Below are 115,343 nucleotides of genomic sequence, written 5' to 3'. Positions count from 1 at the left end.
CACCTGTCCCGAAGAAAAGAATTTTCTAAGGGCGCAATATACAAACTATCGTTTGTTTGCTAAATTCACGCATATGGCGATTTCCTATGCGAATATTTCCGTGCATAGCAGGAGCAAAGGGCACAGTGCTGTGGCTGCCGCCGCGTACCGTGCTGGAATGAAGCTCTATGATGAGCGCCTTGGCTTAACCTATGATTTCAGTCACCGACATGATGTGAAATATTCTGAACTCCTGTTGCCTGAAGGAGCAGAGCAAGATTTCACTGACCGGCAATTCATCTGGAATGAAGTCGAACGGGCAGAAACAAGAAAAAACGCCCAAGTCTGCAAAGATGTCATGCTCGCCTTGCCTAAAGAGCTGGATTTGATTCAGCAAATCGAATTAGCCAAGCGTTTTGCTCAAACTCATTTTGTTGATAAGGGAATTCCTGCGGACGTTTCCATTCACGACCACGGTGATGGCAATCCGCATGCGCACATCCTAATCACCACCAGACGTTTAGAACAAACCCAATTTTCAAAACACAAAGCCCGTGATTTAAACCCGCAGTTCGCCAAAGGGTTTATTACCGAAAAAGAACAATGGCATCATCAATGGCGAGACTTTCAGAATGCATATTTTGAAGAAAAGGGAATTGATTTAATCGTTGACCTTAACCATATCATTCCCGAACGGCACCACGGCGGTTTCAGAGATAAAGCCCATCATTACCTCCTTGAAGAAAATGAGCTCATCAAGCAAGCGCGCGAAGAAATTGCTTTAAACGATATCGAGAACTTCATCAATATTCTGTCGATTGAACACAGCGTCTTCACCCGAAAAGACATTGAAACCCTGTTATTCAAAACCATCACTCAGGAAAATTACAACGAGTTTTTTCAAGTAACGGTCGAGCGTGTACTGTCCAATAAGAACGTCATTTGCCTGGGCGAAAATGAACAAGGACAGAAGGCCTTTACCACCCGGCACCAGTATTTGCAAGAAAGCAAACTGTTAAATGCTGTTGAACATCTTCAAGAAAGAACCAATCATGTATTTAAAACCGATGTTGCTCGGTTTTTACAAGCTACAACTCTCAGCGAAGAGCAACAACAAGCCTTTGAATTTATCGTAAACGGCGGTGACATCAGTTGTATTATTGGCCGCCCGGGTGTGGGTAAAAGTTACATGTTAACGCCTGTTAAAGACTTCTATCAGCAGCAAGGTTGCCGCGTATTAGGGGCAACCCTCTCCGGAAAAGTCGCCAAGCAATTACAGATTGAATCCGGTATCGAATCATCGACTATTGCTTCATTAACTGCGCAAATGTCATCAGGCAAACTGACCTTAAATGCCAATGATATTTTAATCATTGATGAAGCCGGCATGGTGGATTTTGCCAATATGTCTTTTCTCATTGACCGAGTGAAAGAAGCCGAGGCCAAACTAATTTTAGTCGGTGACCCTGACCAGCTAAAACCCATCAAGAAAGGTGCTATTTTCAAAGGGATTGCATCCCTTGTGGGATGCTTTACAATGGTGGACATCAAACGGCAACGGCATGCCGGTGACCGTCAGGCAAGCATTGAACTGGCAAAAGGCAATATTGAGGCAGGGCTTACGCATTACCTCAAACAAAATGCGATAGTGATTGCCGATAATGAACGTTCAAAAAATGCAAGTGACCTACTGATTAACGCTTGGCAGGCAAATATCCATCAGCATGAGGACTTAAAAAATAGCATCATCCTAGCGCATGCCAATGTGACTGTCGATAGCCTCAACTTAAATGCTCGCGTACTCCTAATGCAAAAAGGGGTTCTGGATACTGAGCAAGTCAACTTCATCAAAGAAATAAAAAGCAAAAACCGACAATATCAACCCGGCCAGTACATCATGGTCACTCATAGTGATAACGAATTAGGGCTTATCGGTGGCGAACAAGGCCGTATAGTCGCAGTCGATGAAGAACAAAACATAACACTGCAAATGAATGACGACCGGGAAATCAAGGTACCTTCGCACTTAAGGCGTTATGTCGAGCAAACCGGCCTGCAAGACTTCTACCTGGCTAAAGGCGAGCGAATATTCTTCAAGAAAGGCGATAAAGACATTGGCGTGAAGAACGGCGATTTAGCCACCATTACTCACGTTAATGAGGAAGGCTTCACCGCCGTTTTAGATTCAGGGGCGACTGTAACCGTACTTAAGCGTTACAAGCAAATTGATTATGCCTATGCCATGACCGTTCATAAATCGCAAGGTATGTCCGTTGAAAACACCTATGTTTGCATTGATACCAAATGGTGGGATAGGGCATTAAGTTTTGTTGCCTTTACCCGCCACAAAGAAAAACTTAAAATATTTGCAAATAGTAAAAATTACCCTGATTTCAAAGCAATGGTTGAACAGCTATCGCGCAAAACCCTACAAGATAACGTCATTGATTACCCGATGAATCTAGGGATCCGACACGGGTTTGAGTTTGATAATCTGGTGGAGCGAGCCGTTAGGCGCATAACTACAGCATCTCGCATTATTAAAGATAAAGTCACTTACCTCTATCATTATGCACAAGCAGTAAAATCACAGCAGGGCTGTGCTCATTTTAAAAATCAAAAAGCCATCAGAGAGGCGGGTAAGTATGTAGCTCAATATATTGATCTGAAAACTAGAATTGCTAACCAATATCAGCAATTGGAAACTAAATCTAAAAAGCTGGGCATCGAAATGTCTAATCTCAAAGGATATGATGATTTTTATAAGCTGGCCTGTGCACGAGATAAAAAGGCTTCAGATATTAAGCCACATATTGTGCCAGGGCAATTAGCTAAAATAAACCTTAAACAGATTGATGTTAGCAAGCTTTCAAAAGAAGTCTCCCGTTATGAAACTGTAAAAGCTATCCGGGCTGTCATCCGCTCACCGTCCAATCTGATGAGTGACCATGAACTCTGTAAATACGCCCAAACAGTATCATTAGCAAATGACAGGCTTTGCATTTCTCAGGAGCTTAGGAAAGCTCACATGAGTGAATCAACTTTCAAGGAACGCTTACAATCATTGCAACAAAGTTACAGACAGACCGTATACAAAGCACTAAAAACAGAATATCCCTTATTACAGCAATATGATGAACTTGTTTCTGCTCGCAAAAAACTGACAGGTTCTCAGATGGAACAATCAGATAAAGGTATTTTGCTTATAGTCCAAAGAATCTTTTCTAATAGGCTGCTTATAAAAAAAATAGAGCAAGAATTACCTAATTTTTTTAATACCATTCAAGGAAAATTGAGTTTAAACAAAATTAAAATACATGAGCTTTAAATTGTTCATAGTTAAAATTTTCGGACTTTATTTTTAAGTTTTTAGTTCACGTTTGAGCAGTCCAGTGTGAAATGAATTTATTGAGAGGATTGATAGGTTATTTAATGAAGTTGCAATATATGAGGCAAAAATACTACACTTCATAGAAACATAATTATATTTAATTCTAGCGTATACAACTGAACCCAGCACATTAGAAACTATATTTAAATGCTTGGAGCTCCTGTAAATGGATGATTATCAACAAATAAAAAAAGCATTGGAAGAATATAAAAAGCAAGTAATGGAAGCCCCATTTACTAATTTGAGCAAGTTAATCGAAAAGTTTGGTTCAGATATCCATAATGACTGGGTTTTTATGTATCTCACAGCAGCCTTTATTAGAGAAAATGAAAATTTATGGGAAAGAGGCCTATATAAAGAGTTATCTTTACTCAACGATATGGAAGATGCCATTCTAAAAGAATATGGACTTACGTATATTGAAGAATTTAATTCGCATGAAGAAATACCTGAAATTAAAAAATTTTTAAAAGACTCTGATGATCTGTTCGATAATAAACTAGCAGAACTTTTTAAAAAATTTGGGCTAGATGAGTTTGCCGAACTTTATCTGAGCAACAAGGCCGTATATTTTAAGCGTTATGAGGATATTAGAACTAAATATAAGGATTGCAGATTAGCTCTAAGTGAAATAGTGACGTGGTTTAATAGATTTGACCACCCCAGTTAAGAGATAATGCACTTAACTGGAGAAAGTAATGACGATAAGAAAGAAATACCCCAAAGAATTTAAACTGGATGCAATTAGTCTTGTTTTAGAGCAAGGTTACGGGGTAACAGAAGCAGCAAATAATTTATGCATTGGTCAAGCGCTACTAAGTCGCTGGATAAAAGAACACAAAGAACAAGATGGGCAAGCATTTCGAGGAAATGGGAAGTTAACAGCAGAACAATTAGAGATACGTCGCCTGCAGGAAGAAAATAAACGCCTGAAAATGGAAAAGGAAATCTTAAAAAAGGCGGCGGTCTTCTTTGCTCAAGAAACGAAATAAAATATTCGTTTGTCGCCCAAAATAAGAAGACCTGGCCAGTTGGCTTAATGTGCCAACTCCTGGGCATTACACGGCATGGATATTACAGTTATCAGCAACGCCAGAGAAATAAACCAGATGATCCTGAGCATGAGGAGGTTATTGAGTGGGTGAAGAAAATAGCTGAAGCGAGCCAGTATTGTTATGGAAGCCGCAGGATGAAGAATGCTTTAAATATATTAGGCTATCCAGTAGGTCGAAGGCGAGCTCAAAGTTTAATGAAAGAAGCCAAAGTTTTTGTTCGTTATCGAAAAAAATATAAAGTGACTACCAATAGCAACCATAAACAGCCGGTTTATGAAAATGTTTTGAATAGGCGCTTTAACACAAGCGAGCCCAATAAAGCCTACGTATCAGATATTACCTATATCTGGACACAGGAAGGCTGGCTTTATTTAGCAGTCGTTCTGGATTTATTTTCAAGGAAAGTGGTTGGTTGGAGCATGGGATCCAGAATGAAAGCAACATTGGTTTGTGATGCTCTGAATATGGCAATTTGGCAGCGAAAACCTCCAGCAGGGCTTATTGTTCATTCAGATAGAGGAGCTCAATATGCTAGTTACCAATACCGCAATTTATTAAAGAGCAAAGGATACATTGGGAGCATGAGCAGAAAAGGTGATTGCTGGGATAACAGCGTTGTTGAAAGTTTCTTTGGCAGCTTAAAACAAGAGCGAGTTCAATGGCGAAATTATCAAACCCGATGGGAAGCTCAACAGGACATTTTGAATTACATCACCATGTTCTATAACAGCCACAGATTACATTCATATTTGGGATATTTAAGCCCAAATCAATTTGAAAAACAGAGCGATTTATTAATGAAAGTTGCTTAACTGGGGTGTAACATTTTGGTTGACCACGTCATAGTTTATGAATTGGAATATGAATCAAAAAAATGTGCTGATATTAAAGCATTCAATGCTGCGACTATATTGATTGGATCTGCATTAGAGGGGATAATGCTTGATATTGCTACACAAAATGAAAAAATTATTAAAGTATTAGTCAAAAGAAATAAAACTCGCAAAAAAGAACTAGCGCTGCACTCCTTATCATTAACAGACTTACTATCCTTATTTAAGGAAGCCGCAATTTTTCCCTTTGACAAGAGAGATGATATTCATGAATTATATGAGAGTATGTATGACATCGCTTGCAATATTAGAAATCTAATACATCCAGGAAGAAAGATTAAGGCCAAGTTTCCTAAAACGAGCGAAAATGAGTATCTTATTTTAGAAAGTATTTATTTGAATTTAAAATCCTTTTATTATCGATAAAAGATATATTTTAAACTAATTTGAAAATTAACAACCGGTTGTTAGAGCGACGAATTTATCGTTACTTGCTTTTCTTGTTAGTTTTTTTATAATGAATGAGAAATCTACAGAAAATATTTTCCTGCTCTCACTTCACTTATCAGTTTCTATAAATGGGGGAACTGTAGGATTATTTTTTTGTATGTACTTTGCCAGTTTTTGCAACTCACAATAATATTTATCACTCTTATATTTGTTTCTTCTATCATCTATGAACTTAGTGAATACAGAGTAATAAAATTTAATTGAATATCCCGTTAGCTCATTGAGATCTTTCACTGAAATATATCCGCGATTTGCAAAATAGGAGATTGTTTCAAGGAAATCCAAAAAATTTAGTAATGCAATAAAGTCACTAGCTTTATAGGGGTTAAATTTTATTCTGTAGATCATTTCGCCAATTATTTGAGTATGCTTCGTGCAGTCGATATTTTTGTGATAAGTTAGGCAATAAAATTTGTGTATGATCACTCTAGCTTTTATAATTTCCGGCTGACCGTAACGCTCATCAATTCTAAATAAAAAGTCACCTCTTGATGTTTTATTTAAATCTCTAAATTGTAGCCATCCAGCACATAGAATAAAAATTGTGAGAATAACAATAGCAGCTGCATTAAAGTGCTCTGCAGCGTTTTTTAAATTCTCATTGTGTCCTTTGCTGTCGTTAGCTATAACATTAATATAGTGGTCTTCAAAAATGAAAATCAGCACTCCCATTAAAATTATAATAATCGCGAATGAAGTTAACAGCTGAAGAGTAAGGGACAATTTCTCATTCTTTGTTTTCATGATGGGCTTATAATGTTTTTTCTGGTTTATATATCGGCAAGCTTTGCTAAAAGTTAATTTTATGAATACGCTTTCGCTGACCTGACTCTCAACGTTATTTAATGAATGTGGAATGGCAGAAATTAGTCTACTTCATCAGAAGCTACCATGTGGACCCGAGATCTCCCCTGATTACAAGTAAGCTATTTAGTGTTATTTCGATTTTGACAAATTCCGGTTTCGATATGGGCCTTGAGAAGTACAAAGTAAGAATTTAGTTCTGTCATTGTTTGTTTTAGCTTCTTAACATCAATGTACATTTCAGGAATTTTTTTCTTTATCTCATCTGCATATCTAAACAAAGTAGATTTATCATCAATAGAATTAATGAACTTAATCAAGCTTTCTACATTTTCTGATAAATTTAAATCATAGCTGGTTTTTAAAAACTCTCTAAGTTTGTTGAATAAATCTGTAAGATTATGTCCTCTTGCGCTAGGAATAATCCCTTTTATACATAATTCAATAGAATGCCTATAGAGGTACAATATAGGGTGAATAGTACCTTTTATATCGTAATAACTGTACTCATTCAAAGATGATTCGAGTAGAGCCTGTGCAGCATCATAATAAACACTGGCCAAACTCATCTGTGAATCAAGGGGTATAGATCCAATTGGAAGAACGCTATCTCCTTGAGTGAAGGTTGAGGTGATAAAGTCGATATCTATATTTTTAAAGTAATTAAAATTCAAATTATCTTCTCCTTATCTGAAAAGAGATGACTATTGTAAGAATATGAATTTAAAGAATAGAATGCAAAACATTACCAAAATCACCCAGAGGGGGAAACCTAAAACTGCTTCAATACGCTCAAACCGAGGTAACAAATTTTCTAGATCTTGCTGAGTTTCTATGACCTCTTCTTTTTCCACCTCATGTTGCTCCTCTTCATCTGGTTCAATCCAGTAATGGCGCTGAATAATTTTAATATTGAAGTCATTAACATAACCTAGGCAGGGAGGATTTATTTCACTGTCCTGTCCAAATTTATGTTCTTTTGAATCCATTAAGATTTTAATGTAATTTTCACCTGATGATGCTCGCTCGGAGTAAAATCCCGGCGGATTATGTAAAGTTAATTCTAATAAATCTATATGCTTGGATTTGATTAGGTCAGCCATGCTATCAAACTGTTGCGGTGTTAGTGAAAGATAAACACTTATATGGGCATTTCCGGTTTCTTCTGTAAAACTCATCCATCCACGAAGTTGACATTTTGCTTTATCATTGGAATTTTTATTTTTTTTAATATTAAGGCCAAAATGCTCTATAGGACGTTTTGAGCCAAACATTGAATACACGAAATCTTCATTTTCTGAGTTAGATTTTTCAGCATAACAACCAATAGGTTGTAGTCGCCCTAAAATTGATCCACCTTGTCTAACTAACTCTGTGTTGCAGTCAGTTTCTTCAGAATTAATAATTGTATTATTAATATCTGTCGAATAACTATAGAGAAGATCGTTCACCTTAAAAGTTAAAAACCCATCCCAAGGAATAAAATCCCTGTAATCTTTTCTGTCGTTTTTATCAAACTCTTGTAGCAACCAAGGAGAATCACTATTTACTCCTGATTTTTTACAAAGAACTCTGTATTCTAAGTTATCGTCCAACATCTTCCTCGAGTTATCCATTTTGAAGATCTCCTAGATAGATATTAGTTTATTTAATCCAATTTGCTACTATTCACGGTTTAATTTGACATTATTATTATGTCTTTACCGAATCCAGAAGATATGTACGACGAATCCTAGAATTCGTTTTATCAAAGGTAGTGAAGTCGAAATGATTTATATGGTTAACATAAGCGTCTATACCTTTCGCAAGCAATTCACTCAATCTGGATATAGACCCATACAAATGATAAAAAAAATCTAGCTGTAGAGGAATTGTATTCAATTGCGATTAAAGTAATTCTGATAGGTTAACACTCCCAACCACCTTTCGTTTGAAATCAATTCGATCTATCTTGTTAATGGGGAGATTTAATGCGGGTTGCTCTAGGTTCTGCATTGTTTCCTTATACCAAATAAATTGTGAAGCTTTTACCGAAGGGAACCCAGAACGCATGATTAAGGTATTCTCTGCCGGGATCTTCATAATCGCTTCAGGACGCATTAACGGTACGGCCTGATAATTTTTGCCATGACTGTTGCAAATTCCTTGTGCCTGTAATGAAGTGGATTCATTCGCTACCCGTTGCGTTTTAGTGCCTAACATTTTGCTGATGAATTCGGCATCCCCTAAATCTTCCGTTGTAAAAGCTACTTTCGTTTTGATGTTTGTAAAGGCTTTGGCTTCATCCTGAGAGTATTTTTCATAGGTTTGGGCAATGTATTGAAACATCAGGATACATCGCACTCGGTATTCGCGAAGCAGCTTTAACGAGCGCCTTAAACGCTCAATACGGCCTAAGGAGGAAAATTCATCAATGAGACACAACAAGGGATACGGTTCTTTTTTAGGATCAGGAATTTCTCGAATCATGGCCGAAATTAATTGCTGCCAGAATAAAGTGAGTAAGGGGGCAAGGCGTTCCATGTCATCATCGGTAAACCCGACATAAATGGTCATTTTCTTACGCCGTAAATCTTTGAAATCAAAATCACTGGCGCTGGTGGCAGCATCAATAAAGGGATCGTCAAAGAGTTCTAAATAGCCGGAGAAGGATTCTAAAATCGAGCTTCGGGTTTTCTCATGGTTATTGATGTAGGAATAGCCGTTGCGATAGAACTCTGGGTCTAGGTGGTCGGTATTGTCGAGCAAGTCTTGCAGCCACACATCGAATTGCTGTTGCTTAATCAAGCGGTTCATTTCGCCCAGGGTCGTTGGACGTTCGGGTGTATCCAGTAAATAGAGCGTTAAGCATTTAAAGAGCTTCCGGCTCGCTTGTGTCCAAATGACATCTCCTTTTGGGTTATCCGGTATTAAAATATGTGCGGTTCGTTGAATGTCGGTCATGCGGTGATTAACGTCTTTGCTGATACTGGATAAGGGATTAAAGCGGTGTGTTCGGCCTTCTGGGTGAGTCGGTGCAAAACAAAAGCATTCATGGCCTAATACCTTTTGCCGGTAGCCTGATGTCGTTTCAAAGAGAGTAAGTTTCACATCATTACAAACCACCGAATAGGGATAATTGAATAAGTTGGGAATGGCAATACTTCGTGTTTTACCACTCCCGGACGGTGCAAAGACTAAGACATGTTCAAAGCCGTTAGAATACAGAGGAACCCCGTATTTTTTACCGATGATTAGACTTTCCTCTTTTTTTTTAAAAAAATCGGCTTTCTGAATTTCATAGCCATTGGCAAAATGGGCATTGCCTAATACTTTGTTGCCAGGGCGAAATCGTTCAAACAGGGCATGCATAGGAATTGCAAAGACTAAAAAGAACCCCGCGAGCTCACAGCCAATAAAACGGCGTAGTGGTTCGGGGTCTTCAGAAAGTGCCTGCAAAAAAGCGATAAACTCCGAGGCATTGTTAAAGGGTTCTTGCGACCACCATTGATAGAGAAATACGCCAACTAGCAAAGCAGTTACCGAAAGCACCAAACAAAAGAGCACAATACCACTTAACCACCGGATAAAGCCGCCTTTGAGATAACAGGCAGCCAAAATGAAAGGAAGGGAAGCGAACAGCAATGCCCCTGCACACAAGCCGTAATACCTAAAGCGAAGTAAAACAAAGAGCGACCAAGGATAAGGCGTATTGGATAGCCCCAAGCCCCACAGAGAAATAAAGCTGGCTAGTTCCAAGGCCATCAGCAAGCACACCATAGTGATTATTATTTTTTTAGCCATAACTTATCCTTAAAACTGACGCACAGCGCGCACATGACCTAGAGTGCTTGCTTTATCACTGGCAATGACTTCGCCGGTGCTAAAGTTTTGAAGCCATGCCTGAGAGACGCTAGATTCAGTTGAGCTCCAATAATAATCGGGTGCAAAACTCGTTAAGCCCTGCGGTTGTAAATTGGCTTTTAAAAGGCTTAATTCATAAATGGATGGCAGATACCATCCTCCATAACAAAGGCTTTGCGGGTTGGCTGGCGTTATACAAGGCGTTTCCCCATCCTCAGACACACTGTATTGATTCGCCAGAAGGGCTGCAAATTGGCCGGTTTGATTATCAATGGTCTGTTCGCTAATGATTAATCGGGTGTTGGATTCGCCAGCGCCAATGCCATCCGCTCGTGCATTGGTAATCTTATTGCCGCTTTCCCCATTTCGCCATTGAATGCCTTGAGCATTCACGTCACGGGTACTGGCAATTAAGCCATGCTGGCCGGTGTTATCGACCCAGAAGACAATCCCGCCTTGATACAGCTCACCAATTTGATGGGTGATGATATTGGCACTAATGACCTCGCCTTCAATGCGAATGCCACTACCGGCTTGATAATGCCCTGCTGGACCTCGTTCCCCTTTTTGTCCAGGCATTCCCTGTGGGCCTTGAGGACCAGCAGGAATCGAAGCAATTCGATTCGCCAAAGCGATAATTTGATTGGACACCAAAACCATTTGGTCTTGCAGCTTGCCAATGTGCTCCCACATATCCACATCACCTGCTTGAGCACTGTTGAAACACAGACAAGACAAGGCCGTAATCGCTAACTTTTTCATGAATCACCTCATTAATAATTCCTAAGTTGCTCCTTTGAAATAAATCCATGAAATACCGCGTCCATTGGGTGTTTTTTGCAGTTGAATGATGACATCCACCACTTGATTGATTTCGCGCAAGATGTCTTCATCGCGCATCGAAGGGACATTATTGAGCTTATAGAGTTGCACCATGCGCATGAGGGCAATTTGCGGGTTATTGGCGTGAATGCTGGTCATTGACCCCTCGTGACCTGTGGAACACGCGGCAATAAAATCCAATATCTCTCGCCCTCTGATTTCGCCCATCATTAGCCGGTCAGGGCGAAGCCTTAACGAACACTGCACCAAGTCTTGCATGCAAAGAGCTGATTCACTTTTGGTTTTAGGGGCAAGCAAATTCACTTGATTGCTATGGGGCAAGCGCAGCTCGTAGGTGTCCTCTAGTGTGATAATGCGCTCATGCTTAGGAATCCGCTGGCAACAGGCATTTAAGAAGGTGGTTTTACCGGATGACGTACCGCCTGAAATGACAATATTCTTTTTAGCCAGGATGGCGGATTCGATAAATTCCGGCCAACATTGTTTGCGATAGAGGGCTAGCAATTGCTTATCGGTATCGCTTTCCAGTGATTTTTTATCGTCTATTAAAAAGGGCTTGGCATTTCGATAAAAATCTTGCTCATAATCGCTTAAATTGCGACTGGCTACCGTTTGACGGCGAATCGACAAGGTATAATGCTTGGCTGCTGGCGGGATGACTAACTGCACCCGTGAGCCATCCATTAAATTGCCCGATAACAAGGGATTTACTTCATTGAGTAGCTGTTTATTCTCATTGGCTATCAACCCAAAGAGACGCTTCAAATGAAGGCTATCTAATGCAGGCACTGAATGCAGCTGCATTGCGCCTTGTTGCTCGACAAACACTTCTCGCGGTCTATTGATTAAGATTTCCGAGACACTGGCATCGTTTAGCCAGGGCGATAAGGGTTGCAATAACCCTTCTGAACCCGGCGCATAAAAGGCTTTCGCTTCCATTAGCCCCTGCCTCCCTTCACGCCATAGAAATCCAAATCGTGGGCTACAAAGACATTGATTAAAGTGCCTTGATTGACTTGCAAGGTCGGCCGAATCGCCATGCCCGCATTCACCGCTTGCCCTGCGGTTTGCTGGAAGCTTGACGCAATCGCCATGCGGTACTGCGCTTCAGAGTTATAGCGGTCTTGGCCGTTTACGCCACTGGTGGCGGTGTAAGCGCCCAAGATGGATAACAAAGCACTGGTGCCAAAGCGCTCAAAGAAATGGCGATTGATATAATCAGCTCCTTGCCCTGAGCGGCCGATGGCGTCTGTGCTTGGGCTGTTCAAGCTCACAATGACGCCATTAGCGAGCTGTATTCGATTCCAGACCACAAGTATTCGGCTTTGCCCATCGACCACTTGTGAATCAAACTGACCGACTAACACCGAGCCTTTAGGAATTAAACAATGCTGGCCTTCCAGTGAAAAAATATCGCGTAGGGTAATGGCGCGCACCATCCCCGGCAGTTCCGAGTTAATCGCCGTTTCCAAAGTCGCTGCCAGCATTTCCCCTGCGGGTACGGTTGAACCCGGATGCGGTAATTTGGTCGCAGTGACTGAGGTAATTTCATTTTGCTGGTTTAAAAACTGGGTATTGGGATTATTTCCTGCAAACGCATTGGGTGGACTGGCATTGCCGGTTCCTGCCACAGCACTGACGGCTTGCCGATTCACCAGAAAGGTAGTCGGTGCATTCATGCGCGCCAGCATTTCTTTGCTCATGTGTTCTTTATGGCGAAGCTTGGGCGGTCTAATGGGCTGTTGATTAGTCAGCTTCGTTTGAGTACCCATAACCGGCTTGGCAGCTTCAGCCTTCATCTTTTCAATGAGCTCAAGGTTTTGTGAGAGTGTGTAATCGTTTTGCGAATGGGCTACAGGCTCCTCTGCCTTCACCGTTCTGGCATGCTTCGGCATAAAGGCATAGCCTAAGAGAGTAATTGAAACTCCTATCACTACCGCCATTTTAGGGTTAATCCCAAAATAAGATTTCTTAGGCGGTGTCACTTGAGATAGTTCGCTTAATGATGCATCGTTATCTTTTTCAGTTGCTTGCATGCTTACCTCCTGCCTTGTCGAAGACGTTCAATTTCATTACTGTTAAAGATAGAGGCCACTAAACCACCGCTTCGCAAGGTGAACTGAGGGGCTAAGCGTTGAATGATTAAGAGATGGCCTTGGCGCCGGGTATTTACAATCGACTCTTTGCCTTGCTTGTTATCGACCGCAAACACTGCCGGCACCGCTTGCGTTGGACTGAATTCAAAATAAGTGAATTGGCCATCGTCATAGACATGCTGCGGAGTTAATTCGGCACTGCCACTAAAGCGATAGTTCCAGTTCATTGTTTTAGGGTCTTTATGCTGTTTGTTCAAAGCAGCATTGCGAAGCACTGCGGCTTTGCGTGCCGCGTCAAGCTTGGCTTTTTCTTCTTCAGGGTAGGTAAACTGCAAGGCATAAATGGGTTTTACCGAGCCATTGCCCATTGAGGAATTACTGGTCACTTGAAAATAATAGTTATGTTTGTCGGTGACCACCGTCATATTGGTATTGCTATTGAGCAGGGTTGGCTTTACAAACATCATATAAGGCAAGTGTTCATGGTAGGTCACCATCCAGCCGGCGGTGTCGCCTCCTTCAACGGCCAGAATGGTTTCTTTAGGATTAAAGAGAATTTGCGTGGTAGTAAAGGTGCGAGCTTTAAGCTTGACCACATTATGCGCTTGAAAAGGCACCAGCGTGACCCGCGCATCTTGCTTTGTGGATTGGGGAAGCTGCTGCCCAAACGCCAGCGTATGGGCAAGGAGTAGTCCTGTCATTATTAATTGCTTCATCATTACCTCACACATTCCGGAGTTGTTTGCTATAGCGGGTCACCTGAAAGCCATCCCAGTTTTTCCAGCGGATATCGGGCGCATTGGAGGGCTGGTTATACACCCATGAAATTAAGGCGTTGTATTGGGTTTCTGTTTGATGGCCGGTGGCTTTGTCAGTATCAATTAAGGTAAAGACCACTTCGGCCACGTTGTGATGGTTCTTTGGAAAATCCTTGTCGTTAAACAGGACATTGTCGAGAAAGTTAATGCTGTAGACGTGAACGCTACGCGTTAGTTTCGTGCCGAGCTGCATCACAGGAGATTGCGGATTGTTTCTGGATTGCTCGCGAAGGTATTCATCATTCACCGACTCACTAGACAAAAGACCTACCAAATCGTATTGCGCACGATAAGCGCTGACCTCATAGCTTTCCCGATGGGTAATGTAACGAACGATGTCACTTTCCACCTGCGTTTGATTGATGGGCCCATTCGTTTGCGTCACTGGCTCAATGGTGGTGACCCCATTGTCATAATGATGCACCAGCATCGGCACCAGAGTTTGCATGGGCGCAAGCACGACAACCGCCAATACAGCGCAAAGGTTTAATCCCATCGAAGTCAAAAACGCCACTTGATACCGATTCCTTGAGACTTCCACCCGGGTGAACTGGTCATCTGCCCAGTGCTTTGCTTGTTTAAAATAGTCATTTAAAGGCTGCTTGCTTGTTTTCATGATTAACCTCGGAAGGATTGAAGATTTAAGGGGGAATTAGCCGCTTGATAGACTTGAACCGGTGATTTGGCACTAGCCGGCACCAGTTGTTTTAAAGCCTCTTGGGATTGGCTGCCGGCTTCTTTTGCCTTTTGGCTAGCACCCATAGCACCACCAATAAACCCGCCCAGCATGGCAGCGCCATTACTGGTCGAACAAGATGCGCCAATGCTTTTGGCAATGGCGGTGACTTCAAGCAAGGCCATGACGCAAAAGGCGGCGACCAAGAGAATTGGGATCCAATCCGATAGGCCGATTTCAAGGGCATGGTTGGCATAATGCCCATAGACTGCCCAATGAATCAGGCGCATGCAAAAGCTGGCTACAGACGACACGAACACCAGCACTAGTGAGAACCCCACCAGCGTTCCTATCCAGCGCTCAAAAAAAGATTTGGTAAAATCAAACAAGGTGAGCAGGATAAAAATGGGCGCCGTACTTAAACACACCGCGAGCATTAATTTAGCGATTATGAGTTCAAACAAGGCCAGGCCAATCACCGCAAGGCCAGAGAGATAAATCATTAAGGCCACAAAAATCGGGCTCCAGTGCTTAAAGCTTGCCTTATCCCACGTCCAAGCCCCTACGCGAACCACTTCATTCAAGACCGATTGCAAACCGCTGTTGACCCCATCCACAGAGAGGCCTGAAAGATTGGCTTTCATCAGCACGCCACCGAGCTCGCTTGCACCATCGACAAACAACCCGACAAAGTATTCAGAGAAAAAGCCCCAGTTCATGGCGAATAGATAAATACCACCCATTCGCAAGGCCAATTTCATTAAGTCCTTTGAAGGCATACGAATAAAGCCCATCATGATACCAAACCCCATTAAGACTAAGGCAAGCACACAGGCGCCTGCCAGAGGCTTTTCAAGATGCGTAGCCAGTGCCTGATAGCCATTGACCACAAAGGTTTTGCTTATTTCATCGATTTGGCTAGTTAACTGGCCAATGATATTGGCATAGGTTGGACTTACCATTGGTTAATCCTCGATGCTGTTAAACACACGTTGCTGATAGGCAAGCGCAATCGGGTTATAGAAGGATTTATCGGTAATCTGTTTAACCTCGATAGACGCAAAGGCCCGATGCGTTCGCAGTTCATCGACCATGAGCTTAAACAGCAAGTCACAATCGATATGGGCGTCATTTAAGCCCATACAGCTTGGATAATAGCCCCCGCCAGTGCCTGAATTGAGGTGCATGGCTTTTTCAGCGGTGCGCGAGGCTTGCATCAGGGCGTTAACTTGTTCGGCTTGGGGCTGAGACTGTAAAGGGTTTTTATCGCAGGCGGTCAACGTCACGGTGCAGGCGAGGGTCAGGGTAAGAGTTAATCGGTTCATAGTTTGTTCTTCCTTTTATTGTTGTTATTCATTCACAGGGTATTGCGAACAGGCTCTGCCATAGTTCGGGCATGGGGGGTCCAAGTCCGGCGGTTGGCTGCAAGCGCACAAATTCAGTAATACAAGCCCCACAAGAATTAATCGCATACCCATCTCCTACTTATCGTCCGGCAAGCGGTTAAAGCGTGCCATATCGGTTTCACTGCTGATGTCATTAAAGCCAGTCATAGCCGACTGCTGGCCGATTAAGGTTTGCAGCTTGAGTTGCTCAGTCTGAATAAAGGCAAGCTCTGCAATCAGGCGCGAATTTAAATCGATGGCTGCCTTGGTGTTTGGGGTTTTCTCGATGTGATTGCTAAGCTCATGGATGGCTTTTAAATGCTGGTTGATTTCGTTATAGGCGTAAGTGGCTTGCACACTAACGGCTTCATTAACCGCTTTGTTTTGCTGGTATTGGCTGAGGCGCTCAGCCGTTGCCCCTTTTAGGAAACTGGCATCATCCAGGGTGATATGGCTTTTTTCATACGCCTTAACCAGCTCTTGATAACGGCTTGGATTGCCGCCTGAGATATTCTTTAACGCCTCATCCCAGCTATTGGCTGACCATTGGCGGTTTTTTAAATCCGCGACACTGTTGTTTAGATTGCCAAAGCCATAGTTACCACTGTTTGAGTCTTTGAGCTGCTGCAAGCGCTCAAGTTGTGATTCAGCATTCTGGTAGGTTTTTTCCAGCATCTCGTATTGAGCTTTCAAGTGGTTTAACTGCTCAATGGCTTTTTCAAGCATGGCGGCATCGGACACGCCCAAGACATCGGCATGCACATTGGCACTTAAACAAAGTCCAGCGATAAGTAAGCGAATCTTCATGCGCCACTCCTTTCGATAAAGACTGGCAACCAGTCTTCGGCGTTAGCACTGACCTCATCGATGATACTATCGAGTAAGCGCACCGTGGCTTCATTACCGGAAAAGACGCGAATTTCATCTGGCAAGTCGCCTAAATCAAGCTTACAGAGGATGCTCTTTCGGTCTTGCTTATAGAGAAATAGCCTTGATTCAGGCGTTAAGGATTTAATGGTCTGGTACTCACTACGGCTTAAGCCTAACGCGCCGATATAAGTCGCTTCATTGGCTGCCGGATTGGGGAAGTAAATACTGGTTGCCACATTGGTAATAATTTCGGCTGCAATCGGTGAATGGACAATTGATTCGGGCGTTTGGGTCATGAAAATGAAATGGCCGTTTTTCTTGCGAATGGTGGCTGCCCATGCTTTTAAGTGCTTAAGCCAGAAGGGTGAATTGAATACTTGCCATGCTTCATCAATGACAATCGAAGTGAGTCGGCCATCAAGGCAGAGGCGTACCCGATGCAATAGATACATGTAGACAGGTGTTGAAATCAGAGGGGATACTTCATCCATCAGATAAGTGATGTCAAAGCCCACCTTATCAAAATTCACATTCAGCGCGTCATGGTCATGGTCAAACAGCCAGGCGAATTCGCCTGCCTCGCGGGTTTCATCTGCACGAAGCCAGCGTTTAAGTTCCGGCCAGCGCGGGAAGTCTTTCGGAAGACAACGCGCAATATTGCTTAAATTGCGGTAACGGCGCTCTAAATGGTCAAAGGCGTAATTCACACATTCGTTAATGGTTTCGCGAATACTACTTGGTAAATCATTTTCATTGGGTTGTTTAATCAGTTCAGCGAACCAGTCTTTGACAAAGCTTCGATTGTGGGGCGTATCGGTGAGCATGAAGGGATTCATGGCGATACGTTCGGCATGCTTGGGCGAAATGACTGTATAGCTGCTATTGGGTGCGCTAAGCACATAAATTTTGGACGCTTCATCACGGTCAAAGAAGAAGCTTCGATTGTCATAGCGCCCCATTTGCGCATCAAGGAAAGACACCAGTGTGTTCTTTCCGGCATTAGTCGCGCCAAAAATGGCGGTATGACCTTTGGCAGGGTTCGTTTTGGATGATTGGCTGTGGTAGTTAAAAAAGACCGGTGTTTTTGAGGGCGTTTCTAAGAGCGTGACGGCTTCGCCTAAGTGATTGCCATTGCGAAAGCCCGTATCAAAGTTATGAAGCGAGCAGAAATCGACAAAATTATGCGAGGTTATCAAACTTGCCCTTGCAATAAAGGCGTGATTGCCGGGGATTTGTGACCAATAGGCTAACTCTTGGCCTAGGTTCTCTCGCACTAAGACAATACCCGCTGAGGCATAGGCCTTCACTGCTTCGCGTATGGCATCCTCTAGTTGGGCTTTATCAGGCGATAACAGCATTAAGCTATTGTGATGAAAGCCTAAACGGGCTACTTCGCTGGAAAGCCCATCTTCCAAGGCACTTAATTGCTGGATTTGGCTAGCGCCTAAATCCTTGGCATTCAGTAAATTACCGCGTTTCTTGTCGACTAAATTCAGTGCCACATCGCGAGGCACCGGCGCAAAGCTATGGGTTAGGATGTATTCGCAATCGAGCTCTAATAACTTATCGAGAATAACTGAGCTGGTTTCCAAGCCATATTTTTTAATAGAAAGCATGGCAGCAAAGGAGCTGCCACTAGCGCCTTGAAACTGAATAGATTGGCCAAAGAAGAGTTGCTTGTTGGTCACATATTGGCTGAGATTGCCCTCTGGATATTTGGCATTGGCTTTTAAGGTATCCAGCAAGCCTTTGCCGGTCATGGCATTAAACTGTGGCTCGGTAAAGGGTAGGCGCTCGCCTGCATTGGGAATGAGGGAAAGGAAGGCTAGCAATTCGCTATAACCTTTCTGGCGGTCATGTTCGCCCAGCAGATGCGGTTTAAAGGGCGATAAAGAGGTTTTTAACTGCTCCATTTTGCCCAGCAGCAAGGCAATTTCAGCTTCCCGCTGCTGTTGTCTTGCGTCAATTTGTTTAGACGCACTGACTTTGCTCCACCAGCTTAAGGTGCGGGCTGCTTTGCTGGAATTATCGCCCTTAAGCACCACGGTGAGATAAATCGCATTGCGGTACAGGCTCTTGCCCTGAAACCGGGCATGGTATTTCTCATTCACTCGTTTGGCAAAGGGGGATTTAAACTCACCCTTTAAGCGAATATCTTCCTTATGGCGGTGAATGGTTACATAGGCCATGAAGCGCTCATCGAGGTGTAAGAGCGCTTGGTGTAGGCGAAAAGACATCTCGTTGAGGTAGTCAGGTTCGGCCATGACAAAGGAAATGCCTTCAACCTGCAAGGTCGCACCAATTGCGCCTTGCTTGGTTTCAAAAATACTCGCTGAATTTAAATGCGTAATCGGGAACAAGTGGCTGATGCCCGTTTCCTGTTGTAGACGCTGTTTAATCTTAGTAAGGCTCATAAGCGCGAACTCCCCAAAAAGCGGTATTAGGCACATTAGGCAACAGGAAAAGGCGTTTGCTTAAGATGGTGAATAAGGCCGTATCCTGTTTACAAGCTAACCAGCCAAAGGCATGAAGGGGCAGGAAAATGAGTCCATACAACATGCTGCCCAAGCCAATGAATGCCCCCATCGATAGGATTAGATTCATGACGTGGAATTCAAGCGTGACCCCGCCGGTCATGGCCGGACGGGTTAAGGCGCCAAAGATGGGATTGCAATGCAATTGATTAGTCGACATTATCCCCTCTCCACGACGCCATAAATCTCACCGGCACCAAACACGAGACCTAGCCCGACTAATAAGTACACAAAATACTCTTTGGGGAATTTCTGCAATTTAAAACACATGTAGCCCAAGGTGACGATTCCCGCCACAGCGACCGAGCGCACCAAGCCACCTTGCAGGTATTTAACTGCCCCATTAATCACCGTCTCAATCGATTTGGCAGAACAGGGAACAGGTAACAAGGCGCAGCCCAGGGCTAAGTATTTCGCTTTGGTGAGCTGTTTAAGGCAATGAAGTTTGCGCATCATGCTCTCCTTAGTAAGCCTTGGGCAGTTTGAAATACACGTCATTGCAGGCTTTCTCGCTTGTATTGGCAGTCGCCTGCTTGCGTGCAAAAATCTCCTGCCGGTCAACATCGATATTCAAGGGCGCTTGTATGCCCAAATACAACATGCCGTGATGAGCTGCCAAACACTTCACCTGAATTTCACCCTCGTTCAGAAACAGTTTGTCGCCCAGATGGCATTGCAACACCATCATGCAATTGGCACTAAGGTACTGAATGCCTTCAGCAGGTGTGTCGATATCGATGCGCGCTGAGGATTTAAACCCCAAGTGAATCAAGTCGCTATCCAGATGCAGCACCTTCACTTGAATTTGACCCTTGTCAATCAGAATCAATTCGCCTTCGCGTCTTCCCAAAATCAGCATGGTGTTCTCCCTTAGTTGCTGTGTAACATTTGTTTGATTAGTTTTAAGTACCTGCGCCCGACTTCTAGTGAGGCAGGAGTGGCTCGCTCATTCGGTGCCCTGTTCTTTAATGCTTCCTGTTCTTTTTCTCGAATGTGCAAGGTTCGGCACAGGTCATAAAATTGCGGCAAGGTGGGCGGAAGTTGCTTTCGCTTCAGGCAATGGTCGGTTGCCTCACGAATAATTGCCGGTGTAAATTCCTTCAAGCTGATTTGCCACTCGTTTTTCATAAACACGATAAACCCCTCTTCCTTCATGTGTGCACGCCATACCGCGCCGTAATAAGACGCAAATTTCAAAAACAAATCGTCAATGTGTTCCGCTGGAGGTTCTTGGGAAGGAGATGACGTTGGAGGGCTCTTCGGCTTTGGTTTCATGCCGTGTTCTACAGGTTGCCCAAAGCGGATCGTAGCCGCTGGTTGTTGAAGAAGGCTTTTGATGTGTTGCATGGTGCTCGTCCTTTTGGTGTTGAGTCGGTAATTCATCGTTCCAGCATTGCTGGGTTATCCAGTTACTGGCGTTCTTCCAGTTAGGCATCCAGCGCTTGAGGGCTATTTGTTGGTCGTGGTAAGCGATTTGCTGCTGCAAGGCATTCATCATGCGCTGAAAGAGTTCGGCAGAGGGATTTAATTCCACGAAGGCCTGCTGTGCTTGAGGCATTGAGCGCTTGACCGGATACACCGACCAAAATTGCTCGAATTGTTTATATAAAAAAAATAAATAATTATTATTACTATTATGAGGTATGGCGGGTTGTGTCTTTTCGCCTATGGTGGCTTGCTGATTAATTGCTTCAGAAATCCTTGCTCCATCTGGGTTGTTTGAGTTATCCACAGTGGCGGGATGGTATGGCGCCTTGATGGCGGGTTTATTTTGGGCAGAAAAACGCTCAGTCGCTAATAAGCACTTTAAAATAAGCGCATGCTCAGTACTTTGATTTTCAATTAAACCAGCTTTTTGCAATCCTTTAATGGCTCGGCGGATCTGATCTTTGCTTGGGCTTCCACTTTGTATTCCGGGGTGCGGTTCAACATATAGCGCTTCAGATATCGATTGATAACTGATCCCGCGTTTTATTCCGGCCATGCGTGTGTTTATGTCCATATAAGGCCTAATTCCTCGTAGATAAGTTAATTGCTGTAGAAACTGCAACCCACAAAGTGCATCCAATTCCCTAGTACTGATTACGATATCCATTGCACTAAATAATTCCTTGGTTCTTAATTCTGGCTTTATATGTTATTGTAAATATTGCTCAGATTAATTTGCACGAATAGTGCAAATCAGGAGTTAATTTATCACCAAAAGAATAATTGTCAATACTATTTTTTTCTTTTTGATTAAATTGGGTTGCTTATGAATATAAAAGACAAAATTGGCCAAAGAATTATGCAGGAGCGAAAGGCGAAAAAGCTGACAAGAAAGGCTTTAGCTGAACTAACAGATGATCTTAAAGAGTCAAGAATTAATAACTGGGAGAGGGGAACTCGAACACCGGGGCCTGAAGAAATAAAACAGTTAGCAACCGCGCTGGAAGTCTCGCCTGCCTATTTAATGTGCTTAACTGATGTGAGACATCCGCAAATTGCCAAAACTCACATTCAAGGTTTAGTTCCACTCCTAAATGCTCAAGAAGCTTGTATAGCAAAGGATAATCTAACTGTAATTATAAAATTAGAGGATGAATCTAGCCGGTGCTTTATTCCTATAAGCTCCTCTTTTAATTTTTCTATAACGGAGAATACTTTTGCTTTAAAAATGTTTGATGACAGCATGGATCCAGAAGTAAGGGTTAATGATATTCTTATCATTGATCCTGACATTTCTCCTCTGCCGGGTTCTCTTGTTCTTGCGAAAATTGACAATTCTGAGAAAGCTATTGTTAGGAAATATAAACAGCTCACAATATCTAAAAATAATAAATTTGAATTAATTGCTCTAAATCCTAACTGGGGTAACATTCAAAGCGGAGAAGAGATCGAATGCGAGCTATTAGGTACTGTTATTGGGTTAAATAGAGTATTTCAGTAAGGATAATTCATCTCGCTAAAAATTCAAACTATACACTAAATGTACGATTAATTTAGGAGGGAGAAAAGATTAATATGAACATTGCACTTTTATTATTAACAAATGGAATAACAGTTGGTTTAGCAGTAAGTTTAGTGAGTTGGTTACTGAAAATATGGATAGATAAGAAACTATCCTACTCATTAAGTGCAGAGCTTGAGAAATTTAAAGCTAAACTAGCAAAAGAGGTTTCGCTGCACACTATACAAAATACATGGAACCATACTAAGAAAGTTGAGCTATTATCTCAATTATATGAGTACATGCTGAATGCTGATTTTCAACTTAAGGTATTTCTTGTAAATATAAAATTAAAAAAGAAAGACCTAATTTATTCTAGAGCAAATAAATTTATGGAAAATTATTTAGAGCTTAATTCCTGCCTTCATAAGAATGAATTATTCTTGGAACAACCACTAGTTGATGATATACAGGGCACCTATAAACCATTTTTTGAACTAGCGCTAATGGCTATTGATGAAGTGTCGGATTCGGTTATTGAAGAAATTGAAAAAAAACTGCCAAATTCCATAGATGAAATAATGGATATGGGCGGTAAACCAAGAAGTAGATTAGTTAAAAGATTCAAAACAGAAATTGGTATAGATTAGGGTTGATTATATCCTGCTTCACTCAACCATATTTACTGAATAATGATGAATGATAGAGACTTAAGGCTATGACTAGTAAAAATATAAAAAAAGAGTCATCCTTTGATGAGGATGATTTTGATAGAAAGAAAGTTTCAATAAAACTAATAGAATTACTAATTAGAGATATAGATATATCGCCGATTGTTATCAATGGAGAATGGGGAACTGGTAAAACAATATTTTGCAAAAAGACAACGGATTTGATTGAAAAAAATTATAAAGACGTAATTGAGTGTACTTATATCGACGCATTTTCTGCTGATCATGCTAATGAGCCATTACTTACAATAATTGCCGCTATAGCAAAACTGATAAATAAAAGTCCTAGAAAGCAAGAGTTTTTAAAGGCAGCCAAAGCTGTCGCTTGCTATTCGATAAAGGCATTCGGAAAAGCAGGAATTTCTTGGATGTTAAGAACAGATACGAATAACTTGACAGGAGAAATCCTAGATGTTGTTAAAACTGCTACAGCCGATAGCATTGACTATCTTTTAGATAAACTTATCATAGAACATGAAAAAGTTGAAGAGAATATTGATTCCTTAAAAAAAATATTGTTAGGAATAACAGAAACAAAACCATTGATCATATTTGTGGATGAGCTAGATAGATGTAAACCTACCTTCGCCGTCTCTATGTTGGAGATTATTAAACATGTATTTGATATCCCAGGAATAAAATTTGTATTAATTTCTAATTTCAAACAACTTATGGCATCTATAAAAAACTGTTATGGAAACGAGGTTAATGCACATCAATATCTTGAAAAATTTATTAAATATAGTTTTGAACTTCCTGCTGTAGTTAAAGTTGGCCCGAATAGTACTTATGTCTCATGCCTACATGCAAATAATCTAATATCCAACAATGAGTTATTCAACAGCGGTATATGGAAACATTCATTAGAATTTATTAAACAATTAATCGAGCAAAATGGTTTATCTTTACGAGAAGTTGAGACATTTATCCGATACTGTTCTATATATATAATTATGAGTGAGGGCTCGCCTAATCGGTTTAGTATAATGTTTGTCCTCACGATTTTTTTAATATTTATTTATGCTTATGTTCCTTCTATCAAAGAAAAAATTCAGAAGCGAAAAATTACTGCCGCCGATTTATGCCAATTATTGGGGATAACCGAATATTTAAAAAGTGAGAACATTCCGGGGGTTTCTCACAGCCAGGCATTATCAGCCTACATCATTATCACTTTTAATGATGGAAGCATCGAAAATTTTGATTTTGAAGATACAGATGCGTTAGATAATTGGAATAGGCATCTTAATCAAAGAATAACCTCTGGAGAACATGCGCTGAGTAATTTTTTTAAATATGCTGACCAAGAATTTAATAAACTGATGTTTAAAATCTAAAGCCAATTGAATTAATTTGCTTTTTCTTACAAATCTAACAGAAATTACTCTATATTTCTGATTTCCAAATTGGAAATCGGAATATAACTTGCTAAGCTATATTAAAAAATACTGAGGTTTTCTCATGTTGAAAGGACAAGACATAGCTATTCTTATCAAATTGCTTCTGAAACTTAAGGCTAAAGAGAAAATAGAATTCAAAAGCATAGCGTATGAGCTTTATATCAGCCAATCTGAAGTTACTAAAAGCATTAAAAGGTTAGAGATGGCGAAGCTTTTAATGCGCTATTCTGATGATAGAATTGAATTACATAAACATGAATTTATGGAGTTTCTAGTTCATAGTGTTAAGTATCATTTTCCGGCAGAAATTAACATTGCGACTCGTGGCATGCCAGCTGCTTATAGCTCACCTCATATTAAGAAATTAATTCTTAGTGAGGAGCTTTATGTCTGGCCATATATTAATGGTAAAGCGAAAGGGTTGGCATTAACTCCTCTTTACAAAACTTTACCCCATGCTTTAGACAGAAGCCCGGATGATAATTTTTATAACCTTATTAGTGCACTTGATTTGATCAGATTAGGTGGAAAAAGAGAGAATATAATTGCGAAAGAACTATTGGAAAGCTATGTATGGAATCAATAAGAGCTAGGCAAAATAATGAGGCGCTTTATGAGGCAGCAACTCTTTTGAAAGATCTGAATGAACAAGTTGTTTACGTCGGTGGCCGAATTGTTGGGTTATTGATAACTGACGTGATAGAGGATGACGTCCGTCCAACTTATGATATTGATGTTGCACTGGATTTAGGTACTACAGACATTGTTGCTCATTACTCTTTACAGAGGAAACTGGAAAGTTTAGGTCTAAAGCCAGAGGGCAACATTAATTGTAGGTACTTGTTTGAACACATTATTATTGATGTGATTTATACCAAGGGAACTTTACAAGGAATTAATTCAAATTGGTACCAGGCTGGTTTTGACAATGCCATCGAAATTTCAATTAAAGATAAAAAAATAAAAATACTCAATGCGGTCTATTTCATTGCTACAAAGCTTGAAGCGTTCACGGATAGAGCCTTTAGAGATAATGATTATTGGGATTGTAAAGATCTAGAAGATGTGGTTAATGTTATCAATGGTAGACCTGAATTATTGATAGAATTGAAGAACTCACCCCACGATGTAGTAGATTTTATTTCAGGATACTTTAAAAAGTTAATGGAAGATCCTAGATGGTTAGATGCAATAAAATCAATTGCTCGCTTTGAACGATCAAGAAATATTGTTCTAGACGCACTTGGGAAAATTATCGCGCTTAAATCTTAAGAACCTACGGGTTTTTTGCGGGTTTATTTACTGACAATAATAGACAATCAAAGAATATGAGTAAGTTAGCTATAAAATAAGACTGTTACTTTATCCATATGGTATTTGGTGAGTTTTGATGGTCTTTTATAGTTATGAGTGATTGCTTAAGTGGCGGGTTCGATTCCCGCCGCCTCCACCATTACCAAACACCATAAAAGACCACAAATACTATTTAAAGCTACTGAAAATCAATAGGTTATGTTATAAGTTTCGTTGTCTTCACGGTTTTTTATTGGCTCCTGAAGATCCCAAAAAGTACCCAATCATCTAATAAAAGTACCCAATTTGTGCCCATAACTTTTTGTACTGTAATGTCTATAATTACAGAAATTAAATTATTAAATGGACTTTGAAGATGTATTTCCCAGCTTTCTATTTGGAAAAAATCAGTAACCTAACAAACCAAAGTGGTTTTCTATATCATTGGACTAAAGTTGAGCGTGTTAGACAAATCATAAACGATAAGTTCTTATATTCAAAAGCTACTCTTTTCGGGATGCACCCAACTTTATGTACAATGCTCTCGCAGCATCCTGACTTATTGGCAGATACAGAAAACGGGTTTATAGATTATGTATTTTTAGGAAATACAAATTGGGTTGAGTCAGGACTTAAGCCTTATTATGGACAAATTTGTTTCGAGCTTAAGCCATTCCCTTTATTAAAAGAAAAAGAATTCTATGTGTTCCCTTTTAATACTGGTAGGGCTTTTAAATCAGCTTTAGAGGAGGATAAATATTCGGATTTAACAACGTTAAAGGATGCACTAAATAAAAAATCTAAATCTTACGAGGTTTTGGTTAGAGGCAAAATTGAAATATGCGCCGATAACGTTAACCGGATAATCTCTGACTGTTCAAATATTCGTGAAATAGGTATTATACTAAACAATAACCAGTTATCGCATATTCCAGTTGAGGAATATTAAAATGAAAATTTCAGTCCAAGATCCCAAAGATCCTAATCACAAATCTCAGGTATATACTGAAGAGAATGGAGAGTTTATAAGAGAAAATGATATTCTTTACCTAAAAATCCCTTACTCTCATTGTATAATGGCACTCAAGATTGAAAGGTTTGCTCTTGTAGATAACTTTACTCATAGAGAAGTTGGTTATATTTTAGAACCTTAGATTTCGGAGCAGGCGTTAAAATTCTCTGTTTAGTCCAATCACAGTACCTATTATTTCACAAGTAAACTCATCTCCATTTCGAATGTTGCCCCAGTTGGGGTTGATTGCGATTAGTTCAAAAGTATTATTGTTCTTTGATAGAGTAGGTCCTATTAAATTGACTTAGTGAATTAAATTTACATTTGGTTCAGATTATTGAATTCATATATGAGATTAACGCGTAGTTATTCTATCGGTCTGTGCTGCTGATAATAAAAGACTGGCACTTGGTTTTTGCACTATATATATTAGTTGAACAAACTAAGTAATCTATGTATCTGCCCCACAAGATAAAAGGGAATGGATATAAAAGCATAGTTTACGGATTTCCCTAAATTATCTTTTACATCTACATTAGTTTTACTTGGATAATCAGAATTAATTCGCATGGCCAGAGGTAATTTTTTTAATCCCATGAAAACATGTAGTGACTTTAGGCTTCCTGTGGCACCAGCTTTTACTTCAATAGGTATAATTTTATTACCATGTTGGATTACATAATCAATTTCAGCATTTGAACCAGCCTCTTCTCTATGCCAATAATACAAAACTGGTTCAATATAGGGTGGTTCAATTGTTCTTAGCAATTGGCCAACTACCTGTTCAGCGATGCCGCCATTATTAATCAAAAGAATTTCATTTGTTGAATTAATTTGGTTTAAACTCAGTCCTAGTGCCGTACTACATAAGCCTATATCAAGGAAAATTTCTTTAAAAAATTTTTCTTTAATTTCAGCTGCGAGGGGAACACCATTTGCCGAGCAACTTTGTACTCGGTGGCTAATTCGGGCTTGTTCTAACAGATTTAATACATGCTTTATTGTCGATGCTTGAATCGTTTTATTAACTTTACTAAATACAAATTTTTGTCCAAGCATTTTTGGAATAGAATTAAGTACTTCGTCTAATCTTTCTGTCGCTAAACGGCCTTTATATTTTGAAAAGTCATCGCGATAGGTGGCCAATAAGTCATTTTGTATTTGATTAACTCTATTCAGAGAGCGTTCAGCAGCCCAATTAGAGACTACAGCGGGCATACCGCCGATAATCAAATATTCTTTAAATAAAGAAGTTAATTGCTCGTGAATCGCAGAGGGGACCTCGACACTTAGGTCATATTGATTTAAATAGTCATAAAGTGATTCTTTGTCATTTGCTAATAAAAATTCATCAAATGACAATGGTTCCAAATGCATATAGCTAACTCGCCCAACCGGCATACTAAATGAGTGCTCCCCTAGAATAAATTCTAATAGAGAGCCAGCGGAGATTACTGCCAGTTGGGGTAAATCTTCTGCAAACCAACGGAGTTTGCTAAGCAGTTGAGGTGCTGCCTGTATTTCATCCAGGAATAATAAGCACTTTGGGGGATCTATTTTCTGATTTGATACCGTACTTAAATTTAATAAAATTTGATTTACATCATTAGAAGCCAAAAGACTGGCATAGGAAGGTTGCTTCTCGAAGTTGAGTTCAATTAATTGCATCCCTGTCTTTTCAGCTAAGTGCCTTACTAGCCATGTTTTACCAACTTGTCTTGCCCCACGAATGACTAATGGTTTCCGGTCAGGTGAAACTAGCCAGTTATCCATATAATTTAACAGAGTTCGTTTCATTTAATATACTTATCACGAGTAATGTACTAAATTATAAGCAATAATATTTTTAAGTCAATAAAAAAGACGGTTGTTTTGATTTATAAACCCACAAAACAGCATCCTGTTTTAATTAATAGCCATGTAAAACAGAGGGTTGTTATTTAAGTTTTAAAGTATTGAGGGCTAGTAACGCCACATGATATTTACTTTAATCTCCATTAAATACTAATACTTACCTATTACTGGAGATTAAAGTAAATGACGGTAGAGCAATTTTTTAATGACCACTCAACCATAAATTGGGTTATCAAGCAATGCCAAAGGTTAATTAAAAATATAGCGTTTGTAAGGAAACAAATTCAATTCCCATATACGAATCACATTCGTTTAAGACCTGATTCCAACATGTATGTATGAGCTTTTAATGATTCAATTTTATTGAAATCATCACTGCTTAAAATCTGTCGAATTCTAGAGGGAATCCTGGCTCACGAAAAATAGAATCTGCTGAAGCTTGAGTAATTGCTCTCCTGGTAATAGCGATATTGATTCTCGCCATAGTAAGCAGGTGCTAGCAAACCAATTTCCCTAAAAAGCCATTGAGAAAATTACCATGTGTATTATAATCCTCTCCGGAAGCAGGGCCTCGCAGGTTCAGTTAATGTCAGTTTGCCATCCAAGTGGTACGGGATTTCTGCAACTATGGAATTTGCAAAAATTTTTAAAAGTCGTATTGGCCATGCAGCACTTTAACAATCATAAGAAATGGAATTATGAACAATCAATCTAATCTCAAAGTAAAAAACGGTACAGTCCCTTTGGTCGCCTATTCTTTATGGCTCTTTATTGTCCTAAGCGCTTTAACACCTCTAATTGGCGCTTATAGTGTTTTTAAGTACAATACTGCCCTGTATGAGCAAACCGAAGAAGCAAGCAATGCGTTTATGTTTATTGCGCAACAATACGATAATATTGGTACTTTAATCGGTCTTAGTTTCTTTTTATCCGCAATTATTTATTCTTTCTGGATTTTCAGAGTTAGCAGCAATTCGCGCTGTTTAAATCCAGATGTAAAAATTAAATTTACTCCCGGATGGAGTGTCCTTAGTTATTTTATACCATTCCTTAGCGTGTACTGGCCTTACAAATCAATGAAAGAGCTATGGCAATTGAATGTTAAAACCACCGATAACGGCATTATACTGGGCTGGTGGATAAGCTTCCTTTTCTTAAACTCTTCCACTATGGCGTGTTCAAAAATAAACGATCCAAGTGTGATAGGTTATCAATGGTATGTCGGACTAATTACGGTTTCAAATATTTTAGGAATCGTTTCAGCATTCCTGGCTCTCAAAATAATCAAACAAATAAATGACGCTCAGTCGGCTGGGTTAAGGTTGTCACCAGCAATGCCGTGTCCTAACTAATTTATTAAGGCGAGCTACATTTGGTTCTAATTGTCAGCTCGCCCTTATGAAAAAATATAGATCATTGTAGAAATAAACATAGCCGTAGCAGTTTCATTATCCAGTATCCGAACTCCTGCCTGACCCCTCTGGTGATAATCTTTATGAAATTTATAATCTTATCCCTATGGATAGTCCCTATTATCACGCAGCGCAAATGAGAAAGCTGGAAATATTGGACACACAAGGCAATAGCCGTGAACTGTCTAGAGAAAGATTTACAGTGGCGCTCGGTTATAAACCGCAAGCAGTGGTTGATAAGAGGAGGGTCGATATGATTTTTCATGAACTCTCAGGCAAAAAAGGAGCCCCTGACATTACTAATATTCCCTCCATTTCAGCCTTATTGTCCCTGGCTGAGGAAATGAATCAGATAAGGCAGGAGCTTACAGAGTTACGTGCTTATAAAGCAGAAAACGAAGCGCATAAGCGAAAGGCAGAAACACAAGAGCAAAGTGAGACCTACATAGGTACCACAGGAATATTTGGCCCGAAGCCTGGCAAGCGAAGGAAAGTTGCTGAATTGGATGTAACCGCTTCTCCCGACAACCACTGTGGATAATACGTTCGATTGCAAGCCACTGAAGCAGGTCATTGAAGAGAAGGATTGCACTATCAATGACCTACTATTCTAATCTAATCAAAACTGACTGATGCTGACTTTCCTGCCGCATTGGAAATATCCTGCAATAAGCTCTCTGTAGTGCTATGGCTTTTAAAACCTGACATAAAGAAATAAAATCCTGTCCCCCTGTTTAACATAAGGCTGTGTTCTCTGCTGGCAAGAATGTCATCCACTCTCGACTTTACCTCATCAGCAGGCAAGGAATTTAATTCATGAATAAGATATCGGAGTTCATTGGCTTTGATTTTTCCCTTGGTTGAGCCATCTGCCTGTAAATTGTTAATATAATTTTGCAATCTCTCAATGGCTTCCTTCAGTTCCTGAGGATGCTCGACTGGGTTTTCTGACCTGGATTCTTTTTCTATTTTAGCAACAGGCAAGTTAACAAATATATCCTGGGTTGGGTCATTAGAGTAAGGGAGTTTATAGACTGTAATGAAACTCACTTCACCACCATCCACCTTGCTCGCTTCATGGAGCAAATGGTTTGCCAGAAAATTAACAGCATCCTCTCGCGTGTTGAACCTCACCACTCCATAATTGTTTTCATAATACTCCATTCCCTCACCGACCATTCTTAAACTGGTTGAATGGAAACCGCGGTTCTTAATAAGAAAATTGAAATTGAAAGTACTTTTTTCATCCATATCTTTTAATGCATTCCAAATAGCCTCCCGCATTTGTTTTTCCAGACTAACTTTAAAATACCAGCCAATCCGCCTAAAAAGAATGTCTGAAAAAGTCCAATTTTGTTTAAAAGTTCTATATAATTTTTTGTTGGAGGCTTGAGACAGATTATCGAGTAAACCTTCTGATATAAGTTTTCCATATTGATGAGTATGTCCCCAACAGTAACCCGCAAAATCTGACCCCTTAAACGGATCATTTGATTGATTAAATGGTACATAATGGGTTCCAAACTTTTGAGCAAGTTTATAGAAGTGCTGATAATTATTCCAAACGGTATAATGTAGCGCTTGACGGTTAGCTGTTTTCTTAATGTCGTTTAGAATTCTTTGAATAGCATTAATCGCAAGGGTGTCACTGGCATGCATTTTATTTTTTTTAGCCTCAAGGATATTGGCTTCAATAGCCTCAATGCCAATAACAACTTTATTCAATTGTATGAGGTCATACTCTTTGCGCAAAGCAAAAATATCTTTTTCCTTTCCGCTTTGGTTTTCCCTCAAGTAATTAATAAAACTCGGATTATTAGCGCTCAATTCTAATTTCTTTAATTCTTGTTTTAACTGAGCGGCAAACTCTTTATTTTTTATTTGTTTGATAAAAGAATAGGTATCCGAATAATGCATTCAATGACCTTTATATAACTTTGTTTTATCAATTTTATCATAAGAAACTTAAGTACCCCTTAATTTTGCTCAGGAGTCTATGAGCAGGGTAATTTCATTTTCAATCCCCAATCATTGCATACCCGCAATTATGTTCAGAACATAATATAGCGATTTAGCTGGTTACATAAGATGGAGTATGAATCGACATTACTAGTCGTCGTAAAATGATTTATTGCAGGATAATTGAAATTCAAAGAACTTTCTGATTAGATGTCATGAATAAAATTGGTTTTAATATCACACTCTTTTATCCCTGCGCCTATTGTGTTTGAGGCGGCAGAAATTCCCAATTTTTATCACACATAAGAACAACTTCATATGGTCGTCAGAAAGTGTTTAATGAACGCGATGGCAGGGTGGGTATTGGGAAGGTATTTTACTCAATCTCTCAGCTTTCTTGCATAAGGACATGGGCATGAAACATTTACGTCTGACTCTCCAGAGTTTAAGTTTAAGTATTTTTATCACTACAGTGGTTCATGCAGGCATTCCTTTATGGAGTTTCAGTCCTAATGGAAGTCCTGTCGTGTTCGTGAGCGCTACGGGAACAGCTACGGTAAGTTACACCGTCAGCAATAACTCACAAAAACCACATCGCTTAGTGCTTTCTTCTGATACTCCCACTGGTATCAGTCAGGCAGGGGGACCCTGTGTTCTTGCCGCTCGAAGCCCTGTAAACCCCAATCCAACCTGCATCCTCACTTTAAGTATTAATGGTAGTGCCTTACCTGCCAACAATGTCTCAGGCGGCCCAGTCCTGTGCCAGGCAAATTTCAACGGAACTCCCAATCCCAATCAATGCTATCAGCCAAGCTCCGGTGATACTTTAGTTATTACACGAATAGCAGCGCCAGACACGACAACATTGAATGCGGCGCCATCGGTTTTGGGATTATCGGTTAAAAATACCGCGCTAAATCCAGCCTTAACTGGAAATTCAAGGCAGATTACTATTAAAAACACTGGAACAAATGAGGCTAGGGGCTTAAGCATTGTCTATCCAGTCTGGCCGGGTGGAACGACCGCGTCATCCACTTGCGGAGCTGTTTTAGCTGCAGGCGCTGCCTGCACGATTACAATCCATCCTGGCAGCAATGCCACATCGAACTGCAACACAGGGCTTTTGCCAACACCAGGAACGATTACAGTGAGTGCTACCAATGTTGCCACAGCAGTAACCAGCAATGTTGTATTATTGAGTTATGGTTGTCAATATCAAGGCGGCTTTCTTTACTCGGTAGATGATACAACACCCAATACAGGCAGTATCGGCGGCAAAGTGGCATCATTGAAAGACCAGGCAGCACCTTACACCACTGGCTCTCAGGCGACGAGTATTATTTGGAGTTCCAATGGGAATGGTGCAGCAATGAGTGATGTGGATTTCACCGTCATTCTTGGAATTGATGATGCTTCGACCACGTCAAGCCCATCTCCAACGTCTCCGTCCTATCCGCCTGGAACGCCTGCTTATGTAGCATGTAACGGCAGCTCAGATGGGTCCTGTGATTCGAGCAATATTGTGTCCTACTACAATTTTAATCGAAGCAGCGGAGGAAGTGCGCCTACTCCTGTCGCTTATTACGCAGCAGGGTTATGCACGGCAACCATTAATAACTATTCGGATTGGTATTTGTCAGCAATTTGCGAAATGGATGCGGTGGACAACGCTGTCTCTTGTCCCGCAGAATCACAAAGCATGGTGGCCAATCTTGTATTCTTGCTTGGAGACCCAAACACTGGAACACCAAGGACTTCCTGCTCTCCTCCCAGTGGCACAGATTGCCTTGCAGGTTTCTACTGGAGCTCCACCGAGGTTGCTATCCTTCCATTGAACAACGCCTGGGTTGAGTACTTTAACAGTAGTGGCAGTGGTCAAAGCAACGGCTTTACGAAGAATGGGCGGCTTGGCGTCAGGTGTTCCCGGGGTTTGACTCTTTAGCCCTTTTCTTTTGACGTTGCCTGGCGGTTAAGCGGGTTCATTTATTTTGTGAATTGCATTAAGTAAGAGTGTAGACATGTATAAATTTCTTGATTTTTTTAGAGACAAGCAAAATCGGATTGTAATATTTCAGTTCCCTAATTGGCCGTTAATCCTGTGGTTTGTATTCGCAGTATTGGATTACCTTTGGAGCAGCAATCAACCAGAAGTTCATCATCTTTGGAGCATGCTGCGATTTGGTTTTATTTTTACATGGGCCTGGCTGGAAATAACCGGTGGAGTGAATTATTTTCGCCGCACACTGGGGTTGCTGGTGTTAATTATCGCAGTGGTTTCCAGTCTATAGTCTCCCTCGCCACGCTAAAAGATTACTCTGCCCATGCTGCATTTTGATGTAGTCTGGGCGCCAAGATTTTAATTAATTTAATCCCCAGGCCTGATACTGGCGAAGTAGCGGCTCGTACTTGCTGATTAATTGCCAGGCTCTTCTATTTCTTACTTCTTCTGTGCAGACCGCTTGGAGTATGGGTTTTACTTCTACTGCCAGAGGCGCCGCCCGATAATTTTTCCAGTTGCTTATCTGCCAGCTTTTTAGATTCTTTTGAATGGTGTTTTTTGGACATGGATCTCTCCAAACGAGAAGGCTTACTTCATTAGCATAGATGGTGTTTAATTGCTGATCAATTGTGGCGGGATAAAATTTACCTGTTTTCAAATGTTCCATGTTTGACAATAATTGGCCTTCTTTGTACAATCGAGCATCAATTAAACACTTGGATAAATTCCAAACCAAATGAGGGCAGAAAATTGTTTTTAAAAAGCGTACTTTTAATTTCAAGTTTAACTTTTTCAGTGGCCGGCACAGTGTATGCCGCAGCTATTGAAAAAGCTCCGAAGCAAACGCCAGTTCAGCTTGGATATGCACTGAGTGGAGTGCAGTATAAAGCGGTATGTCAGATCCGGGCAGAATCTGAAAATATTTTGGTGGCTCGTGATGATGGATATGCTAAATATTCTTACCTTTTTACTCAAATCAATGATAGCAAATCAAACACCGGACTGGTCAAAGAAGGCGATAATACACTGGTGATTCGGTTTAGATTAAACCCGGCATTTGATGGCAATGTTACCTCGTATTTAACAAAATTCAGAGACGGGGAACTTAGTGTAGAAAATTGCACTCTGGACATTGATTTATAAAGTTTCTCTTTTTTGCAGGTAGTTCGCTAAAACGAATGTAAATTCCTGCAAAAAACTTTAAATTAATATCATCTTGCTCCAATTTCAAGACAAAATCCTTTCCGCTCAACTCTACGAACGGCTGCGTATTCGGCTGAAAGTCTTTTACATGAATACTCGGCATATCTGATAGAGTAGTACCTTTTTCTACCAGTTTTGTATAAAATATGCGCATCGTGTATTGGTGAGGCGATATTCTATGCAATTCACTTTTGATTCTTGTTCCAGTTTAGGCAATTCATTTCAGATTCAGCTCGACATAGAGCCGAATTTTCAATCGTATTGGTTAGATCAGAATCATAAGTTCGCATTTTATCAAATGCTTGTTAAACAGGTAATTAACCAGCCTTATGCTGATATCCCGGACGACAAGATTCGCAGTAATAACACTATTATTTATCATCCCAATCATGATAGCGCCCATGCGGCCAGACAATACACAAACCTGGGTTTTTTTCTTGAGCTGGTTAAAAGTCAAGGGATGGAGCACTACCAGCAAGCGGTAGCCGAGTTGACCCTTGAAGAGGGAGAACTATTGCACTTGGCGGCTTTTCTATTAAGGGCAGGGCGAACCAATGAGCGAAGCGGTGCTGAAGATTCCAGTAATCAGTCCCGTTCAGCAGAGTTATTTAAAGCGATTGCCTTAGCGGTTGGCTTTAACGAACGCCTCGTTCAAACCATCGCCTATTGTGTTGAGTTTACTTACCAGTCTTTTGAAGGAAGAGAGCAGCAACTGGCGCTTGCCTTTGCTGGTGAACAGCAAGTGGAAAAGTTACAGCTGGCAAAAAATTGCCTGCATTTGAGCCATCATACTGATCTTGTACGTTGTTTTCCTGATAAAGGGAGAATTGCTGAAGCCAATAAAACCAACTTAAAGTCAATGCTTGAAAATGGCAGCATTGATGCGATAAGCGATATTATTTTAGAGTACGCCAGAGCAAGCTGTGAAGTGACCGGAACCCCTTATTTTTTACATAATAATAGCCCTGAACGGGTTATCCCCCGGCGTGATTTAAAAGCGCAGGCGGTAGAGGATATCGCAAAGACCATCCGCTTATTGGAAAGTGCAGTCAAAATGCCTTTTCTTGTTATTGCCAAACAACAGCAAGCTGATGCCGCCAGCGAACAGCTGGCAACAATCAGGGAGGCCGTTCGCATCAAGGCTTCCCCCGAATTAACGCACGCGGTAACTGTTTTGCAGCGCAGTTTTTTTGCGAAACGATCACATTCCCTCACTAGAAAAATAACCCGCATTTCACCTTTAGAAAGTTCAAAGAACAGTTTGGAAAAACTGAAAGACGAATTAAGAGCCGGCCATGGTTTGACGCCGCAGGAGCAGGAATACACTAAAGTGCATTTACTTCTAAATGAGGAAAAAGGACTTTATGATTATCTACTGAATCAGTTTGAATGGACTATCAAACATGTAACCAGATCGTATCCCCTTATTCAGGCTGATGGGAATGTTTTGAAATCGGTTGATAAGCGAAATGTTGATTCACATAATAACACAACCTCTCATACGGACACACTTTCTGGAAAAACAGATAATGTGTTTGGCACCCTGACTGGGCCAAATGGCCCTGCGGCTGATTTTTTAAATCAAACTGAAGGGCATGAAATTCGCATTCCTCTGCGCCCCTTTCTGAAAAAAAGCCAGGCAAGTGATAAATTAACTGGATTATGGATCAGTTCGCACTGGTCTAATTACCTTTTATCTACTCAAACAGAGGGTATACGCTCCCAAATTTATGATACAGAGCGAACAATTCACTATGTGAGCAATCACCCTGGCGTTGTTAGTGATGATAATAAAAAGCGCTACCATTATTTAAGAAAAGATGGCAGGCAGTTTATGCGCGAGGTGGCCATCGCTGATGAAGTAATAACGGGTGCTGAATTAATGCCATTTCTGGCATTCAATATCATTCTGGAATTAAGGCTGGTGGGGGGCACTTACCGTCAGGTTTGCCTGAATGATCAAACATTTAAATCGATTGAGCCATTTATTCATGTCATCTATAGTTCATCGAACTTTGAAGCTTTGCTGCCCTCGCGTATTGATTTAAATGATAAACGTATTGAGGTTAAACCCTTTGCACCAATCAAAGAACTTGAGGATCCCAAAGTAAAACTGCTTTCTGAAGCGATTTTTAAAGATCGGGATGTCAATGCGGCTAAGAAATTGATTGAAGAAGGTGTGCCCTTTGATCTTAATTTGGGTGAAGGGCTGACCTTCCTTGCTGCTCTTCTCTTAAAAGGCTATGCACACTTGATACCTCTTTGCAATTTGTTAATAGAGCAGGGTGCAAATACCCAATTGGTTTATGGAGGCAATACCCTGTTACAGCATGCGGTACTAAAAAAACTCCATGCCGTTGTAGAGTGTATGTTAAAGACCGGTTTAATTGAGAAAAATGACAGGCAGATAAAGCGTTTATATCGTCCAGAACAACTGAAACAGGCGATAATTATCGCTGTCAGCCAAGCGGATAAATACATGCTGGATTTATTTATTCAGTATGGCTATGAAGTGAATAATTTTGCTGCAGATTTTTTGCAGTTTATTGTTGATAAGCCTGAGCTGATTGCCAAAGATATGATTGATTATTTAAATGCGAAAGGCTTTAATCCTCATCATATTGAGCAGGCAACAGCTGAACAGAAGTATGGTTGGTTAAAAACGGCGATTGAGAAAAATAATGCCCAGGTTTTAACATGGCTGCTTGATCTGGGTTGTTATTCTTCAGTGGAGGTAATTAATAGACAGCCTTCACTGTTAGCTGTTGCCCGGCAAGTCTACAATAATCGTGCTGTTGAGCTGCTTAAGCCATTGAGTGAAAATAGCTTACAGCCTGGTGAAGGATCGCAATTAACAAACCCCGCTATAAACGATAAAAAACGCAGCGCTTATCTTTTGGTTGAAAGCGATAAAAACATTCTGATTTCAAAAAAAAGACGAACCACCAGTACAAGCACCAGTTATTATCAGACGATTACAGCCCCGGTTGAGGCATTGGATAAAGACTATTTAAATACGGTATTACTTCGCACGCTAGGTGTCCGTCTTGAATCCATGGAAATTTGTCCTGTCGTTACCGTTGAATCGGAGCAGATTAGTGAAACAGTCATCAGGATAAAAACGAAAGATGATCATTTAAAACCTGTTCCAACAGTGTATCAGACTGCCTCTCAATGGATAGATAAAAAAGAAATCAGCCGCTTTAAATCAGATGCATTAATTCAAACCCTTTGCCAAAACCCTGCTCAGTTAGGACTGGTTCTTGAGCGTCAAAAGGACTTAATTCAGGCCATTAAAACTAAGAATGTAAATCAGGTAAAAGCCCTGTTACAAAAGGGCGTTGTTGATGATAACGGCAAGGCTTTGTTTATAGCCTGTGATACCAATCAACCTGATTTGCCTATTATCAAATTGCTGATTGATCATGGCTATGATATTAATCAAACCTGGCCTTTTAATAGGGAAAGTTTTACCCCCCTTATTCTTGCAATTATTCATCATCAGCTCGCTTTGATTGAGCGATTGGTTCGAGAGGGTGCTGATATTAATCAGGTCGATGAAGCTGCTGTCAGTCCTCTAATGGTTGCAGCAGCACTCGAGCAATTCGATACAGTAGCATTACTGGAAAAAAACGGGGCCTCATTAAACCATCCAGCCAATGCCGCCGTTTTAGCCTACCTGTCGATGAAAGCATGCTCGGATAAAGCGTTTAATTATTTTATTGATCGTGCTGACAGGAATGCGACCTACCAGGGGTATACCGCATTAATGATTGAAACGGTCTATCATAATATGCATCGCGTGGAAGCTCTGCTTCGAAAAGGGGTAAATACCGAGATCAGAGATCCAGTCAGAAAGCAGAAGGCAAGAGATTTCGCTAATCAATCCGAGCAAGTTATTTTTCAAAAATATGAGAAAACAGATCACAGTAATTCAACCGCCCAGTATCAGGATCATACGAAGGAATATCTACGTATTACAGGCGCATTAAATGCGCCTGATCTGCAGGATAGAATTGCCAGAGAATATGATCTGACAATCATTGATGACCATTCAGTATTACTGCCCTTTGCCCAGCAATTACTAGACAATGCAGGGGCTGAACGGTATTCAAGAAAGGTCTGTTTAGCCATTGCTCACTCAGGCAATGCCCCGGTGTTTACTTGTCACGGGTTTAAGCAACCCATTATTGCTATTCATAAACAGTACTTGCTTCAGCTGGATTTTGATTATAATCAACTTGTTTTTGCTGTCGCGCATGAGCTTATCTATATTGAACAAACGAATTATCAATTCAGGTTCTGTACCGCTGGTGAACTGGCCAGTTTTGATCAGAAAGCCAGTGTTGTCTGCGCTAATCCTGATGTGCTTATTGAGTATATGCAGAAGGCTCCTCAATTTTGTAAAAGATATCAGTCAGCGGACAATTTCAATTGGCATCCAGGCTGCTATGGCTACAAAGAATACTCCAGGCCAGATAGATTTATGTTTCAGGAGCGTCTTAAACTCTTCCGTACCTCACTCGCCCAGTCTTCAAAGAAAAGTAATGATAGTGCTGACTTGGTTCGTAGTGGGCTCAGTGATGAGACCGCTGGATTCATTAAGTCTCTTAAACAAGATGTTTATTATTCTGAATTTCCCGACACAGGAACAATTAAAGATAAATATGATTATTTAATTGCGCAATTACCTTCTTTAGCATACGAGTTAATTCCTTTTGAAAAAACAGGAGTGCCGAGTTCTCGGTTAAAGGAGTTTTGCCAGCTATTAAACACTCTACCGGAAAGTGAAGAAAAGCTTCACCGTTTATTAAAACAAGCCCATGATCTTGAGATATCGAGCTTTTCCTATCTTTATAAATCTGCATGCGGCGCTCATCAATCGGTTAAGAAACCAATACTTTTTCCTTATGGCTATTTTTATACCATGTATAAAGCCATGTTAGCTTTTAAACAAGCGACAACATTTGAGCAAGCTCAATCTGCTCATCAGGTTATTTTGGAAACTTATCCTAAAATCGTGAGTCATGGCCATTGTAATTTTTATAATGACAGACATTATCAACCAAATGCTAATTTTCACAATTTAGACCCTTTTTATTCAGATATAGGTCAATTAATTGCGTGGCCTGCGTTTAATGATGCGAAAGAGTATGAAAGACATCTAAACTGGATTTTATGCAATGAGCAAGCGCAAGCTATTCAGCTCTGGAAAAGTTTATGGATTATGGGGGTTACTAAGGAGATTTTACTGTATCAATTCATCCCCCGGGATAAGCTGATTCAAATCCCTGAACTTTGGGCTGGTACTTACCAGGCGAGTTTCGACGAGGTTATCCCTCGTCCAGTGGGCAAGTCAAATTATTTTAGCGGAGCAGTATTTAGTATTTATCCTTATTTTGTGGATGAAAAATATAGCGATATTAATCCATTACAACTGGATTGCAGCATGTTGCAAAATGGTGAAATTCAGGATCTCGCGCTTTTTATTCAAATTAACCTGCCTCATTTTAAAAATTTTGGATACCATGACTCAGGAAATACGCCAGGTGCTCTGGTTTTACTCACTTATTTATCCAAACTCGCCACGGGAAATAAGCAACAGCAGGCCATTGTGCGACAGTTTTTTTTAAGTCAGGATGAGTTCTGTTTTCAGAAACTAGTTAACTTTAGCGAATTTGATGAGGATTCAATATATACTCAATTTATCATAGCGTACCACTACCTGTTTTCATCGATTGAAATGGAAGGGCTATTGGATTTCTTTGATATCACTCAACAGGAATTATTGTTTAAGATGCTTGGGTTTAACAATGATTCCTATAAAATTAACCTGTTTAATTTAATCAATGTATTCATTTCTAAAAGAAGTTATGTCAAGGCGGGTCCTTTATTTGAAAGCCACTTCAACAATTCAGGGGTACGCTCTATTTTTTCTGATGATACTTATCAGGATCTCATCTTTTTTTTCAGCTCCTTGGATTCAGCGGTTTTCTTCTATTCCAAAAAAAGTAGTTTCTTTTCTGGGATAAGATGGGCTTCTATTGATGAGTGCCAATTAACGATTGAACAGTGTATTAATTTGTATCGCATTCTTGATCAATTGTTGGCTTTTCCAAATCTGCAATTCAGAGCCGACTTCGGTCATTTGATTTTAACCAGAATTCAGCAGATAACTTCATTTGAAGATGCTTTTTTCTATCTGGCTTCTTTTTTAGATAAGCACAAACAATTGACTCCACTGCAAGATCGCGGCTTATTTAAAAAGCTAATCGATGAGCTCGTGAAAAGACTGGTTCAACACTATGGCAAAGACCAGGGTTCTGTTACCTATGCTTATGCTATCACAAATCTATTGACTCAGTTTCATGCCAGTTTTCATCGGACCGATGTCGTTTATTTTTTTGATAGATTGGCTGATAAGATTGAAGCGCAGCATGACATTTGTGTGCATATTGAAAACCTGCTTGAGCCAACAGTGAATCAGCATCAGCTGAAAGAACACAGCACTCACTATAGTTACGTGTTAGATGCGTTCAAGACATTTATTTCCAATAGCCAGGACAAATTGGAAGTGCTTGAATTTATCTCCTCGCCTTTTAGCGAGGATTCTACCCAGCGATTTATGAGTTATGTCGCCAACCACCCCCGAAAAGCTACGTTTTTGGAAAATTTTGGTTTCAAGGACAACGATTCCCTTGAGGATTTATATTTTCCCCTGACTTATATTTATAATCTGTTTTGGGATTTACGAATACAGGAACGGGCAGTGGTGCTTGATGGAGTAATAATTACCATCGAGGATGAGATGGATGAGGATTCCCGTAAAAACGCTTATCAGGAGGGTTTGAACTATATATCGAGCAAACTATTTCCTGATGCCGATACAGACCCAGAAGCCGGAATCGCCTTGAACTTATTAAGCGCCTATTTACATGTGGCTAATAAATATGAGCGTCAATATCTGCTTGCTGGTTTACTCGTTACCAGCAATGAATGCCATGAGGCTTATTCGATCGGCCGTAAAATTGCGACCCTGTGCGAACATTTGGGACCAGCGTATATTAAACTGGCTCAGGCGATTCACTCCCATCCTGATACCCCGTTAGGCATGAAACAGGATCTTTCCCATGTGAAAGGGCGAGCCAATCCGCCCTACCGCTGGCATCTCTGGCGCCTGATTAAAACGGTATTAACCCCTGAACAAAGACAATCCATTGCCAGTATCGGCAGATTGTTAGGCTCTGCTTCCTATAATCTGGCTTTGGAGCTGACTACACAGACAGGGGAGCAGCAGGTATTGTTATTATTGAGAGACAATGCCAGAGAAGAGGCGGAAAAAGGCTTTCAACAATTAGCAAAAACCATTCTTCATTGCCAACATCCAAAGGTAATTGAAGCAAAACAGTCTTTTTTGAATATTATCCAGGAAGCGGAAGCAATGTCGCATTGTGAGCTTGATCACCTCACGGGCGATGTGCAGCATAAGAGAGCTCATGAGTTATATAATAATGTCTCCCTGGATAAAAAAGTGGGTAACACAGTATATAAAGTGGTTTTCAAAACCGCCGAGAGTTTATCCAGTGGTCCAGGTTACCGCGTACTAAGCCGCATGCCGGGTGTGGAATACAATGATTTACCAGCTAATACCGCTGAAGAGAAAGCGATTCGCAAAGCCATTGCTTTAGCGGTTATGGAAAAGGAGTTAACTTTAATCTTAAGCGGCGGGCAATATGATTGTGACCGGCATGGCAATCAATTGCGTATTATCATTGAGGGAAATCGTATAGAACTTGGCTTATATGATTTTGGTGAAATGAGTTTACAAACATTGAGCCCACTTGAAATTGAATCACTCGCCGCTTTAGTCAAAGAACTCCCGCTCTTTGTAAAAACGGGTCAATCTGTAAATATCTTGTTTGAAAAACATATTAATATGGCGCTCCAGACCGGTCATCCAACTCGACATTTTGTTCGCATGAATAAAGCTTTGCTAGCTCTGCAGGATTTTCAGAAAGAGTTAAGTGTTGACGAGTTAAAAACAATATTTTACCGGATTATACCCAGTATTAACCGCACGTTTGCCAAAAGCCTGCTTGAAGGTGCTTATCAGCACATGAGCTTCCGTGAGATGGCTGGAACATTCTTCCGGGGCATGCAAGAGACTGTGGATGATGCGCGTAGAGTGTTTACCAATTTTTGGATGAGCTGATTGTAGGTCGGGCGCTTCGCCCATGGCCGTCAGGCTAAGAATATCTGATCCCCTCTCCACCGCGCGCAGCGGGGGAGAGGGTTAGGGAGAGGGGGCTATAAACAAGGTCGCGTAGCGATTCATTAATCATATTTCTGTGATTAGGGTTTATTGCCACAACAAAATGGAATCACTAACGTGATAAATTTTTTAATCCCCTCACCCTACCCTCTCCCCCACGCTGCGCGCGGTGGAGAGGGGATAACATTACTTCTTAGCCTGACGGCTATGGGCGCTTCGCCCGACATTTCGCTTTTTACCTATCATTGATTTTCATAACCTTTGATTTCCAAAGATGAAAATGCCATCATTTGCCTTTTTTCTAAAAGGATTAGCAATGTCACCAAGGCAGTGGGCAAAAAGGATGTTGGGTGTAATTCTCTGTATCTTGAGCTTCCATGGCAACGCCAGTATCCAGGATACGGAAAAAGGTCAGCTTGTGGATCATCTGTATCTGGGAATGTTTCCTCAGAGTGCAGCCCGTTTAGTGCTGCAGAAAACAGTACCTCTTGATACACTTGAGGCTGATTACGATCTGAATCTGTACTCAATCCATTATAAAACCCTCGACCCGGATGGCAGGATAACGATCGCCTCTGGTCTGGTGGCAATGCCCATAGTTACCGATAAAGCGGTGAGTGTCGTCAGCTATCAGCATGGTACACGTTTTAATCGTGATGATGTTCCTTCGCGAAGCATGGAAAAAAGCTATATGATTCTCGCGGCTTTCGGCAGTCATGGCGGCTACATGACCGTAATGCCGGATTATCTTGGACTGGGGGATAATGAGCTGCCGCTTCATCCCTACGTACAGCCCGAAACGCTGGCAGGGAGCAGTGTAGATATGTTGTTAGCTGCGAAGCAATTAGCGGCTAAGCTGAATTATTCTCTCAATGACAAGCTCTACCTGACCGGCTATTCTGAAGGCGGGTTTTCAACGCTGGTGATGTTTGAGCTTTTGGCAAAAGAGTATAGCCATTTGCCAATTACCGCGGTTGCCTTGGGCTCAGCACCTTATGACTGGGAAGAAACAATACGCTTTATTCTTTTAGAGCCAGGCCCGCGAGCCAGTGCGTATATGGCTTATTTCTTTTATTCCCTACATTACTATAAACATTACTGGGCGAGTCTGGACGACATTTTTATCCCTCCTTACAATACCCTCGTTCCTGAATTATTTGATGGTAAACACGGCAACGAGGAAATTCTGGATGCCCTGCCCAAGGATCCGGCAAAGCTTCTTCAGCCGGCATTTTTTGATGCAATTCTTAATCAACGGGATACGAACTCCGAAAACCTTAAACAGCTGTTTAATCATTATGATTTCACGCCAACTGCACCCTTACTGCTCATAGGTACAAAAGGGGATAAGGATGTTCCTTATCATGGGTCGGAAATTGCCTATGAAGCGTTTCGCAAATTAAGTGATTCTGTATTCATTAAATCGGTCAGTGATACCCAGGATCATACCGAAGCAGCGTCTTTTGTCTTGAAGGAGCAATTGGAATTTTTCAAGCAATATTAATTGGGAAATCAGCTCAGGATGGCCCCGAAATGGGGCTCCTGTCTGTGCGCTACAAATATCAGAGTAACTGTCTATAATTAGAAAATCGCTTGCTAAATTGCGAAAAGGATTTAAGCAATTAACATTCGATTTTAATTCAATCAAATCGTCTAACGTCAGTTTGAGATCCTTCGCCAGGCTCGGATGACGTACCTGGGGAGTTACGATTTTAAAATGAATCTTATCCAAACCACACTCGCATTTTTTGAAGGGGTAGGACTTGCTTTTTCTCCCTGCATTTTGCCGATCCTGCCCTTCATGTTTGCTGCCTCTCTTACAGGTGGAAAATTTCGTCCCCTGCAAATTGTTTCCGGTTTCATTTTAAGCTTCAGTTTCTTCTCTCTGCTTTCAAGGCAATTGTTGTTTGCAACAGGCGTTCATCTGGATCAAATCCAGTGGTTTGCATATTTACTGCTGCTTATACTGGGATTTATCATGCTTGTACCCATCCTGGAAAAGCAATTCGCCCGTTACACTAACCGATTAGCGAATCAGGCGCAGCAGCTCAGCAAAGCACGGTTCTTGGAGCAGCCTGGCGGCGCCTTTGTGATTGGTAGTTTATTGGGATTAATATGGACGCCCTGTGCGGGTCCTATTTTAGCGATCGCCCTGGTTCAGATCATCCAGGCACAAACAAACTGGCAAGCTGTTTTGACGATTGTGGCATTTAGTATTGGCACCGCAATTCCTTTACTATTGGTCGGCTATTTTGGCCGATATTTCAGTCATCATCTTAAGGCAATTAATCGTCATAGTCTTCTAATCAAGCGCAGCATGGGCGTACTGGTTATCAGCTTCGCTTTATTGGGTTTATTCGGAATTAATATCGGTCAATGGACTTCTGTCAATGGAGAAAGCGCTTCTGGACAGATAACAAAAAATGAATTAATAAATGGCTTGCCAGTGTCGTATCCGACACCACAGATAGTGGGGATAAGTCATTGGATAAATTCTCCCGCATTGACTTTCGAATCGCTGAAAGGAAAGGTCGTTTTAGTGGATTTCTGGACCTATTCCTGTATCAATTGCATACGGACCTTACCCTATATAGAAAACTGGTATCAAAAGTATAACAAAGAGGGATTGGTTGTTATCGGTATTCATGCGCCGGAGTTTGGGTTTGAACAGCAGTTTAATAACGTCAAAGAGGCGGTCAGAAAATTTGGATTAACGTATCCAGTCGCTTTAGACAATCAGTTATTGACCTGGCAAAATTTCAATAATCATTATTGGCCTGCTCATTACCTGATTAATCAGCAAGGGGAAGTGGTATATATTAACTTCGGTGAAGGTGAATATGATGTAATTGAAAATAATATCCGTTATCTTTTAGGTCTTAATAAAAAAGAAGCATCACAATTTAACGTACCCATCGCTGCAAATCAGACACCGGAAACCTATCTCGGTTCTGCCAGAGCCGACCGAAAAAGCAGCGCAGGAGTCCTCCCTCTGCATTTCTGGCAGTTGACTGGTTATTGGCAAATGACTCCGCAATATATTGAAAATAATGATGCAACCAGCCAACTGACCTTGCACTATCAAGCAAAAAAAGTATTCCTGGTGGTTGAGAATTCTTCAAAGCAAAGGGGAAAGATTGAAGTCATTGATAATCAGCAGCAGAAATCGGAAATTGTTATCTCCGAAGCCAGGCTTTATCAGCTGCTTAATCATCAGAAATCTCAGGAAGGTATTGTGACCATTAAGGCGCTTACTCCTCATCTGCGCTTTTATGCATTCACGTTTGAAAGCTAAACAACGAAATCTTATTGTATTTTTTACGAATTTTCGTGTTAAAGTACAGCGCCTTTAAGTTTTTATTCAGTACAGGGATGATCACAATGCTGTCTGCACTAAAGAAATTTGCAGGATTTTTTCTGCTTTATTCCGCTTCAAGCCACGCGGCTTATAATTTTAATCATCTGGTAGGGGTTGATTATCAGCCTAATCATTATGCCGGTAATGTGGCTCAGAATAATCATGACGTATTTATTGTCGGTAACGATGCAACGGGTGCTCCGGTCAGTAATGTCTATGCTGAACTGCTGCAATTACGAGAAGCAGGATTTTATACGGTTCGTTCTTATCAGACTACGGTGTACTCCTGGGCTGAAATTATCAAGCAGGCAAATGCTCTGGGGATGAAAGTTATTTATGAAGCGGTGATTCCGCAACAGCCTGCTGATTCACCGGTAAATGGATGTCCAATTCCCTCAGCAGGTCAGGGATACATTCCCTGTGCGCAGGCAACCCTGAATGCGGTGATTGCGCGAGTAGGGCAGGCGGTTTTCAATGATACAGTGATTCTGGTATTCGCAGGCCACGAGAATTATTGTGAGGCAGGAAATGTTATCCCCCCTTGTAACAATCCAGTGACATCCAATGTCACTTATCTGACGTCTGCGGTAGCGGCGCTGCAGTCTACTCTGGCCGCGGCAGGCCTGAGCACTCCGGTCAGCTCGGCTTTGATAAGCGGCAATCTCGTTACTCCCAGTGTGCAAATTACAAATGATATGATAGCCCTGGTCAATAGCTATTCGCCAGCAGCCCCGCTGGCCTTTGATCCCTATCCCTTTCAATGGGGAGTTCCTCCGGCGAATGCTGTGTGGACACCGCCATTGAGCACTCAGAACCAACTACAGAACTCATTAGCATGGGATTATCTGCGGGTAGTAGGTTCCGCCAATCCTCCGGCTTTACCGGCAGCCGCACAGCAGCCCTTTTACACGCCGGGAAGAGTACTGATGTCTGCTGAAACAGGCTGGGCAACGGCTGGTTCTACTGGCGAATACGCCTGTAACTCTCCTGGACCTTGTCTTCCCAGCGTGGCCAATGCAGTAACTTATTATCAGGCTCTTTATCAGGCGAGTGCTGCAAATTTTGTCGCCTTTTCCGGTTATCCAATTGCCGTTCTGGCATTTGAAGCCTATGACGAGCCTAATAAAGGCAGTACTTCAGCCGAAGGGCATTACGGGCTTTTTGATTCAAACTGTTTCCAGAAAGCGGCTGGTCTGGTGCCGGTCAACAGCATGGTAGCGAACAAGGGCTGTCAGGGCTTTTCCAGCGGCAGCCTTTTAACTATCGTAGGGTTTGCCCACCCCTATACGCTTATCATCCGTGGAACCAATCCTTCCACAGGAGCGGTTTCGACCATTACGGCAAGCAGTACCGGACAACCAGGACCCACGGATTCGACCTGGCCTCAATATCTGGTATTTCCCGGTTCGACAATCACCATCAGAGGAACCCCCTCCTGTACCAGTACGGTGCAATCGATTGTAAATGGGCATATAACCTTCTCTGGAACCTGTAATTGTCCCAATGACAACTTGAATAACTGTTACTACTAAGGCGGCGATTGATATGAAGTACAATGGTATTAGCCTGTTGGCATTAACTCTTTTTATTCCGACAGCGATTGCAGGCAGCATGGGTGATGTTGCAGCGCCGGGTCCAGGCGGATTGTTCATCGGCATCGGCGGAGCTTATGATGCCTTGCGAGTCAAATCCAGTGACTCGGCTCTATTAAATGTAGATAGTGGTTTTCCGCCACTGGGAATCTATTCAGGAGCAAGGAACAGCTATTCTGAATCAGAGGATAAACTGATTCCTATGACTCAGGTGGGTTATTTCGGAGCATTAAATAACAGCGGCTGGTTGTGGGGGCTTGAGCTGGTCTATCAGCATTCAAGGTTAGATGTGACTCATAACGCGGCATCAATTCATTTTTTTAATCCTGTCGAAGCGGTGAGCAATGAGCTTCGGGTGGAAGGTTTTAAAACCAAAATGGATAATCAATGGATGCTGCCGGCTTTGATAGGCCATTCATTTAAAAATAGCGTACTTTATTTAGGCGCGGGGCCTTCCTTGCAGAAAGTTGAGCATAGCGTATACAGGAGCTCAGATACGCAGTCAGGTTATTATATTGGTAATTTAAACGGCTTTTCTGATGAGAAATGGCTCTGGGGTGGAGCTGTTCAGGCGGGAATTGCGTATTTTCTGAATCCCTCCTGGTTTTTAATGCTCAATTACACCTACTCAAAAACAGAGACGTATAAACAAAACCATGTGATATCGTTCACTCCGGAAATAAACGAGGGCTTCAATGGCGGGCTTCTATCGTTTAATACAAGCCAGCGTTTGAGTACACAAGCGGTGAGCCTTTCGATCAACAAGGTATTTGCCTAAAGTATTCATTAGGCTTTAACCCCCACTCTCTACGTCGCTCGGCTTGTCCGAGAGATCCAGGAGTCTCATAGATCAACTGGATTCCCCGCATAAAGCGGGGAACGTAGCGGTGTGAGGGAAAACCCAGTCTGCCCCTGGCTGCTACGTCCCTCGGCTTGTCCGAGGGATCCAGGAATCTCATAGAGAAGCACTGGACCCTGCGGACAAGCCGCAGGGAATAGGGGTGATGGGATATACCTATGGGCTTGCTCGCGGTATCCATGACTTGCTCCATAGATATATAGAATGATACAGCTTATTGCGTTTTACATGGAACTCGTAGGGGCCGTACCTGAGTCTTCAGGTAAAATGGCTGGCAAGGTCTTGAAAATCGATTGGGCTTTGCGCCTGCCTTCTGAACGAGGTTCAATATGGCCATTCTCTTTAAGTTTTAAACCAAAAAAATCATCGACTAATTTACCCAATAGCTCAAGACTATGATTCTCTGTTCCAGCTTGCTCGGCGGGATTTGTTAAAAGCTCCTGAGTCTGAGCGGCTGTTTCCAGTTGAAGAGCTGTGAAGATCTGCTGATATATCATTTGTCTATAATTTTCATCACGAGTAACCGGATCAAACACTTCAATTTGCACATTGCGCTCCCCTTGAATGGGCTCTTTATCCGAACTTGGTGAGGAAATTGACTGGATCGCATTATAAAGAATACTCAGATACATTTTCAGAGATGAATTATCCGTACTCATCTTTTCCCTAAAGATAACCGGATTAATAAAACGCAATAAAATGAAGGCCAGAAAAATTCGCTGGCTGTTTGCCAGATCAGAATCCTTCTGGCGGAGATCGAAATAAGCCAATTTTAAAAATTTCTGAATTACTGGTGGGAATCGAGAGGGAGAAAGTATGTTTTCCATCACTATTTTAAATTGCTGCTGCAGAGACTCAATGGCACCTGGGGTTGCCTGAAAATCTGCTCTTCCGACAGAATAAGTCTTTTCATTGATGTTTAAGTTTCTGAAAAACGAGGTCAAAGTAGAAGTCTGCTCCAGAATAAATTGTTTAAATCCTGCGTGCTCTTCTTTGCCTAATCGCAGCTGAAGCAATTGGATAAGTAAGTTATTCCCGCGGCACCATGTCATTAATTCTTCATATCTCAATAAGTGCTTATATACAATCAACATTTCATCATCTGACAGTTGATCAGCCAGAATTTCTGAAATTTGGCGAGTTTGTCCCTCAGCATGTTGAAATATTTCAAAGGCCTGTGTAAATACTTTATCTTTTCTGCGCGCTAAATTTAAAATAAACTCGGCAGTTTTTTTCTTATCGATGGAAAATAAACCCTCAAAAAAGTCTTCGATGGTGGTGAATCCCTTCCTGGAAAGCAATTCAATACTATTTTTCTCTTGGTTTGCCCCTGTTCTATGCGACAAAGGAGGCGATTTGGGGCATGAATTATAAAGCGTGAACGGTGTTGTAAACTGTCCTCTTGGAGAGCCTGGTTCGCTCGTTTGGCTATGGGTTAGGCCAGTGGCTTCTCCCAGTCTGGTATTTACATATTTCTGGATTAGGTCAGTACTTTCTTTAGTAGATTCTTTTGTCGATTTTCCCTTAAGCACTTTTTGCAGGTTTTTATCCGTGAAAAAAGTTCCGAAATCGAGAATCTCCGGTGAGATTTGAAAAATCTGATAAAGCAGGGCGAATAAAATACGCTTAGTGCGCACCGTTTGACTTTTGAAAAGCTCATTATGTTTCTCAGAATTTTGCATGAGCAGCAACATGTTTTTTATTTCTGATTTGTCGATAAGGCTTGTTATTTCTTCTGGAGAACAGCATTGTTTAGCAAATTCAATCATAGCCATTAAAATATGATACTCGTGTAACGGCGTAAGGCGCATACAGACAACCTCTTAATTATCATTCATTCAAAGGGGGTAATATTAAGCTAAAATTAACAAAATTTAAACAAATATATTATTTTTGATTCTAAAATAATTTGAGTTCGATGTAATATACTTGAATAAAAACAGTAAAGTTAAGTTAATGCTTGCCATAAACAAATGGACTGAAAGATGGGGCTTAAAAATGAAAACCTATAGAATGTATATCAATGGGGAGTTTACCCAGGCAAAAAAGGGAGCAACCCGCGATATTATTGATCCCGGTAATGGTGATTTAATTGCAAAAGTGCCGGAAAGCACGAAAGAAGATGCTCAGCTGGCCATTGAGGCTGCGCGCGAAGCCTTTGATAACAGTGAATGGCGAAAAGTATCCGCTCTGGATCGCGGTAAACTTTTATTTAAGCTAGCTGATTTAATTCGAGATAATGCCGGGAGACTGGCTGAGCTTGAAACCCAGAATTGCGGAAAACCACTGGCGGAAGCGGAATACGATGTAGCCGATGCGGCTAACTGTTTTGAGTTCTATGCCGGGCTCACCACCAAAATTCATGGCGAAACCATGTCGGTTCCTGCCAATTCATTCAGCTATGTAGTGCGCGAACCAATTGGCGTATGCGGACAAATTATCCCCTGGAATTTTCCTTTGCTAATGGCCGCATGGAAACTGGCTCCCGCTTTAGCGGCGGGGAACACCGTGATACTGAAACCCTCGGAATTAACTCCAATAACCGCTCTGGAATTATTTGAACTAATTGATCAATGTGGGTTTCCCCCTGGCGTTGTCAATCTGATAACCGGACCCGGAGCGGGGGTAGGTGAAGAGCTAAGCAGCAATCCCCTGGTCGATAAAATCGCATTTACTGGTGGAACTGCAACCGGCAGGAAAATTATGCAGGCGGCAACCGGAAACCTGAAGAAAATCTCTCTGGAGCTGGGAGGAAAAAATCCCAATATCGTGTTTGCGGACTGTGATCTTGAAATGGCTATTGACGGTGCTCTGTTTGGTGCTTTTGCCAATCAGGGAGAAGTGTGCTCCGCCGGTTCCCGTTTGATAGTAGAGCGTTCTATTCACAAGGCATTGCTTGAAGGAATGCTGAAAAAAATTCCCAATATTAAACTCGGACATGGTCTAAGTGCTGGCGTTAAAATGGGGCCTCTGGTATCCAGCGCACACCGGCAGAAAGTGGAAAACTATATTCAGATCGGTATAGAGGAAGGTGCAAAACTTCTTTGTGGCGGGAAAAGACCGCAGGCTCAGGAGTTTGCAAAAGGGAATTTTCTCGAGCCTACCATTTTTGATGACGTAAAACCCAATATGCGTATCGCCAAAGAGGAGATTTTTGGCCCGGTTCTCGTGGTGATTCCCTTTGATACAGAAGAAGAGGCCATTCAGATTGCTAACGATACAAATTATGGCCTGGCTGCCGCTGTCTGGACCAACAATCTGACGAGAGCGCATCGAGTCACATCGCAATTGCGGGCCGGGATCTTATGGGTTAATCATTACCACCCGACCTATAATGAAATGCCCTGGGGTGGTTATAAGCAAAGCGGCTCCGGACGCGAGCTGGGATTGTATGGCATTGAAAGTTATCTTGAAGTGAAGCAAGTCAATATTAATCTCGATGAAACCCCCATTGGATGGTATGAATGAAAGAAATTCGAATTAAAACGGCAATTCCTGGTCCGAGATCGCTGCAATTAATGGAAGAGCGCCGTGAGCATGTCGCACGTGGACCCTTTCACGCAACGCCTGTTTTTGTGGAAAGGGCAAAAGGCTCTTTTGTTGAAGATGTTGATGGCAATGTGTTTCTGGACTTCTCTTCTGGAATTGGAGTAGTCAACACTGGCCATTGCCCTGATTCCCTTGTGAATGCCGTCAAAGGGCAAGCAGAAAAATTCATGCATACCAGTTTTAATATCCTTCCTTATGAGGGATATATCAGGGTTTGTGAGAAACTGAATCACCATGTACCGGGTGAGTTTAAGAAAAAGTCCTTACTTTTGAATTCTGGCGCGGAAGCCGTTGAAAATGCGGTCAAAATTGCCCGCGCTTATAGCGGAAAGCAAGCCATCATTTGTTTTGATCATGCCTATCATGGACGCACCTATATGGCGATGGCGCTGACGTCAAAAAATAAACCTTACAAGCATGGATTTGGCCCCTTCCTCTCTGAGGTTCATCGTGCTCCTTTTCCCTATGAATATCGCTGGTGTGGGCAGGATTGCGCAAAAGAAGCCTTTGAGGACTTTGTGGAATTGGTCAATTTTCGTGTAGGCCTGGAGAATGTGGCAGCGGTTATTCTTGAGCCTGTCCTTGGCGAGGGAGGCTTTCTTCGGTTTCCTGCATCCTATCTTAAAAAACTTCGCGAATTCTGCACAGCAAACCAGATCATTTTAATTGCAGATGAAATTCAGTCAGGATTTGGACGAACTGGTAATCTGTTCGCGATGGACACCTTGGGCGTGGCGGCTGCTGATCTCACGATCACCGCCAAGGGCTTGGGCGGCGGAACCGTTATTGCCGCGGTAACCGGGCGGGCTGAAATAATGGATGCCGCCATGGAGGGAAGTTTAGGGGGAACCTTTGGAGGAAATCCCTTAAGCTGCGCTGCAGCGCTTGAGGTGTTTAAGTTGTTCGAAGAGGGTAATATCCTGTCTAATGTGGCCGCTCTCGCTGCGGTACTTGAACAAAGACTCGAAGAGTTTAAAGAAAAATACCCTATTGTCGGGGATGTTCGCGGCCTGGGTGTTATGCGGGCCATTGAACTGGTAAAGGATAGAGAGGGCAAATTGCCTGACAAGGAGGCGACTGCCCGTTTGGCACGCTTTTGCCTGGAACGTGGATTGGTGGTGCTTGGCTGCGGAACCTATGGGAATGTAATTCGCCTGTTGATGCCATTGACTACTCAATTGAGCGATTTGGAAATCGGACTTTCGATCATTGAAGAAGGGCTGAAAGAGCAAACTAATATCAAGTAATGGCTATACGTAAATCCAGAGACGCCGTCGGCACTCTGGATTAATTTCGTTCATGAATGACTTTACAATTGTAAATCATTTGCCTCGATGTCAAGATCGGCCGTACTCGTACTAGCTTGAGCAGGTGCCTGTTCATTGAATAATGTACCGCTGTAGCTTGTTGTAACCATGCCCCTCTGACTGCGGGTTATCGGTAGGTTCGCATTGAATAATGTACTGCTGCAGCTTGTCGAAATCATGCCTCTCTGATTGCGGGTTATCGGTAGGTTTGTATTGAATAACGTACCGCTGTAGCTTGTCGTAATCATACCTCTCTGCTTACGGGTTATCGGGAGTTCTGTACTGAAAACGTCTTTATTCTGGCTTGCTGAAAGCGCTGTGAGCGTTTGAGCGCAAATCTCGATTGCGTCTTCCATTTCAGGATCGGAGCATTCGGAATTCGTTGACATCTCCAGTATTTCCGACTCGGGTTCTTTGTCTTTACGGCGACGTTTTGCGGCTCTGAATACGCTTTGAGATTCTTCATCCTCATTGTCACAAACCGTGCTCATCACGGTAGAGCGTTCTTCGTCTGAGGGAGCCAGATCTTCTGCCTTTTCAAAAAGCGATGAAAGCAATTTTGCAGATTCAATCGTTCTCTCGTTGTTTTCATTTGTTTTTTTTGCTCGCCTTCGTTTGTACCATGTTGTTTTGCTAATGCTTTTGGTTTTTTCATCCTTGTGTTCAGGATTCTCGGAATCATAGGGAATGGTATAATCTCGAGCCAGTACTGTGATTCGCTCTCCTTGAGGATCATTCTTCATAATGGTTTCTTTGGGAATGGGATAATGCTCGGCATCCGAATCATAGCCATAAAAGACTCTGGATCTTTTCAGGCCATTATGGGTATAGAAAACCAAAGAAGCCCGGTCAGTGGTAAAATCCGCTTTTTTAGCGCCTGCAGAGGAGCCATAAACACAATGGAGATAATCGGTATCAGCAATCAAGGCATCGCAGTCGTCCAGGTTAAAGCGAAGAATTTGGCTGGTTACGGGGTCGTTCCATTCAAAAAAACAGGTTCCCGCGCCCATCGCCGCTTTGGGGTTTAAGGATACGCCTAATATCACACTGTAATTTGCAGGATCGGTGTCTCGATGCAAATCCTGCTTTGCTCCCCGATTGTATTGTACCGTGGTATAAATATTATCTGGAGTCAGCATTAATCCCGCTTTTTTGAAAGGGATCATTGCCTTTGCAGTCTGCCTGAAAGTTGCTGGTAATAACATTTTAAACTGCAGATTCAACTTGTCGCTCAGCAGTCCTAATTTCTTGAGTAAAGGCTGTGTATTAAACGTATGATAAGCCAGGTGATTCTCCTGTCCGGCATAATGACGGATATAACCGAAGCTGGCACTGCCTATTGGCTTTCCCGGATTTTGTTGTCTGATTTTTCGATTGAGATCAGAACCGCCAGCAAATACTGTGAGCGGTAATTCCTGTAAAGAAGTGGAAACGGACTCTTTTTCTTCTTTATTGATTGCATTTTTTAATAAAACAGCGAGAACTTTATTGGTCTGAGCATCAATGACAATTGTTGAATTCCGGTCAATATTCTTTGCATTTTGGATCATTTGTTCCTTTTGCGCATCGATTTTTATGATCTTTGGGGTAAATTTCTCAGGCACCACATTCACTTTCTGAATGACAAAACCTGCTTCTTCATATTCCCTGATTTTGTCTTCAGTCAGATAATCCCCAATGGTATCTCGTCTTTCCATCAGTAATTTTTCCGAGACTGTGGAGTAATCGATCGCTATCTTGGCAAAAGATAGCTCTTCAAAGGTGTTCCAAAGGATTTTATTAAATTGATTTTTAAGTATTGTGGTTTGCTCCTCACCCTTTTTAGCACCTTTCAAAAGACAGATTTTCCAGAAAATGAAGGACAAAAAATCCCGTTCACTTCCATTGTGGCTATCATTCAGAAAAGCGAGTAAATGGTGTTGATTGGCAATAAGGACGGCACGGGAAATATTCCTGATATCCTCATCTTCAAGAGGATTTTTGGCCAGTAGTTGTCTGGCAAGGTTGTTACAGAAGTCATAAAGCTTCTGATCACGCGGGAAAGGGTTAGGTGTTGTTTTATCCACAGCAATAGGCAAGGCCTTGGAAACTGATTCAGGATTTAAAGAAGCAATCGTTTTTTCGCAGGCGATACTTTCTGGCGACTTCGCTTGTGAACAGTATTGTTTACGGATATAAAGAGCTTGTAATTCTTGCCAGGGTTTTTTGAGATTATCCATAACGATAATGTTTTTTTTGTTGCGAAGAAGTGGTTTTTGATTTTGACCCGCCATGATTTTCCTCATAACTTACTAATAAGACCAACCCAAGAATTCAGTATTGTTCTTATGGTTGGCATGCTGGACATATTATACACAAAACAATCAATCATGGTAATATCTGGCTTACATGTTTAAAAATTGATTAGATTTATAAAAACGCCCCCGCTTTATTTTTACCAGACAAGCCTGCTACACTCATTTATTTACATTGCTTATATGAATAATATGGAACCAACTAAACCACCTTATCGAAAGTTGTGGCGCTCGCGCAGGGATAAGAAAATAGCGGGTGTCTGTGGAGGGCTGGCGGTCTACTTTGGCGTCGATCCCTTTTGGGTCCGTTTTGCCTTTGTGTTGTTCTTTCTATTAGGTGGGGCTGCATTTCTTTTGTATCTCATCATGTGGTTTCTTATTCCACTGGAACCACGCGACTGGCATTAGCCACCGCGCTTCAAATGAGGGCATTAACAATTTAAACTTGAATTTGTGCTCGCTTTTGAGCACTATGTAGAATTGTTGAAAAATGACCGGTTCTCAGTATAATGTAAACTCAAGTCTGCTGATGTTTTAATCATAGTGACGAGTTTTTGTGATTGAAATCGCGTGATAGATTCTAATGGACTAACTTAGCAACCACAGTGAATATATGAATAAAATCGCCCTCTCTCAAAATGAAAAAATAGGTTATAAAAAGCAATTGGCCTTTGCCTGGCTGGTCTGGGGATTGGCTGCCGCTTTTTACTTTTCAGATTACATGGCCCGTGTTGCTCCTGGAGTAATGCATCGCAGCCTGCAAATTGATTTTGGCATTAACGAAGCGGGATTTGGTATTCTGACCGCCTCTTTTTACATTCCCTATATCATCATGCAGATTCCTGTGGGATTAACGGTTGATCGCCTGAGTATCCGCGGCATATTAACTGTAATGTCTTTAATTACCGCCCTGGGCTGCTGCGTTTTTGGTTTGGCTGATGGGCTGCTGGTGGCTTCTTTGGGGCGTATGCTGATTGGTTTTAGCGCCGCTTTTGCCTTTGTGAGTTCTTTAAGACTGGCCACTTCCTGGTTTCCGCCCGCGATGCTCGGTTTATTATCCGGTTTAACGCAGGCTCTGGGCATGCTGGGGGCCGCTGCAGGTGAAGCGCCTGTGTCCTTCCTGGTCGCTAATGTCGGCTGGCGTCATAGTATGCTGATCATTGCCTTTCTATTCATTGCGCTCGCTGGATTACTCTATCAGTTTGTCCAGGATCAACCTGGAATTCCCCGCCGGGAAATCAAAAAGCAGGCTTCTCAACTTAGTATTTTTCAAAGCCTGATGATAGTGCTCAAGCATCGTCAAACCTGGCTGAATGCGCTTTATGGCGGATTTTTATTCGGGCCTACTGCGGTGATTGGTGAGGCAATCGGGCCGGCTTATTTACAATATGGAAGAGGCTTATCCGCCCATTCAGCCGCTTTTGCAACTGGATTAATCTTCATTGGCTGGGGGATTAGCGGACCTCTCTCTGGCTGGATTTCAGATCGCATTGGGCGTCGTAAACCCTTGATGATTGCATCAGCAATTTTTGGTGTAATTCTGAGTTCACTATTTGTTTTCATTCCTGATATGAACACTTCCACAGCCTATTTTCTGTTTTTCGCTTTTGGAGTAACTAACACTGGAGTAGCCATTGCCTATGCGGTTTCCACTGAAATTCAGAATGGTAAAGTGCTGGGCACTGCGATAGCGTTCACCAATATGGCGTCAATTTTTGTTGGAGCCTGCATGCAGCCATTGGTTGGATGGCTGGTTGATAAAGCCGCAGGTGCGCGAGCCTATAATCTCGAAAATCTATTATTAACAGATTTCCAGGCAGGATTAAAAATATTACCGCTTTGCTCCCTTGTTGCTCTTATACTGGCTTTCCTGGTTAAAGAAACTTACTGTCATCCAGTTCGTGAAGCGCATTAGTCTGATATAAGCCTGCGCACTCGGGTGTGCAGGCGCCACATAGCAGGTACTCTTATTAATCAACATCTCTCCTTCAGCTTTTAAATTCTCACAGACTGTTCAAATTAAAGGGTTTTTATCGTATTTCTTTTGCTAGTTAGGCAATCTCGTGTTTTAATTATCCCTAGCTTATATTCGGTTTTGTAACTGATGAGTTGGACTAACACACGGAGATAATAATGAAAAAACTTTTGGGAGTGGTGGTGATATTGGCCGCTCTAATCCTTGGTGGGTATTATGGTATGGGTGTAATGACCGAACGTACCATCAAAAAAGACGCTGCAATTGTTAACAAATCCGCTAACGTATTTATAGATATTCCCGAATATCATCGAGGATGGTTCCGATCAGATGCTAAATTAAATTGGAAGTTTCATGCACCTGAGCGTGTGGAAACAGGCGATGACGGACAAACAGTCACAATTCCTGCTCAAGACTTCCAGGGACAAATGCCCCTGACTGTGTATCATGGTCCGATTATTTTCCACAAGGGAGTTCGTTTTGGGTTGGGTTATGCGCAAACTGCTATCCCATTGCCCGATGAAGCCCAGGCCCAGTTCAAGCAATTCTTTACAGCGGATTCCACAGCCCCGGAACTTAAATTAAGCCTGTTTGTAAATTATTTAAATAATAGCCGGGTAAAAATGGAAGTGCCGGCCTTTAAAATGGTGGCTCAGCAAGGCGGCGGAGAGTTTGAATGGCTGGGTATGAACAGTGCAATGACCATCACCTCAAACGTTGACAAGGTTAAAGGGGATATCACGATTGATGGAATGCGCTTTGCTAAAAAAGACGCTAAAGTAACCGGAACCGTGGGTGAAATCAGTTCAGAATACAATCTGTACAAGGCGGATAACGGTTTATACTTTGGTGACGCCAGCATTTCCTTTCCTTCAGTATCTGTAAAAGCCGATACAGCCAATGTATTTCAGCTTGATGGTCTGGATATGTATTCCAGCAGCGATATTGATGGTGATTTATTCAATTCACATTTCAAAGTCTCTCTGAACAAAATGCTAATCGAAGATCAGACCTATGGTCCTGGTAATTTGGAAGTGGCGTTAAGAAATCTGGATGCCAATGTACTTGCCAAACTTAACCAGCAGGTTCAGCAGGCACAGCAGGGAACTGAACAGGAAAAGCAACAGGCTATCATGGCGATGCTGCCTGATCTGCCCAAGTTATTTTCCCGTGGTGCAGAGTTTGAAATTTCTGAACTTAGTTTCGCTATGCCGGAAGGAACGGTTGAAGGTAACTTACTGGTAAGCCTGCCCAAGGGCGAAATGGGCAACCCCTTTGAGGTGATGCAAAAGGTTCAGGGTAATGGCAAATTGAAAGTACCTGCTCCCATCCTTAAGAAGCTGATGACTCAAACTAACAAGCAACGATTGGGATCTCAAGCTGCTCAACAGGAAATTGTTCAGCAGATACAAAATGCCCAGGCACAGAGTGGAACCGCTACCAGTGCGGCAACAACCGCGCCAGACGTAACCCAGCAGGCTGCCTCCATGACAGAGCAACAAATTGCATCTATGCTGCAATCCGGATTGTTAGTACAGCAAGGCAATGACTATGTTATTGAGTTGAGTCTTAATCAGGGACAATTTGTGGTGAATACCAAGCCATTTACTCCGGCTATGCTGAAGTTTTAATCTTTTTAAAGAGTGATCCAGGAGTGGATCACTCTTTTCACAATTAAATCAATAACTTGATTCAAAATTATGCTAGAAAAGTGCTTTTTCATGCGTTAAAAGCGCAAATTACTAAACCTATACTTGTCAGGAATTGCCCAATTGGGTAAGATGCTGTTTTTCTAAGGAGGAGTTAATAATAATGACAACAATCAGTAGTGAAGCCGGCGATACAACTTCGTCACTGGCGGCATGTGTGACTCAATCTGTACAGAAATATTTCTCCGAGCTGAAGGGCACTGATCCTGTTGATCTATATCAATTTGTTCTGGAAGAAATTGAAACACCATTGTTCAAAGCAGTTATGGAACATTGCAAATATAATCAATCACGTGCTGCTGTAATGCTTGGAATCAGCCGAGGTACTTTAAGAACCAAGCTGCGCCGTTATTTCGACGACAAATATGTAGGTACACGGGACTAATCAGTAAGAACCCCATCCGCCTCTATTCAGAATCGGATCCGGATGTTCCCTGATTATGCAGGTGCTTCATCAAGACACAGATTTGAAATGAAGCTAGTCTTTATGAAGCACAAGCACCTAATCAAATAGCTCTTGCCATTCTTCGCCTGATTAAAACTCCAGTTCCTTTGGTGGCTCAGCATCGGTGGCTTTTGTATGATTGTTAAAATCAAAGTTCACTTTAATCATCTGATTAAACAATTGGTAAAAATTCCTGGTCAAATCATGTCTTCCCTTATAGGCTGTCCACCTGCTGTTATTTTCAAGACTGGCCATATAGCCGATAAAGCAGATTTCATTGAGTATGTTAATATAGTCGACATTTCCTTTCATCAGATGCTTTTGATAAATGGAAATCATTCTCGCCATATTTCTGGGAACAGTCTTTTGGATTGCATCCCCGCCTTCAGCAGGAACGATATTGACCACCGTACCACCCCATAATTTTAAGGGCCAGCTGTTTGAAATTATTTTTTCTATCAGGCTGCGAACCACTGCCTTTGCAGTGTACATATCGAGCTGATCCATTTTTTGTATAATTCTCTCTCTTTTAGAAAGGGAACCTTCTGGCGCAGAATCAGATTTTTCAATTTCCTTATGAACTGCTTCTAATTTGCTTTTCAATCGAGCTTTCTGCAAGGGCTTTTGCCATACATAAAGATTACCTAAATGGCTAATCATTTGTTCGAGCAGCTCTCCTCTTTGCTGAGGATTAATGGTCCACTCCTGAATAGGCCTGGACTTAAACATTTGCAGATTGGAATCTGGCTCATGGAACTGCACATAGTCTGGCGGTGTCCATTGACTTAGATCCAGAGGGGAGAAATCAATCATTGCCTGCTGCAGAACACGATGGTTGGGCACGCAGAGCCCTTCAATCTCTTTCAGAGAAGCGCCTCCTGCCAAAAGCACTTGTTTGCAAAAATGAAAACAGTTATGTAAAGGGCCACCCCAGAGCCAGGTTGTCTGGCATAGCTGAACTAATTTGCTCATAGCGGCATCGGGATTGGGAACATGAACCTTTTGAATAGCGACGACCCGCTTTTGCCACTTATCCAGATAAAAATCACGAAAATGCGCATCGCTGATGTAAATCGGATAATTGTAAAGCCCATTAATATGTACGTAACCCTTATCCTCGCCTAAATGCAGCAAAGTATGCCCTAATCCTGGCCCTGATCCAAAGCCTGTGGAGACGTAGACAATAGAAAAGCTGACGGCTTGTAACAAGCGATGCAGAGGAGGGCGAACGTTTCGCGCATTGAATGGGCTTTCAAGATCGTTAGGATCGGGGTGTAATTCCTCGAAAGGCCATAAATAGCGCCTCTCCTGAAAAAAACGCCGATTTTTACATATTTGTGCCAGATTCAGGATCACATGCTGTTCTTCATAGCTAAAGGTATGTCTTGATTTCAAGCAATCGACCATGTAGTTGCCAAAGGAAAGCAGATTCTTTGTCAGTTCTTGATTTTCCAATACCGTATATTTTTCCAGTGTTTTAAAAAATTCAGCGAAGACAGGATTTTTGCTGATAAAAGGTTGAAGCTGCAGAAGCATGTAATGAACTAAATCCAAGTCACTATAAATTCCCAGATTGTGGTTAATTTGAATTTGTAACTTTTGCTTAAGCTTTTGTGGATCATTATCGATTTCATCAATACTAAAGTTGGAAGGGAGGGGTAGTTTACGAATTTGAGAAATTGAAGTAGAGGGGTTGATGTAAAGATACAGGCAGAGCATGGAGCGAGTATCATATAAAGTGGCAAGCCGCGTTTGTGTAATAGGCAGTACACCAATTTCAGCATCTTTGATAAGTTGATTTAGCTTTTTTAATTCCAACTGATAATCAATCATGTCAATCCAGAAACGCTCTGATTCCCACAGACTCTGAGTGTTCAAGAATTATCTGTTAAATTAATATTAAAGTGAATAATTATTTTATAAGTTGTTTAAGCGATGAGAGTGGATGTGTAAAGAGCTGATAAGCGCCAGCATCTGCCTCGATAAGTTTCTCATTATGGCAGATGCTGATACGCAATCAAAACTAAGGCTTAGTCTGCAAACATTGAGCTGACAGACTCTTCAACATTGACGCGCTTGATTGCCTGGGCAAGCATATCGGCGAGACTGACGATGCGGATTTTTGGACATTGTTTGGCTTTTTCAGACAGCGGGATAGTGTCAGTAACAACAACTTCATCGAGGGATGAATTGACAATATTATCCACTGCGGGACCGGAAAGCACAGCATGAGTAATATAGGCTCTTACACTGATTGCGCCATTACGTTTGAGCTGAAGGGCTGCAGAACAAAGAGTTCCCGCGGTATCGACAATATCATCAATAATGAGGCAGTTCTTTCCATTCGGTTCACCGATAATGTGCATCACTTCCGATTTGTTAGGACCGCTTCGTCGTTTATCAATAATTGACAGTTCCGCATCATTGAGCCGCTTGGCCATCGCTCTGGCACGAACTACACCCCCAACATCGGGAGAAACAACCATCAGTTTGCTTAAATTCTGCTGTTTGATGTCGTCAAGAAGTATGGGGGTAGAATAAACGTTATCCACTGGCATGTAGAAAAAACCCTGGATTTGATCAGCATGCAGGTCAACCGTCAATACGCGGCAGATACCTACGGAAGCCATCATATCCGCAACCACTTTGGCTGTTATGGGAACCCTGGCAGAGCGAACTCGTCTATCCTGCCTGGCATAGCCGAAATAGGGAACTACCGCTGTGATACGCCCAGCGGATGAGCGCCGTAAGGCATCCGCCATTGTTAGCAACTCCATCAGATTATCATTTGCTGGAGCGCAGGTTGATTGTATAACAAAAATATCCTTGCCTCGGACATTTTCGAGAATTTCAACCATAGTTTCACCATCGCTGAAAGTTCCGACTGTGGCCTGGCCAATAGGTATTTGCAGGTGTGTAGCAATATTGAGAGCTAATTCTGGATTAGCATTGCCGGTAAAGAGCATCATAGTCGACATGTGTAACAAGCCTTCGATTAGTTAAATCAGTTAACTTAAACACATAGCAGAAGACAGCCAGAAAGATATAATTATTATTTTAGCGATCCGGTGAACGCATCCTTCCCGGTTATCTTCTGCCGTCTGTTTACTTGAATCAACAAGAAAATGGCTGGGGTGCTAGGATTCGAACCTAGGTATGCAGGGATCAAAACCCTGTGCCTTACCACTTGGCGACACCCCAATAAACTTTAAGATCCTTCATTGAGACATTGAGCGCTTCGCTACAATGTGCTGCGTATTTTGCAGATAAAACGCATCGATGTCAATGATACCTTAAAAAATTTTCTTGTTGTCAGAAAACTATAGAAGACCAAGGAAGAAAAAGCGAATACTCTCGCAGAGCAGAGTTAAGGAATCAATTGTAGCAACTGTCTTGAATTTTTAATTCAAGACAGTTGCTACATGAAAAACATAATCCGGCAGTGGGGGCTAGACTCTCCAGCGTTTAATCACAAACTTGATAAAGACCCCATTACCCTGAAGTTTTATCTGGCTGGGCAAATAGGCATTGCCTGATTTGGTATAGCCGAGATATTGAATGGTATAGCCTCCCTGGCGCAGCAGCGTTAAATAACCGGAAGGATCCTTCACTGCTGTTTGTACTTTACCGGGAGCAGGAACACCGCGTACCCAATAATAAAGGCTGGTCACCGGTAAGCGAACACCAGTTTGCTGCAGTAATAGCTGCTCGGCATTACTGGATGTAGCTGATTTCGGGCCATCGCGAAAACTGACCTGACCACCCTGTTTTTGAATGAGCACTGTTCCGCTGCCCAGTGGGCCAAAAAGCCTGATTTGATAATTGCTCATGCCGCGTTGAACCCAGTTAACTGAAGCACTCCATGCCTTATTTTTGCTTCGCGCAGCCATTGCTCCGGAAATTTCCCATGAAGAGATTCCATTCGCTGCTGTTTTTGCGACGCTGGTGTCCGTTTTCGCCGCCTTGGCATTTTGGTCTGATATTGCTGCTCTTGTGTTCTGGGCTTTTTGCCCAGTGGCGTTGAGAGTTGTTACTGATTCTGAAGGCGCAACGGGTGTACTCGTTGGCGGAGGTTCAGCAGCGGCTAACTGATCGGATGCTATTTCTGTGGCTGGCGGTTTTGGCGCGCAGGCAGTAAGACAAACGAGTGATAGTAATCCCAGATACTTAAATGCATTCATTGCATGTTCCTTAGAAGAATTGGCGGTGTCCAATGACCAGGAAGATATGGATAGTCTTTTTAAATACAATACGCTAGACTGAAACAACTTGCAATCAAGACAATCATTATGAAACAACGAGCAGTTTATCCCGGTACTTTTGACCCTGTAACCTGTGGCCATGTCGATATCATCAGTAGAGCAGCGACTATTTTTCCGGAATTAATCGTTGCTGTGGCTGGTAATGAAGCTAAAAAACCGTATTTTCCGCTGGAGGTGCGTATTGAGTTATTGAAAGAGTCTCTGAAAGACATTCCTGGTGTCTCTGTGGTAGGTTTCAATAGCTTATTGATTGATTTCGTACAGGAGCAAAAAGCAGGCATTATTTTGCGCGGTCTTCGGGCAGTAAATGATTTTGAATATGAGTTCCAGTTAGCGGGTATGAACAGAAAACTTTGCCGGGATATTGAAACCCTGTTTTTGACACCATCAGAAAATCTCTTATTTATTTCATCCACTTTAGTAAGAGAAATTGCTAACTTAAAAGGCGAGATTTCTCAATTCGTGCCCCCTTGCGTTGTGAAGGCCTTTGCTGAGAGGATGAGTGCCTGACAATGAAGAAACTGATTGCTTCTTTACTTGTGCTGGCATGTGGTTTTCCTCATGCTAAAACAGTTCAGGAGAAGCCGGGTGGCTATGCTGTCGCTTCAGCTCATCCCCTGGCCACTAATGCCGGCCTTGCGGTCCTGGCAAAGGGCGGCAATGCCTTTGACGCAGTTATCGCTGTAAGTGCTGTACTGGCGGTAGTCGCTCCCTATCACAGTGGTCTGGGAGGCGGTGGATTCTGGCTATTGCACCGGGCAGAAGATAAAAAAAATACATTAATCGATGGGCGCGAAGTGGCGCCGTTGGCGGCACACAAAACCATGTTCTGGGATAAAAATGGCAAGGTAATTCCTGAACTATCACTCAACGGGGGACTGGCGGCGGCTATCCCCGGCGAACCGGCCGCCCTGGCTTATATCGCTTCGCATTATGGAAAATTGCCCTTGTCAGAAAGTCTTGCGCCAGCAATCCAACTGGCCGAGAACGGTTTTCCTGTTGATCAGCAGTTTTATAATTTCTCAACAATGAGTGATCGCCTCGAACAAATGCGAAAATACCCGGCAACCGCCAGAGTTTATTTACACGATGGTCAACCCTATTCCGTAGGCGAATGCCTGAAACAACCGGAGCTGGCAAAAACCCTTCGCCTGTTAGCCAGTAAAGGCCATGCCGGGTTTTATCAGGGCGAAGTGGCAGAAAAACTGGTCGCAGGAGCGAGGGCCGCGGGTGGAATCTGGACACTGGAGGATCTCGGTAATTATCAGGTTAAGGAACGTGAGCCCTTGCAGGGTGCGTATCATAATATGCTGATTATCACCGCACCTCCTCCTTCTGCGGGCGGGATAGAATTATTAACCATGCTTAATATATTAAGCGCTTTCCCTCTGGAGTCGCTGGATCGTGCGCAATGGATCCATTATCTCGTTGAGGCGATGCGCCTGTCATTCTGGCAGGGTAACCAAATGCTTGCCGATCCTGATTTTGTTAAAATACCGGTAGAGCGTCTCATTTCTGCCGCAGAAGCTAAAAAGTTGCGTGAATTTATTTCTCCTGATAAGGCAACGCCCAGCAGCACCCTCGCCGAAAGCCGGTTTTTTCATGGTGGTAAAAATACAACGCATATTGCCATATTGGACAAAGAGGGTAATCGGGTGTCAGCGACTTTAACGGTTAATTTTATCTTTGGTTCGAGTGTGGTGGCTGAAGGAACGGGTGTACTACTGAATGATGAGATGGACGATTTTTCGTCCAAGCCTGGGCAGAAAAATGTGTATGGGCTGGTGGGCAGTGAACTCAATGTGATTGAGCCTGGTAAGCGGCCTTTATCCAGTATGACGCCCAGCTTTCTGGAAACGCCAGGGCGCTTGGCAATTGTCGGAACGCCAGGCGGGAGCCGTATCCCGACAATGGTTCTTATAGCTGCTCTCGCATTCTATGATTATGGCGGGGCAATCAGCATGGTTTCGGCAATGCGCTTCCATCATCAGTATTTACCGGACTGGCTGCAGTTTGAACCGGATGCTTTTTCCCTGCAAGTTCAGGACAAATTAAAGAAGATGGGTTATCAACTGATGCCTCTGGATCAACCCTATGGCGATATGCAGGCAATCACCTGGGACAGGGAAAGAAATATCATTTCTGCGGCATCTGATCCCAGAAGGATAGGCCGGGCTTCCGTTATTTCTCAGATTCCGACAGGTTATGGTTTAACTCATTAGCTGGTTCAGGGATGGAGCTGCTGCTCTCGCCGACTAATTGTTCCATCACCTTGTGCACCCGCTCTACCAGCTCATCTCTTGTTTCCATAGTATATTGTGAAGCATCAATGGCTTCGCCAATATGGATTTCAGCCGTCTGGTTTATATTGAACTGCATGGTATGGGCGGGAAGAATATCATATGCTCCTCGAATCCCGATGGGGATAATCATTGCCTGTGATTGAATGGCGGTAATAAATGCCCCTTTTTTGAAAGCAGCAAGACGGCCATTTTTGGAACGTGTCCCCTCTGGTGCAATCCAAATGACAATCCCGCTTTCCATTAATTGCCGAGCTTCAGCCAGGTCTTTTATTGCCTGATGCCGATTATGCCGATCAATAAACGGAAATTCCGCTGCAGCCATTCCTTTACCCATAATAGGGATTCTGGATAATTCTCTCTTGGCCAACATCCGAATTGAATGATTGGGAAAGGCTTTGAAGCCTAAAGGGATATCATAAAGGCTGGTATGATTACACATAAGAATAGTAGGCTGGCCTGCCACGGGCGCCACATTACCTGGATTGATGATTTTACATTGGACACCAATCAATTTAAGCAGTTTATCAGACCAGTTACGAATGACCTGATCAACCCAGGGGCGAGTAATAGTTCCCCGCCAACTCTTAAAAATAGCTCTGGAGCAGGCATTCGCGGTATAACCCACAGAAACCAGGGAAATCCATAATGTACGCAGCTTGCTGATCTTCATAAAAGCTCAAAAGGAAAAAAGTTATCCTGATAATACTTCAAGTTATTTGAATTGCCCATAGAGAAAGTATAAAACAATCAGCCTCTAAGCTTCGCTTTTAATGGGTTGACATGAGGGGCAATAAGCCGAACTTCTACCGGCGAGTCGAATACTTTGAAGTGGCTGGGAGCAAATCACGCAGGGCAGTTTCTCCCGCCCATAGACCTGTAAATCAAAGGCGAAATAGCCGGGTTTACCATGAGGTGAAATAAAGTCTTTAAGGGTGGTTCCTCCTGCGGCCAGTGCCTGCGTTAAAACCTTTCTGATGGCGGCCGCTAATCGCTCATAATCCTTTTCGTCCAGTGCTTTTGCAGCGTTGGCGGGATGAATTCCAGCCATAAACAGGCTCTCACTGGCGTAAATATTACCAACGCCGACCACAATATCATTATTCATAATAAAGGATTTAATCGTCTGTTTACGATTACGGCTTTGCTGATACAGATAGCTTGCGCTAAATGCCTCTGACAAAGGTTCTGGGCCAAGGCGGGCCAGTAATGGATGTGATTCCGGCTTGATTTCAGAATAAAGGCATAATCCAAAGCGGCGGGTGTCGTTATAGCGCAGTATTTGCCCGTCATCCAGTTCAATGTCGATATGATCATGTTTTCCAGGAGCTAATCCGTTCTGCACTATACGAAAATGGCCTGACATGCCCAGATGAATAAGGATGTATCCCTGATTAGATAAATGCAGCAGTAAATACTTACCGCGTCGGGAAACCGTATCAATTCGCTGACCCACACAGCTCTCGGCAAATTGCGGATTAACGGGCACACGCAATTGCTGGCAGCGGACAATACAATTCCGAATCAGTTTATTCTTAACACAGGAAAGAAGTCCTTGTCGTGTGGTTTCTACTTCGGGTAATTCAGGCATTAATCATGATCTTTGTGTTCAATAATGCGCCCCGATGTCTTTGCTACATTTTTGGAGGGGAAAATGAGTCGCTTAATCGTTGCAAAAATCCATAAAGTTCCACCAATCAGGATTCCCCAAACCAGAACATAGGAAAACATGATAAAGAGACCAACTAACAGGGAAATGGCTATTCCGAGTAACAGGAATGGAATTAAAGTCTGAAATAACTGTTGAATTTTATCATTCATTAGTAGAGCCCATGCGAATTCGGATTATAAGAGTGAGTTTTCATTCGGAACATTTACAAATCAGCTTTTAAATTATCGTTCACATTCTGCAAGGATGCAATGCGCATTTGTGCAAATTATGTTATGATCTTAATAAGTACTCATAAAAAATGGATAATTATCTCAGTTTTTCTTAATAGATTATCCGCTGTTTCTATTCATTACTGTAAGTATTACAGGAGAGCTTCATGGTTCATGGCCTTTTAAATCTTTCATTCTGGGGGTATGTCGTTGCTACTCTCATCTTAACTCAGATAACTATCGCAGGCGTTACTTTATACTTGCACCGCTATCAAACGCATCGTGCTTTAACCCTTCATCCTGTCGTTAGTCATATTTTTCGCTTCTGGTTATGGCTCACAACTGGGATGGTTACGGCCCAATGGGTAGCTATTCATCGCAAGCATCATGCCTCGACCGATGTCGAAGGGGATCCGCATAGCCCCAAGGTATTAGGATTGAAGAAAGTACTCTGGGAAGGCGCCGAGTTGTACAAGGAAGCGTCTCAGGATAAAGAAATGGTTGCCAAATACTCACATGGCACACCCAACGACTGGGTCGAAAGAAACATCTACAGCCGTTTTTCATCCAAAGGCATTTTGTTAATGTTTCTGGTTGACTTGCTGCTATTTGGAGTTCCTGGAATTACAATCTGGGCAATTCAAATGGTATGGATTCCCTTTCACGCCGCTGGAGTGATCAATGGTGTCGGGCACCACTTTGGTTATCGCAATTTTGAATGCCATGATGCCGCAACTAATATTTTTCCCTGGGGTTTTTGGATCGGCGGTGAGGAATTGCACAACAATCATCACACCTTCGCTTCTTCTGCCAAATTTTCTGTGAAATGGTGGGAATTTGATATTGGCTGGTTGTACATTCGATGTCTTTCCGCTCTAGGCTTGGCCAAGGTTAAAAAACTGCCGCCTAAACTCGGCAAAGATGCTGCTAAACTACATGTTGACCTTGATACGGTAAAAGCAGTTATCAGCAATCGCTTTCAGGTCATGTCACATTATTACAAACATGTAGTCCGTCCTATTCTGAAGACAGAAAAGAAAACAGTAATTGCCGGCGACAAATCCCAGAAGAAAATGTTTCAGCGAGCCGGCCGTTTACTCCGTCTCCAGGACAGTTTGCTGTCTCCAAAAGCCAAGTCCAAACTGCACACACTGTTGGCCAGCCGCGAGAAGTTAAGATTGGTCTATACTTATCGCCAGTCATTGCAAAATATTTGGCTTAAAACCGCCTCTTCCCAGAAGGAGTTGGTTGAAGCTTTACAGCAATGGTGCAAGCAGGCAGAGGAGTCTGGTTTAGAAGTTTTACACCAGTTTGCTCAACAGATTAAGGCCTATGTGCCCAAGCCTGTTCGAGTATGAGGTCAGAATCAAGCAAGAACAATAATCAGGATGGCAGGATGTTCTCCTGATTGATGGATCATCAAATAACGGAATAAAAGAGTTTAGGCAAGCCTGTGCATAACAGTCTTGCTTATTTTCATTGACATTAAACGGATTTTCCTTTGAAGTAAAAGGGTATTCGTTTAAAAACAGAAGGGAGTTTCATTTATGGACAAAATGATAGCCTTGGTTACTGGAGGTACCGGTGGGATTGGCTCCGCCATTTGCCAACGTCTGGCAACTGATTATCACGTAATCGCCTGCTACTATAAAGGCGGCAAACACGAAGAAGCAAAACGCTGGCAGCAGGAACAAAAAGAAGCCGGCCATGATATTGATATTGTTTATGGTGATATCGCCAATTATGCCGACTGCGAAAAATTAGTTGCTCTGGTTACCGAGCGCTATGGTCATATCGATGTACTGGTTAATAATGCCGGTATTACAGTCGATACCAGTTTTAAAAAAATGACTCCTCAACAATGGCAGCAGGTAATTGATGCCAATCTCACCAGCGTCTTTAATATGACGCGTAATGTGCTTCCGGGTATGCTGGAAAAAAATTATGGGCGCATCATCAGCATTTCTTCAATCAATGGACGAAAAGGGCAGTTTGGCCAGTGTAACTATGCTGCCAGTAAGGCTGCATTATTTGGATTTACCAAGAGTCTGGCTATGGAAGTGGCTAATAAAGGTATTACTGTTAATACTATTGCACCAGGATATATCGAGACCCCCATGCTTGCTGCTATGAAGGAAGAGGTTTTGAAAAGCATTGTTGCAAATATTCCGGTAGGGCGTCTGGGGACTCCTGAAGAAGTCGCTGAAGCAGTTGCTTTCCTGGCTGCAAAAACATCTGGATTTATTACTGGCTCCAATCTGGATATCAATGGCGGACAGTACATGTCATAACAATGGATGGCAGCTGTTTTGCCATTCACTATAATGGGTTTTTCTAGCAATGACTGCTTTTAATCCATTGAGAATTTTAGCTTTGTCAGCTATCAAGAGTGAGGAAGTATGGATAAAAAGAATATGGCATTGATTACAGGGGGTACTGGTGACATTGGTACTGCTGTTGCAAAAGCACTCAATGCAAAATATAAAACAGTTGTTGCTTTGGATATTATGGCTGCCGATGAGGGGCCATTATGGCAGGCTGCTTTAAATGAAGAAGACTTTGAAGCCATTGTTTTTCGGCGTATGAATGTTTGTGATTTCGATGAGTGCCAGCATGTCATCAATGCGCTTGTAGATGAGTTTGGTCCTGTAAGTGCATTAATCAATAATGCCGGGATTACTCGTGACGCCGTATTTCATAAAATGACCAAGCTGCAGTGGGACGAAGTTTTAAGGGTTAACCTGGATGGAATGTTTAATGTGACACGCCAGGTCGTTGATTCCATGCGTGAGCAAGCCTATGGGCGCATTGTTAATATTTCCTCGGTTAACGCGCAGAAGGGACAGTTTTCTCAAGCCAATTATGCCGCCTCAAAAGCAGGGGTTTACGGATTTACAAAAAGCCTCGCCCAGGAGATGATGCTGAAAAATGTGACGGTTAACAGTATTTCGCCAGGCTATGTGAATACTCGCTTAATGAAAGGAATACGTCCTGATATCCTGCAATCAATTATTGAACTCATCCCCGCCAAGCGTTTAGCGGAGCCAGAAGAAGTTGCCTGGGTTGTGGAGTTTTTACTGGATGATAGAAGCCGTTACCTCACAGGAGCTAACCTGAGTGTTAATGGCGGTTTGCATATGTATTAACCTTCATCCATTTTGCAAGAGAGACTTTATGAGCCGGCTGATAAAAAAATATAAGAATCGTCGTCTGTACGATATGGAAAAAAGCAAATACATTACTGTCGAAGAATTGCAGCAGTATGTGATTGAGGGAATTGATTTTCGCGTAGAAGACTCTACAAGCAATCAGGACATTACCAATAGCACTCTCCTGCAGATTTTCATGGAGATGGAAAGCGGAACCACCCAATTTCTTTCTCCAGAGGTTTTAAGGCAGCTAATTATACTGGCGAAACATCCCATGCATCAGCTGTTTGCTAATATGCTGGAGCAATTTTTCACAAATATGCAAGCGTCATTGAATTCAAATCCCTATCTGAACAATGCCCAGCAAACGAATCTGGTATGGCAACAGCAAATGCAGCAGTTCGTTTCACAATGGCAGAAAATATTCAAAACCAGTTAAATGGTGCACTGCAAAAAAAATTACTCCAATCTCTTGACATCGTCATAAGACGGATCTAATCTATTATTGTGCAATGCAACATATTAGGAGACTGTTATGAATCAAGAATATTTTGAGAAATGGACTGAAATGGCTAAAAAGGTTCAAGCTCCTTGGCAAGAAATTGTAGAGTTAAATGTCAAAACTTTGCAAAATTTGAACTATATCAAGCCTGAAGAATTAGCTAATTTAAAAAAACCTGAAGAGTTGTTTGAAAAACAAATCAGATTACTGATTGAGAATGGCCATAAAACGCTGGATCACATGCAACGTTCGTTTGAAATTGTGGAAAAAGCGATGCTGTCAATGGTTCAGGAAGCCCGCGAAAAGGGTGGAGTACATTAATCTCTTAGGGTCGATCGCAGTCAGCCATAAGGATTCTCCTCCCCTCTAAGTTAAGCTCAAATGTATATTCAACTGTCATCCCCGCGAAGGCGGGGATCCATCTCTGATCTAGGTATAATGCCGACTGAGGAATGGATTCCCGCCTTCGCGGGAAAGACTAACTCTTAACTTAATTGAAGTGCAGCCTAGCGGAGGGAATTCTCCAGCGAATCACTCCATCTTCTTAAAAACTTCAGTTCCATCAATAATCCTCTTCACTGTATCCAAGCCCAGTTTTCTTAACAAGCGGATATTATTTACAGGAATTGATTCAGTATCACCATAACGATCAATCGCCTCTTCCAGGCTTTCCTCTCGTAAAATATGCAGCATGGGGTAGGGTGAGCGATTGGTATAATTAGTAACATCATCGCTTGATGTGTCTGAAAAATAATAATCTGGATGGAAGCTTGCTAACTGAAAAATACCCTCAAGTTCTTCTTGCTGGATTAATAACTCGCCACGCTCAAGCAATTCCAGATAATGAAAAAAGTCCGCAAATTGCTGCGGGAAAATTAAAAAACTGGTCTCAATCGCTGGATTGGATTCCAAAATATGAAGTTCATCGAGTAAGCACTGCAGAGCTTCAGCCATAGTGTCCACTTCAGCGACCTGAAATCTGACGGTTTGTTTTTTCATTTCGCGTTTTGCAAAAGGACAAAGATTAAGAGGGATAATAAAAGTTTCTATCCAGCGCTTGGTATTTTCTATAATCAGGTCAGGAGATGAGGACATACTATTCGGATTAAAATATAAAACTTATTATTCATTGATTCTGCATAATATAATAAATATATAGCATTGATAAAGGAATGGATCATGAATCAGGACAAATTACTGCCATCGATTCTATACGGCACTGCCTGGAAGGAAGAGCAGACCGAAGTGCTTTGTTACCAGGCTTTGAAAGCCGGTTTTACTGGTATTGATACGGCTAATCAGCGCAGACACTATTATGAAGAAGGGGTTGGCCTGGGAATTAGTCAGTTTTTGATTGAGTCTGGACAAAGTCGCGAAAGCCTGTTTTTACAGAGCAAATACACCTATGCAGAGGGACAGGATCACCGAAAACCCTATGATGAAAGTGACTCCTATGCCAATCAGGTCAGGCAATCACTTGAAAGCTCACTCTTACATTTAAAGACTGATTATCTGGACTCCTATATTCTGCATGGCCCTTATTCCGGGCAGGGCTTAACTGAGCAGGATTGGGAGGTCTGGACTACAATGGAGGAACTGCTTCGCGAAGGAAAAGTCCGCATGCTGGGAGTTTCCAATGTCAATCTTGCTCAATTGAAGGCGCTATACCAGCGAGCTGCAATAAAACCTCGCTTTGTGCAGAATCGCTGTTTCGCTGTTAAATTGTGGGACAAGCAAATTCGACAGTTCTGTAATGAAAAAGCCTGCGTTTATCAGGGATTCTCATTGCTGACTGCCAATTATCAATATCTTGCAAATCATAAGCTCCATCTCTTATGTGAAAAGTACAATAAAACACCGGCACAGATGATTTTTAGGTTTGCCCTGGACATAGGCATTCTTGCGCTCACCGGCACAACCAGGCTGCAACATATGAAAGAGGACCTGGATATTGGCAATTTTTCACTTATACCTTCCGAGGTAGCGCAAATTGAAGAAATAGCCTTGAGTTAGACCCCTCTCTCAAGCTCTCTCCCCAGAGGGGCGAGAGGACTTAGAATCCCCTCTCCCTCTGGGAGAGGGTTAGGGAGAGGGTTGATTTAACCTCTCTTTGCTTCTTAAGACTATATTCCAGCGGCGGTTTTCAATTGATCTGCCCGGGATGTTTTATAAGCCAATACAACGACTAAAATTACACCAAGCAAGGCACAAAGCGGGATTACACTCAGAGAGGTTTGAAAAGTTGACAGGTTATACACGGTCTCTCCCGCTTGGATAACGGACTCTTTTTCCATCAACTGACCAATGATAGTATGGAAAAAAGATCCCCCCAGCATATTAATGCAATTTAAAAATGCGACACTAACACCCAGTAACTCCGGCTTGACCAGATCTGCTCCGGCTGAAAAAATAATCACCTGGTAACAGCAAAGAACACCGACCACGAAGAGTAAAAGTTTCAATTCAAAATGAGTCAAAGAGGTCGAATTAAGGATCCAGAACAAAGCCGTGGCCATGCCCACTCCGCAGAAAGCGATGATGGAAAAATTTCCTGCTTTACGCGCAAGCAAGGCCAGCAGTGGGCCGCCGACCAGCATGCCGATGAAAATAAACGACATGAGCTGGGCCGCCTGACTCTTCTCAAAATGATAGGCGCTCATCAAATAAGAAACGCCCCACACATCCGCGAATCCCTCAAGTGCTCCAACCATCATGAAGTTGGCTAATGCCAGAAACCAGATGAGAGGTGATTTCAGTAAGGATTTGAATTGACGGCGATTAAAACAGCCTGACGTTTTGCTGATGCCTGCTGCAGTGTTTGAGCGCAGAAGTAAAAAGATGCCGCAGCCTAAAACGATTGCGAATAATGACAAGCCTAAAGCCACCGGTTGCCAGCCCTGGGATTCAATTAACTGGTTAACTGGCTTACCTCCATAGATGGCTCCTGTTAATCCTAGTGTAAAGGAGAAACTAATCATTCTGGAATATTGAGACGCAGGGAACCATTCTGAAATGATCTTGGAAACACCCAGAAAACCTACCGCGGAGCCTGCTCCAATCAGGAAGCGGCTTAAGCAGGCCAGATACCAGTTCGAGGTAAAACTAAACAGCAGCGTTGCGAAGCCACAAAGTATGGCGAATCCGGAAATCACATAGCGGGCACTCCATTTCTCCAGCATCATCGCCACAGGTATTTGCATGCCGGCATAGCCATAGTAATAGAGGGCAGCAAGAACTCCAAATTCACTGGCATCTATGGAAAAACGGGTCATGATGGGTTGCATCATCAAGCCCGGCCATAGGCGAAGGATGAATTGATAAGTAAAAAATGCTAAAGGAAAAAGCCACATTAAAAAAGGCCGTAATTTAAAAAAGCTCATCTTCTCGCTCACTTTCGGAGGTTTTCAGGAATTAGATAAAATTTTAAGGCGTAGGTAGATAGTCGGCTTTTCAGCCGATAATAATGAAAGAAATGATGTATGTGGAGAAGTTTCCAAATAGCATTTGTTCTGCGCTAATAGTGTATTAGTCTGTCGATTATACCGGTTTTTTTTTGGCTATGGAAGCCCTTAAATGAACAATTGTCCGGTCGGTCCAGTACAAGGTTTTAGCAGGCTTAATTCGTCAACATGTTTTTCAAGGCCGTCAAATGTGATTTGGCAACTGCCTTGGCTCGCTCTTCATTTTTTTCACCTGATTTGCCAAACCATTCAATGCTGTCGACAGGTAATTCCTCAAGAAAGCGGCTGGGCTGGCAATCCTGTACTTCGCCGCCGCGCCGTCTTTGTTTGGCGAGACTAAGGCAGAGCTCGCGCTGGGCTCTGGTAATTCCAACATAAGCCAGGCGGCGCTCTTCTTCGATCTGATCTTCGTCAATACTCACCCGGTGAGGTAATAAATCCTCCTCCATGCCGACCAGATAGACAAAGGGAAATTCAAGACCTTTTGATGCATGCAAAGTCATTAACTGAACTGCTTCCTTGTCTTGTTCATCACCCTGCTCGAGGATATCGATAAGGATTAATTTATTAATGATATCTACCAGATTTTTTTCGGGATCTTTATTTAGTAACCGGTCTATCCAATCCAGCAACTCCCAGATATTTTCCATTCGCTTCTGCGCCTTCGCAGGCGTATCACATTGTTCATAAATATAAGCTTCATAACCGGATTCCTCAACCATCTCCCGGAGCGTTTCCGCGACCGCCTGGCTTTCGAGACGTTTGTTAATTCCCAGCATCCATTGCTTAAACTGTTGCAAAGCCTGGCGCGGTTTGTCCGCCAGCAGTTCAGACAGAGCCAAATGGTCCGAACAATAAAACAGGCTTTCACCACGGTTTTGGGCATAATTCCCAAGGTGGTCCAGGCTTGATTCCCCAATTCCTCTTTTAGGAGTATTGATGACACGAAGAAATGCAGCATCATCCTGGGGATTACAGAGTAATTTCAAATAGGCGAAAATGTCCTTCACTTCGCTTCGCGCGAACCAGGATTGGCCGCCGCTTATGCGATAGGCGATGCCATGATGGCGGAGTAATTTTTCAAAAACACGTGACTGATGGTTTCCACGATACAATATGGCGTAATCGCCATACTGTTTACCATGACGTAATTTATGGCTTATCAAATCAGCAATAACCTGTTCAGCCTCATCTTGCTCATCCTTACAGCAAAGCACGCGCAGCATCTCCCCATAACCCAGTTCGCTCCACAGGGTTTTGTCGAATAAGTGGGAATTATTGGCAATCAGAGTATTGGCGACATGCAGAATTCTGCCCGTAGAACGATAATTTTGTTCCAGTTTAATAATTTTAAGTTGCGGATAGTCACGTTGTAACTGAGCAAGATTTTCAGGCCGTGCACCTCGCCAGGCATAGATAGACTGATCATCATCGCCGACTACCGTAAATTGTGCGCGAAGACCAGTAAGCAGTTTGACCAGCAGATATTGGCTGAGATTGGAGTCCTGGTATTCGTCAATCAGTAAATGACGAACACGATTTTGCCAGTAATCTTTTACTTCTTCATGTTCAAGCAAGAGGTTAACAGCCAGTAAAATCAAATCATCAAAATCGACGGCGTTATAGGCCCGCAATGAAATTTGATAGCGTTCGTAAATGGGAAGTGCCTCAAGAAAAATGGGGGTGTCTGGCGTTTTACTGCTCAGGTGCTCTGGCTTTAGCAACTCATTTTTCCAGCGCGAAATCTGCTGTTGTATTTGTGCCAGATACTCTCGGTCATTACTTTTACCCGGGGGCAGAAAATTACGAAATAATTGCAGACAATCCTCGCTGTCGAGAATAGAGAAGCCTGATTTTAAACCGCAAAGCTTTACATGCTTTTTAATCATGGTCAGGCCCAGGGTATGGAAGGTGGCCACCTTAAGACCCCGTCGGTGCTGGGCAGATAAAACCGAGTTGACCCGGGAGCGCATCTCATTGGCTGCCTTGTTAGTGAATGTCACTGCAAAGACAGAGCGGGCCTGATAGCCGCATTCTTCAATTAAGTAGGCAATCTTTTGCGTAATAACCCGGGTCTTGCCGCTACCTGCGCCAGCCAATACAAGTAATGGTCCGTCTATATAGCGCACAGCAGCCATTTGCTGAGGATTTAACATACCACAATCCGAAACTCAAAAGAGGAATTATCACCTGACAAGCCTGAGCAAACAATCATAAATGTGTTAGAATTAACAACATTTAATGCCTGAGCGGAAAAAAAGCGTTTTTTTCGCGAAATATGAATAATTAATGAGTGAGAAAAAAATTGGATAGTTTGCAGAGTTTTATATTTGAGCATGCCAGTATTCGAGGGCAAATTGCTCATCTCCATGAAACCTATCGGACCATTATGAACCAACATGCTTATCCGGAAATGGTTAAATATTTGTTGGGTGAGGCATTAGTATCCTGTTTACTGCTATCAGGCAGTATTAAATTTGAGGGTGATTTAAGCCTGCAGTTCCAGGGTGATAAACGTCTGCCTCTGTTATTGGTACAATGCGATCATCAACTTAATTTAAGAGGATTTGCCAAGTTTCAGGAAAATCTTGAAATAGCGGATTATGCCGAGGCTTTTTTGAAAGGCCAAATGGTGCTCACTATCAATCAGTATCATAACACTCAGGCCTATCAAAGCGTAGTTCCCATTCTTGCTACTTCCATGAGTGAAAATCTGACCCATTACTTTGCCCAGTCAGAGCAGGTTGCCACACGGGTGTGGCTGGCAGTGAATGAAGAACGGGCAGCGGGCATGCTGCTACAGCTGATGCCAGGTCAAGATAGCCTGCAACGCGAGCAGTTCTGGGAATATGCTGTTCATCTAGGGCAGACAGTAAGTGAGAATGAACTTTTAACTCTGGATAACCAGACATTGCTTTACAGGCTCTATCATGAGACCGAACTGCGTTTATTTGATGAAAAAGAGACTCAATTTAAATGCCGCTGCAGTCAGGAAAAAATGAAACAGGTGATCGTAGTTCTTGGCGAAGAAGAGGCCAATAAACTGTTAGCCGAGCAGGGCCAGATTAATATCAGCTGCGATTTCTGCAATAGCCATTTTTCATTTGATTCAATTGATATCGCCTTGTTGTTTCGGAAGAAATAAATGAGATAAAGGGAGTATCTGGCATGAAGCCTCTTTTGTTATCCAAACAGGCTGGTAGTATTTTTCCTGTAATTCAGGCACCGATGGCGGGTGGAATCACCACACCAGAGTTGGTAGCCGCTATTTCTAATTGCGGCGGGCTTGGTTCCATAGGTGCTGGATATCTTGAGCCAGAGGCGCTTAAAAAGCATATCCAGGCCACAAAACGTTTAACCGCGAAACCTTTTGCGGTTAATTTGTTTATTCCGGAAAAGATAATATACACTGATAAGGAGATGCTTGAAGCGGTTCGCGATATTAACCGGGCTGCGAACGATCTGGGGTATCCCATCTCAGCAGTTTCGCCTCCTTTTTCCCCTGATTTTGACAGACAGCTGCAAGTGGTAGTGGAAGAAAAAGTTCCTGTGTTTAGCTTTACCTTTGGGGTTTTAAAGGAAGCGCAGCTAAGACTTTTAAAAGCGAATAATATCTTTGTTTATGGAACTGCGACCAGTCTGCCAGAGGCAAAAGTCCTGGCTGAAACAGGGGTTGACGCAGTCTGCCTGCAAGGACTTGAGGCAGGCGGACATCGGGGGAGTTTTATTGGAAAAGAAGAAGATAATCTGATTCCAATTGACTCCTTGTTAGAGACCTGTCTGGACTCAGGACTTAAACTGCCTTGTTTAGTCGCCGGGGGCATAGCCAGTCATGCTGATGTCGAGAAGCACCTCAGGAATGGCGCCCATGCTGTTCAGGTGGGTAGTCTGTTTTTAACCGTTCACGAATCGGGCACGTCACATGCCTATAAGCAAGCCGTGTTGAATCAGTTCGCCGATAAGACCAGCCTGACCCGCGCATTTTCTGGCAAGTTGGCCCGGGGGGTAGATAACCGCTTCATGAATAAGATGCAAAATGCTTACACGCTTCCCTATCCTGCGCAAAACAAGCTGACCAGCCAATTGCGAAATTATGCGAAACAGCTTGAGAATGCCGAGTATATGTCTCTGTGGGCTGGAACGAGTTCCTGGAAGGCAAAGGCTTCACCGGCAGCGCAATGCTTTAATGAACTTATCGGACGCTGATACTTGCGTTTCTACCTGGAATCAGCTTTATGCGCCGTATTTTAACGGCGCATATCGGTTCTGCTTAGTCCTCTACTCTTACCTCGATACGTTTTTCCTTAGGCGTGGTTCGCTTGGGAATGATTACTTCGAGCACGCCATGTTTGCATTTGGCGCTGATGTTCGATTCATCAGCAGATTGAGGCAAGCTAAATCGGCGATAAAACTGTCCTTGCGAACGTTCTATTCTCGAGTAACCTTCTTTACCCTCTGTTTTTTCAAAATACCGCTCTCCTTGAATCGTCAATAAATTATTTTCAAGGGAAATATGAATATCTTCGGATTTGACACCTGGAATATCCGCGACGACCAGGAAGCGATCTTTTTCTTCCTTGATGTCCACTGCTGGAGCCCAGGTGCCGGTATCCACAAAGGAAGCATCGGTCTGACCTTTAAAGAAATGCTCCAGCAGGCTATTGATATCTTTACTGATGGGAAAATAATCACGTTTTAAACCATTCATAACTCTCTCCTTACTGTAATTGATCTGTGTAAGAAATAAGTAGGGATTAATCTGGTTTTTTCAAGTTGACGTGACTGCTGAATTTGCCGTCTATTGAAGCTTAATTTCAGGGGGCATTTGGTAATTCATTGGGATCAATTGACAACTGTTGCTCCGAATCAAGCGGCTTGGCCTGGTATGTTTGGCAATTATTAATTTCCAGGGTTTGATTGGCAGTAACTGCACAAACAATACGAAAGCCTTTCGGATTATAAAGATAAAGCGTCATGTGGTGAGGATCTTTACCTTCAAGATTAACGATGTAGTTCTCAGGGTTTGGCATCGTTTCTAATTGTCCACTTATACATTGAGCCAATTCGATGCCATCTTCTTTATTGCTTTGCTTGGTATAACATTGTTTGATAGTTGTCGTTACATTCTCAATAAAATCATCCGCGGCATGGGTCACCGAAAAGGGGAAAAGAAAGGCAGTCAGCAAAATTAATAAGCGTCCATTCATAATTTATCTACAAGTAAAGGTTTATTAAATTATACAATATCCAGCGGAAAATGATAATTTTTACGAAATGGTTATTCTTTTATGAGCAAGATAACTTAGTGGGCAGCCACGAACTCAGCATCCTTGTGAATCAGGCTCGAATTCAACAATTGATTGATGACTGCCCAATCAAAATGCAGCGTTTCTCCCGATAGAGGCGTTTTTACACTATTTTCAATAATTAAATCAGCCCTTTTTCTATAAGGTTTAACATATTGTTCATACATTGGCTTCACATAGCGCGTATACTGGGCAATAACTTGCTCTGTTGTTAGGCCTCGCTCCTTCGTGTCTCGTGCAATCCGTCTGAGTAGACAGACATCGGCTCTGGTTTTAACGAATATTTTCAGGTTTAATAAATCCGCAATATAGTCAGGGTAAAAAATTAAAATGCCTTCAACAATAATGACGGATTTGGGGGTTATCCTCCTGGTTTCTTTTTTACGCGTGGAGGTTGAAAAATCATATAATGGAATATCGACTGCTTGTTCCCGTTTTAGTTGTTGTAAGTGTTGAGCCAATAATTCAAATTCAATACTGTCAGGATGATCAAAATTCACTTCCAGAAATTGTTCCAAGGGTATGTTTCCCAGGCCTTTGTAGTAATTGTCAGAGGAAATAATAGTGCAATGCTCTGAACCCAGATATCGCTGAAGTTCTGCGGCAACCGTGGTTTTACCGGAGCCGGATGCCCCCGCTATACCGATGAGAATGCTATCCACTATTCACTCCCCAACTGATTAATTTATGAAGAGTTAAGGCCTGGCATAGAAGAGAATGCCTGTTGTCTTATCCAAGTATAAGCAAGATTAAAGAAAAATGCTGAATACAGCGGGGATTTAACTGCTGACACGCACTGTAATATCTCTGGCGTCCGAATACCCGTGATCATCAATTACCCGAACCACAAATTTTCCGGGCCTGGCTGCCCATAACAAGGGTTGATCATTGGCGGTTTTGCCCAGGTAATTATCATTGATAAACCAATAGAGATTGCGCACATCCGCATCAGTAACAGCTGAAAGAGGAATAATGCTCGGCTGATCTGCATTGGCTTTGACAATATAATTCAGCTCAGATTGAGGGGAGGATATTTGCAAAGCCAGTGATTTCCCTGCTGACAGATTACAGTCGGCTTCATAGGCGGGGGGAATGCGACGCTGTATACCTGCTTGTTTGAAAATCCGGGCAAGATCGGAGGGCCAGAATTCGTAAATTTCAAAGCGGGTGTTTTCATCGAAATGGCAGGTGCGAAGACCCGTCAATCGATTGATTGCTACTTCGCGATAGATATTATCAGTTTTAATGGGGGATTTTCCGGGGATAAACCAGCTCATTTCAGTATCTTTGCAGTAGCGGGTGGGCAATAAACCGGAAGCTTTACAAACTGGAATACGTGTTAAATTCATTCGCTCCGGGTGTTTGTCAATTGGCTTTAGCGGCCCATTTTCATGCTGGATGGCCTCCACCAGCTCGAAGAATAAGGGCGCTGCGATATTCTTCCCGACGAAAGCCGGGTTCCCCTTGTTATTGAAATTGCCTATCCAGACGATCAACACATAAGGACCAAAATTCCCAACCGTCCAGGCATCACGATAACCTGATGAGGTTCCGGTTTTCCAGGCGATGGGCAGGTTGCGTGATTTAAACAACAGATCGCTATGAGGTGTGTCTTTCAGCATTTCCAGTATAAGAAAACTCGCTTCCCGGCTTAATAAACGTTTACCGGTAACTGAAGGATCCTCCTTAAGCATGCGCAAAGGTCGCCATAATCCCTCATTTGCCAGCATGGCATAGAGCGTGGCCAGCTCTTTCATTGTGACCTCTGCCCCACCCAGGGTTAGGGCAAGCCCATAGTAGGATTCTGATTTCAGCTGGCTGACTTGCGCCTGTTCAAGAAGACCAAATAATCCAGGCTTTGCCAGCTGGCTGGCCAGATAAATTGCCGGAATATTTCGGCTTAAAATGAGTGCTTCCTTTGCCCGGATAGGTCCCATGAAGTCATTATCAAAATTCTCAGGATTATAGGCACCGAAACTATGCGGCACATCCTTTAGTACGGTATAGGGATGAATTAAACCCTGATCAAGAGCCAGCGCATAAATAAACGGTTTAAGTGTTGAACCCGGCGAGCGTTTGATATCCATTCCGTTAATCTGCCCGCCTATTGCCGCGTCATAGAAATTAGCCGACCCCATTGCAGTTTTAACACTCATGTCGCGGGTATCAATCAACAAGACGGCCGCATTAAATGCGCCCACCCCTTTTTTTCGCAGCAAATAGCGCCGGGTGATGCGTTCAGTCAGAGACTGTAGTTTCAGATTCAGAGTCGTATGAATTTCCTGCTGATTTCTGTGTGTACTTAACAGGCTATTCACAAAATGAGGCGCGGCAAAAGGGAGATCGCGAATTGTTTTCATCGCCAGCGGAAGTGTCATTGCATTCTGATAGCGTCGATCCTGGGGGTGAATTTGCAGCCAGCGGGCAAAGAGTTTATTGCGAATTGTTTTGAGTTGTTGATTATGTGGTGTGCGTTTGCCAGGATTTTGCGGAATAACACTTAAAGTCAGGGCCTGCGGCAAGCTCAACTGCATGGCCGACTCATTAAAATAAATCTGACTGGCTGCTCCAACCCCCTCGATGTTGCCGCCATAGGGGGCCAGGTTTAAATAAGCTTCCAATATTTGCTGTTTACTATAATGCCTTTCCAATTGAATGGCGCGAAAGATTTGCTGAAGCTTTCCCGGCCACTTTTTCGAATTAATATTAAAACGGATTCTCGCCAATTGCATGGTAATCGTTGACGCGCCCTGACGCCGCGATTGCACAACATAGGTTTCCCAGACTGCTTTCAGCATTGAAACCGGATTAAGACCTGGGTGTTTATAGAAATACTGATCTTCCTGCAGAAGAGTCGCTTCAATCAATTGCGGTGAAATTTTTGAAAGGGGTACATAAAGACGATATTTTTCATCACGGCTTAAGCTAAGACGAAGAAGACGTCCATTGCTATCCCAGACGGCTGTGGAGAAAGGGAGCCCCTGCAGTAAAGGCGGTTTGGGTAAGCAGTAATAGCCCAGCGAAACTGCGGCACAAATGACCAGGAAAATTATGCTTAAACGATATTTCATAATTAGAAAACTAGTGATAAACTAAAGCCGCGCAGCGCATAGATGCAATGTAGAGCAAATTTAAATCAATTTGAATGAAATAGCCAGTAATATTTCTATTGAGACTAATTTTTTGATTTTGGCTTCTATGCGAAAAATAAACAGGCTTTTTTCCAGACTCAGCTGGAATGAGTTTTAGAAAAAAGACTGAAAGTTCAACCCCTCCATACCCTGGTCACATCCCATGAACAAAAAATCTATTTTGAAACCATTCCTAGCTATCGGTGCGTTTTTTTCCCTGTTATTCGGTCGAATCCATTGGAGCAGCCCACCCTGGATAAAAGGTGTCAGGCAGCAGGCAATTTCCAGACCGGGCCTTTTCTGGGGAAGCACACTCGTTGTTCTTCTGCTGGCAGCCAGCAGCATCTATGGCTATATCTGGTATAAAAATTTACCTCAGCCAGAATTGGTCACGGCGGTAATTACCTCGCCTGATATCACGCCTTTGGAAGAGGATTTAGTTCCCAATGATTTGATCATTAATTTTGGTATTCAGAGAGATGAACTGGTATCTCAATCGGTGGCACCGCTGAAACTTATTGGTAAAGAAGTGACCGAAGGAATTGAATTGGTTCCAGACATGCCGGGTGAATGGGCATGGGATAACGACAGCCGTTTGATATTCACCCCTGAAAAAGATTGGCCTGCAGGGCAAACCTATGAAGTTCGTTTCAATAAAGAGGTTTTTGCCCCCAATGTCCAAATGGAAAAGCTGCGCTATCAGTTTTCCACCAAACCTTTCGAGGCAAAAATTGCTGAACTTGGTTTTTATCAGGATCCTCTTGATGCCAAAAACAGGCAGATTGTCGCCACTGTCAATTTCAATTTTCCAGTGGACAGCAACAGTTTTGAAGAGAAAACCACACTCATTTTGCAAAAAATTAAGAATAATCAATTAGATCTTGATGCAAAACATTTCAAATTTACAGTGAGCTATGACAAGTACAAACGAATTGCCTACCTCCGTTCGGAACCATTGTCACTGCCCAAGGTGTCTCGTTATGTGGACTTGGTTATCCCCAAGGGTGTTGAGGCAGAAAGCGGCTCTGGCAAAACGGGAGAAAGTATCAGCAAGAACCTGTTGATTCCCGATGCCAGCAATTATTTTAAGGTAAGTTTTGCAGACGCATCCATTATTCGTAATGAAAGAGACAGACCCGAGCAGATTTTAAATGTGGAAACCAGCCTGGGAGTGACTGAGGCCGCTATCAATAAGGCGCTTCATGTGTATTTATTACCAAAAAACTACCCGGCAACTGCTTCTGAACCTGAAAAGTCTGACTATGACTGGCAAAATCCCGGGGAAGTAAACGCGGCTATTCTTGCACTATCCAAACCTCTTTCATTACAGGCTTTACCAGCGGACAGGAATTATTCGAGCTTGCACAGCTATCGCTTTAGCAGCAATACCCCGCAATATCTCTACTTAAAACTTGATAAAGGCCTGAAAGGTTTTGGCGATTTTGATTTATCGACGGACTATACTGCCATTATTAAAGTCCCTGAGCTCCCGAAGGAAATTAGTTTTCTCCATAAAGGGGCTTTACTGGCCTTAGCGGGCGAGAAAATGCTTTCGGTCGCGGTCCGCGGCGTGCCAGCGGTTAAATTTGAAATTGCCAGAGTCTTGCCTGACAATGTGAATCAGCTGGTCACTCAGACACAGGGCGATTTTAATAATCCCTATTTTATTAATCAAAGTTTTAATCAGCAAAATATCAGTGAAATCTTTTCAGAGATTCAGCAGTTTGATACCTCCGATCTGACTAAGCAAAATTACACCGCGCTCGACCTTGGGAAGTATTTGTCCGCACAAGCCAATACAGGCGGACCCCAGGGCTTGTTTCTATTGCAGGCGACCGGTTGGGATGTTCAGCAGAAACAGCCCCTTGATGTTAAAACCAGCCGTCTCGTATTGATGACTGATCTTGGATTATTGGCAAAAGATAATAATGACGGCAGTCATGAGGTATTTGTTCAATCGATTGCACAAGGCGCTCCAGTTGCCAATGCGAGTGTTTCCATTCTTGGAAAAAATGGTCTGCCTTTGCTGACCCGCATGACCAATGAGCAGGGGCAAGCCAGTTTTCCTGTTCTAAGTGATTATGTGGATGAACGCGAACCTACCGTTTATCTGGCAAGCCTTGGCAGTGATGTGTCGTTTATTCCTTATAATAATGCCAGCCGTCAGCTCAATTTCTCGCGCTTTGATGTGGGTGGCCTCTACGTAAATAATCAGGATCTGCACAGTTTAAGTGCTTATCTGTTTTCGGACCGCGGAATTTATCGGCCTGGTGATGAGGCTCATTTTGGCATGATTATCAAACAGGCTTACGCCTTTTCACAACCAGCCGGCCTGCCATTGGAAGTACTTATAACCGATCCGCGCGGTACTACGGTTTTAGATAAAAAACTAACGCTTGATAACACCGGTTATCTGACACTGGATTTTCCGACTACGGCAACGTCTCCAACCGGACAATATCAGGTAAACTTATATGTTATTAAAGACAATAATCCACAAAGCCTGTTAGGCAGCACCAGCATTCGAGTAGCTGAGTTTCAACCGGATCGGATGCGAATCACCTCTACTTTCTCGCAGAAACCAACAGAAGGCTGGGTTTCTCCGGATAATTTAACTGCTCAGGTTAGCCTGTGGAATCTCTATGGCGCGCCGGCAGCGGATCGCAAAATCAGTGCCCGAATACTGCTATCGCCTCAGCGTGTGCAATTCACGAAATACCCTGAGTATATCTTTATTGACCCCTTGCTTGATCCATCGAAACCGGCAAAGGTGTTTACCGAGGATTTACCGGAAACCCGGACTAATGATAAAGGTGAAGCCGAGCTGGCTCTTAATCTGAATCGCTTTGATAAAGCCACCTACCAGCTCACCTTTTTTGCGGAAGGATTCGAGGCACAGGGCGGCCGTAGTGTAAATACTCAAAGTTCGGTGCTGGTGAGTCCTCTGAGCTATTTCATTGGTTATAAACCGGATGGGGATCTCTCATACATTAAACAGAATGATAAACGCAGTGTTAATTTTATTGCGGTGGACTCGCAGTTAAAGCAGCTGGCGATTGATGAGCTGAAACTCCAGTGGATTTCCTTGCGACCGGTAGTCACACTGGTAAAAAATCCCAATGGCAGCTATCAGTACCAGTCTATTATTCAGTCAACAGTACTTGAAACCAAGCCGTTTAAAGTGGACGAGCAAGGCAGTGCTTACGATTTGCCCACCCAGCAAATCGGTGATTTTGCAATCAAGGTGCTCGACAAAAACAATACTGAATTAAGCCAATTGAAATACAGTGTAGTGGGTAATAGTCAGCTTCCTCTGGCTAAAAATGCGGAATTGTCGGTCAAGTTGAATAAAGAAGAATATAATGTCGGTGAAGATATCGAGCTGCAGATTACAGCGCCCTACACGGGTTCTGGCTTAATTACTATTGAACGGGATAAGGTCTATGCCAGCCAATGGTTTAAAACAGACAGCACCAGCTCGATTCAGAAAATTCGGATTCCGGCGGATTTCCAGGGCAATGGCTATGTAAATGTGGCTTTTGTGCGCAATTGGGATTCTCCTGAAATATTTATCAGTCCTTTAAGCTACAGCGTGATGCCTTTTAGTGTAAATCATGATAACCGCGCAATTCATATTGCGTTGAAAGCGGAGGAAGAAGCAAAGCCGGGGATGCCTTTAAACATTGAATATCAAAGCGATAAACCCGGAAAGATCATTGTCTTTGCTGTTGATGAAGGTATTCTGCAGGTTAGCCGTTATGTGACGCCTGATCCTCTGGCATTCTTCTTCCAGAAATATGCACTGCAGGTATTCACCCAGCAGACTGTCGACCAGATTCTGCCAAAATATATTCGCGAACGCGAATTGTCTGCGGTAGGGGGCGACGACGGGGAAGAACTATTGGCCAGTCATTTAAATCCTTTCAAACGTAAAACGGATTTACCAGTGGTTTTCTGGTCTGGTCTTTTGCCAACTGACACCACCGCACGGCAAGTGACTTACGAGGTTCCAGATTATTTTAATGGCAGCTTGCGCATCATGGCTGTAGCCGTTGGCGACAATGATTTGGGGTCTGCTGAAAAGCAGATTAAGGTGAAAGGTAATTTTATCATTAACCCGAATGTTCCCAATTTTGTAGCCCCGGGAGATGAGTTTGATGTGACGGCCAGTGTTGCCAATAATGTGAAAAATTCGGGAGCTGCTGCGAAAGTTAATGTACAGATGTCAGCTTCTTTTGCATTGGAAATTATAGGCAATGACAAGGAAACGATTGAGATTGATGAAGGAAAGGAAAAAACGCTGCGTTTCCATGTGAAAGCCAAAGCCGAACTCGGTAATGCGGATTTGAGCTTTACCGCCAGCCTCGGTGATAAATTGAGTAAGATGAATGCCAGTTTAAGTGTTCGTCCTGCCAGTAGTTATATGACGACAGTAAAAAGCGGACGGGAGACATCAAAGTCGATGCGCCTGCCGCTCGACCGAGCGCTTTATCCAGAGTATCGCCAGGTACAGGCTGCTGTATCGAACAGTCCACTTATTTTGGTTGCAGGTTTGCAGCGCTATCTGGAAAATTATCCTTATGGCTGTACAGAACAAATCACCAGTAAGGCCTGGCCTCTTCTGGCGATGGGTAATCAGCCGCAATTTGATAATGACAGTCAACAGGCTAAACAACGAATTGTTGAGACTATTCAAACCTTGGGCCAACGTCAAATGACCAATGGCGGATTCAGCTATTGGCCTGGGCTCGGTGACAATAGCAATAATGATTTTGCCTCAGTGTATGCCATGCATTTTCTAACCGAGGCCCGCGAGCAGGGATATAATGTTTCTAACGACATTATTTATTATGGTATTAACTACTTAAAAGAGCTGGCTGAGCGAAAATATACTGATCTCTATCAGGGGCGCATACAGGCCTATGCCATTTATGTATTAACCAGAAATGAGATTATCACTACCAATTATCTGACTAACCTTCAGTTGAGTCTGGAGCAGGACAAAAATAATAATTGGCAGCAGGATATTACCGGTGCCTATCTCGCCTCGACGTATCAATTACTGAAAAACTTCAGCGAGGCTGAGCGCTTAATCAAACAATTCAAAGTGAATAATCAGTCAAACGATATGGGTGCTTTCTATGACAGCAGTATTGCCGACGCACAGTACCTGTATCTGGTTGCCCGCCATTTCCCGCAGTTATTGTCATCAGTCGGAGATCGCTTAATTATGCCTTTGGTTGAATCAATTAATGCGAATGAAATAAATACTGTACTTTCGGGCTATACCAGTCTGGCTTTAAATGCCTATGCTCAAAGCCTGCCTCCGGCACAAACCCAGGGATTATCCATCATGGCGGTCATCGGTGGTCAGCAAACTTCTTTGGAGCCCATGGATAAAGCGTATCAAAAGGTTGATATTAATGATAAGACAACCTCTGTTACTATCGACAATCCCAATAAAATAAGTTACTTCTATCAACTGATCCAGGCAGGTTTTGATAGAAACAAGGTTGATAAACCTCTGACACAGGGAATGGAGGTATTGAGAGAATACCGTGATGATGAGGGCAATACGATAAGCGCTGTCGCCCTGGGTTCGGAAGTTGAAGTTCATATTCAATTACGGACACTCGATAATCGTTACATTAATAATATCGCCATTGTCGACTTGTTGCCGGGTGGATTTGAAGTGGTTCGTGACTCAGTAAAAACAGATAATATGGAGTATGCTGATATTCGTGAAGATCGGGTTATCTTTTTTGGCAGTCTCGGGGCTGAGGTTAAAGAAATTAGCTACCGGATTAAGGCAGTCAATATTGGACAGTTTACAGTACCACCTGTTTTGGCTGAAGCCATGTATGATCCTGCCCTTAAAGCACAGGGAGTCAGTTCAGTATTTTCAGTTAACCAGTAAAGTTGTTAACTGCGTAAGCATTTCACCCCAGTGGAAGGCTCACTGTCATTAAGTTAAGGAATTTTGTTAAAGGAATTTGTCATTCCCGCGAAGGCGGGAATCCATTCCTCAGTTGGCATTATAGCGAGCTCAGAGATGGATCCCCGTCTTCACGGGGATGACAGTTGAGTGGAAGGCTATTCCAGGCTGAACCATTATCGGAAGGAAGCAATGGTAAATCTGGTTAAATTAAGTGATAAAACACGCCGTTACATTCAGCAAATGAATGAGGTAAACCAGGGGGTGAATTATTTCCCCCAGGAATTTGCTGAAGAAAAACTACCATTATCCCTGCTTCTTCCCTGGTTAAAAAGCAATCCTGTGGCGGAAAAAAAGCAGCAGCTTATTCTTGAGCAAGTGCAGGCTGCGCTATTGAAGGACATTTACCAGATCCTGCATACTGAAGTCAGGGAGAAGGAAAAAAAAAGTAAATGGGCAAAGTTTAAATTTATTTTACTTTTCGTTAGCGGAACGCTTTATTTTATTTGCGAAGGCTTTGACGGAATCAGTAATGTCCTGGGTTTATTCTCAATCCCTACTGCAGCCGTATTCGTGGCCAGCCTGGTTTTCTCCGCCATATCCATTTTATTATTTTATGGGCTCGATTTAAGCGCTCTGGCGAAAGAGTTCGGGATCAAAATGCAACAGGTTCCTCAGCTGACGAATGTGTATGCAAAACAAGTGAAATTAATTCATGCGATTCAGGCAAAACTTGCTGAAATCTATGATGAAACCGAAAATCTCTGCGTGTTACAGGACTATCTGACGCTTTCACAGGTGTTGCAATTAAAATTCGCGGAATTGGATGAAGCAAGAGCCATTCTACGAGCCAGGCGGTCGAGCACTGCCAGCAAAGCACTAAAACTACTCGCGGTTAGCCTTCAGGCTATTACAGTGTTCAGTGGTGCATTCTGTGCCGGCCAAACGGTTTCCATGTTTATTGCAGGCTGGGTACTTGCCTCAGTCAGTCCCACTTTCTGGCCTGTTCTGTTGACGAGTATCCTTGTGGGAGCATGCGCATTAGTTTGCTATTGGTATTCAACGAAACCCGAAATAGAAGAGCTGGTGGGCAGGCAACTGGGGCTCGATGAAGAGGTGATTAATTTGCTCTGCGATGAGGAGGCTGTAAGCCAGCAAAAAGCACAGCTTGAAAAGCTGGAGGGCCGGCTTATGAAAAAGTTATTGACGCTGGAAAAAAGAGCAGAGCCCTTACTCAACAGCGATGCCAGGATGCCAATCCGCATCAATCGTATTACGCGCACACTTTCAAACAGCAGTTTTTTCAGCAATCAGGAGCCGCAGGCATCTTCCATACTCAAGCTTGAGGCCCCCGTAAGCCAGGAACTTCAATGCATATAATATTTCTATAACAGGGAAGGCGTAGATACTACCTGCTTTATACCCATTCCAATGGTTGCCAGATTCAAAGGAAGATAAACCAATAAGGAATTACCCAAATGATAGTTGGGATTAATAGACACATAATAGTTATGAAAAGGATTCCTGTCATCAAAATGAGGGTCAATGCCATTGGTTAAGGCCACATGGTTTTTAATGACCATTGAATGTTCTGAATGAGGAATCCAGTTGTTGTCATTAATGAGACAATCCGCTCTTTCCAACACATAGTCCGGGGTGCGTGTATCGGGTTTGGGATAGATATTGTGGTTGAAGCTATTTAAGAATTGATATCGGGATGGTGTGTTTGTATGTGCAAAATAAATAAATTCCTCTTCCGGATGGGCTAATTTATCTTTCATTGCATGAGCGAGGCCAAATTTGGCTGCTACAAATCCTGGATTGACACGCTGATTGTAGTAAGTGCCTCCCCAGTAAGCAATAACCGGCTTACTTTTAGGGTAAATCACCTGACGGCATACGCGTGTGAATCCGGTCAGGTGATTAAATTGATCGTAATAAAGAGCAAGTGCCCCCGGCTTCTCAACGCCTAAGACCTCATTCCTGAATTGCTCCGGGCTTGAAAGCTGATAATGGCGGGCGGTAAAATTTTCAAGCAATTTGATAAGCCCTGCCAGCTTATCTTTTTCACTTGGAAGCAAAATAATATCTGTTCTGGATATTATAGATTCAATCATTATTTTTCTCTGAAATCAGTTACTTATAGACTTATAAGAAGAATTGCAAAAAGTCAACTAAAGAATGTTTACAGGGAGAAAACTATTTCAAATTCCCAGCGTTTCTTTTACGAAAGGAATGGTGATTTTTCGTTGGGCTGCAAGTGAGGCGATATCCAGCTGGTCAAGGATATTCAGCAAATCATGTAAATTTCTTGTACATCGTTTAATTAAAAACAAGGCTACACTGTCTTTAAGCTGGAACCCTTTTTTCTCAGCGCCCTGTTGTAAAATCTTTATTTTCAAATCATCATTCAGCTCTTCCAAATGATAAGCTACTCCCCAGGCCAGACGGGAGCGCAGATCGGGCAGGCTGATAGCTGAAGCAGCGGGAGACGCTTGACTTGAAATGAGAAGACAAGACTCATTGTCGCGAATTTTATTAAATAAATGGAATATAGCTTCTTCCCAGATACTGTCATTGGCAATTTCATTTATATCATCAATTGCAATTAACTGCTGTTGTTCCATTCCCTCAAGACAGCCTGGCCCCCAGGCTTTTAAGAGGCTTAATGGAAGATAGGCGGCGCTAAGATTCCGGCTGCTGGCCATTTGGCAGCAGGCTTGCAGCAGATGGGATTTCCCGCTTCCGGGTTCTCCCCAGATAAACAGATAGGGCTCGGTTTTATTTGTAAAAAGAGTTTGAATTTGAAGTTCCAGCAAGCGATTAGTGCCCCAGAAAAACTCCGAGAGCTTGGCATCATAGTTCTGTTGAATTTCAAATACTAACTGACGGCTCATTGACTGGTTTGGCTAATTGACAGGGCTTTCCGTCCCCAGGTCCACACATAATCAATATATGTTGCCGCTGTAGTAACGGCGGTAAGCAGAATCAAACTGAAAAGAACATAGGGTGAAAATTCAAAAAAGGCCAGTTGAAACAGGCAAAGAGTGACCAGCAGCAATTGCAGGCCGGTATTGAATTTGCTAAGCCGTGTGGGTTCAAAATTAATCGGCTTACTTATGAGCAGATACCAGGCTAATACACCGAAGGAAATAGTCAAATCTCTTAAAAAAACCAGAATAACCAGCCACCAGGGCAGACTTTCCAATAAAGCCAGTGAGATAAAACTGGAGGCAACCAGTAATTTATCGGCCAGTGGATCAATAAACGAACCTAATGGCGTTGACCAGTTATAATGACGCGCAAGCCAGCCGTCCAGCCCGTCAGTAAGACCGGCTAGCATAAAAATATAAAAAGCCTCCACGAATTCACCGACGTATAGATGCCATAAAAAAGGCAGAATTAACACCAGGCGACCGATGGTTAGCACGTTGGGTATATGTCTCAGAATCGGATGTGACACGCTATTTCAAAATGCTCCTGTATAATTTGGGAGACCAGGCTCTCTGACAAGTGTATACAATACCATAGCTGCTGTCACCTGCTGAGACAGTTTAGTCAAGCAGGGGATTCGGAACACTGTAATAAATACATTCATTCACTGGAGCTGGTAATAAGTTTAAACTCAGGCGTTTCTTTATAAGCCAGTTAACAGAGAACAAATGGGTATGAACCCTAAGCTTTAATCCGGGAAAGGCCTCGGTGGTTCCCGGCAGGATTTCGAGCAGCTTCTTTTTGATAATTTTCCAGAAAACTGCAGGATTAAGCTGATAATCATGAGAAAAGGCTTTGATCAATACCTGCAAATGATTTAAAAAAATGGTGCTGATAAACTGCTGTATCAACTCTGAACCCTCCGGGGTCTCGGCTATTGTTTGATGCTGAACTCTTTTAAAAATAATTCCCTTGGGGATATGGTTATCAAGGATGAGCAGAAGGTCTGCGGACGCAAATAGCAGAATGGTTCCCTGTTCAACCAATAATCTGATGAAAGTCGTGAGGAACTTCTCACTATACTGTTCAAAAAAAGCGATGGGCGAGAGTGAACTGCCAGCCACTATTTCACTGATTAACTTTGAACCGCTTCCCGGGCAGCGATTAAGCAAAGCATAAAATGGAACGGCCATTTGATGTGTTTTTAAGAAATCCAGGGGAGATTGAAATAGCATTGGCTTGAGTAGATGAAGCTCTTTTCGAAATAATTCTTCTTCAGACATACAGTCTGTGACAAATACTCCTTCCTCAAATTGATTCACCTGAGCAAGCACTGCCTGTAAAGCCCTATCATTTGAATAAGAGGAGGCCGGGTGGTCTGACAAAGGTAACTGCAATTCGGCCGTATCTCGTTTCACAGGGGCCATGCAGGAAAGAGACATTAGTGGTTTTACCTGCTGATGATGGGGAATAAGTAATAAATCATTCTGATCGATTAAATGGCTAAACCTGGATTGAATCAGATTTCGCCATTGCCAGGGATGGACAGGAACAGGCAGGTAATCTGACGCGTTCCGTTGCATCACGAATAATTTATCTTGCCAGCGTTTATATTCATCAGGGAAGCAGGTCTGTATTTCTCTTTGATAAGTGAGAGAAGCCTCTTTCTCCATTGTAATGGTTTGGCTGCGATGTAAAGCACACCAGTGCAGACTTATCCGGGAATTGAATTGCGGCGCATACTGCAATACCTCACGGCGTTTAAATGCGTCAGGAATAAATTGCTCAGGTTCTAACAAGTCATAGGGCGCGGCCCATTGTCCAAGAAACAATAATAAGTGTTGCGCATTACCGGTTTTCAAAAGCCAGGACCAGAAACTGGAGCTCCCTCCCATTTCACAACTCAACTCCTTATGCCAGCGTTGTTCATAAAGAAGCATCATTGCCTTGTTAGCGATAAAATGATCCACCTCAGCAAGCAGCTTGGGCCACTGGAAGAAATAACTCTGAGGGTTTTTCTGTAGCTGACTTTCTTTAAGCTGTACTACAAAATCATGCGCTTCATGACTCAGAATGTCTGAAGCCAGATTTTCTGACACAGCCATTTGACGCAGTTGCTGAAGGCATACACTTTGCGCTCTGGAAATGGCCGTTTCTACCTGCTGGTGTGAGCAGGCAATCCCCATTTCAAACAGAAGAAAGCGTAATTGATGCGTTAAGCCGTGATAATCACCGTAAGCGAGGGCCATAACTGTCTCTGCAAGTTAACTATTAGAATAAATATAAATGATAATCATTCTCATTTGCAAGATAATCATGAGTAAACCTGATCGATTTTCTGGAATATTAATTCTGTGAAGAGATTTTTAAGTTAAATTGAGCTGACCATGCAGCCTCGCCAGAGGCTGTTGATTATTTCGAAGGGAAAGGAGCGGGGATGGTTTCAGTCTTCTCTTGGCCGGTAAATTATCGCAATATTTCCAATCAGCTGGACCAGTTCAGCATGGAGCGTTTCGCAAATTTCAGCGAACATTGGCTGGCGATCTTCTTTTTCAACGCCATAGATTTTGACTTTGATTAATTCATGCGCCTGCAAGGCAACATTTGTTTCATCCATAACTGCCTGAGTTAAGCCTTTTGCCCCGATTTGAATAACCGGCTTCAAATGATGTGCTTTTGCTTTTAAAGATTGCCTGAATGCGGTGTCCATTGTGGATCCTGATTAAAAAAACTTCAGATTATTGCACGTTTCACTGGGAAAAAATAGGAATTTTGAGTATCATGAAGCATTCTATGTTTAAAAAATAAGTTTATGCCTCGTTCCAAAAGTAGTAAGCGTTGGTTACAAGAGCATTTTGACGATTTCTATGTCAAAAAAGCGCAAGCAGAGGGTTATCGTAGCCGTGCTGTATATAAATTGAAAGAAGTTGACGAGCGAGAGCATTTATTGCGGTCTGGAATGACCGTGGTCGATCTTGGAGCTGCCCCCGGTGGCTGGACACAATATATTAGCCAGAAACTAAACGGAAAAGGCAATATTATTGCGCTGGACATATTACCAATGGACCACCTGGCCGACGTAACCTTTATTCAAGGCGATTTTCGAGAAGATGAGGTTCTGCAGCAATTACTCGCTTTAATCCCGGAGCGCAGTGTGGACTTGCTTTTATCCGATATGGCCCCAAATATGAGTGGAAGCTATGCGATTGATATTCCCAAGGCCATGTATCTGGCTGAACTGGCATTCGATTTTGCTGATAAAATGCTCAAGCCAAAGGGCGCTATGCTTATGAAAGTGTTTCATGGAGAAGGCTTTGATGAACTGGTAAAGCAAATAAGACAAAAATTTGGAAAAGTAGCAATCCGAAAACCAGCGGCTTCGCGATCACGATCTCGTGAGACCTATTTGCTGGCTAAGGACTATAATTTATAGTAAGTTAATCGTTCTGACGTCGTAGAATAGTTCTTACATATCAGGCAGGACGACAGAGGTTTTGCCGCTGTCTTAACTGGAACTAAAGATACGCCCTTAATAGAGGTAAATGCTTTGAACGACATGGTAAAAAATTTATTTTTGTGGCTTGTTATTGCCATTGTGCTGGTCTCTGTATTCAGTAATTTTGGTCCTCGACATGCTGCGGCTGAGAAAATCTCTTACAGCCAATTTCTAACAGAAATTGACCAGGGCGCAGTCAATGCGGTTACGATTGAAGATAACAAGATTATTAAAGGGGTTACCAAAAATAACCGCCGCTTCGTTACGTATATGCCCATGACGGATAATGCTTTACTGGGTCAGTTACTGAAAAATAAAGTAGATATTAGCGGTCAGGAGAAACAACAGGAAAGCTTCCTGCTGCATATTTTCATTAACTGGTTCCCCATGCTGCTTTTAATAGGTGTATGGATATTTTTCATGCGTCAGATGCAAGGAGGCGGAGGCCGCGGGGCCATGTCTTTTGGCCGTTCACGCGCACGCCTGCTCGGTGAAGATCAGGTTAAAGTGACTTTTGCTGATGTCGCCGGTGTCGACGAAGCTAAGGAAGAAGTGAAAGAACTGGTTGATTTCTTACGTGATCCAAGCAAATTCCAGAATCTGGGTGGACGTATTCCCCGCGGTGTGCTGCTGGTGGGCCCTCCTGGAACTGGTAAAACCCTGCTGGCCAAAGCGGTGGCGGGTGAAGCAAAAGTTCCATTTTTCACTATTTCGGGTTCTGATTTTGTCGAAATGTTTGTCGGGGTAGGGGCTTCCCGGGTTAGAGATATGTTTGAGCAAGCCAAAAAGCATGCCCCCTGTATTATTTTTATAGATGAAATTGATGCTGTCGGACGGCATCGTGGCGCCGGCCTTGGCGGCGGCCATGACGAGCGCGAACAGACATTAAACCAGCTGTTGGTTGAGATGGACGGCTTTGAAGGAAATGAAGGTGTTATTATTGTTTCTGCGACCAATAGGCCTGACGTTCTGGATCCTGCTCTGCTAAGACCTGGTCGATTTGATCGCCAGGTTGTGGTTCCTTTACCCGATATTCGTGGGCGCGAGCAAATTTTGAAAGTTCATCTGCAAAAAGTGCCGATTGAAAAAACGGTAGATATTTTACCTATCGCTCGGGGAACTCCTGGTTTTTCTGGCGCTGATCTGGCAAATCTGGTTAATGAGGCTGCTTTGTTCGCCGCACGCTCCAATAAACGCAAAGTAGGCATACTGGAGCTCGATAAAGCCAAAGACAAAATTATGATGGGTGCTGAGCGCCGTTCAATGGTAATGGATGAGAACGAGAAGAAGCTCACCGCTTATCATGAAGCAGGGCATGCTATCGTCGGTCTGCTGGTTCCTGAGCATGATCCTGTTTATAAGGTAACCATTATTCCGCGCGGAAGAGCATTGGGAGTGACTATGTTCCTTCCAGAACAAGATCGCTATAGCCATAGTAAGCGACGCCTTGAGAGTCAGTTATCCAGTTTATTTGGCGGAAGAATCGCGGAAGAGCTTATTTTTGGGGCTGACAGTGTAACAACTGGTGCTTCAAACGACATTATGCGTGCCACGGAAATCAGCCGTAAGATGGTCACCAGCTGGGGGCTTTCTGCTTTAGGCCCGCTCACCTTTGGCGAAGAGGAAGGTGAAGTGTTCCTTGGGCGGAGTATGTCACAACGCAAGGAAATGTCTGATAACACCGCTCATCAGATCGATGACGAAGTTCGCCAGATTATTGATAGAAATTATCAGCGAGCTAAAGAAATCCTCACTGCTAATCTCGATAAACTGCATTTGATGGCAGATGCTTTAATTAAATTTGAAACAATCGATGCCAACCAGATTGCAGAAATTATGGCTGGTCATGAGCCGTCTCCTCCTGAGGATTGGACTGGTCAAAAACCGGATCCCAATGCGTCGTCCTCTCTGGATCAAAAAATCAATGGCAAACAGGTTGATCATCCAGCTGAGGGACATTAGCGTAACACAGCTTCCAATGGTAGTGGCTATTGGAAGCCTACTTGGTTTATTCTCCAGGCATTCAAATATTCAGGACTAAATTGAACAATCAGCAATTCAAATTCTGGTGTGAAAATCATCCCGCCTCCGTTGATCCTGTTTTTCAGGCACTGGTGATGGGTATTGTGAATGTGACACCTGATTCCTTTTCAGACGGCGGTCAATATAATGATTTGCCTAAAGCACTTTCGCATGCACTTCAGCTAATAGATGACGGGGCAGACATTATTGATATTGGTGGTGAATCTGTCAGACCCGGTGCGACAGCTATAAGCGAACAGGAGGAGTTGAGTCGTGTGATACCGCTTATCGAAGCACTTCGCAACGAGAGCGATATCTGTATTTCTATCGATACTACAAAAACTGGGGTTATGAAAGAGGCCATACGTGCAGGCGCGGGCTTGATTAATGACATTAATGCCCTGCAGGATGAAACAGCCCTGGCGCTTGTAGCATCAACAGATACTCCGGTTTGTCTGATGCATATGCAAGGCACACCCATGACGATGCAAGTCAATCCACATTACAATCAGGATGTAGTCGATGAAATTAATGAATTTCTGGCAAAACGTATACAAGCCTGCATGTCAGCAGGAATAAAACCAGAACGAATGATTGTCGATCCGGGTTTCGGTTTTGGTAAAAAAGTAGAACATAATTTACAGATAACTAAACAATTAAGCCGTTTTCGGATACACCAGCGACCTGTACTTTTAGGTGTATCCCGAAAAACTACTATTGGCAAAGTTTTAAATAAGAATGTCGATGAACGACTAATTGGAAGCCTGGTTTTATCTGCAGTCGCTATAGAACAGGGTTTAGGCATTATCAGGACACACGATGTAGCAGAAACAAAACAGGTAATAACTATGATGCAGGCTATCCATGAATCCTGTGGCGATACTAACAAATTGAGGACTTAAAGATGGATCAACGAAAATATTTTGGAACGGACGGTATCCGTGGGCAGGTTGGTTTATCAAATGTAAATCCAGAATTTATGTTAAAGCTTGGTTGGGCCGTAGGGCGTGTTTTGGCGAATGGCCATCGAAAACATGTATTGATTGGTAAAGATACCAGAATTTCCGGTTATATGCTGGAATCCGCATTGGAAGCCGGGCTGGCTGCTGCTGGTGTGGACATTAGCCTGGTGGGGCCGATGCCTACTCCTGCTGTAGCTTATTTGACCCAGACTTTACGTGCGAATGCCGGAATTGTTATCAGTGCCTCACATAATCTATTTGAAGATAACGGGATTAAATTTTTCGCAGCTGATGGAAGTAAATTACCGGATGCGATGGAGTTGGCGATAGAAAGAGAATTGGAAAAGCCGCTTACAACTGTCAGCTCAGTAAAACTTGGGAAAGCAAAACGAATTAGTGATGCGCCTGGACGTTATATTGAGTTTTGCAAATCGACCATTCCTTCCTTAACCAGGCTGTCTGGTTTAAAAATTGTCGTTGATTGTGCAAACGGTGCGACATATCATGTAGCACCGAATGTGTTCACTGAACTCGGTGCTCAGGTGACTGCTATCGCCGATAATCCTGATGGATTTAATATTAATCAGAATTGTGGCTCCACCTCTCCTGAAATGTTACGACAACAGGTTCTGAAATCAGGTGCGGATATAGGTATTGCTCTGGATGGAGATGGCGATCGTCTCATCCTCATTGATTCTATGGGAAATATCATCAACGGCGATCAGGTATTATACATTATTACCAAAGACAGATTTCAACGGGGTATTCTTCATGGTGGCGTAGTCGGAACTTTAATGAGTAACTACGGATTAGAAAAAGCTATCTCGAATCTGAACATCCCATTTTTAAGGACCAAAGTCGGGGATCGTTATGTTTTGGAAACCTTAAAAGAGAAAGATTGGCGAATTGGTGGAGAATCTTCCGGTCATATCGTTTGTCTGGATAAAACTACGACTGGTGACGGCATAATTGCTGCTCTGCAAGTTCTTGCCTGTATGGTTAAGCAGGGCAAATCTCTCTCAGAACTTACCGAGGGGATAACCCTGCTACCCCAGACCCTAATCAATATCAAGACAGAACACGCAACGGAATTACTTGAAGATCAGAGAGTCCAGGCATCTGTGCGTGCATTGTCTGATAAGCTAGGCAATGACGGCCGCGTTTTATTGCGCCCCTCTGGTACTGAACCATTACTGCGGGTGATGGTAGAGGGATTGGATCAGGATGAAGTTCTTGTACAGGCAGAACAACTCCGAGATAATATCGTCACTATCGAACAGGGTCTGCACTGATCTCCTCTCTATACCTCGGATTTACCATTGCTTAAGTACTGCGGCTTTACCGCAGTACCCAAGGCATATAAAGGACGTTACTGTCTTGCCAGAGTGTTAGCCAATTCAAAATCTTCCTGCAAGGAATGCACTGTGGAGGTGGATTTATAAAAAACACTTTGATAAAAAGAAGATTTATTTTCGGCGAAGCAATTCCATAAAGCAGTGCTTACTTTTGCAGCCCATTGTGAAAGGATCCAGAATCCACGGTGCTCATAAAGACTTTGATAACGTGGATCCGAAAGGTAATTTCTGATCAACTGTATACTAGTGTTAGCATTTTGAGCGGGCTGTTTTTGCAGCTGGTGCGCCAGATCAGCACAGAGTTTGGCTTCACGAGAATATTTTCTATTTAATAAACTATCCAGTTGTGATTGCAAAATGGGATGAAATTTCCCTTTTTCCTGCAGGTTTGGTTCAACAGGAGGTTTGAAACTAAGTAGAACAGACCACTGTTCGCTGGGATTCTCACATAAGGATTTATATTTATAAAGTAAACTGTAAGGAGCTGATGGAGACGGTTCGTTCATCTCAAAAAGAATGTCTTTCAGTAACTGATACATTTGCCGTTTGGTCGCTTCATTAACATGCTGCTGCTGCAAACACATGAACAGCTTAACATACCAACTATTCAAATCAGCAGGCAGTTGTTGAAGTTTGACGATAATTTTGCTGTTCCAGTATTGCAGTTTACCCAAGTGTAAATCCATTGTACTCGCACGTCGCATGCGTGCATTCGTCAATGCAGCCTCAAGAGTTTCCTGTGGTTTTGTACTGAGTTCATGAGGCTTTATCGTAGTTTGTAACAATTTTAGCTCAAGCGATAAGCTGGCAATATGTGTATCCAGTTTTTGAGGATCAATCGGATGTTGATCAAGCCTTAACAGTTCATTTTCAAGCTGCGCTAATTTTTCTAAAGTACTGGTTTGAACTGTCCTGATTCCTTCTATCTGTTGACTAATCTGCCTGAGAAGACCAAACTCCGCAAGTAAATTCTGGCATTTACTTGATAACTGCGCTAATCGAATGAGTTCATTCTGCCGTCCTGCCGACTCTTCTTTCAAGACTGCCAATTCGCGTGCCGGTGGAACAAAATCTTCAGGAAGGCCACTAAATACATGGCTAGCTTCCAGACTGCTGAGTTCTTTTTTTGCCTCTATAAACTGGGGAAGCAAAGCAATAATTTGGGAATGTCTACTGCAGGCTCGCTCTAATTCCGGAAGAATTTTGTCTAACTCAATTAATAGTGACACGCTTGAAACAGGTTCTCTGGCAATGAAGCCGGGAATAAAACCCTGGATTGCATTAATGATTAGATTGATTGCATCAGATGAGAGGTGATGCTTAGGGTTATCAACCCACTCGCGCGAATTATCTGATAAAAGCTTTTTGGTATCATCCAGTATTTCACTCAGTTGCGCCAATTGGTAAGCTGCATTGTCCTTATCATGAAGAAGTTCAAGGTACTCAAGCTCGCTCTGTTCGCGAGTCAGCTCCTCATTATGGTCCTCAGGATTGGCCAAATAAAAAGCCAAAGCGCCGGGCCAATAGGAATTAAGATAAGAAACTCTGTTTTGTCTATCTTTTAGTAAATCTTCTATATTTGAGGTTGCAGAATAAAGATCATCAAGTTCCCTGATATTAACAAGCTTGCTTTCATTTATCTGCCTGCCAATGGCAGTTACGGCATCTTCCAAAAACAGAATCCTCTTTTGCAAATCCTGAATCTCAGCAACAAGGTCATTTTTTGAAACGGTGTCAATAAGTTGCGTTTTGCTTGATGATAACTGTTGAAGAATAGCATGCAAGCGTTTGGACTCACTTAAAGAATTAGCGGCAAAAAGCGATGCATGTTTAATCGTGGTGGAAGTTGTGAAAATAACATTAAGTGCATTAAGCTTTTGAATTGCCTCGTCCCTAAGGAGAAGCTTATCACCAACAATAACCTGATGATTTTGAAGTAAAAGGCGCTGATATTCGTCCCGTGTTGAAATAAAAAACTGGCGGATAATCGGTTCGTCGCCATCGTTTGCCCGGGGCAAAGCAGACGAGGTAGAGCCTTCACAGGCTTTCAGAAGCTCAGGGGAGTGGGAATCAATTCTCTTGCGAACGTCTGCTTCATCTTTGAGCAGAGAGTTTAACCTGGGCTCCAATGATAATTTTTGGTGATATAATTCTTTGACTTGCTGAGCCAGCAGCTGACCATTTAACTCCCTTGTCTTAAGCTCGTTGACTTTAAGATAGATTTTATAAATGTTTGTGATTATCTGCCATTGGACTTCTATCTCAGAATCAATTGCCAATGGTTTTGAAAATAAATCCTGGCAGGAGTGAAGCAGTTTTCCTAGTTCCAGAACATTAATCGGATGCTCCAGCATGGAAAGCCGCCGGGCAAGATCAATAATTCGAGTCTTCATAACCTGTCCTCCCTGAACAAAGTACGTAAGATGAGAAGAATTAGAACAAATTTAATGAAAATTGGCAATAATAGCCAGTACTTTTGAAAAAATAGCAGGAAGGATTTGAATAGCTGCGACGAAATTAAACTGATCACGAGAGAATAAAGAAAATATAGATGAAATGTTTTGATTAAGTGCTTTGTCTAAGGTATAGTCGCAAAATTAGATTCGAGGTTCGCATGCGAAAAAAAATAGTAGCTGGCAATTGGAAGATGAATGGTCAAATTGATCAAATCAGATCTCTTCTTCACGCTATTTTGCATGGGTTGCCAAAAGATTTGACAGTTGATTGCGTATTGATGCCATCAATGCTGCATTTACCCCTGGTAAGCGAGATTCTAAAATCCAGCCCGGTTCATTTGGGAGCCCAGAATGTGTATCCAAAGGACTCTGGGGCCTATACGGGTGAAGTTTCAGCTGCTATGGTAAAAGAGTACAACTGCCGATATGCAATGGTAGGGCATTCGGAGCGACGAAGATTTTTTTCGGAAAGTGAAAAATTTGTTGCAGAAAAATTCCACCATGTAAAAGATCATGGTATGATACCGATTCTTTGTGTGGGCGAGACCTTAAGCGAACGAGAAGATGGTCTTACAGAGCAAGTAGTTGCCAGGCAAATACGAGCAGTCGCCGACAAAGAACATTGTTTTGAAAATTGCGTAATTGCATATGAGCCAGTTTGGGCTATAGGAACAGGTGTACCACCTTTACCCGAAGAGGTACAGGCAGTTCATCAGTTTATCAGAGAGTTAGTGGCAGAATACGATAAAAATGCCGCGTCAATGGTAACGATTGCCTATGGCGGAAGTGTTAATGACAAGAACGCAGCATCACTCTTCAGCATGTCTGATGTGGATGGCGTTTTGGCAGGTGGTGCATCGCTTAATGCACAACAGTTTGTGGAAATTGTTAAATGTATCAATTAATTTTAATGATTCATGTACTTGTTGCGATTGCTCTGATCGGATTAGTGTTAATCCAGCATGGCAAAGGAGCCGATATAGGTGCAGCATTTGGCTCTGGCGCATCGAATACAGTGTTTGGTAGTCAAGGTACTGGCGGTTTCCTGTTCAGGTTTACTGGCGGTCTGGCTATAACATTTTTTATAACCAGTTTGACTCTGTCGTATATTGTTTCCATGCAATATCAAAAAGCAGGGCAACAAGTAATACCTCAGCAGACCAGTGTACAGGAAAACAAAGTTCCCGTGCCGGTTGATAGCAGTAAAAACGAAAAACAATAAACTAACAATGCCGAAGTGGTGGAATTGGTAGACACGCCGTCTTGAGGGGGCGGTGGCGTAAGCCGTGCCGGTTCGAGTCCGGCCTTCGGCACCATTTATCCAAGCGATTTAAATGATGCTATCACAATATTTACCGATATTTGTTTTTATAATTATTGGCTTGATTCTAGGTATCGCAATGATAACTGCGGGTTCGCTGTTATCAAAAAGCAATCCAGATTCAGCTAAGAACTCCCCCTATGAGTGTGGCTTTGATGCCTTTGAAAGCTCTCATATCCCTTTTGATGTAAGATTTTATCTAGTTGCTATACTATTTATTATCTTTGATTTGGAAACCGCGTTTTTCTTCCCCTGGGCTTTAGTGTTACGCAAGATAGGCTGGTTTGGTTTTCTCTCAATGGCAATTTTTCTGGGACTTCTGGTCATTGGATTTATTTATGAGTGGAAACGTGGGGCGCTAGAATGGGAATAGTATTCCCGCAGGGCATACAAATCTTGAATCTTGGTTAGGAATAATAACAATATTCGTTCAATATAGAACAGAACGTTTTGTTTCTTATTTCCATACTTTTCAGAGGCTTATATATGGCTGCTGCAGAATTGCAAAAAAGTGGTTTCATTACAACCAGTGTCGATAAATTGTTAGGTTGGGCGCGAAGCGGTTCAATGTGGCCAATGACCTTTGGACTGGCCTGTTGTGCCGTAGAAATGATGCATGTGGGAGCTGCCCGTTACGATCTGGACCGCTTCGGTATCATTTTCAGACCAAGCCCTCGTCAATCGGATGTAATGATTGTTGCGGGTACTTTATGTAACAAAATGGCCCCTGCATTGCGCAAGGTCTACGATCAGATGCCTGAGCCGCGCTGGGTGATCTCAATGGGATCCTGTGCCAATGGTGGAGGCTATTATCATTATTCCTATTCTGTTGTCCGCGGTTGTGACCGTATAGTTCCAGTAGATATCTATGTTCCTGGCTGCCCTCCAACTGCAGAAGCGCTTCTCTATGGGATTATCCAGCTGCAGAATAAGATAAGACATAAAACAATCATTGAAGCTTAAGGGCAGGTAGATAGCAAAATGACAAAATTAACCCGCTTGGTTGAACTCATTGAAAATGAACTGAAAGGTATGACAGAGTCTGTTACTCTTGCCTACGATGAAGTAACGATAGAATGCCAGGCAGCCCACATTCGCAAAGCGCTTACTCAACTACGCAATTATGAAGAATTTGCATTTGATGAGCTAATTGATGTTTGCGGTGTTGACTATCTCGATTATGGACGTTTTGACTGGGAAACTGAGGCAGCCACTGAGAAAGGTTTCTCCAGAGCAGTTGAGCCACAGGAAGAGCGGATTGGTGTTTGGGAAAAGCCACGTTTTGCAGTTGTCTATCATCTTCTGTCTACAATTCATAATCAGCGGCTTCGAGTGAAGGTATTCCTGGAAGAAAGTCACTTGATAATCCCTTCAGTACATGATCTATGGAAGTCCGCCAACTGGTTCGAAAGAGAAACCTATGATTTATACGGTATTCTGTTTGAAAATCATCCCGATTTACGACGAATTCTTACCGACTATGGTTTCATTGGCCATCCCTTCAGAAAAGACTTTCCGGTGAGTGGTCACGTTGAAATGCGCTATGATGCGCATTTGGAAAAGGTTATTTATGAGCCCGTGGATGTTGAACCACGAGTTATCATACCTAAAGTAATACGCGATGATAATCGATACATTGACACTCCGGGGATGAGCCATCATGATTGAGCTAAAGAACTATACTCTGAATTTTGGTCCCCAACATCCTGCAGCGCACGGTGTGCTGCGTCTGGTAATGGAACTGGAGGGGGAAACAATTGTCAGAGCCGATCCGCATATAGGATTGTTGCATAGAGCAACTGAAAAGCTAGCCGAGACCAAGCCTTACCTGCAAAACATAGGTTATATGGATCGTCTGGACTATGTTTCCATGATGTGCAATGAACATGCCTATGTTATGGCCATTGAAAAGCTGCTCGGTATTGAAGTACCCATTCGCGCACAATATATCCGTACAATGTTTGATGAGGTAACTCGCATACTGAACCATTTATTGTGGCTGGGTGCAGTGGCTCTTGATATTGGAGCAATGACTGTTTTCCTTTATTGCTTCCGTGAACGCGAAGACTTGTTTGACTGCTATGAAGCTGTTTCCGGCGCCCGCATGCATGCCAAATACTATCGTCCAGGCGGCGTAGCGAGAGACTTGCCAGAAAGCATGCCTAAATACAAGCCTTCACGCTGGCACAACGAGCGAGAAGTAGAAAAGATGAACAGCAATAGAGAAGGCAGTCTCCTGGATTTTCTATGGAGTTTTACGGAGCGCTTCCCTAAATGCGTTGATGAATATGAAACCCTTCTTACCAATAATCGCATCTGGAAGCAGCGCACAGTCGATATAGGACGATTTAGTGCTGAGCAGGCGTTGCAATGGGGCTTTACCGGGCCTATGCTGCGTGCTTCCGGTGTTGCCTGGGATTTAAGAAAGAAACAGCCTTATGCTGCATATGACAAGATGGAGTTTGACATTCCCGTTGGAAGAACAGGTGACTGTTATGATCGATATCTGGTAAGAGTTGAAGAACTTCGTCAGTCCAATCGAATTGTCAGACAGTGTATTGAATGGTTAAAAGCAAACCCTGGTCCTGTTCGTGTCCATGATTATAAGGTGACTCCGCCACGTAGGGCAGTGATGAAACATGACATGGAAGCATTAATCCACCATTTTAAACTATTCACAGAGGGCTTTTGCCTGCCGGCAGGCGAAGTCTACTCCGCTGTAGAAGCGCCCAAGGGAGAGTTTGGCATCTATCTGGTTTCCGATGGAGCAAATAAACCCTATCGACTAAAAATCAGAGCGCCAGGTTTTGCTCATTTGGCCAGCTATGATGAAATGGTCAGAGGACACATGCTTGCAGACGGCGTTGCCATTTTGGCAAGCCAGGATATCGTTTTTGGCGAAATTGATCGATAGCAATCTTGAGTTTACACTATCTTCACTGAAGAGGTGTTACTCTTTGAAATATAGTTAAGGCTAGTTAGTATGTCTGAAAATTCAGGTAAGTTGTTATGTCAACTGGTTACATCAAAACGAATTGATGAAATTGACCATTGGATAAAAAAGTATCCTGCTGACCAAAAACAATCAGCTGTGATGAGTGCCTTGCGGATTGTTCAGGAAGAACATCAATTCCTAACGCCTGAGCTAATGGATGCAGTGGCTGAATATCTCGATATGCCAGCGATTGCAGTCTATGAGGTGGCAACCTTTTATTCCATGTATGAGCATAAGCCATTAGGGAAACATCTCATTAATGTATGCACCAATATCTCATGCAAATTGCGTGGTTCCGCTGAAGTAGTAGATTACCTGGAATCCAGATTAGGGATTAAACTGGGATCTACGACAGAGGATAAACGCTTTACTTTACGTTCAGTTGAATGCCTTGGGGCTTGTGTGAATGCACCGATGATGCAAATTGGAAAAAATTATCACGAAGACCTGACTACTGAAAAAATTGATCAAATTTTGGAACAATACCAATGAAAGATAGAGGTAGTTGTCATGGTTGAGCAAAATCTAGTCTGTTACCGTACATTTCATTTAGATAAACCTTGGACGCTGAAGGCTTATGAAAGCATTGGCGGCTATAGTGTATGGCGAAGAATTCTGGCTGAAAAAATACCTCCTCAGCAGATCATTGAAGAATTAAAAACATCGGCTTTACGTGGAAGAGGCGGCGCAGGATTTCCTACAGGACTCAAATGGAGTTTCATGAACCGCAATGCCCCGGTGCAAAAGTACGTCGTGTGCAATTCAGATGAAGGCGAGCCAGGTACCTGCAAAGACCGTGAAATTCTTAGCAGAAATCCACATCAGCTCATTGAAGGCATGGCTATTGCTGGTTATGTCATGGGTGCAACGGTTGGTTATAACTACATTCGAGGCGAGTTCTGGCTGCCATTTGAACGTACTGACCATGCCTTGCATGAAGCCTATGAGGCTGGTTTACTCGGTAAAAATATATTGAATAGCGGTGTGGATTTTGACCTTTATAATCACCTGGGGGCAGGAGCCTATATCTGTGGTGAGGAAACGGCATTATTAAACTCACTTGAAGGTAAGAAGGGCATGCCTCGCTTCAAGCCGCCATTTCCAGCGAACTACGGCTTATATGGAAAGCCAACAACAATTAATAACACAGAAACCTTTGCGTCTGTACCAGTAATCCTGGAGAAAGGCGGCGAATGGTTTTTAAAGCTTGGTAAACCAAATAATGGCGGTACCAAATGCTTTAGCGTTAGCGGTCATGTTAATCGTCCTGGAAATTTTGAAATCCCTTTGGGAACTCCTTTTAAAACCCTGCTTGAGCTGGCCGGTGGAGTTACCCAGAACCGAAAAATTAAAGCGGTAATTCCTGGTGGAACCTCGATGAAGGTATTGCCAGGAGATGTAATGATGGAACTTGATATGGACTACGACAGTATTCAGAAAGCAGGTTCAGGCCTGGGATCTGGTGCTGTGATTGTTATGGATGAAACAACCTGTATGGTCGATGCGCTTTACCGCATTTCCGAATTTTATATGGATGAATCCTGTGGCCAGTGTACTCCTTGCCGCGAAGGTACAGGTTGGCTCGTAAGACTCATTCATCGCATACGCCACGGGCATGGAGAGCCTGGTGATATTGAAAAACTGGCTAATGTTGCTGACAAAATTGAAGGACGTACTATTTGTGCTCTTGGAGAGGCAGCGGCATGGCCTGTTCAAAGTTTTGTTAAACATTTTTATCATGAGTTTGATTATTTCATTAAGCACAAACGCTCGATCGTCGCAGCATAATTGAGAAGGTTTAGACAATGGCAACCATTGAAATTGACGGAAAAACCCTTGAAGCCGATAACGGCAAGATGATTATTGAAGTTGCGGATGAAGCCGGTATTTATATTCCGAGATTCTGCTACCATAAAAAATTATCTGTCGCTGCCAATTGCAGAATGTGCCTTGTAGAAGTAGAGAATGGGCGAAAACCAGTTCCCGCTTGCGCAACGCCTATTACTAATGGAATGAAGGTATTTACCAAATCAGAAGAAGCGGTACGTTCTCAGCAGGCGGTGATGGAATTTTTATTAATTAACCATCCCCTTGATTGTCCTATCTGCGATCAGGGCGGTGAGTGCGAATTACAAGATATATCCATGGGATTCGGTCATGACTCATCAGAATACACAGAAGAAAAACGCTCGGTAGATGACGACAACCTGGGGCCGCTTATATCAACAGAAATGACACGTTGTATACATTGCACACGCTGTGTACGTTTTGGCGAGGAAGTGGCGGGCCTTCGCGAACTGGGCGCAACCGGGCGCGGCGAAAAAACTCAGATAGGCACCTACATTCAGCATAGTATCACTTCAGAAGTTTCCGGAAATGTTATCGATTTGTGTCCTGTCGGCGCCTTAACATCCAAGCCCTATCGATTTACAGCGCGCCCCTGGGAAATGGATCAATATGAAAGCATTGCCCCTCACGATTGCCTGGGTTCCAATGTTTATGTGCATGTTCGACGCAATGAGATTATGCGTGCTGTACCCAGAGAGAATGAAAGCATTAACGAGACCTGGCTTTCTGACAGAGACCGCTATAGCTATCTCGGCTTAAAAAGCCCTAACCGGCTGGCGCAGCCCTTGATCAAGCGTAATGGACAATGGGAAGAAACAGATTGGGAAACGGCACTGAAGTTTGCTGCTGAAGGCATTAGCAAACTCATTAAGCAGCATGGCCCTGAGCAATTTGCAGCATTTTCATCGCCATCTAATACTCTTGAAGAGTTATATTTACTGCAAAAACTAATGAGAGAGTTGGGTGTAAACAATCTGGACTATCGTTTGCAGCAGTCGGATTTTCGTGATCAGCATCATTTACCTGCTGTAAAAGCCAATAGTATGAGCTACCAGGAAATTGAGAATGCTCAGCACATTCTGCTGGTAGGATGTAATATTGACCGGGAAATTCCATTGGCTGGTCTGCGTGTTCGCAAAGCATTCCGTAACAACGCGAATATCTATGCGATAAACGCAGTAGATTATGAATACCGATTTGATCTGACTGCCAGAAGTATTGTGTCGCCCCAGGAAATACCAATGCAATTGGCCAAGCTGGTTAAGCTGATGATTGGTGACAGACCCAATTTATCTCAGGAAATTGAGCGCCTTATTTTAGGATTGGAACCAGAAGAGAACTTAAGACAAATTGCGAATGGCTTAGCTGAAGGGAACTCGGTTATTCTTCTGGGTGCTATTAGCGAAAATCATCCTGAAGCCAGTCTGATAAGAACATTAGTGCATCTGCTTGAAACAAATACCTCTATAAGAGTAATTTGGTTTTCAACTGGTGCGAATGCCGCAGGTGCCCGACTCGCAGGAATGTTGCCTGACAGGACGGTTGCAGGGAAACGAGTAGAGCCTGCGGGTTTAGATGTCCATTTAGCGCTCGAACACAAATTAAAAGGCTATCTCTTGCATGCTGTTGAGCCAGGCTTTGATTTTGCCAATCCATACAGAGCAAGACAGTCTATGCTTGCTGCCGAGTTTGTAGTGATGCTATCTGCATTTGATAACGAATCGATGAGAGATTACTGCAATGTAATTCTGCCAGTAGCCCCCTATGCAGAAACCTCTGGTACATATATTAATGTGGACCATAAATGGCAGACAGTACAGGGTGCCTATGCTCCATTTGGTGAAGCACGACCTGCCTGGAAGGTTCTGCGGGTATTAGCTAATCTGCTGCATTGTAAAGAATTTAATTATACTTCTTCTGAAGAGGTGATTAATGAAATTCGGCATTTGACTGCAATGATGCCCCAGGAAGAGTACCGTCCTTATTATCCAGAGTCATTACCAGTCGCCGATCATCATTTGACACGTGTGGGTGAATGGCCGCTGTATAGAAATGATCAGATTGTCAGGAATGCTGAGGCTTTGCAATTGTGTGCAGCTGCCGAGTCTGCTTGTATAAGGATTAATCCGATAACAGCCAATCGATTGAAATTAGATGAGTTTGCTACTGTTTCTCAAGATGATATTGAGATAACATTGCCGCTTAAACGCGATGAGAGAGTAGCACCCGATGTAGTATGGGTAGCAAATGCAATGCCAGAGACAGTTGATCTTGGTCATTCATTTGCTGCAATCACTATTAAGCGCTAAACAGGTATAAAAATGCTTCATGATATAGGCATATTGCTGTGGATTGTTATTAAAATCCTGATTATTGTTGTTCCACTTTTAATTGCTGTTGCATATTTAACATATGCCGAACGCAAGGTAATTGGTTATATACAAATCCGTGTAGGGCCGAATCGAGTTGGTTTTAAAGGCTTGCTTCAGCCCTTTGCTGATTTAATCAAATTAATAACCAAAGAAATTATCGTACCAACCAAGTCAAATAAATATTTATTTGTGATTGCCCCCTTGTTTGCATTGGTGCCTGCACTGGCTGGATGGGCTGTAATTCCTTTTTCGGAAGGTGTCGTTCTCGCCAATATCAATGCAGGAGTGCTTTATCTCTTTGCAATGAGCTCACTCGGAGTGTACGGGGTTCTGATAGCAGGATGGGCATCTAATTCAAAATACGCTATGTTTGGTGCATTGCGCAGTACCGCACAAACGGTTTCCTATGAGATCGCGATGGGTTTTGCTCTGGTTGGTGTTTTGCTGGCATCAGGCAGTATGAATATCACGGAAATTGTAAATTCTCAGCAAGGAGGTATTTACCATTGGTGGTTTATACCTTTATTACCACTGTTCCTTGTTTTCTGGATTTCCGGTATTGCTGAAACTAACCGCGCGCCATTTGATTTGGCAGAAGGCGAATCTGAAATTGTCGCTGGTTTCCATGTGGAATACTCCGGTATTGGCTTTGCTTTATTCTTTCTGTCTGAATACGCCAGTATGATTCTTATTTCCACGGCAATTACATTATTTTTTCTGGGCGGTTGGCTTTCACCTTTTGAAGGGCTTCCTGTTCTTGAAGATATCTTCTTAATTGTTCCTGGTTTCGTATGGCTGCTTCTGAAAATTTCGTTTTTCCTTTTTGTTTATCTGTGGGTCAGAGCAACCTTTCCTCGATATCGCTATGATCAGCTGATGCGATTGGGTTGGAAGGTTTTGATTCCAGTAACAATAGTGTGGGTGATGGTTACCGCGTTTATGGTTGTAGCCCAAGTTAAACCCTGGTTTTAATTGTGCAGAGCAAGCTAATGAAAAAAGCATATCAATATTTAAAACATTATATTCGCAGTTTCCTGCTTTTAGAGTTGCTTTCCGGCTTAAAGCTGACAGGTAAATATTTTTTCAAAAAGAAATTTACAGTGCAGTTCCCTGAAGAAGTTACTCCCATTTCGCCGAGATTTCGCGGTATGTTAGCGCTAAGACGCTACCCAAATGGTGAAGAACGTTGCATTGCATGCAAATTATGTGAGGCAGTTTGTCCTGCGTCGGCAATCACTATTGAATCAGAACCAAGAGAGGACGGATCCAGACGTACTACTCGTTATGATATTGACGCGTTCAAATGTATTTACTGTGGTTTGTGCGAGGAGTCCTGTCCTGTTGATTCTATTGTCTTGACGCCGATTCAACACTGGCATGTTGCGGAGCGCGGGCAAAATATTTTGACTAAAGAAAAACTGCTGGCAGTAGGCGACTTGATGGAAAAGCGCCTGGCTGCTGATCGTGAACAAGACAAAGATTATCGATAACGAGGCGCTTCATGCATAACTTAATAGTACCAGTTATTTTCTATGTGTTTGCTGCAATCGCGGTTTTATCCGCGCTGATGGTTATTACCCAGAACAATCCTGTGCGCTGTGTCTTGTTCCTGGTGGTAACTTTCTTTGCCAGCTCAATTTTATGGATCCTCCTTTCTGCAGAGTTTCTGGCTTTGATTCTGGTGTTAGTCTACGTTGGCGCAGTTATGACCTTATTTTTATTCGTCGTGATGATGCTTAACATCGACATTGAATCAATGCGCTCGCACTTTATCCGTTATATGCCTTTCGGCCTAATTATTGTTGCATTGCTGGTTGGCTTGCTTTTGGTTGCAGTTCCTGAAAACTGGTATAAAAACGCTGTTGAGCAAACACCAGCAGCCGCAAGTAGTTCCAGTACCACGTACAGCGACGGCGAGGATACGCCTAAAGCCCCCGCCAAACCTTCAAATACTGAAGAGATTGGAATGGCTCTGTTTACTGATTATGTATTTGCTTTTGAAATTGCTGCTGCCTTGTTATTAGTAGCTATTATTTCTGCGATTACCCTTGCGCACCGAGGTGCGGTTCGTTCAAAACGGCAGGATATAACGCGGCAAATCATGACTAGAAAGCAGGATCGCTTAAGTATTGTCTCTATGAAAACAGAAAAATAACCGGGAATTGTCCACATGGTACCAATTAATCATTACCTCATTCTAAGTGCAATTCTATTTGGACTTAGTCTTGTAGGAATCATGCTGAATCGAAAAAACGTTATTCTATTGCTGGTATGCATTGAGTTAATGTTGTTGGCAGTAAATACAAATTTCATCGCCTTTTCACATTACTATGGTGGAATTGCTGGCCAGGTATTCGTATTTTTTATTCTTACTGTTGCTGCTGCGGAGGCTGCAATTGGTTTGGCGATCGTGATGTTACTCTACCGCAACAGAGGAAACATTGATGTTGACAAGATGAATCATTTAAAAGGTTAAAAATTGTGAATATTATTCAGCTAAGTCTAATAATTGTTCTGGCGCCATTGGTGGGATGCCTCGTGGCTGGTTTGTTTCGCAATCAGATTGGCCGAATTGGGGCGCACACTGTCACTATAGCCGGTGTGGGTATTTCATTTGTATTGTCTGTTATCGTTGCGACTCAGATTTTTAGTGGAACAGCAGAAATACAGAATCTGAATTTATATACATGGGCAAGCGGTGGGGTATTATTTCCCTATTCATTTCATATTGGATTCTTAATAGATCCGCTGACATCGGTCATGCTGGTTGTAGTCACATTTGTCTCTTTACTGGTTCATATCTACTCCATCGGTTACATGGCAGATGATGATGGTTATCAGCGCTTTTTCAGTTACATTTCATTGT

Annotated in this window: 99 protein-coding genes and 2 tRNA genes (1 of these 101 only partly in view); 58 read left to right on the top strand and 43 right to left on the bottom strand. The window is 42.6% G+C overall.

Annotation, left to right across the window (positions count from 1 at the left end; translation table 11 throughout):
- The first annotated feature begins 73 nt into the window (after positions 1-73).
- The 4 genes from traA (at position 74) to B1207_RS07640 (ending at position 5,684) form a co-directional block, all read left to right on the top strand.
- Positions 74-3,307, top strand: a complete 3,234-nt coding sequence (gene traA / locus B1207_RS07655) for a Ti-type conjugative transfer relaxase TraA (RefSeq protein WP_172458199.1) — start codon at positions 74-76, stop codon at positions 3,305-3,307.
- A 229-nt stretch (positions 3,308-3,536) separates the two neighbouring features.
- On the top strand, positions 3,537-4,040 hold the full coding sequence (locus B1207_RS07650) for a hypothetical protein (RefSeq protein ID WP_112219399.1): 504 nt from the start codon (positions 3,537-3,539) through the stop codon (positions 4,038-4,040).
- A 28-nt stretch (positions 4,041-4,068) separates the two neighbouring features.
- Positions 4,069-5,237, top strand: a protein-coding gene (locus B1207_RS07645) for an IS3 family transposase (protein ID WP_409371300.1) whose coding sequence is annotated in 2 segments (ribosomal slippage) — positions 4,069-4,318 and positions 4,318-5,237 — 1,170 coding nt in all. Because the reading frame shifts where the segments join, the coding sequence is not laid out codon by codon here.
- Positions 5,238-5,252: 15 nt separating this feature from the next.
- Positions 5,253-5,684 (top strand): hypothetical protein, encoded by a 432-nt coding sequence (locus B1207_RS07640; RefSeq protein WP_112219397.1) that lies wholly within the window; start codon positions 5,253-5,255, stop codon positions 5,682-5,684.
- Positions 5,685-5,816: 132 nt separating this feature from the next.
- Here the strand turns inward: B1207_RS07640 and B1207_RS07635 are convergent, their stop codons facing one another.
- From B1207_RS07635 to B1207_RS07550, 18 genes are all read right to left on the bottom strand, one after another.
- A complete protein-coding gene (locus B1207_RS07635; protein ID WP_253255808.1) occupies positions 5,817-6,512 on the bottom strand; it encodes a DUF4760 domain-containing protein in 696 nt (231 codons plus the stop codon).
- Between the two features lie 182 nt (positions 6,513-6,694).
- Positions 6,695-7,246: a hypothetical protein gene (locus B1207_RS07630; RefSeq protein WP_112219396.1), complete on the bottom strand. Its 552-nt coding sequence runs from the start codon at positions 7,244-7,246 to the stop codon at positions 6,695-6,697.
- A gap of 30 nt (positions 7,247-7,276) precedes the next feature.
- The gene (locus B1207_RS07625) at positions 7,277-8,188 is read right to left on the bottom strand and encodes a hypothetical protein (RefSeq protein ID WP_146740044.1); all 912 of its coding nucleotides are present in this window, start codon (positions 8,186-8,188) and stop codon (positions 7,277-7,279) included.
- A 271-nt stretch (positions 8,189-8,459) separates the two neighbouring features.
- Positions 8,460-10,355 (bottom strand): type IV secretory system conjugative DNA transfer family protein, encoded by a 1,896-nt coding sequence (locus tag B1207_RS07620; protein ID WP_253255807.1) that lies wholly within the window; start codon positions 10,353-10,355, stop codon positions 8,460-8,462.
- Positions 10,356-10,364: 9 nt separating this feature from the next.
- Positions 10,365-11,177 (bottom strand): Lcl domain-containing protein, encoded by an 813-nt coding sequence (locus B1207_RS07615; protein WP_437178498.1) that lies wholly within the window; start codon positions 11,175-11,177, stop codon positions 10,365-10,367.
- Between the two features lie 21 nt (positions 11,178-11,198).
- Positions 11,199-12,197: a P-type DNA transfer ATPase VirB11 gene (virB11, locus tag B1207_RS07610; protein WP_112219394.1), complete on the bottom strand. Its 999-nt coding sequence runs from the start codon at positions 12,195-12,197 to the stop codon at positions 11,199-11,201.
- Positions 12,197-13,294 (bottom strand): TrbI/VirB10 family protein, encoded by a 1,098-nt coding sequence (locus B1207_RS07605; RefSeq protein ID WP_172458197.1) that lies wholly within the window; start codon positions 13,292-13,294, stop codon positions 12,197-12,199. Before B1207_RS07605 ends, virB11 begins: the two co-directional genes overlap by 1 nt.
- A gap of 2 nt (positions 13,295-13,296) precedes the next feature.
- A complete protein-coding gene (gene virB9 / locus B1207_RS07600) occupies positions 13,297-14,055 on the bottom strand; it encodes a P-type conjugative transfer protein VirB9 (RefSeq protein ID WP_253255806.1) in 759 nt (252 codons plus the stop codon).
- 22 nt (positions 14,056-14,077) lie between these two features.
- A complete protein-coding gene (locus tag B1207_RS07595; protein WP_112219393.1) occupies positions 14,078-14,788 on the bottom strand; it encodes a virB8 family protein in 711 nt (236 codons plus the stop codon).
- Between the two features lie 2 nt (positions 14,789-14,790).
- On the bottom strand, positions 14,791-15,810 hold the full coding sequence (locus B1207_RS07590) for a type IV secretion system protein (RefSeq protein WP_112219392.1): 1,020 nt from the start codon (positions 15,808-15,810) through the stop codon (positions 14,791-14,793).
- Positions 15,811-15,813: 3 nt separating this feature from the next.
- Positions 15,814-16,173, bottom strand: coding sequence for a hypothetical protein (locus B1207_RS07585; RefSeq protein ID WP_112219391.1), 360 nt, complete (start codon positions 16,171-16,173; stop codon positions 15,814-15,816).
- Positions 16,174-16,329: 156 nt separating this feature from the next.
- Complete coding sequence (locus B1207_RS07580; RefSeq protein WP_112219390.1) at positions 16,330-17,040, bottom strand: type IV secretion system protein; 711 nt, start codon at positions 17,038-17,040, stop codon at positions 16,330-16,332.
- Positions 17,037-19,517: a VirB4 family type IV secretion/conjugal transfer ATPase gene (locus B1207_RS07575; protein ID WP_112219389.1), complete on the bottom strand. Its 2,481-nt coding sequence runs from the start codon at positions 19,515-19,517 to the stop codon at positions 17,037-17,039. The genes B1207_RS07580 and B1207_RS07575 overlap by 4 nt, the downstream gene beginning before the upstream one ends.
- Positions 19,504-19,797, bottom strand: coding sequence for a type IV secretion system protein VirB3 (locus tag B1207_RS07570; RefSeq protein WP_112219388.1), 294 nt, complete (start codon positions 19,795-19,797; stop codon positions 19,504-19,506). Before B1207_RS07570 ends, B1207_RS07575 begins: the two co-directional genes overlap by 14 nt.
- Positions 19,797-20,093 carry a TrbC/VirB2 family protein gene (locus tag B1207_RS07565; protein ID WP_172458195.1) on the bottom strand — a complete coding sequence of 99 codons (297 nt, stop codon included), beginning with the start codon at positions 20,091-20,093 and terminating at the stop codon, positions 19,797-19,799. Before B1207_RS07565 ends, B1207_RS07570 begins: the two co-directional genes overlap by 1 nt.
- Positions 20,094-20,100: 7 nt before the next feature.
- The gene (locus tag B1207_RS07560) at positions 20,101-20,496 is read right to left on the bottom strand and encodes a carbon storage regulator (RefSeq protein ID WP_112219386.1); all 396 of its coding nucleotides are present in this window, start codon (positions 20,494-20,496) and stop codon (positions 20,101-20,103) included.
- Between the two features lie 11 nt (positions 20,497-20,507).
- Positions 20,508-20,792: a hypothetical protein gene (locus tag B1207_RS07555; RefSeq protein WP_112219385.1), complete on the bottom strand. Its 285-nt coding sequence runs from the start codon at positions 20,790-20,792 to the stop codon at positions 20,508-20,510.
- 52 nt (positions 20,793-20,844) lie between these two features.
- Positions 20,845-21,639 carry a hypothetical protein gene (locus B1207_RS07550; protein WP_146740042.1) on the bottom strand — a complete coding sequence of 265 codons (795 nt, stop codon included), beginning with the start codon at positions 21,637-21,639 and terminating at the stop codon, positions 20,845-20,847.
- Between the two features lie 252 nt (positions 21,640-21,891).
- Between B1207_RS07550 and B1207_RS07545 the strand changes: the two genes are divergently transcribed.
- The 7 genes from B1207_RS07545 to B1207_RS07515 all read left to right on the top strand — a co-directional run bounded on the left by B1207_RS07545 (position 21,892) and on the right by B1207_RS07515 (position 27,144).
- Entirely contained in the window at positions 21,892-22,566 is a 675-nt protein-coding gene (locus tag B1207_RS07545) for a helix-turn-helix domain-containing protein (RefSeq protein ID WP_112219383.1), read from the top strand.
- 74 nt (positions 22,567-22,640) lie between these two features.
- Complete coding sequence (locus B1207_RS07540) at positions 22,641-23,216, top strand: hypothetical protein (protein WP_112219382.1); 576 nt, start codon at positions 22,641-22,643, stop codon at positions 23,214-23,216.
- 68 nt (positions 23,217-23,284) lie between these two features.
- Positions 23,285-24,634 carry a KAP family P-loop NTPase fold protein gene (locus B1207_RS07535; protein ID WP_112219381.1) on the top strand — a complete coding sequence of 450 codons (1,350 nt, stop codon included), beginning with the start codon at positions 23,285-23,287 and terminating at the stop codon, positions 24,632-24,634.
- A gap of 124 nt (positions 24,635-24,758) precedes the next feature.
- Complete coding sequence (locus B1207_RS07530) at positions 24,759-25,283, top strand: LysR family transcriptional regulator (protein WP_112219380.1); 525 nt, start codon at positions 24,759-24,761, stop codon at positions 25,281-25,283.
- On the top strand, positions 25,271-25,969 hold the full coding sequence (locus tag B1207_RS07525; protein WP_112219379.1) for a hypothetical protein: 699 nt from the start codon (positions 25,271-25,273) through the stop codon (positions 25,967-25,969). The genes B1207_RS07530 and B1207_RS07525 overlap by 13 nt, the downstream gene beginning before the upstream one ends.
- A gap of 391 nt (positions 25,970-26,360) precedes the next feature.
- On the top strand, positions 26,361-26,939 hold the full coding sequence (locus B1207_RS07520) for a hypothetical protein (protein WP_172458193.1): 579 nt from the start codon (positions 26,361-26,363) through the stop codon (positions 26,937-26,939).
- Position 26,940: 1 nt separating this feature from the next.
- Positions 26,941-27,144 (top strand): hypothetical protein, encoded by a 204-nt coding sequence (locus B1207_RS07515; protein ID WP_112219377.1) that lies wholly within the window; start codon positions 26,941-26,943, stop codon positions 27,142-27,144.
- Positions 27,145-27,431: 287 nt separating this feature from the next.
- Here B1207_RS07515 and B1207_RS07510 read toward each other — a convergent pair whose 3' ends face one another.
- A complete protein-coding gene (locus tag B1207_RS07510) occupies positions 27,432-28,799 on the bottom strand; it encodes an ATP-binding protein (protein ID WP_112219376.1) in 1,368 nt (455 codons plus the stop codon).
- A gap of 755 nt (positions 28,800-29,554) precedes the next feature.
- Between B1207_RS07510 and B1207_RS07505 the strand changes: the two genes are divergently transcribed.
- The gene (locus tag B1207_RS07505; RefSeq protein WP_112219375.1) at positions 29,555-30,208 is read left to right on the top strand and encodes a DUF4328 domain-containing protein; all 654 of its coding nucleotides are present in this window, start codon (positions 29,555-29,557) and stop codon (positions 30,206-30,208) included.
- A 166-nt stretch (positions 30,209-30,374) separates the two neighbouring features.
- The gene (locus B1207_RS07500) at positions 30,375-30,809 is read left to right on the top strand and encodes a hypothetical protein (protein ID WP_172458191.1); all 435 of its coding nucleotides are present in this window, start codon (positions 30,375-30,377) and stop codon (positions 30,807-30,809) included.
- A gap of 74 nt (positions 30,810-30,883) precedes the next feature.
- On the opposite strand, the gene B1207_RS07495 is transcribed toward B1207_RS07500, so the two are convergent.
- A complete protein-coding gene (locus B1207_RS07495) occupies positions 30,884-32,185 on the bottom strand; it encodes a hypothetical protein (RefSeq protein ID WP_112219373.1) in 1,302 nt (433 codons plus the stop codon).
- Positions 32,186-32,642: 457 nt separating this feature from the next.
- On the opposite strand from B1207_RS07495, the gene B1207_RS07490 reads away from it, so the two are divergent.
- Both B1207_RS07490 and B1207_RS07485 read left to right on the top strand, forming a co-directional pair.
- Positions 32,643-34,169, top strand: a complete 1,527-nt coding sequence (locus tag B1207_RS07490) for a hypothetical protein (protein ID WP_112219372.1) — start codon at positions 32,643-32,645, stop codon at positions 34,167-34,169.
- A gap of 76 nt (positions 34,170-34,245) precedes the next feature.
- On the top strand, positions 34,246-34,515 hold the full coding sequence (locus tag B1207_RS07485; RefSeq protein ID WP_112219371.1) for a hypothetical protein: 270 nt from the start codon (positions 34,246-34,248) through the stop codon (positions 34,513-34,515).
- 72 nt (positions 34,516-34,587) lie between these two features.
- Here the strand turns inward: B1207_RS07485 and B1207_RS07480 are convergent, their stop codons facing one another.
- The gene (locus B1207_RS07480) at positions 34,588-34,893 is read right to left on the bottom strand and encodes a hypothetical protein (protein ID WP_112219370.1); all 306 of its coding nucleotides are present in this window, start codon (positions 34,891-34,893) and stop codon (positions 34,588-34,590) included.
- 83 nt (positions 34,894-34,976) lie between these two features.
- Between B1207_RS07480 and B1207_RS07475 the strand changes: the two genes are divergently transcribed.
- From B1207_RS07475 to B1207_RS07450, 6 genes are all read left to right on the top strand, one after another.
- Positions 34,977-35,369: a hypothetical protein gene (locus tag B1207_RS07475; protein ID WP_146740040.1), complete on the top strand. Its 393-nt coding sequence runs from the start codon at positions 34,977-34,979 to the stop codon at positions 35,367-35,369.
- Between the two features lie 358 nt (positions 35,370-35,727).
- Entirely contained in the window at positions 35,728-43,641 is a 7,914-nt protein-coding gene (locus B1207_RS07470) for a SidE phosphodiesterase domain-containing protein (protein WP_172458189.1), read from the top strand.
- Between the two features lie 376 nt (positions 43,642-44,017).
- The gene (locus tag B1207_RS07465) at positions 44,018-45,205 is read left to right on the top strand and encodes an alpha/beta hydrolase family protein (protein ID WP_112219367.1); all 1,188 of its coding nucleotides are present in this window, start codon (positions 44,018-44,020) and stop codon (positions 45,203-45,205) included.
- Between the two features lie 213 nt (positions 45,206-45,418).
- On the top strand, positions 45,419-46,996 hold the full coding sequence (locus B1207_RS07460) for a cytochrome c biogenesis protein CcdA (protein WP_172458187.1): 1,578 nt from the start codon (positions 45,419-45,421) through the stop codon (positions 46,994-46,996).
- Between the two features lie 86 nt (positions 46,997-47,082).
- Positions 47,083-48,591 carry a glycosyl hydrolase family 17 protein gene (locus tag B1207_RS07455; RefSeq protein ID WP_253255805.1) on the top strand — a complete coding sequence of 503 codons (1,509 nt, stop codon included), beginning with the start codon at positions 47,083-47,085 and terminating at the stop codon, positions 48,589-48,591.
- A 13-nt stretch (positions 48,592-48,604) separates the two neighbouring features.
- Positions 48,605-49,429, top strand: coding sequence for an outer membrane protein (locus tag B1207_RS07450; RefSeq protein ID WP_253255804.1), 825 nt, complete (start codon positions 48,605-48,607; stop codon positions 49,427-49,429).
- Between the two features lie 305 nt (positions 49,430-49,734).
- Here B1207_RS07450 and B1207_RS07445 read toward each other — a convergent pair whose 3' ends face one another.
- The gene (locus B1207_RS07445) at positions 49,735-51,321 is read right to left on the bottom strand and encodes a hypothetical protein (RefSeq protein WP_112219364.1); all 1,587 of its coding nucleotides are present in this window, start codon (positions 51,319-51,321) and stop codon (positions 49,735-49,737) included.
- Positions 51,322-51,508: 187 nt separating this feature from the next.
- On the opposite strand from B1207_RS07445, the gene B1207_RS07440 reads away from it, so the two are divergent.
- Positions 51,509-52,978: an aldehyde dehydrogenase family protein gene (locus tag B1207_RS07440; protein ID WP_112219534.1), complete on the top strand. Its 1,470-nt coding sequence runs from the start codon at positions 51,509-51,511 to the stop codon at positions 52,976-52,978.
- Positions 52,975-54,306, top strand: a complete 1,332-nt coding sequence (locus B1207_RS07435) for an aspartate aminotransferase family protein (RefSeq protein ID WP_112219363.1) — start codon at positions 52,975-52,977, stop codon at positions 54,304-54,306. The genes B1207_RS07440 and B1207_RS07435 overlap by 4 nt, the downstream gene beginning before the upstream one ends.
- A 62-nt stretch (positions 54,307-54,368) precedes the next feature.
- Here the strand turns inward: B1207_RS07435 and B1207_RS07430 are convergent, their stop codons facing one another.
- Positions 54,369-56,639: a hypothetical protein gene (locus tag B1207_RS07430; RefSeq protein ID WP_112219362.1), complete on the bottom strand. Its 2,271-nt coding sequence runs from the start codon at positions 56,637-56,639 to the stop codon at positions 54,369-54,371.
- Positions 56,640-56,852: 213 nt separating this feature from the next.
- Between B1207_RS07430 and B1207_RS07425 the strand changes: the two genes are divergently transcribed.
- From B1207_RS07425 to B1207_RS07410, 4 genes are all read left to right on the top strand, one after another.
- Entirely contained in the window at positions 56,853-57,068 is a 216-nt protein-coding gene (locus B1207_RS07425) for a PspC domain-containing protein (protein WP_112219361.1), read from the top strand.
- A gap of 205 nt (positions 57,069-57,273) precedes the next feature.
- A complete protein-coding gene (locus B1207_RS07420; protein ID WP_112219360.1) occupies positions 57,274-58,575 on the top strand; it encodes an MFS transporter in 1,302 nt (433 codons plus the stop codon).
- Positions 58,576-58,793: 218 nt separating this feature from the next.
- Positions 58,794-60,266: a YdgA family protein gene (locus B1207_RS07415; protein WP_112219359.1), complete on the top strand. Its 1,473-nt coding sequence runs from the start codon at positions 58,794-58,796 to the stop codon at positions 60,264-60,266.
- 181 nt (positions 60,267-60,447) lie between these two features.
- Positions 60,448-60,729, top strand: coding sequence for a helix-turn-helix domain-containing protein (locus B1207_RS07410; protein WP_058507199.1), 282 nt, complete (start codon positions 60,448-60,450; stop codon positions 60,727-60,729).
- A gap of 150 nt (positions 60,730-60,879) precedes the next feature.
- Here B1207_RS07410 and B1207_RS07405 read toward each other — a convergent pair whose 3' ends face one another.
- The 4 genes from B1207_RS07405 to lolB form a co-directional block, all read right to left on the bottom strand.
- Entirely contained in the window at positions 60,880-62,622 is a 1,743-nt protein-coding gene (locus tag B1207_RS07405; RefSeq protein ID WP_112219358.1) for a hypothetical protein, read from the bottom strand.
- Between the two features lie 197 nt (positions 62,623-62,819).
- A complete protein-coding gene (locus B1207_RS07400) occupies positions 62,820-63,767 on the bottom strand; it encodes a ribose-phosphate pyrophosphokinase (RefSeq protein WP_058507201.1) in 948 nt (315 codons plus the stop codon).
- A 148-nt stretch (positions 63,768-63,915) separates the two neighbouring features.
- Positions 63,916-63,990: transfer RNA gene (locus tag B1207_RS07395), tRNA-Gln, on the bottom strand.
- A gap of 248 nt (positions 63,991-64,238) precedes the next feature.
- Entirely contained in the window at positions 64,239-64,970 is a 732-nt protein-coding gene (gene lolB / locus B1207_RS07390) for a lipoprotein insertase outer membrane protein LolB (RefSeq protein ID WP_112219357.1), read from the bottom strand.
- Positions 64,971-65,078: 108 nt separating this feature from the next.
- On the opposite strand from lolB, the gene coaD reads away from it, so the two are divergent.
- Together coaD and ggt are read left to right on the top strand one after the other, a co-directional pair.
- Positions 65,079-65,561: a pantetheine-phosphate adenylyltransferase gene (coaD, locus tag B1207_RS07385; protein WP_112219356.1), complete on the top strand. Its 483-nt coding sequence runs from the start codon at positions 65,079-65,081 to the stop codon at positions 65,559-65,561.
- Positions 65,562-65,563: 2 nt separating this feature from the next.
- Complete coding sequence (gene ggt / locus B1207_RS07380; protein WP_112219355.1) at positions 65,564-67,273, top strand: gamma-glutamyltransferase; 1,710 nt, start codon at positions 65,564-65,566, stop codon at positions 67,271-67,273.
- Here the strand turns inward: ggt and B1207_RS07375 are convergent.
- From B1207_RS07375 to B1207_RS07365, 3 genes are all read right to left on the bottom strand, one after another.
- Complete coding sequence (locus B1207_RS07375; protein WP_112219354.1) at positions 67,233-68,024, bottom strand: lysophospholipid acyltransferase family protein; 792 nt, start codon at positions 68,022-68,024, stop codon at positions 67,233-67,235. The two genes, ggt and B1207_RS07375, sit on opposite strands and share 41 nt — an antisense overlap.
- Positions 68,025-68,108: 84 nt before the next feature.
- A complete protein-coding gene (mutM, locus tag B1207_RS07370) occupies positions 68,109-68,942 on the bottom strand; it encodes a bifunctional DNA-formamidopyrimidine glycosylase/DNA-(apurinic or apyrimidinic site) lyase (RefSeq protein ID WP_112219353.1) in 834 nt (277 codons plus the stop codon).
- On the bottom strand, positions 68,942-69,172 hold the full coding sequence (locus tag B1207_RS07365; RefSeq protein ID WP_112219352.1) for a hypothetical protein: 231 nt from the start codon (positions 69,170-69,172) through the stop codon (positions 68,942-68,944). Before B1207_RS07365 ends, mutM begins: the two co-directional genes overlap by 1 nt.
- A 227-nt stretch (positions 69,173-69,399) precedes the next feature.
- Here B1207_RS07365 and B1207_RS07360 point away from each other — a divergent pair, with 227 nt between their 5' ends.
- From B1207_RS07360 to B1207_RS07340, 5 genes are all read left to right on the top strand, one after another.
- The gene (locus B1207_RS07360) at positions 69,400-70,590 is read left to right on the top strand and encodes a DesA family fatty acid desaturase (protein WP_112219351.1); all 1,191 of its coding nucleotides are present in this window, start codon (positions 69,400-69,402) and stop codon (positions 70,588-70,590) included.
- Positions 70,591-70,779: 189 nt separating this feature from the next.
- Entirely contained in the window at positions 70,780-71,523 is a 744-nt protein-coding gene (gene phbB, locus B1207_RS07355; protein WP_112219350.1) for an acetoacetyl-CoA reductase, read from the top strand.
- A gap of 108 nt (positions 71,524-71,631) precedes the next feature.
- The gene (gene phbB / locus B1207_RS07350; protein ID WP_112219349.1) at positions 71,632-72,378 is read left to right on the top strand and encodes an acetoacetyl-CoA reductase; all 747 of its coding nucleotides are present in this window, start codon (positions 71,632-71,634) and stop codon (positions 72,376-72,378) included.
- Positions 72,379-72,406: 28 nt separating this feature from the next.
- Positions 72,407-72,820 (top strand): polyhydroxyalkanoate synthesis regulator DNA-binding domain-containing protein, encoded by a 414-nt coding sequence (locus tag B1207_RS07345; RefSeq protein WP_112219348.1) that lies wholly within the window; start codon positions 72,407-72,409, stop codon positions 72,818-72,820.
- 96 nt (positions 72,821-72,916) lie between these two features.
- Entirely contained in the window at positions 72,917-73,204 is a 288-nt protein-coding gene (locus B1207_RS07340; protein WP_112219347.1) for a phasin family protein, read from the top strand.
- A gap of 210 nt (positions 73,205-73,414) precedes the next feature.
- On the opposite strand, the gene B1207_RS07335 is transcribed toward B1207_RS07340, so the two are convergent.
- The gene (locus B1207_RS07335) at positions 73,415-73,978 is read right to left on the bottom strand and encodes a DUF1415 domain-containing protein (RefSeq protein ID WP_112219346.1); all 564 of its coding nucleotides are present in this window, start codon (positions 73,976-73,978) and stop codon (positions 73,415-73,417) included.
- An 84-nt stretch (positions 73,979-74,062) separates the two neighbouring features.
- On the opposite strand from B1207_RS07335, the gene B1207_RS07330 reads away from it, so the two are divergent.
- Complete coding sequence (locus tag B1207_RS07330; protein WP_112219345.1) at positions 74,063-74,896, top strand: aldo/keto reductase family protein; 834 nt, start codon at positions 74,063-74,065, stop codon at positions 74,894-74,896.
- 110 nt (positions 74,897-75,006) lie between these two features.
- Here the strand turns inward: B1207_RS07330 and B1207_RS07325 are convergent, their stop codons facing one another.
- Together B1207_RS07325 and B1207_RS07320 are read right to left on the bottom strand one after the other, a co-directional pair.
- Positions 75,007-76,263 carry an MFS transporter gene (locus B1207_RS07325; protein WP_112219344.1) on the bottom strand — a complete coding sequence of 419 codons (1,257 nt, stop codon included), beginning with the start codon at positions 76,261-76,263 and terminating at the stop codon, positions 75,007-75,009.
- A gap of 236 nt (positions 76,264-76,499) precedes the next feature.
- Entirely contained in the window at positions 76,500-78,500 is a 2,001-nt protein-coding gene (locus tag B1207_RS07320; RefSeq protein WP_112219343.1) for a UvrD-helicase domain-containing protein, read from the bottom strand.
- 149 nt (positions 78,501-78,649) lie between these two features.
- On the opposite strand from B1207_RS07320, the gene hslO reads away from it, so the two are divergent.
- Entirely contained in the window at positions 78,650-79,489 is an 840-nt protein-coding gene (gene hslO, locus B1207_RS07315) for an Hsp33 family molecular chaperone HslO (RefSeq protein ID WP_253255803.1), read from the top strand.
- A 23-nt stretch (positions 79,490-79,512) separates the two neighbouring features.
- A complete protein-coding gene (locus B1207_RS07310; protein ID WP_112219341.1) occupies positions 79,513-80,550 on the top strand; it encodes an NAD(P)H-dependent flavin oxidoreductase in 1,038 nt (345 codons plus the stop codon).
- Positions 80,551-80,614: 64 nt separating this feature from the next.
- Here the strand turns inward: B1207_RS07310 and B1207_RS07305 are convergent, their stop codons facing one another.
- From B1207_RS07305 to pbpC, 4 genes are all read right to left on the bottom strand, one after another.
- The gene (locus B1207_RS07305) at positions 80,615-81,052 is read right to left on the bottom strand and encodes an Hsp20/alpha crystallin family protein (protein WP_112219340.1); all 438 of its coding nucleotides are present in this window, start codon (positions 81,050-81,052) and stop codon (positions 80,615-80,617) included.
- Between the two features lie 106 nt (positions 81,053-81,158).
- The gene (locus B1207_RS07300) at positions 81,159-81,551 is read right to left on the bottom strand and encodes a hypothetical protein (protein WP_112219339.1); all 393 of its coding nucleotides are present in this window, start codon (positions 81,549-81,551) and stop codon (positions 81,159-81,161) included.
- Positions 81,552-81,646: 95 nt separating this feature from the next.
- Complete coding sequence (gene udk, locus B1207_RS07295; protein ID WP_172458185.1) at positions 81,647-82,312, bottom strand: uridine kinase; 666 nt, start codon at positions 82,310-82,312, stop codon at positions 81,647-81,649.
- 117 nt (positions 82,313-82,429) lie between these two features.
- Positions 82,430-84,721 (bottom strand): penicillin-binding protein 1C, encoded by a 2,292-nt coding sequence (pbpC, locus tag B1207_RS07290; RefSeq protein WP_112219337.1) that lies wholly within the window; start codon positions 84,719-84,721, stop codon positions 82,430-82,432.
- A gap of 223 nt (positions 84,722-84,944) precedes the next feature.
- On the opposite strand from pbpC, the gene B1207_RS07285 reads away from it, so the two are divergent.
- Together B1207_RS07285 and B1207_RS07280 are read left to right on the top strand one after the other, a co-directional pair.
- Complete coding sequence (locus B1207_RS07285) at positions 84,945-90,698, top strand: alpha-2-macroglobulin family protein (RefSeq protein WP_112219336.1); 5,754 nt, start codon at positions 84,945-84,947, stop codon at positions 90,696-90,698.
- A gap of 210 nt (positions 90,699-90,908) precedes the next feature.
- Positions 90,909-92,096: a hypothetical protein gene (locus B1207_RS07280; protein ID WP_112219335.1), complete on the top strand. Its 1,188-nt coding sequence runs from the start codon at positions 90,909-90,911 to the stop codon at positions 92,094-92,096.
- A gap of 5 nt (positions 92,097-92,101) precedes the next feature.
- Here B1207_RS07280 and B1207_RS07275 read toward each other — a convergent pair whose 3' ends face one another.
- The 5 genes from B1207_RS07275 to B1207_RS07255 form a co-directional block, all read right to left on the bottom strand.
- Positions 92,102-92,833, bottom strand: a complete 732-nt coding sequence (locus tag B1207_RS07275) for a hypothetical protein (RefSeq protein WP_112219334.1) — start codon at positions 92,831-92,833, stop codon at positions 92,102-92,104.
- A gap of 87 nt (positions 92,834-92,920) precedes the next feature.
- Positions 92,921-93,613 (bottom strand): DnaA regulatory inactivator Hda, encoded by a 693-nt coding sequence (gene hda, locus B1207_RS07270; protein ID WP_112219333.1) that lies wholly within the window; start codon positions 93,611-93,613, stop codon positions 92,921-92,923.
- Positions 93,610-94,179, bottom strand: a complete 570-nt coding sequence (locus B1207_RS07265) for a CDP-alcohol phosphatidyltransferase family protein (protein WP_234999811.1) — start codon at positions 94,177-94,179, stop codon at positions 93,610-93,612. The genes hda and B1207_RS07265 overlap by 4 nt, the downstream gene beginning before the upstream one ends.
- 91 nt (positions 94,180-94,270) lie before the next feature.
- On the bottom strand, positions 94,271-95,899 hold the full coding sequence (locus tag B1207_RS07260; RefSeq protein ID WP_112219332.1) for an IucA/IucC family protein: 1,629 nt from the start codon (positions 95,897-95,899) through the stop codon (positions 94,271-94,273).
- 194 nt (positions 95,900-96,093) lie between these two features.
- The gene (locus B1207_RS07255) at positions 96,094-96,360 is read right to left on the bottom strand and encodes a YhbY family RNA-binding protein (RefSeq protein ID WP_112219331.1); all 267 of its coding nucleotides are present in this window, start codon (positions 96,358-96,360) and stop codon (positions 96,094-96,096) included.
- 102 nt (positions 96,361-96,462) lie between these two features.
- Here B1207_RS07255 and rlmE point away from each other — a divergent pair, with 102 nt between their 5' ends.
- The 4 genes from rlmE to glmM all read left to right on the top strand — a co-directional run bounded on the left by rlmE (position 96,463) and on the right by glmM (position 101,422).
- The gene (rlmE, locus tag B1207_RS07250; RefSeq protein ID WP_058507227.1) at positions 96,463-97,083 is read left to right on the top strand and encodes a 23S rRNA (uridine(2552)-2'-O)-methyltransferase RlmE; all 621 of its coding nucleotides are present in this window, start codon (positions 96,463-96,465) and stop codon (positions 97,081-97,083) included.
- 123 nt (positions 97,084-97,206) lie between these two features.
- Entirely contained in the window at positions 97,207-99,108 is a 1,902-nt protein-coding gene (gene ftsH, locus B1207_RS07245; RefSeq protein ID WP_172458215.1) for an ATP-dependent zinc metalloprotease FtsH, read from the top strand.
- An 80-nt stretch (positions 99,109-99,188) separates the two neighbouring features.
- Positions 99,189-100,070 carry a dihydropteroate synthase gene (gene folP / locus B1207_RS07240; RefSeq protein ID WP_253255802.1) on the top strand — a complete coding sequence of 294 codons (882 nt, stop codon included), beginning with the start codon at positions 99,189-99,191 and terminating at the stop codon, positions 100,068-100,070.
- Between the two features lie 2 nt (positions 100,071-100,072).
- Positions 100,073-101,422 carry a phosphoglucosamine mutase gene (glmM, locus tag B1207_RS07235; protein ID WP_112219329.1) on the top strand — a complete coding sequence of 450 codons (1,350 nt, stop codon included), beginning with the start codon at positions 100,073-100,075 and terminating at the stop codon, positions 101,420-101,422.
- Between the two features lie 77 nt (positions 101,423-101,499).
- Here glmM and B1207_RS07230 read toward each other — a convergent pair whose 3' ends face one another.
- On the bottom strand, positions 101,500-103,878 hold the full coding sequence (locus tag B1207_RS07230; protein WP_112219328.1) for a hypothetical protein: 2,379 nt from the start codon (positions 103,876-103,878) through the stop codon (positions 101,500-101,502).
- A 221-nt stretch (positions 103,879-104,099) separates the two neighbouring features.
- Here B1207_RS07230 and tpiA point away from each other — a divergent pair, with 221 nt between their 5' ends.
- The 15 genes from tpiA to nuoL form a co-directional block, all read left to right on the top strand.
- On the top strand, positions 104,100-104,846 hold the full coding sequence (gene tpiA, locus B1207_RS07225) for a triose-phosphate isomerase (RefSeq protein WP_112219327.1): 747 nt from the start codon (positions 104,100-104,102) through the stop codon (positions 104,844-104,846).
- A complete protein-coding gene (gene secG, locus B1207_RS07220; RefSeq protein ID WP_112219326.1) occupies positions 104,834-105,163 on the top strand; it encodes a preprotein translocase subunit SecG in 330 nt (109 codons plus the stop codon). Before tpiA ends, secG begins: the two co-directional genes overlap by 13 nt.
- A 9-nt stretch (positions 105,164-105,172) precedes the next feature.
- A tRNA-Leu gene (locus tag B1207_RS07215) sits at positions 105,173-105,257 on the top strand.
- A gap of 21 nt (positions 105,258-105,278) precedes the next feature.
- On the top strand, positions 105,279-105,635 hold the full coding sequence (gene ndhC / locus B1207_RS07210) for an NADH-quinone oxidoreductase subunit A (RefSeq protein WP_058507325.1): 357 nt from the start codon (positions 105,279-105,281) through the stop codon (positions 105,633-105,635).
- 113 nt (positions 105,636-105,748) lie between these two features.
- Complete coding sequence (locus B1207_RS07205) at positions 105,749-106,225, top strand: NuoB/complex I 20 kDa subunit family protein (RefSeq protein WP_058507233.1); 477 nt, start codon at positions 105,749-105,751, stop codon at positions 106,223-106,225.
- Between the two features lie 18 nt (positions 106,226-106,243).
- Positions 106,244-106,930 carry an NADH-quinone oxidoreductase subunit C gene (locus tag B1207_RS07200; RefSeq protein ID WP_112219325.1) on the top strand — a complete coding sequence of 229 codons (687 nt, stop codon included), beginning with the start codon at positions 106,244-106,246 and terminating at the stop codon, positions 106,928-106,930.
- Positions 106,923-108,176, top strand: a complete 1,254-nt coding sequence (locus tag B1207_RS07195) for an NADH-quinone oxidoreductase subunit D (RefSeq protein WP_112219324.1) — start codon at positions 106,923-106,925, stop codon at positions 108,174-108,176. The genes B1207_RS07200 and B1207_RS07195 overlap by 8 nt, the downstream gene beginning before the upstream one ends.
- Positions 108,177-108,245: 69 nt before the next feature.
- Positions 108,246-108,749, top strand: a complete 504-nt coding sequence (gene nuoE, locus B1207_RS07190) for an NADH-quinone oxidoreductase subunit NuoE (RefSeq protein WP_112219323.1) — start codon at positions 108,246-108,248, stop codon at positions 108,747-108,749.
- A gap of 18 nt (positions 108,750-108,767) precedes the next feature.
- The gene (gene nuoF, locus B1207_RS07185) at positions 108,768-110,045 is read left to right on the top strand and encodes an NADH-quinone oxidoreductase subunit NuoF (protein ID WP_058507237.1); all 1,278 of its coding nucleotides are present in this window, start codon (positions 108,768-108,770) and stop codon (positions 110,043-110,045) included.
- A gap of 17 nt (positions 110,046-110,062) precedes the next feature.
- A complete protein-coding gene (gene nuoG, locus B1207_RS07180; protein WP_112219322.1) occupies positions 110,063-112,414 on the top strand; it encodes an NADH-quinone oxidoreductase subunit NuoG in 2,352 nt (783 codons plus the stop codon).
- Positions 112,415-112,426: 12 nt separating this feature from the next.
- Positions 112,427-113,449 (top strand): NADH-quinone oxidoreductase subunit NuoH, encoded by a 1,023-nt coding sequence (nuoH, locus tag B1207_RS07175; protein WP_112219321.1) that lies wholly within the window; start codon positions 112,427-112,429, stop codon positions 113,447-113,449.
- Positions 113,450-113,466: 17 nt separating this feature from the next.
- Positions 113,467-113,967: an NADH-quinone oxidoreductase subunit NuoI gene (nuoI, locus tag B1207_RS07170; RefSeq protein WP_058507240.1), complete on the top strand. Its 501-nt coding sequence runs from the start codon at positions 113,467-113,469 to the stop codon at positions 113,965-113,967.
- 11 nt (positions 113,968-113,978) lie between these two features.
- On the top strand, positions 113,979-114,632 hold the full coding sequence (locus B1207_RS07165; RefSeq protein ID WP_112219320.1) for an NADH-quinone oxidoreductase subunit J: 654 nt from the start codon (positions 113,979-113,981) through the stop codon (positions 114,630-114,632).
- A gap of 15 nt (positions 114,633-114,647) precedes the next feature.
- Entirely contained in the window at positions 114,648-114,953 is a 306-nt protein-coding gene (nuoK, locus tag B1207_RS07160) for an NADH-quinone oxidoreductase subunit NuoK (RefSeq protein WP_058507242.1), read from the top strand.
- A 5-nt stretch (positions 114,954-114,958) separates the two neighbouring features.
- Positions 114,959-115,343, top strand: the 5' portion of a protein-coding gene (gene nuoL, locus B1207_RS07155; RefSeq protein ID WP_112219319.1) for an NADH-quinone oxidoreductase subunit L. It continues 1,589 nt past the right edge of the window; only the first 385 of its 1,974 coding nucleotides appear in the window; its start codon is at positions 114,959-114,961; the stop codon falls past the right edge of the window.

Origin of the sequence: Legionella quinlivanii (assembly GCF_003265995.1) — a bacterium.
Taxonomy (GTDB): domain Bacteria; phylum Pseudomonadota; class Gammaproteobacteria; order Legionellales; family Legionellaceae; genus Legionella_C; species Legionella_C quinlivanii_A.
This window is presented reverse-complemented; position numbering and strand designations above follow the sequence as displayed.

Coding starts and splice junctions, on each gene's coding strand:
- B1207_RS07330 (WP_112219345.1), top strand. CDS start 74,063: ATGAATCAGGACAAATTACTGCCATCGATTCTATACGGCACTGCCTGG.
- traA (WP_172458199.1), top strand. CDS start 74: ATGGCGATTTCCTATGCGAATATTTCCGTGCATAGCAGGAGCAAAGGG.
- B1207_RS07360 (WP_112219351.1), top strand. CDS start 69,400: ATGGTTCATGGCCTTTTAAATCTTTCATTCTGGGGGTATGTCGTTGCT.
- B1207_RS07435 (WP_112219363.1), top strand. CDS start 52,975: ATGAAAGAAATTCGAATTAAAACGGCAATTCCTGGTCCGAGATCGCTG.
- B1207_RS07205 (WP_058507233.1), top strand. CDS start 105,749: ATGGCTGCTGCAGAATTGCAAAAAAGTGGTTTCATTACAACCAGTGTC.
- B1207_RS07485 (WP_112219371.1), top strand. CDS start 34,246: ATGTATAAATTTCTTGATTTTTTTAGAGACAAGCAAAATCGGATTGTA.
- B1207_RS07585 (WP_112219391.1), bottom strand. CDS start 16,173: ATGAACCGATTAACTCTTACCCTGACCCTCGCCTGCACCGTGACGTTG.
- B1207_RS07550 (WP_146740042.1), bottom strand. CDS start 21,639: ATGGACATAAACACACGCATGGCCGGAATAAAACGCGGGATCAGTTAT.
- B1207_RS07570 (WP_112219388.1), bottom strand. CDS start 19,797: ATGTCGACTAATCAATTGCATTGCAATCCCATCTTTGGCGCCTTAACC.
- B1207_RS07340 (WP_112219347.1), top strand. CDS start 72,917: ATGAATCAAGAATATTTTGAGAAATGGACTGAAATGGCTAAAAAGGTT.
- pbpC (WP_112219337.1), bottom strand. CDS start 84,721: ATGAAATATCGTTTAAGCATAATTTTCCTGGTCATTTGTGCCGCAGTT.
- B1207_RS07460 (WP_172458187.1), top strand. CDS start 45,419: ATGAATCTTATCCAAACCACACTCGCATTTTTTGAAGGGGTAGGACTT.
- coaD (WP_112219356.1), top strand. CDS start 65,079: ATGAAACAACGAGCAGTTTATCCCGGTACTTTTGACCCTGTAACCTGT.
- B1207_RS07535 (WP_112219381.1), top strand. CDS start 23,285: ATGACTAGTAAAAATATAAAAAAAGAGTCATCCTTTGATGAGGATGAT.
- B1207_RS07555 (WP_112219385.1), bottom strand. CDS start 20,792: ATGAAGGAAGAGGGGTTTATCGTGTTTATGAAAAACGAGTGGCAAATC.
- B1207_RS07300 (WP_112219339.1), bottom strand. CDS start 81,551: ATGAATGGACGCTTATTAATTTTGCTGACTGCCTTTCTTTTCCCCTTT.
- hda (WP_112219333.1), bottom strand. CDS start 93,613: ATGAGCCGTCAGTTAGTATTTGAAATTCAACAGAACTATGATGCCAAG.
- B1207_RS07305 (WP_112219340.1), bottom strand. CDS start 81,052: ATGAATGGTTTAAAACGTGATTATTTTCCCATCAGTAAAGATATCAAT.
- B1207_RS07415 (WP_112219359.1), top strand. CDS start 58,794: ATGAAAAAACTTTTGGGAGTGGTGGTGATATTGGCCGCTCTAATCCTT.
- B1207_RS07345 (WP_112219348.1), top strand. CDS start 72,407: ATGAGCCGGCTGATAAAAAAATATAAGAATCGTCGTCTGTACGATATG.
- B1207_RS07325 (WP_112219344.1), bottom strand. CDS start 76,263: ATGAGCTTTTTTAAATTACGGCCTTTTTTAATGTGGCTTTTTCCTTTA.
- B1207_RS07260 (WP_112219332.1), bottom strand. CDS start 95,899: ATGGCCCTCGCTTACGGTGATTATCACGGCTTAACGCATCAATTACGC.
- phbB (WP_112219349.1), top strand. CDS start 71,632: ATGGATAAAAAGAATATGGCATTGATTACAGGGGGTACTGGTGACATT.
- B1207_RS07405 (WP_112219358.1), bottom strand. CDS start 62,622: ATGATTGATTATCAGTTGGAATTAAAAAAGCTAAATCAACTTATCAAA.
- B1207_RS07280 (WP_112219335.1), top strand. CDS start 90,909: ATGGTAAATCTGGTTAAATTAAGTGATAAAACACGCCGTTACATTCAG.
- B1207_RS07590 (WP_112219392.1), bottom strand. CDS start 15,810: ATGGTAAGTCCAACCTATGCCAATATCATTGGCCAGTTAACTAGCCAA.
- B1207_RS07430 (WP_112219362.1), bottom strand. CDS start 56,639: ATGGCGGGTCAAAATCAAAAACCACTTCTTCGCAACAAAAAAAACATT.
- nuoF (WP_058507237.1), top strand. CDS start 108,768: ATGGTTGAGCAAAATCTAGTCTGTTACCGTACATTTCATTTAGATAAA.
- B1207_RS07650 (WP_112219399.1), top strand. CDS start 3,537: ATGGATGATTATCAACAAATAAAAAAAGCATTGGAAGAATATAAAAAG.
- ftsH (WP_172458215.1), top strand. CDS start 97,207: ATGGTAAAAAATTTATTTTTGTGGCTTGTTATTGCCATTGTGCTGGTC.
- B1207_RS07490 (WP_112219372.1), top strand. CDS start 32,643: ATGAAACATTTACGTCTGACTCTCCAGAGTTTAAGTTTAAGTATTTTT.
- B1207_RS07625 (WP_146740044.1), bottom strand. CDS start 8,188: ATGGATAACTCGAGGAAGATGTTGGACGATAACTTAGAATACAGAGTT.
- B1207_RS07365 (WP_112219352.1), bottom strand. CDS start 69,172: ATGAATGATAAAATTCAACAGTTATTTCAGACTTTAATTCCATTCCTG.
- virB11 (WP_112219394.1), bottom strand. CDS start 12,197: ATGGAAGCGAAAGCCTTTTATGCGCCGGGTTCAGAAGGGTTATTGCAA.
- virB9 (WP_253255806.1), bottom strand. CDS start 14,055: ATGACAGGACTACTCCTTGCCCATACGCTGGCGTTTGGGCAGCAGCTT.
- B1207_RS07480 (WP_112219370.1), bottom strand. CDS start 34,893: ATGGAACATTTGAAAACAGGTAAATTTTATCCCGCCACAATTGATCAG.
- B1207_RS07255 (WP_112219331.1), bottom strand. CDS start 96,360: ATGGACACCGCATTCAGGCAATCTTTAAAAGCAAAAGCACATCATTTG.
- tpiA (WP_112219327.1), top strand. CDS start 104,100: ATGCGAAAAAAAATAGTAGCTGGCAATTGGAAGATGAATGGTCAAATT.
- B1207_RS07375 (WP_112219354.1), bottom strand. CDS start 68,024: ATGAAGATCAGCAAGCTGCGTACATTATGGATTTCCCTGGTTTCTGTG.
- B1207_RS07605 (WP_172458197.1), bottom strand. CDS start 13,294: ATGCAAGCAACTGAAAAAGATAACGATGCATCATTAAGCGAACTATCT.
- nuoH (WP_112219321.1), top strand. CDS start 112,427: ATGCTTCATGATATAGGCATATTGCTGTGGATTGTTATTAAAATCCTG.
- nuoG (WP_112219322.1), top strand. CDS start 110,063: ATGGCAACCATTGAAATTGACGGAAAAACCCTTGAAGCCGATAACGGC.
- B1207_RS07595 (WP_112219393.1), bottom strand. CDS start 14,788: ATGAAAACAAGCAAGCAGCCTTTAAATGACTATTTTAAACAAGCAAAG.
- B1207_RS07505 (WP_112219375.1), top strand. CDS start 29,555: ATGAACAATCAATCTAATCTCAAAGTAAAAAACGGTACAGTCCCTTTG.
- B1207_RS07525 (WP_112219379.1), top strand. CDS start 25,271: ATGGAATCAATAAGAGCTAGGCAAAATAATGAGGCGCTTTATGAGGCA.
- nuoI (WP_058507240.1), top strand. CDS start 113,467: ATGAAAAAAGCATATCAATATTTAAAACATTATATTCGCAGTTTCCTG.
- B1207_RS07515 (WP_112219377.1), top strand. CDS start 26,941: ATGAAAATTTCAGTCCAAGATCCCAAAGATCCTAATCACAAATCTCAG.
- ggt (WP_112219355.1), top strand. CDS start 65,564: ATGAAGAAACTGATTGCTTCTTTACTTGTGCTGGCATGTGGTTTTCCT.
- B1207_RS07455 (WP_253255805.1), top strand. CDS start 47,083: ATGCTGTCTGCACTAAAGAAATTTGCAGGATTTTTTCTGCTTTATTCC.
- B1207_RS07275 (WP_112219334.1), bottom strand. CDS start 92,833: ATGATTGAATCTATAATATCCAGAACAGATATTATTTTGCTTCCAAGT.
- B1207_RS07495 (WP_112219373.1), bottom strand. CDS start 32,185: ATGCATTATTCGGATACCTATTCTTTTATCAAACAAATAAAAAATAAA.
- B1207_RS07420 (WP_112219360.1), top strand. CDS start 57,274: ATGAATAAAATCGCCCTCTCTCAAAATGAAAAAATAGGTTATAAAAAG.
- B1207_RS07230 (WP_112219328.1), bottom strand. CDS start 103,878: ATGAAGACTCGAATTATTGATCTTGCCCGGCGGCTTTCCATGCTGGAG.
- B1207_RS07620 (WP_253255807.1), bottom strand. CDS start 10,355: ATGGCTAAAAAAATAATAATCACTATGGTGTGCTTGCTGATGGCCTTG.
- B1207_RS07540 (WP_112219382.1), top strand. CDS start 22,641: ATGAACATTGCACTTTTATTATTAACAAATGGAATAACAGTTGGTTTA.
- B1207_RS07165 (WP_112219320.1), top strand. CDS start 113,979: ATGCATAACTTAATAGTACCAGTTATTTTCTATGTGTTTGCTGCAATC.
- secG (WP_112219326.1), top strand. CDS start 104,834: ATGTATCAATTAATTTTAATGATTCATGTACTTGTTGCGATTGCTCTG.
- B1207_RS07575 (WP_112219389.1), bottom strand. CDS start 19,517: ATGAGCCTTACTAAGATTAAACAGCGTCTACAACAGGAAACGGGCATC.
- B1207_RS07335 (WP_112219346.1), bottom strand. CDS start 73,978: ATGTCCTCATCTCCTGACCTGATTATAGAAAATACCAAGCGCTGGATA.
- glmM (WP_112219329.1), top strand. CDS start 100,073: ATGGATCAACGAAAATATTTTGGAACGGACGGTATCCGTGGGCAGGTT.
- B1207_RS07580 (WP_112219390.1), bottom strand. CDS start 17,040: ATGAAGATTCGCTTACTTATCGCTGGACTTTGTTTAAGTGCCAATGTG.
- B1207_RS07500 (WP_172458191.1), top strand. CDS start 30,375: ATGGATAGTCCCTATTATCACGCAGCGCAAATGAGAAAGCTGGAAATA.
- B1207_RS07310 (WP_112219341.1), top strand. CDS start 79,513: ATGAAGCCTCTTTTGTTATCCAAACAGGCTGGTAGTATTTTTCCTGTA.
- B1207_RS07615 (WP_437178498.1), bottom strand. CDS start 11,177: ATGAAAAAGTTAGCGATTACGGCCTTGTCTTGTCTGTGTTTCAACAGT.
- B1207_RS07425 (WP_112219361.1), top strand. CDS start 56,853: ATGGAACCAACTAAACCACCTTATCGAAAGTTGTGGCGCTCGCGCAGG.
- B1207_RS07635 (WP_253255808.1), bottom strand. CDS start 6,512: ATGAAAACAAAGAATGAGAAATTGTCCCTTACTCTTCAGCTGTTAACT.
- B1207_RS07450 (WP_253255804.1), top strand. CDS start 48,605: ATGAAGTACAATGGTATTAGCCTGTTGGCATTAACTCTTTTTATTCCG.
- B1207_RS07410 (WP_058507199.1), top strand. CDS start 60,448: ATGACAACAATCAGTAGTGAAGCCGGCGATACAACTTCGTCACTGGCG.
- nuoE (WP_112219323.1), top strand. CDS start 108,246: ATGTCTGAAAATTCAGGTAAGTTGTTATGTCAACTGGTTACATCAAAA.
- B1207_RS07200 (WP_112219325.1), top strand. CDS start 106,244: ATGACAAAATTAACCCGCTTGGTTGAACTCATTGAAAATGAACTGAAA.
- rlmE (WP_058507227.1), top strand. CDS start 96,463: ATGCCTCGTTCCAAAAGTAGTAAGCGTTGGTTACAAGAGCATTTTGAC.
- phbB (WP_112219350.1), top strand. CDS start 70,780: ATGGACAAAATGATAGCCTTGGTTACTGGAGGTACCGGTGGGATTGGC.
- lolB (WP_112219357.1), bottom strand. CDS start 64,970: ATGAATGCATTTAAGTATCTGGGATTACTATCACTCGTTTGTCTTACT.
- nuoK (WP_058507242.1), top strand. CDS start 114,648: ATGGTACCAATTAATCATTACCTCATTCTAAGTGCAATTCTATTTGGA.
- mutM (WP_112219353.1), bottom strand. CDS start 68,942: ATGCCTGAATTACCCGAAGTAGAAACCACACGACAAGGACTTCTTTCC.
- B1207_RS07560 (WP_112219386.1), bottom strand. CDS start 20,496: ATGCTGATTTTGGGAAGACGCGAAGGCGAATTGATTCTGATTGACAAG.
- ndhC (WP_058507325.1), top strand. CDS start 105,279: ATGCTATCACAATATTTACCGATATTTGTTTTTATAATTATTGGCTTG.
- B1207_RS07510 (WP_112219376.1), bottom strand. CDS start 28,799: ATGAAACGAACTCTGTTAAATTATATGGATAACTGGCTAGTTTCACCT.
- B1207_RS07565 (WP_172458195.1), bottom strand. CDS start 20,093: ATGATGCGCAAACTTCATTGCCTTAAACAGCTCACCAAAGCGAAATAC.
- B1207_RS07285 (WP_112219336.1), top strand. CDS start 84,945: ATGAACAAAAAATCTATTTTGAAACCATTCCTAGCTATCGGTGCGTTT.
- B1207_RS07445 (WP_112219364.1), bottom strand. CDS start 51,321: ATGCGCCTTACGCCGTTACACGAGTATCATATTTTAATGGCTATGATT.
- B1207_RS07465 (WP_112219367.1), top strand. CDS start 44,018: ATGTCACCAAGGCAGTGGGCAAAAAGGATGTTGGGTGTAATTCTCTGT.
- B1207_RS07530 (WP_112219380.1), top strand. CDS start 24,759: ATGTTGAAAGGACAAGACATAGCTATTCTTATCAAATTGCTTCTGAAA.
- B1207_RS07320 (WP_112219343.1), bottom strand. CDS start 78,500: ATGTTAAATCCTCAGCAAATGGCTGCTGTGCGCTATATAGACGGACCA.
- B1207_RS07545 (WP_112219383.1), top strand. CDS start 21,892: ATGAATATAAAAGACAAAATTGGCCAAAGAATTATGCAGGAGCGAAAG.
- B1207_RS07440 (WP_112219534.1), top strand. CDS start 51,509: ATGAAAACCTATAGAATGTATATCAATGGGGAGTTTACCCAGGCAAAA.
- B1207_RS07400 (WP_058507201.1), bottom strand. CDS start 63,767: ATGTCGACTATGATGCTCTTTACCGGCAATGCTAATCCAGAATTAGCT.
- B1207_RS07195 (WP_112219324.1), top strand. CDS start 106,923: ATGATTGAGCTAAAGAACTATACTCTGAATTTTGGTCCCCAACATCCT.
- B1207_RS07470 (WP_172458189.1), top strand. CDS start 35,728: ATGCTTGTTAAACAGGTAATTAACCAGCCTTATGCTGATATCCCGGAC.